Annotated in this window: 99 protein-coding genes and 1 pseudogene (2 of these 100 cut by a window edge); 59 read left to right on the top strand and 41 right to left on the bottom strand. The window is 68.4% G+C overall.

Annotated elements, in window-relative coordinates:
* Window positions 1-1077 carry the 3' portion of a thioredoxin domain-containing protein gene (locus DVH23_RS05720; protein ID WP_114576476.1) on the top strand. Its footprint begins 558 nt before the window's first position, so 1077 of the gene's 1635 nt are visible here — the last part of the coding sequence; the start codon falls outside the window, past its left edge; it ends in the stop codon at window positions 1075-1077.
* A gap of 8 nt (window positions 1078-1085) precedes the next feature.
* On the opposite strand, the gene DVH23_RS05715 is transcribed toward DVH23_RS05720, so the two are convergent.
* Complete coding sequence (locus DVH23_RS05715; protein WP_114576475.1) at window positions 1086-2234, bottom strand: Vms1/Ankzf1 family peptidyl-tRNA hydrolase; 1149 nt, start codon at window positions 2232-2234, stop codon at window positions 1086-1088.
* 90 nt (window positions 2235-2324) lie between these two features.
* Here DVH23_RS05715 and DVH23_RS05710 point away from each other — a divergent pair, with 90 nt between their 5' ends.
* From DVH23_RS05710 to DVH23_RS05700, 3 genes are all read left to right on the top strand, one after another.
* Window positions 2325-3413 carry an alanine--glyoxylate aminotransferase family protein gene (locus DVH23_RS05710; protein WP_232833705.1) on the top strand — a complete coding sequence of 363 codons (1089 nt, stop codon included), beginning with the start codon at window positions 2325-2327 and terminating at the stop codon, window positions 3411-3413.
* An 81-nt stretch (window positions 3414-3494) separates the two neighbouring features.
* The gene (gene allB, locus DVH23_RS05705; RefSeq protein WP_114576474.1) at window positions 3495-4850 is read left to right on the top strand and encodes an allantoinase AllB; all 1356 of its coding nucleotides are present in this window, start codon (window positions 3495-3497) and stop codon (window positions 4848-4850) included.
* A 93-nt stretch (window positions 4851-4943) separates the two neighbouring features.
* Window positions 4944-6260, top strand: a complete 1317-nt coding sequence (locus DVH23_RS05700) for an MFS transporter (protein WP_114576473.1) — start codon at window positions 4944-4946, stop codon at window positions 6258-6260.
* On the opposite strand, the gene DVH23_RS24140 is transcribed toward DVH23_RS05700, so the two are convergent.
* Both DVH23_RS24140 and DVH23_RS05695 read right to left on the bottom strand, forming a co-directional pair.
* Window positions 6261-6419 carry a hypothetical protein gene (locus DVH23_RS24140; RefSeq protein WP_198667856.1) on the bottom strand — a complete coding sequence of 53 codons (159 nt, stop codon included), beginning with the start codon at window positions 6417-6419 and terminating at the stop codon, window positions 6261-6263.
* A gap of 53 nt (window positions 6420-6472) precedes the next feature.
* Window positions 6473-7537 carry a quinone-dependent dihydroorotate dehydrogenase gene (locus tag DVH23_RS05695; protein ID WP_114576747.1) on the bottom strand — a complete coding sequence of 355 codons (1065 nt, stop codon included), beginning with the start codon at window positions 7535-7537 and terminating at the stop codon, window positions 6473-6475.
* Between the two features lie 201 nt (window positions 7538-7738).
* On the opposite strand from DVH23_RS05695, the gene DVH23_RS05690 reads away from it, so the two are divergent.
* The 12 genes from DVH23_RS05690 (at window position 7739) to DVH23_RS05635 (ending at window position 19318) form a co-directional block, all read left to right on the top strand.
* A complete protein-coding gene (locus DVH23_RS05690; RefSeq protein ID WP_114576472.1) occupies window positions 7739-8824 on the top strand; it encodes a monovalent cation/H+ antiporter subunit E in 1086 nt (361 codons plus the stop codon).
* Complete coding sequence (locus DVH23_RS05685) at window positions 8821-9102, top strand: cation:proton antiporter (protein WP_114576471.1); 282 nt, start codon at window positions 8821-8823, stop codon at window positions 9100-9102. The genes DVH23_RS05690 and DVH23_RS05685 overlap by 4 nt, the downstream gene beginning before the upstream one ends.
* Window positions 9102-9410 carry a monovalent cation/H(+) antiporter subunit G gene (gene mnhG / locus DVH23_RS05680; protein ID WP_114576470.1) on the top strand — a complete coding sequence of 103 codons (309 nt, stop codon included), beginning with the start codon at window positions 9102-9104 and terminating at the stop codon, window positions 9408-9410. The genes DVH23_RS05685 and mnhG overlap by 1 nt, the downstream gene beginning before the upstream one ends.
* Window positions 9407-9949 (top strand): DUF4040 domain-containing protein, encoded by a 543-nt coding sequence (locus tag DVH23_RS05675; RefSeq protein WP_114576469.1) that lies wholly within the window; start codon window positions 9407-9409, stop codon window positions 9947-9949. Before mnhG ends, DVH23_RS05675 begins: the two co-directional genes overlap by 4 nt.
* Complete coding sequence (locus DVH23_RS05670) at window positions 9946-10533, top strand: MnhB domain-containing protein (protein WP_114576468.1); 588 nt, start codon at window positions 9946-9948, stop codon at window positions 10531-10533. Before DVH23_RS05675 ends, DVH23_RS05670 begins: the two co-directional genes overlap by 4 nt.
* Entirely contained in the window at window positions 10530-10889 is a 360-nt protein-coding gene (locus tag DVH23_RS05665) for a cation:proton antiporter subunit C (RefSeq protein WP_114576467.1), read from the top strand. The genes DVH23_RS05670 and DVH23_RS05665 overlap by 4 nt, the downstream gene beginning before the upstream one ends.
* On the top strand, window positions 10882-12444 hold the full coding sequence (locus DVH23_RS05660; RefSeq protein ID WP_232833704.1) for a proton-conducting transporter membrane subunit: 1563 nt from the start codon (window positions 10882-10884) through the stop codon (window positions 12442-12444). The genes DVH23_RS05665 and DVH23_RS05660 overlap by 8 nt, the downstream gene beginning before the upstream one ends.
* The gene (locus DVH23_RS05655; RefSeq protein WP_114576466.1) at window positions 12444-14156 is read left to right on the top strand and encodes a complex I subunit 5 family protein; all 1713 of its coding nucleotides are present in this window, start codon (window positions 12444-12446) and stop codon (window positions 14154-14156) included. Before DVH23_RS05660 ends, DVH23_RS05655 begins: the two co-directional genes overlap by 1 nt.
* Complete coding sequence (locus tag DVH23_RS05650; protein WP_114576465.1) at window positions 14156-15889, top strand: Na(+)/H(+) antiporter subunit D; 1734 nt, start codon at window positions 14156-14158, stop codon at window positions 15887-15889. Before DVH23_RS05655 ends, DVH23_RS05650 begins: the two co-directional genes overlap by 1 nt.
* A 180-nt stretch (window positions 15890-16069) precedes the next feature.
* Entirely contained in the window at window positions 16070-17053 is a 984-nt protein-coding gene (locus DVH23_RS05645) for a glycosyltransferase family 2 protein (RefSeq protein WP_114576745.1), read from the top strand.
* Window positions 17050-18123, top strand: a complete 1074-nt coding sequence (locus tag DVH23_RS05640) for a DUF354 domain-containing protein (protein WP_114576464.1) — start codon at window positions 17050-17052, stop codon at window positions 18121-18123. The genes DVH23_RS05645 and DVH23_RS05640 overlap by 4 nt, the downstream gene beginning before the upstream one ends.
* A 376-nt stretch (window positions 18124-18499) precedes the next feature.
* The gene (locus tag DVH23_RS05635) at window positions 18500-19318 is read left to right on the top strand and encodes an aldo/keto reductase (protein WP_114576463.1); all 819 of its coding nucleotides are present in this window, start codon (window positions 18500-18502) and stop codon (window positions 19316-19318) included.
* Window positions 19319-19363: 45 nt separating this feature from the next.
* Here DVH23_RS05635 and DVH23_RS05630 read toward each other — a convergent pair whose 3' ends face one another.
* The 4 genes and pseudogenes from DVH23_RS05630 to DVH23_RS05620 form a co-directional block, all read right to left on the bottom strand.
* A complete protein-coding gene (locus DVH23_RS05630; RefSeq protein WP_114576462.1) occupies window positions 19364-19558 on the bottom strand; it encodes a hypothetical protein in 195 nt (64 codons plus the stop codon).
* 61 nt (window positions 19559-19619) lie between these two features.
* Window positions 19620-20393, bottom strand: coding sequence for an MBL fold metallo-hydrolase (locus tag DVH23_RS05625; RefSeq protein ID WP_114576461.1), 774 nt, complete (start codon window positions 20391-20393; stop codon window positions 19620-19622).
* Between the two features lie 48 nt (window positions 20394-20441).
* A complete protein-coding gene (locus DVH23_RS25240) occupies window positions 20442-20666 on the bottom strand; it encodes a hypothetical protein (RefSeq protein ID WP_394342624.1) in 225 nt (74 codons plus the stop codon).
* Window positions 20664-21547: pseudogene (locus DVH23_RS05620) on the bottom strand (hypothetical protein); the annotation flags it as partial. The pseudogene DVH23_RS05620 and the gene DVH23_RS25240, both read right to left, overlap by 3 nt.
* 122 nt (window positions 21548-21669) lie before the next feature.
* Between DVH23_RS05620 and DVH23_RS05615 the strand changes: the two are divergent.
* The gene (locus DVH23_RS05615; RefSeq protein ID WP_114576460.1) at window positions 21670-22443 is read left to right on the top strand and encodes an IclR family transcriptional regulator; all 774 of its coding nucleotides are present in this window, start codon (window positions 21670-21672) and stop codon (window positions 22441-22443) included.
* A 72-nt stretch (window positions 22444-22515) separates the two neighbouring features.
* On the opposite strand, the gene DVH23_RS05610 is transcribed toward DVH23_RS05615, so the two are convergent.
* A complete protein-coding gene (locus DVH23_RS05610; protein ID WP_114576459.1) occupies window positions 22516-23472 on the bottom strand; it encodes a dihydrodipicolinate synthase family protein in 957 nt (318 codons plus the stop codon).
* Window positions 23473-23681: 209 nt separating this feature from the next.
* Here DVH23_RS05610 and DVH23_RS05605 point away from each other — a divergent pair, with 209 nt between their 5' ends.
* A complete protein-coding gene (locus tag DVH23_RS05605) occupies window positions 23682-25148 on the top strand; it encodes a glycoside hydrolase family 28 protein (RefSeq protein ID WP_232833702.1) in 1467 nt (488 codons plus the stop codon).
* Between the two features lie 49 nt (window positions 25149-25197).
* Window positions 25198-26193 (top strand): Gfo/Idh/MocA family protein, encoded by a 996-nt coding sequence (locus DVH23_RS05600; protein ID WP_114576458.1) that lies wholly within the window; start codon window positions 25198-25200, stop codon window positions 26191-26193.
* Window positions 26194-26308: 115 nt separating this feature from the next.
* Here the strand turns inward: DVH23_RS05600 and DVH23_RS05595 are convergent, their stop codons facing one another.
* A complete protein-coding gene (locus tag DVH23_RS05595) occupies window positions 26309-26524 on the bottom strand; it encodes a helix-turn-helix domain-containing protein (protein ID WP_114576743.1) in 216 nt (71 codons plus the stop codon).
* Window positions 26525-26741: 217 nt separating this feature from the next.
* Window positions 26742-27548: an SDR family NAD(P)-dependent oxidoreductase gene (locus tag DVH23_RS05590; protein ID WP_114576457.1), complete on the bottom strand. Its 807-nt coding sequence runs from the start codon at window positions 27546-27548 to the stop codon at window positions 26742-26744.
* A 416-nt stretch (window positions 27549-27964) separates the two neighbouring features.
* Here DVH23_RS05590 and DVH23_RS05585 point away from each other — a divergent pair, with 416 nt between their 5' ends.
* Window positions 27965-28399, top strand: a complete 435-nt coding sequence (locus DVH23_RS05585) for a PPC domain-containing DNA-binding protein (protein WP_114576456.1) — start codon at window positions 27965-27967, stop codon at window positions 28397-28399.
* A 29-nt stretch (window positions 28400-28428) separates the two neighbouring features.
* Here DVH23_RS05585 and DVH23_RS05580 read toward each other — a convergent pair whose 3' ends face one another.
* From DVH23_RS05580 to DVH23_RS05570, 3 genes are all read right to left on the bottom strand, one after another.
* The gene (locus DVH23_RS05580; RefSeq protein WP_114576455.1) at window positions 28429-29556 is read right to left on the bottom strand and encodes a mandelate racemase/muconate lactonizing enzyme family protein; all 1128 of its coding nucleotides are present in this window, start codon (window positions 29554-29556) and stop codon (window positions 28429-28431) included.
* Window positions 29557-29656: 100 nt separating this feature from the next.
* The gene (gene dgoD / locus DVH23_RS05575; RefSeq protein WP_114576454.1) at window positions 29657-30835 is read right to left on the bottom strand and encodes a galactonate dehydratase; all 1179 of its coding nucleotides are present in this window, start codon (window positions 30833-30835) and stop codon (window positions 29657-29659) included.
* A 61-nt stretch (window positions 30836-30896) separates the two neighbouring features.
* Entirely contained in the window at window positions 30897-31880 is a 984-nt protein-coding gene (locus tag DVH23_RS05570; protein WP_114576453.1) for a Gfo/Idh/MocA family protein, read from the bottom strand.
* 180 nt (window positions 31881-32060) lie between these two features.
* Between DVH23_RS05570 and DVH23_RS05565 the strand changes: the two genes are divergently transcribed.
* The 11 genes from DVH23_RS05565 to DVH23_RS05515 all read left to right on the top strand — a co-directional run bounded on the left by DVH23_RS05565 (window position 32061) and on the right by DVH23_RS05515 (window position 49279).
* Window positions 32061-32834 carry an IclR family transcriptional regulator gene (locus tag DVH23_RS05565; protein ID WP_114576452.1) on the top strand — a complete coding sequence of 258 codons (774 nt, stop codon included), beginning with the start codon at window positions 32061-32063 and terminating at the stop codon, window positions 32832-32834.
* Between the two features lie 212 nt (window positions 32835-33046).
* Complete coding sequence (locus tag DVH23_RS05560; protein ID WP_114576451.1) at window positions 33047-34141, top strand: HEAT repeat domain-containing protein; 1095 nt, start codon at window positions 33047-33049, stop codon at window positions 34139-34141.
* Window positions 34142-34218: 77 nt separating this feature from the next.
* On the top strand, window positions 34219-36393 hold the full coding sequence (locus DVH23_RS05555; RefSeq protein WP_114576450.1) for an ABC transporter ATP-binding protein: 2175 nt from the start codon (window positions 34219-34221) through the stop codon (window positions 36391-36393).
* 32 nt (window positions 36394-36425) lie between these two features.
* Window positions 36426-36647: a hypothetical protein gene (locus DVH23_RS05550; protein ID WP_114576449.1), complete on the top strand. Its 222-nt coding sequence runs from the start codon at window positions 36426-36428 to the stop codon at window positions 36645-36647.
* A 44-nt stretch (window positions 36648-36691) separates the two neighbouring features.
* Window positions 36692-37777, top strand: coding sequence for an ABC transporter permease (locus tag DVH23_RS05545; protein WP_114576448.1), 1086 nt, complete (start codon window positions 36692-36694; stop codon window positions 37775-37777).
* The gene (locus tag DVH23_RS05540) at window positions 37764-38876 is read left to right on the top strand and encodes an ABC transporter permease (protein ID WP_114576447.1); all 1113 of its coding nucleotides are present in this window, start codon (window positions 37764-37766) and stop codon (window positions 38874-38876) included. Before DVH23_RS05545 ends, DVH23_RS05540 begins: the two co-directional genes overlap by 14 nt.
* Before the next feature lie 135 nt (window positions 38877-39011).
* The gene (locus tag DVH23_RS05535; RefSeq protein ID WP_114576446.1) at window positions 39012-39269 is read left to right on the top strand and encodes a hypothetical protein; all 258 of its coding nucleotides are present in this window, start codon (window positions 39012-39014) and stop codon (window positions 39267-39269) included.
* 200 nt (window positions 39270-39469) lie between these two features.
* Window positions 39470-41491, top strand: coding sequence for an ABC transporter substrate-binding protein (locus DVH23_RS05530; RefSeq protein WP_114576445.1), 2022 nt, complete (start codon window positions 39470-39472; stop codon window positions 41489-41491).
* Between the two features lie 127 nt (window positions 41492-41618).
* The gene (locus tag DVH23_RS05525; protein ID WP_114576444.1) at window positions 41619-43349 is read left to right on the top strand and encodes a family 20 glycosylhydrolase; all 1731 of its coding nucleotides are present in this window, start codon (window positions 41619-41621) and stop codon (window positions 43347-43349) included.
* Window positions 43350-43533: 184 nt separating this feature from the next.
* Complete coding sequence (locus DVH23_RS05520; protein WP_114576443.1) at window positions 43534-47787, top strand: PKD domain-containing protein; 4254 nt, start codon at window positions 43534-43536, stop codon at window positions 47785-47787.
* 67 nt (window positions 47788-47854) lie between these two features.
* Window positions 47855-49279 carry a sulfatase-like hydrolase/transferase gene (locus DVH23_RS05515; RefSeq protein ID WP_114576442.1) on the top strand — a complete coding sequence of 475 codons (1425 nt, stop codon included), beginning with the start codon at window positions 47855-47857 and terminating at the stop codon, window positions 49277-49279.
* Here the strand turns inward: DVH23_RS05515 and DVH23_RS05510 are convergent, their stop codons facing one another.
* The gene (locus DVH23_RS05510; RefSeq protein ID WP_114576441.1) at window positions 49280-51319 is read right to left on the bottom strand and encodes a gamma-glutamyltransferase family protein; all 2040 of its coding nucleotides are present in this window, start codon (window positions 51317-51319) and stop codon (window positions 49280-49282) included. It lies immediately after the preceding gene.
* 126 nt (window positions 51320-51445) lie between these two features.
* Between DVH23_RS05510 and DVH23_RS05505 the strand changes: the two genes are divergently transcribed.
* The gene (locus DVH23_RS05505; RefSeq protein ID WP_114576440.1) at window positions 51446-52540 is read left to right on the top strand and encodes a M14 family zinc carboxypeptidase; all 1095 of its coding nucleotides are present in this window, start codon (window positions 51446-51448) and stop codon (window positions 52538-52540) included.
* 3 nt (window positions 52541-52543) lie between these two features.
* Here the strand turns inward: DVH23_RS05505 and DVH23_RS05500 are convergent, their stop codons facing one another.
* Window positions 52544-54175, bottom strand: coding sequence for a glycoside hydrolase family 3 protein (locus DVH23_RS05500; protein WP_114576439.1), 1632 nt, complete (start codon window positions 54173-54175; stop codon window positions 52544-52546).
* Between the two features lie 78 nt (window positions 54176-54253).
* Here DVH23_RS05500 and DVH23_RS05495 point away from each other — a divergent pair, with 78 nt between their 5' ends.
* Window positions 54254-55132 carry an SDR family NAD(P)-dependent oxidoreductase gene (locus tag DVH23_RS05495; protein WP_114576438.1) on the top strand — a complete coding sequence of 293 codons (879 nt, stop codon included), beginning with the start codon at window positions 54254-54256 and terminating at the stop codon, window positions 55130-55132.
* Between the two features lie 25 nt (window positions 55133-55157).
* Here DVH23_RS05495 and DVH23_RS05490 read toward each other — a convergent pair whose 3' ends face one another.
* A complete protein-coding gene (locus tag DVH23_RS05490) occupies window positions 55158-56336 on the bottom strand; it encodes a GNAT family N-acetyltransferase (protein WP_114576437.1) in 1179 nt (392 codons plus the stop codon).
* A gap of 130 nt (window positions 56337-56466) precedes the next feature.
* Window positions 56467-58512: a hypothetical protein gene (locus tag DVH23_RS05485; RefSeq protein ID WP_114576436.1), complete on the bottom strand. Its 2046-nt coding sequence runs from the start codon at window positions 58510-58512 to the stop codon at window positions 56467-56469.
* Between the two features lie 106 nt (window positions 58513-58618).
* On the opposite strand from DVH23_RS05485, the gene DVH23_RS05480 reads away from it, so the two are divergent.
* Window positions 58619-59779 (top strand): hypothetical protein, encoded by a 1161-nt coding sequence (locus DVH23_RS05480; protein WP_114576435.1) that lies wholly within the window; start codon window positions 58619-58621, stop codon window positions 59777-59779.
* A gap of 4 nt (window positions 59780-59783) precedes the next feature.
* On the opposite strand, the gene DVH23_RS05475 is transcribed toward DVH23_RS05480, so the two are convergent.
* A complete protein-coding gene (locus tag DVH23_RS05475) occupies window positions 59784-61361 on the bottom strand; it encodes an amidohydrolase (protein WP_114576434.1) in 1578 nt (525 codons plus the stop codon).
* A 65-nt stretch (window positions 61362-61426) separates the two neighbouring features.
* Complete coding sequence (locus DVH23_RS05470; RefSeq protein WP_114576742.1) at window positions 61427-62362, bottom strand: dihydrodipicolinate synthase family protein; 936 nt, start codon at window positions 62360-62362, stop codon at window positions 61427-61429.
* 131 nt (window positions 62363-62493) lie between these two features.
* On the opposite strand from DVH23_RS05470, the gene DVH23_RS05465 reads away from it, so the two are divergent.
* From DVH23_RS05465 to DVH23_RS05445, 5 genes are all read left to right on the top strand, one after another.
* Window positions 62494-62979, top strand: a complete 486-nt coding sequence (locus DVH23_RS05465) for a hypothetical protein (protein WP_114576433.1) — start codon at window positions 62494-62496, stop codon at window positions 62977-62979.
* Window positions 62976-64790, top strand: coding sequence for a BNR-4 repeat-containing protein (locus DVH23_RS05460; RefSeq protein WP_114576432.1), 1815 nt, complete (start codon window positions 62976-62978; stop codon window positions 64788-64790). Before DVH23_RS05465 ends, DVH23_RS05460 begins: the two co-directional genes overlap by 4 nt.
* A gap of 63 nt (window positions 64791-64853) precedes the next feature.
* A complete protein-coding gene (locus DVH23_RS05455) occupies window positions 64854-65825 on the top strand; it encodes a Gfo/Idh/MocA family protein (protein ID WP_114576431.1) in 972 nt (323 codons plus the stop codon).
* A gap of 469 nt (window positions 65826-66294) precedes the next feature.
* Window positions 66295-67278, top strand: a complete 984-nt coding sequence (locus tag DVH23_RS05450) for an LLM class flavin-dependent oxidoreductase (RefSeq protein ID WP_114576430.1) — start codon at window positions 66295-66297, stop codon at window positions 67276-67278.
* A complete protein-coding gene (locus tag DVH23_RS05445) occupies window positions 67275-68345 on the top strand; it encodes a Gfo/Idh/MocA family protein (RefSeq protein ID WP_114576429.1) in 1071 nt (356 codons plus the stop codon). Before DVH23_RS05450 ends, DVH23_RS05445 begins: the two co-directional genes overlap by 4 nt.
* 105 nt (window positions 68346-68450) lie before the next feature.
* Here the strand turns inward: DVH23_RS05445 and DVH23_RS05440 are convergent, their stop codons facing one another.
* Window positions 68451-69629: a GNAT family N-acetyltransferase gene (locus DVH23_RS05440; RefSeq protein WP_198667853.1), complete on the bottom strand. Its 1179-nt coding sequence runs from the start codon at window positions 69627-69629 to the stop codon at window positions 68451-68453.
* Between the two features lie 150 nt (window positions 69630-69779).
* On the opposite strand from DVH23_RS05440, the gene DVH23_RS05435 reads away from it, so the two are divergent.
* A complete protein-coding gene (locus DVH23_RS05435; RefSeq protein WP_114576427.1) occupies window positions 69780-71102 on the top strand; it encodes a right-handed parallel beta-helix repeat-containing protein in 1323 nt (440 codons plus the stop codon).
* A gap of 68 nt (window positions 71103-71170) precedes the next feature.
* Here DVH23_RS05435 and DVH23_RS05430 read toward each other — a convergent pair whose 3' ends face one another.
* The 3 genes from DVH23_RS05430 to DVH23_RS05420 all read right to left on the bottom strand — a co-directional run bounded on the left by DVH23_RS05430 (window position 71171) and on the right by DVH23_RS05420 (window position 73589).
* Window positions 71171-71404: a hypothetical protein gene (locus tag DVH23_RS05430; protein WP_114576426.1), complete on the bottom strand. Its 234-nt coding sequence runs from the start codon at window positions 71402-71404 to the stop codon at window positions 71171-71173.
* Window positions 71405-71537: 133 nt separating this feature from the next.
* Window positions 71538-72560: an ABC transporter permease gene (locus DVH23_RS05425; RefSeq protein WP_114576425.1), complete on the bottom strand. Its 1023-nt coding sequence runs from the start codon at window positions 72558-72560 to the stop codon at window positions 71538-71540.
* A gap of 9 nt (window positions 72561-72569) precedes the next feature.
* A complete protein-coding gene (locus DVH23_RS05420) occupies window positions 72570-73589 on the bottom strand; it encodes an ABC transporter permease (RefSeq protein ID WP_114576424.1) in 1020 nt (339 codons plus the stop codon).
* A 140-nt stretch (window positions 73590-73729) separates the two neighbouring features.
* Between DVH23_RS05420 and DVH23_RS05415 the strand changes: the two genes are divergently transcribed.
* Window positions 73730-73963 (top strand): hypothetical protein, encoded by a 234-nt coding sequence (locus DVH23_RS05415; RefSeq protein ID WP_157972339.1) that lies wholly within the window; start codon window positions 73730-73732, stop codon window positions 73961-73963.
* Window positions 73964-73985: 22 nt separating this feature from the next.
* On the opposite strand, the gene DVH23_RS25135 is transcribed toward DVH23_RS05415, so the two are convergent.
* The 3 genes from DVH23_RS25135 to DVH23_RS05400 all read right to left on the bottom strand — a co-directional run bounded on the left by DVH23_RS25135 (window position 73986) and on the right by DVH23_RS05400 (window position 78396).
* Window positions 73986-75065 (bottom strand): oligopeptide/dipeptide ABC transporter ATP-binding protein, encoded by a 1080-nt coding sequence (locus tag DVH23_RS25135; RefSeq protein ID WP_114576422.1) that lies wholly within the window; start codon window positions 75063-75065, stop codon window positions 73986-73988.
* Window positions 75052-76134, bottom strand: coding sequence for an ABC transporter ATP-binding protein (locus DVH23_RS25130; RefSeq protein WP_114576421.1), 1083 nt, complete (start codon window positions 76132-76134; stop codon window positions 75052-75054). Before DVH23_RS25130 ends, DVH23_RS25135 begins: the two co-directional genes overlap by 14 nt.
* Before the next feature lie 261 nt (window positions 76135-76395).
* Window positions 76396-78396: an ABC transporter substrate-binding protein gene (locus tag DVH23_RS05400; protein ID WP_157972338.1), complete on the bottom strand. Its 2001-nt coding sequence runs from the start codon at window positions 78394-78396 to the stop codon at window positions 76396-76398.
* Between the two features lie 177 nt (window positions 78397-78573).
* Between DVH23_RS05400 and DVH23_RS05395 the strand changes: the two genes are divergently transcribed.
* A complete protein-coding gene (locus DVH23_RS05395) occupies window positions 78574-79425 on the top strand; it encodes a sugar phosphate isomerase/epimerase (protein WP_114576419.1) in 852 nt (283 codons plus the stop codon).
* A 44-nt stretch (window positions 79426-79469) separates the two neighbouring features.
* On the top strand, window positions 79470-80504 hold the full coding sequence (locus DVH23_RS05390; RefSeq protein WP_114576418.1) for a Gfo/Idh/MocA family protein: 1035 nt from the start codon (window positions 79470-79472) through the stop codon (window positions 80502-80504).
* On the opposite strand, the gene DVH23_RS05385 is transcribed toward DVH23_RS05390, so the two are convergent.
* Entirely contained in the window at window positions 80501-81394 is an 894-nt protein-coding gene (locus DVH23_RS05385; RefSeq protein ID WP_114576417.1) for a Gfo/Idh/MocA family oxidoreductase, read from the bottom strand. The two genes, DVH23_RS05390 and DVH23_RS05385, sit on opposite strands and share 4 nt — an antisense overlap.
* A 541-nt stretch (window positions 81395-81935) precedes the next feature.
* On the opposite strand from DVH23_RS05385, the gene DVH23_RS05380 reads away from it, so the two are divergent.
* Window positions 81936-83393 (top strand): amidase, encoded by a 1458-nt coding sequence (locus DVH23_RS05380; protein ID WP_114576416.1) that lies wholly within the window; start codon window positions 81936-81938, stop codon window positions 83391-83393.
* A 24-nt stretch (window positions 83394-83417) separates the two neighbouring features.
* Here DVH23_RS05380 and DVH23_RS05375 read toward each other — a convergent pair whose 3' ends face one another.
* Window positions 83418-84863 (bottom strand): hypothetical protein, encoded by a 1446-nt coding sequence (locus DVH23_RS05375; RefSeq protein ID WP_114576415.1) that lies wholly within the window; start codon window positions 84861-84863, stop codon window positions 83418-83420.
* Between the two features lie 93 nt (window positions 84864-84956).
* On the opposite strand from DVH23_RS05375, the gene DVH23_RS05370 reads away from it, so the two are divergent.
* The 8 genes from DVH23_RS05370 to DVH23_RS05335 all read left to right on the top strand — a co-directional run bounded on the left by DVH23_RS05370 (window position 84957) and on the right by DVH23_RS05335 (window position 94387).
* Window positions 84957-86402: an amidase gene (locus DVH23_RS05370; RefSeq protein ID WP_114576414.1), complete on the top strand. Its 1446-nt coding sequence runs from the start codon at window positions 84957-84959 to the stop codon at window positions 86400-86402.
* Between the two features lie 80 nt (window positions 86403-86482).
* A complete protein-coding gene (locus DVH23_RS05365) occupies window positions 86483-87835 on the top strand; it encodes a hypothetical protein (protein WP_114576413.1) in 1353 nt (450 codons plus the stop codon).
* A 65-nt stretch (window positions 87836-87900) separates the two neighbouring features.
* On the top strand, window positions 87901-89121 hold the full coding sequence (locus DVH23_RS05360) for a PLP-dependent aminotransferase family protein (RefSeq protein WP_114576412.1): 1221 nt from the start codon (window positions 87901-87903) through the stop codon (window positions 89119-89121).
* Between the two features lie 39 nt (window positions 89122-89160).
* Window positions 89161-90147, top strand: a complete 987-nt coding sequence (locus tag DVH23_RS05355; RefSeq protein WP_114576411.1) for a Gfo/Idh/MocA family protein — start codon at window positions 89161-89163, stop codon at window positions 90145-90147.
* Window positions 90144-91133 carry a Gfo/Idh/MocA family protein gene (locus DVH23_RS05350; protein ID WP_114576410.1) on the top strand — a complete coding sequence of 330 codons (990 nt, stop codon included), beginning with the start codon at window positions 90144-90146 and terminating at the stop codon, window positions 91131-91133. Before DVH23_RS05355 ends, DVH23_RS05350 begins: the two co-directional genes overlap by 4 nt.
* Before the next feature lie 118 nt (window positions 91134-91251).
* Window positions 91252-92526, top strand: a complete 1275-nt coding sequence (locus tag DVH23_RS05345) for a DegT/DnrJ/EryC1/StrS aminotransferase family protein (RefSeq protein ID WP_114576409.1) — start codon at window positions 91252-91254, stop codon at window positions 92524-92526.
* A gap of 95 nt (window positions 92527-92621) precedes the next feature.
* Window positions 92622-93626: a Gfo/Idh/MocA family protein gene (locus tag DVH23_RS05340; protein ID WP_114576408.1), complete on the top strand. Its 1005-nt coding sequence runs from the start codon at window positions 92622-92624 to the stop codon at window positions 93624-93626.
* Entirely contained in the window at window positions 93623-94387 is a 765-nt protein-coding gene (locus tag DVH23_RS05335; protein ID WP_114576407.1) for a sugar phosphate isomerase/epimerase, read from the top strand. Before DVH23_RS05340 ends, DVH23_RS05335 begins: the two co-directional genes overlap by 4 nt.
* On the opposite strand, the gene DVH23_RS05330 is transcribed toward DVH23_RS05335, so the two are convergent.
* A complete protein-coding gene (locus DVH23_RS05330) occupies window positions 94369-95688 on the bottom strand; it encodes a CapA family protein (protein WP_157972337.1) in 1320 nt (439 codons plus the stop codon). The genes DVH23_RS05335 and DVH23_RS05330 overlap by 19 nt on opposite strands.
* 92 nt (window positions 95689-95780) lie before the next feature.
* Between DVH23_RS05330 and DVH23_RS05325 the strand changes: the two genes are divergently transcribed.
* From DVH23_RS05325 to DVH23_RS05315, 3 genes are all read left to right on the top strand, one after another.
* Complete coding sequence (locus DVH23_RS05325; protein WP_114576405.1) at window positions 95781-97373, top strand: amidohydrolase family protein; 1593 nt, start codon at window positions 95781-95783, stop codon at window positions 97371-97373.
* A gap of 62 nt (window positions 97374-97435) precedes the next feature.
* Window positions 97436-98170, top strand: coding sequence for a fumarylacetoacetate hydrolase family protein (locus tag DVH23_RS05320; protein WP_114576404.1), 735 nt, complete (start codon window positions 97436-97438; stop codon window positions 98168-98170).
* Window positions 98171-98172: 2 nt separating this feature from the next.
* Complete coding sequence (locus DVH23_RS05315; RefSeq protein WP_114576403.1) at window positions 98173-99384, top strand: aminotransferase class V-fold PLP-dependent enzyme; 1212 nt, start codon at window positions 98173-98175, stop codon at window positions 99382-99384.
* A 38-nt stretch (window positions 99385-99422) separates the two neighbouring features.
* Here DVH23_RS05315 and DVH23_RS25235 read toward each other — a convergent pair whose 3' ends face one another.
* The 6 genes from DVH23_RS25235 to DVH23_RS05290 form a co-directional block, all read right to left on the bottom strand.
* Window positions 99423-99530 carry a rubredoxin-like domain-containing protein gene (locus DVH23_RS25235; RefSeq protein WP_394342622.1) on the bottom strand — a complete coding sequence of 36 codons (108 nt, stop codon included), beginning with the start codon at window positions 99528-99530 and terminating at the stop codon, window positions 99423-99425.
* Window positions 99531-99787: 257 nt separating this feature from the next.
* Window positions 99788-100618, bottom strand: a complete 831-nt coding sequence (locus tag DVH23_RS05310) for a PIG-L deacetylase family protein (protein ID WP_114576402.1) — start codon at window positions 100616-100618, stop codon at window positions 99788-99790.
* A 38-nt stretch (window positions 100619-100656) separates the two neighbouring features.
* Window positions 100657-101379 carry a sugar phosphate isomerase/epimerase gene (locus DVH23_RS05305; RefSeq protein ID WP_114576401.1) on the bottom strand — a complete coding sequence of 241 codons (723 nt, stop codon included), beginning with the start codon at window positions 101377-101379 and terminating at the stop codon, window positions 100657-100659.
* 59 nt (window positions 101380-101438) lie between these two features.
* Window positions 101439-103862: an alpha/beta fold hydrolase gene (locus DVH23_RS05300; protein WP_114576400.1), complete on the bottom strand. Its 2424-nt coding sequence runs from the start codon at window positions 103860-103862 to the stop codon at window positions 101439-101441.
* Window positions 103863-103908: 46 nt separating this feature from the next.
* Window positions 103909-104883, bottom strand: a complete 975-nt coding sequence (locus DVH23_RS05295; RefSeq protein ID WP_114576399.1) for a Gfo/Idh/MocA family protein — start codon at window positions 104881-104883, stop codon at window positions 103909-103911.
* On the bottom strand, window positions 104880-105836 hold the full coding sequence (locus DVH23_RS05290) for a Gfo/Idh/MocA family protein (RefSeq protein WP_114576398.1): 957 nt from the start codon (window positions 105834-105836) through the stop codon (window positions 104880-104882). Before DVH23_RS05290 ends, DVH23_RS05295 begins: the two co-directional genes overlap by 4 nt.
* A gap of 82 nt (window positions 105837-105918) precedes the next feature.
* Between DVH23_RS05290 and DVH23_RS23495 the strand changes: the two genes are divergently transcribed.
* Window positions 105919-106062, top strand: coding sequence for a hypothetical protein (locus DVH23_RS23495; protein WP_157972336.1), 144 nt, complete (start codon window positions 105919-105921; stop codon window positions 106060-106062).
* A gap of 122 nt (window positions 106063-106184) precedes the next feature.
* On the opposite strand, the gene DVH23_RS05285 is transcribed toward DVH23_RS23495, so the two are convergent.
* Window positions 106185-107534, bottom strand: coding sequence for a hypothetical protein (locus DVH23_RS05285; protein WP_114576397.1), 1350 nt, complete (start codon window positions 107532-107534; stop codon window positions 106185-106187).
* A gap of 47 nt (window positions 107535-107581) precedes the next feature.
* On the bottom strand, window positions 107582-108796 hold the full coding sequence (gene ilvA / locus DVH23_RS05280) for a threonine ammonia-lyase (protein ID WP_114576396.1): 1215 nt from the start codon (window positions 108794-108796) through the stop codon (window positions 107582-107584).
* A 118-nt stretch (window positions 108797-108914) separates the two neighbouring features.
* On the opposite strand from ilvA, the gene DVH23_RS05275 reads away from it, so the two are divergent.
* Window positions 108915-109676 (top strand): IclR family transcriptional regulator, encoded by a 762-nt coding sequence (locus DVH23_RS05275; RefSeq protein WP_114576395.1) that lies wholly within the window; start codon window positions 108915-108917, stop codon window positions 109674-109676.
* Window positions 109677-109929: 253 nt separating this feature from the next.
* On the opposite strand, the gene DVH23_RS05270 is transcribed toward DVH23_RS05275, so the two are convergent.
* Window positions 109930-110694 (bottom strand): AAC(3) family N-acetyltransferase, encoded by a 765-nt coding sequence (locus tag DVH23_RS05270; RefSeq protein WP_114576394.1) that lies wholly within the window; start codon window positions 110692-110694, stop codon window positions 109930-109932.
* Between the two features lie 80 nt (window positions 110695-110774).
* On the opposite strand from DVH23_RS05270, the gene DVH23_RS05265 reads away from it, so the two are divergent.
* Window positions 110775-111623 (top strand): GNAT family N-acetyltransferase, encoded by an 849-nt coding sequence (locus DVH23_RS05265; RefSeq protein WP_114576393.1) that lies wholly within the window; start codon window positions 110775-110777, stop codon window positions 111621-111623.
* On the opposite strand, the gene DVH23_RS05260 is transcribed toward DVH23_RS05265, so the two are convergent.
* Together DVH23_RS05260 and DVH23_RS05255 are read right to left on the bottom strand one after the other, a co-directional pair.
* Window positions 111620-111994 carry a RidA family protein gene (locus DVH23_RS05260; RefSeq protein ID WP_114576392.1) on the bottom strand — a complete coding sequence of 125 codons (375 nt, stop codon included), beginning with the start codon at window positions 111992-111994 and terminating at the stop codon, window positions 111620-111622. The genes DVH23_RS05265 and DVH23_RS05260 overlap by 4 nt on opposite strands.
* A 121-nt stretch (window positions 111995-112115) precedes the next feature.
* On the bottom strand, window positions 112116-112886 hold the full coding sequence (locus DVH23_RS05255; protein ID WP_114576391.1) for a PEGA domain-containing protein: 771 nt from the start codon (window positions 112884-112886) through the stop codon (window positions 112116-112118).
* A 412-nt stretch (window positions 112887-113298) separates the two neighbouring features.
* Here DVH23_RS05255 and DVH23_RS05250 point away from each other — a divergent pair, with 412 nt between their 5' ends.
* Entirely contained in the window at window positions 113299-114231 is a 933-nt protein-coding gene (locus DVH23_RS05250) for a nucleoside hydrolase (protein WP_114576390.1), read from the top strand.
* On the opposite strand, the gene DVH23_RS05245 is transcribed toward DVH23_RS05250, so the two are convergent.
* A protein-coding gene (locus DVH23_RS05245) for an SDR family NAD(P)-dependent oxidoreductase (protein ID WP_114576389.1) crosses the window boundary here: on the bottom strand, window positions 114228-114417 show its 3' portion. The gene runs 587 nt beyond the window's last position; 190 of the gene's 777 nt are visible here — the last part of the coding sequence; its start codon lies beyond the right edge, outside the window; it ends in the stop codon at window positions 114228-114230. The genes DVH23_RS05250 and DVH23_RS05245 overlap by 4 nt on opposite strands.

Here is a 114417-nt window from a genome sequence, read left to right as displayed (position 1 = left end):
ACCGAGGAGACCGCGACGGAATCGGAGACGACCGAGGAGACCGAAGAGACCGAGACCGAAGAAACCGACGACCCCACCGAGGAGACGGAGACCGAAACCCAGGAGACGGAGACCGAAGAGACCGAGGAGACCGAACCGGAAACGACCGAAGAGACCGAGGAGACCGAAGGAACCGACGAGCCAGGGGACGACGGTGACGGAAACGACGGCAGTAGCGGCGATGGGGACGATGGCAGCACCGACGGTGGCGAAGGAAGTGACGGCGATGACGGCAGTAGCGGGGACGACAACGATGGTGGGGAGTCCGACGGCGAAAGCGGAGACGACGGCGGCAACGAGAACGACGGCGATGGCGGCGACGGGAGTGAGGAGGGTGATGACGATGGTGGCAACGGAAACGGTAGTGACGGCGATGGCGGTAGTGATGACGAGAACGGCAGTGATGGCAACAACGGAGATGACGGCGATGGTGGTGACGGGAACGATGGCGAAGACGGCAGCGAGGACGGCTGGGAGGTGGACCACTCCTCGACGCGGAACATGGGCCACTCGCCGGTGATCGGTCCCGAGCCGGAGGACGTGGATGCGACAATCGTGATGTTCGACGACCCGAGCTGTCCGGCGTGTGCCGACTTCGAGGCGGAGGTCATGCCCGACCTGCGCGAGCATACGGCGGCCGGCGAGCTCTCCATCGTCGTGCGCGGACTGGGCGTCATCCAGGAGTGGGGCGGCCCCGCACTCCAGTTCCAGTGGGGGACCTACGAACGCGACATGGACGCCTTCTGGGACCTCCGGGAGCACGTCTTCGAGGTCCAGGAGTCGATCGACGACGCGGAGGGCGCTCTCGACGAATCGGTCTCGTTCCTCGAGGAGAACACCTCCCTCGACGCCGGGGCGATCCGGGCGGAAGCGGAGTCGGGCGCCTACGAGGACCGGGTGGTCCTGGACGAGGACGCCGCCGGGCGCTCGGGCGTCGACGCTACCCCCTACTTCCACCTCTTCCGGGACGGCGAACACCGCACCGAGGCACGGGGTTACCAGAACTACCAGGTCTTCGAGAACGCCTTGGAGCTGTAATCGACGAATCAGTCGATCGGGTACCGGAGCAGTGCCGCGACGCCGTCGAACTCCTCGGCGAGTCGCTGGCCGCCCTCGACGTCCTCGGGAACCGCGATCGACTCGCCGCCGGTCTCGGCCACGCGGCGCTCGAACCCATGACGGCGCTCGACGGACAACTCGCCGGTGACCAACAGGGTCTCGACGGCCTCGAACTCGAGGGCGCGATCGACCTCCTCGGGGCCGGATGCGACCGGTTCGTCGGTCTCGACCCCGCTGTAGAAGCGATCGAGGGCCTCGGCGACCCGCTCGCGGCTCGCCGCCTCGATCTCCTCGCGGCCCCGATCGGCCAGTTGCTCCAGTCCGTTCTCGGAAGCGTCCTCGACGGGAATCGGGTCGGCGACGAGGGCCTCCTCGAGGCGGTAGTCGAGGCGGTCGTCGGCGAGGAACTGTTCGGCCGAGTGGCTGGTCCCGCCGACGAGGAGTCCGGCGACGGCGGCTCCGTCCCCGTCTCCGGTTCGCTCCGCGGCCTCCGGAGAGGCCCCGGTCGCGGCGGAATCCGCGAGGAAGGCCTCGGCGGCGTCCTCGGCCACCCGGTCGTAGAACGCCTCCGCCTGCCGGTCGTCCTCGCGCTCGTAACTCCCCTCGGCGTAGCCGCTCGTGCTCGCACGCTCCGAGACCTCGCTGTCGTACTCCGCTACGACGGTGACCTCGTCGTCGGAGAGTCGCCCGAGGGCCACGCCGCCGCGCTCGACGACGAGGAGGCCGAACTCGCCGTCGAGGTCCGCGCTCGCCCCGGAGCCCGACTCGAGGGGCGCGGTGTCGAACTCGTTGTCCTGGGCGACCGTGCCGGTCTCGACGGGTGTCGGCAGGTCGTCGAAGACGAAATCGACGACCTCGTTCTCGACGACGCCTGCGTAGATCACGAGGCCGTTCTCGGGGACCGAATCGTACTCATCCAGTCGGTCGCGGGCGCGTTCGAGGGCCTGCCGGATCGACTTCGAGGCCCGCTGGGGGTCGACGTAGTCGGCGGTCGCCCGGTCGGGCTCGAGGCGTTCGTGGCCCCGCGCGATCGGCTCGTCGGCGGCGATCGCGAGCGTAAAGAGGTGGGCGTCGTCGGCCTCGGTCGAGGCGACGCGTTCGATCCGGTCGGCGATATCCGTAGTCGAAGACGACATGGTCGTCGGTGGTCCGCTTCCGGGTTGAACCTGGTGCAGGAACTGGTAGGCCGGCGACGCGGTTTTGTGCCCGACCCCCGTTGGCCATCCATGAACGTGGACCGCCCTGCGGACGATCCCGACGGCCCGCTGCGGATGACCCCCGGTCCGACCGAGATCCCCTCCGCAGTCCGCGAGCGGATGGCGAGCCAGCCGCTGAACCCCGACGTCGAACCCGAGTTCTTCGCGTTCTACCGCGATCTCTGTGGGAAACTCGAGCCGATCTACGGCGGCGACGACGTCGTGATTCTGGGGGGCGAGGGCATCCTGGGGCTCGAGGCCGCCATCGCATCGCTCGTCGCGGAGGGCGACCGGGTGCTCTCGCTCTCGAACGGCGTCTATGGGGAAGGCTTTGCGGAGTTCGTCGAGTCGTACGGCGGCGAGGCCGTCGTCTGTGAGGCGCCGCCGGACGAACCCCTGGATCGGGAGGCGATGGAGGATCGCCTCGCGGAGGAGGAGTTCGATCTCGCCACGATGGTCCACTGCGAGACCCCGACCGGCACCTTGAACGACATAGAGCCGATTCTCGCGACGCTCGCGGAGCACGACGTGCTGACGGTCGTCGATGCCGTCTCCTCGCTCGGGGGCGTTCCGGTACCGACCGAGCACATCGACGTCTGTCTCGGGGCCTCCCAGAAGTGTTTCAGCGCGCCGCCGGGCCTGTCGGTGCTCTCGGTGGGCGAGGCGGCCTGGGACCGGATCGAAACGGTCGAGAGCCGCGCGCTCTACACCGACCTCGAACCCTGGCGGGACGCCGCCGACGAGGAGTGGTTTCCCTACACCCACCTCGCCTCGAACCTGCTCGCGCTCGATTCGGCGATCGATCTCCTCAGCGAGGAGGGTCTTGAGGCGGTCTACGAGCGCCACGAGGCAGCGGCGACGCGGTGTCGGGAACGCGCCAGGGAGATGGGACTCGAACTCTATACCGACGACTCGCTCGCGTCGCCGACGGTGACGGCGCTGTCGGTCGCCGACGCCGACGGGATCAAAGAGCGTCTGTGGGACGAAGAGGGCGTCCTGCTCGCGACCGGGATCGGCGAGGAAGCCGACGAGATCCTCCGGGTAGGCCACATGGGCCACAACGCCCGGATCGATCGCGTCGAGCGGACGATGGACGCCCTGGATCGGGTCCTCGATTGAGCTCACGATCCGATTCTGTCCGGGTGCGCCGACGGCCCGACAACGGGAAGCTATTTGCCCGGTCCGGGCCACACCCGGGCAATGAGCGTCGATCTCGCCGTCGAGCACTGCACCGTCGTCACCTCCCAGGGGAAAAGCGAGGACGCGGGCGTCGCCGTCGAGGACGGAAAGATCGTCGCCGTCGGCCGGAGCGATCGGCTGCCCGACGCAGATCGGACGGTAGACGGCGAGGGAAACCTCCTGGTGCCGGGGATCCTCGACTGTCACATCCACAACCGTGAGCCCGGACTCGAGCACAAGGGCGACTGGGAGTCCGAGAGCCGGGCGGCCGCGGCGGGGGGCGTGACGACCGTCGTCGGGATGCCCAACACCGATCCGGTGATCGATCGGCCCACCCGCCTCGAGGACAAACTCGCGGCCGGCGAGGAGAAATCGCACGTCGATTTCGGCAGCTTCGCGGTCGTCACGAGCGAGAACGTAGAGCGGATTCCCGGGATCGCCGACGCGGGCCCGGTCGGCTTCAAGATATTTCTGGGCTCGACGGTCGGGGACGTGCCGCCGCCGGGAGACGGAGAGATCCTGGCGGCGATGGAAGAAATCGCCGAGACCGGCTATCGGCTGGGGTTCCACGAGGAAAACGGCGAGATCATCGACTTCTACGGCGAGCAGTTCCGCGCTGAGGGCCGCAACGAGCCGATCGACCACGCCCGGTCGCGGCCGACCATCGCCGAGCGCGAGGCCGTCGAGCGGATGATCACCTTCGCCGAGGACGTGGGGGTACGAATCCACATGTTCCACGTCTCCTCGGGCTCTGCGGCGGAGGCGGTCGCCCGCGGGAAAGAGCGGGGCGTGGACGTCACCTGCGAGACCTGCCCGCACTACCTCCGATTCACCGAGGACGTCCTCCGGGAGAAGGGCAACGTCGCCCGCGTCCAGCCCCCGATCCGGGACGCCGGCGAGCAGGCACGGCTCTGGGCGGCGTTCGAGGACGGGACGATCGACTTCGTGACGACCGACCACGCGCCCCACACCGACCGCGAGAAGGGCGTCGACGACCCGTTCGGGAACACCTGGGAGTCGGTCTCGGGCTTCGTCGGCCTCGAGAGCGAGGTGCCCGCGATGCTCACGTTTGTCGACGAGGGACGGCTCACCCTCGAAGAATGGGTCTACAGACACTCGACCCGGCCCGCGCAGGTCTGGGACCTGTATCCCGAGAAGGGCTCCCTGCAGATCGGCACCGACGCGGACCTCACGCTCGTCGATCCCGACGTCGAGTGGACCCTCGACCGGGCGGACCTCCACTCCAAGAACACGGTCACGCCGTTCGACGGGGAGGAGTTCGTCGGGCGAGCGACGGCGACGGTCGTCCGCGGCGAGGTCGTCTACGCCGACGGCGAGGTCGTCGGCGACTCCGGCTGGGGTCGCCGGGTCGGGTAGGGCTTCGACGGCCCCGGGTTCGGTTTCTGATCCGAACTACCGGCCCGAACGGGCGCTTCGCTCAGGTTTTTCACCCCCGCAGAGAGAACACCGATCATGACGGAACGAGCCGAGGTCTCCGGTCCCGTCGACGCCTTCAGGCAGTTCTTCTCGCTCGAGCGCGACGTGCTGGTGCTCTCGCTCGCGATGTTCGCCTTCAGCCTCGGCTTCCAGATGACCAACCGGTTTCTCTCGGAGTACCTCGTCTATCTGGGCGCGACGGCGGTCGTCGTCGGTGCCTTTGCCACCCTCGGCAACGTCATCGGGGCGGTCTACCCCTACTACGGAGGGATCGTCTCCGATCGCGTGGGGTCGCGCTACGCGCTGACGGTCTTCGGCTTCCTCTCGGCGATCGGCTTCGGAATCTGGCTGCTCGCGGCGTACGTGCCCGCGATCGATCTGGGGGTCGTCACCCTCGAGCCGTGGGTCTGGGTGTTCGTCGGTCTGTTGCTCGCTCAGTGCTGGAAGTCGTTCGGGATCGGGGGCCACTACGCCATCGTCAAGCAGGCGACCGAACCCGGACGGCTGGCTCGTGGCTTTGCGAGCACGGAGACCTTTCGCCGAACGGCGTTTCTGATCGCACCCCTGATCGTCGCCGTCCTCGTCGCCGACGACCTGATGCCCGGCTTCCTCTGGGTGCTCGCGATCGGGATCGTCTTCGCGTTGCTGGGCACCATCCTCCAACACTACCTCTACGAGGCCGACGAGGATAGCGTCGGCTCGGAGTTCGAGGGGCTCTCCCGAATCCTCGCGGACCTCCGGGCGCTTCCCGAGCCCCTGCGCCCGCTGCTCGTCGCCGACACGTTCGTCCGCTTTGCGAACGGGATGGTCTACGCCTTCTTCATCCTGGTGATCACCCAGCTGATGGAGATCGGACTCACCCTCTCCGTGCCCGCGGTCGGCACGATCGACCTCGCGCCCGCTGCCTTTTTCGGCGTCCTCCTCGGCGTCGAGATGACGGTCGCCCTGCTCACGATGGCACCCGCCGCGAAGGTCGCGGAGTACACCGGGCTCAAACCCGTCGTCGGCCTCGGCTTTCTCGTCTACGCGGCCTTCCCGATCGTGCTGATCTTCGCGCCCGAGAACGTGTGGGTCCTGGTCGCGCTGTTTGCGTTCTCGGGGCTTCGCTTCGCCGGGCTGCCCGCCCACAAGGCCCTGATCGTCGGCCCCGCCGAACGGGGTGCCGGCGGACGGGTCACCGGTTCGTACTACCTCGTCCGGGGCGCGGTCGTGATTCCCAGCGGCCTGCTCGGGGGCGCCCTCTGGGAGTTCGCCACCCCCGAAACCTCGTTCGCGGTCGCCTCTGCGGTCGGCATGGTCGGCGTCGTCTACTTCGCGATCTTCGGCCAGGAGTTCGAGGCCTACCGCTGATCAGGTGAAGTCGCCCTCGAGGTCGGCCTCGTGGTTGGCGACGACGAACGCCGCAAGCTCCCGCCGGCGATGGGCGCGGACCAGGTGGGTCTCGAGGTCGTGGTCCTCGTCGGGAACCTCGTTGCAGAGGGGACATTCGACCGGGGGTTTGCTCGCCATACCCCCTCCACGACGCCGGCGGCCAAAAACGACTCCCCTCCGCTCGCCCCGACTCAGAGATCGGCGCCGACGGCCTCCTCCACGGACGAAAAGCCATCGCGGTGGAGCAGGGAAACCAGTCCCCGGTTGATCTCGCGGGCGACCGTCGGCCCCTCGTAGACGAACGCGGTGTAGAGTTCGACCAGGGAGGCGCCGGCACGGATCTTCCGGTAGGCGCTTTCGGCGGAGTCGACGCCGCCGACGCCGATCACCGGAAGGTCGGTGTGGGAGGCGACCGTGCGGACGACTCGGGTCGAACGCTCCTCAAGCGGGGCGCCGCTCAGGCCGCCCCACTCCTTTCGGTTGGTCGACTCGAGATCGAACCCCTCGCGGTCGCTCGCGGTGTTCGTCGCGACGATGCCGTCGATCCCGTGGCTCTCGGCGATCTCGACGAGTTCGCCGATTCCCTCCGCCGTGGCGTCGGGGCCGATCTTCACGAGGATCGGCTCGTCGGCGTCGTTCTCGGCCTGGAGCGTTCCGAAAACTCGCTCCAAGTGCTCTGGGGAGCTCTCGTCGAACGTCTCGGGGGTGTTCGGACAGGAGACGTTGACGACGAAGTAGTCGGGATAAGGGGAGAGCCTGGCGAACACCCGCCGGTAGTCCTCGATCGCCTCCTCCTCGCCCGCGGCGTTCATCCTGCCGACGTTGGCGCCGACCGGGATCTCCGGGCGGCCGGCCGCCAGGCGCTCGGCGACCGCGTCGGCACCCGCACCGTTGAATCCCATCCGGTTGACCAGCGCCCGGTCCTCCGCGAGCCGGAACAGACGGGGCTTTCGGTTGCCCGACTGGGGCTCGGGGGTGACGGTGCCGACCTCGACGAACCCGAAGCCGAGCGCCGCCAGCCCGCCCGTGACCTCGGCGTCCTTGTCGAAGCCGGCCGCGACCCCCACGGGGTTCGGGAACGTCGTGTCGAACAGGTCAATCTCGAGGGCGGGGTGGTCGTAGCGGTAGACCCGCTCCAGCGCGGCCCGGCTCGGCCGGGTCGCCCCGGCGACCCGGAGCAGCCCCTTGCCCGCCTCGTGGGCCATCTCGGCGGGCAGCCGGAAGGCGTACGGGCGGAGCCGCGCGTACAGCGTCATCGTCCCGTCGTCGGGGTGGCGGGACCGTAAACGTCTCGGCTCGCCGGCCAGGGGATCGTCGATCGAACGGACGTCCACTCATCTCCGGGAAACGAAGACGTGTTCCGCAAACGCCACCCTCGACCTCGATCATTTCCAAAACGGGCTCGTCACACCTTGAATCAGGAACATTGAAGGCCGCTCGGTAGCAATCGCAGCGCAATGACTACCGACCCCGGGAGTGGAGACGCGGATATCCGGTTTCTCGTCCCCGTCTCCGACTCGCCGACCCTCGACGCGACCGTCGAGTACGCGGCCCGCGAGGCACGGGAGGTGGCCGCCGAAACCGACGACCGCGTCGCGTTCGTCCTCCTCGTTCCCTCCCCCCGCGACGGACCTCCCGGGGACCCAGAGCGCGAGCGCGAGTCCCTCCTCGCCGAGGCGGAGGCGACGGCCGCCGACATCCTCGAGATGACCGACCCGGAGGGAACGGTCGACCTGGAGCGGGCGACCCTCGAACTCGAGCGCTATCCTGTCGACTCCGTCGAGTACGCCGACGCCATCGTCGAGTTCGTCGCGGGCGAACGACACACGGTCGTCGTCGATCCCGACCACCGGACCGCGGGCGGGTCGCCGATCGGACACACCTTCGAGTCGGTGCTCCGGGAGGCCGACTCGATCGACCTCGAGGTCGCGCCGGTCGAGCGCCTGGCCCGCCAGCGCCGCTTTGCCACCCGGGGCGGACTCGCGCAGTTTCTGACGCTCGCGGGGCTTTCCTTTGGCTTCTACATGCTCGTCGGCGGTTTCTCCCAGCCCGTCTTCGATCTTGTCACCGGCACCGCGACGGCACTCGTCGTTGCGGGAGCGCTCTCGCGGATCACATTCGAGCGGGCGCCCGCGCCGGTTGGGATGGTCCGGGCGACCGCCCGCTGGCTCGCGTACGTCCCCTACCTGCTCTGGCAGATACTCACGGCGAACGTCCGGATCGCCTACGTCGTTCTCCACCCCGATCTGCCGATCGACCCCTCCGTCCAGCGCTTCGAGGCCGGCGTCTGGGGGGGGACGGCGACCGCGACTCTCGCCAATAGCATCACGCTGACCCCCGGGACGCTCACCCTCGACGTCCGCAACCGGGAGTTCGTCGTCCACTCGCTGACCGAGGACGCCCGCGCGGACCTGCTCGACGGCGGCCTGGAGCGGGCGGTCCGGTTCGTCTTCTACGGCCGGGAGGCGATGCGGTATCCCTCGCCGCGCGAACGGTTGGCCGCGGGCGACGCGGACGACGACCGGACGGGTGAGGCCGCGTGATCGACGTTGGGGAGTCGACGCTCCTGCTCGCCGGAGCGGTCGGCACGGTCCTCGTCTCGGTGCTCCTGTTGGGCCGGGCGATGATCGGGCCGACGATGCAAGATCGGGTGATCGCGCTGAACGTCATCGGCTCGAACGCCGTTATCGTGATCGCCCTGCTGGCGGCCGCCTTCGCCGAACCCGCCTTCCTCGACATCGCCTTGGTCTACGCCCTGCTCAACTTCCTGATGAGCGTCGCCATCTCGAAGTTCACCGTCGAGCGCGGGGGGGTGCTCTGATGATCAGGACCCTCGCGATCGGCGCGTTCGTCGCCGCAGGCCTCTTTTTCGTCTGCGTCGCCGCGGTCGGCGTTTACCGACTTCCCGACCTCTACACGCGGGCCCACTCGGCCTCCAAGAGCGACACGCTGGGCTCGTTGCTCTCCTTGGTCGCCGTCGGGATCGCCTTCGGGGCCGACGCCGCGACGATCAAGGTCGCCCTGCTCGCCTTGTTCATGCTGATCACGAGTCCGACGGCCGCCCACGCCATCGCGCGTGCGGCCCACGACCAGGGGATCGAGCCCTGGCAGCGGGGTGACGAGCGGTGATCACCCCGATCGAGGCCGGACTGCTCGTCTTCATCGTCGCCACGGCGGTGATGACCGCCCTGCTCCGGGACGTCCTCGCCGCGATCATCGTCTTCGGGGGGTACAGCCTCGGGATGGCGATCCTCTGGATCGTCCTCCAGGCCCCCGACGTCGGGCTGACCGAGGCCGCCGTCGGCGCGGGCGTGATGACCGTCCTCTTCCTGGCGACGATCGCCCGAACGACCCGCCTGACCGGACTCGAGGCGACCACCGTCGACGTCAACCTGCCGGCGGCGGCGCTCTGTGTCGTCTTCGTCCTGGCGGTGTTGACGACGGTCCCCGCGCTGCCGGCGGTCGGCGCCGGCCCCGGCGAGAACCCCGCCTTCGGCGAGATCTCGGAGTACTACGTCGAGGAGGCGTACGACGACACCCACGTCGAGAACGTCGTGACCGCGGTGCTCGTCGCGTATCGCGGGTTCGACACGTTCGGCGAGGCGACGGTCGTCTTCGCCGCCGGCGTCGGCGTGCTCGCGGTGCTCCGCCGGGGGGTGTTCGAATGAGTTCCCGGCGTCCGTACGTCGAGAGCCCGGTGATCATGGCGACGGTCCGGCTGGTCGCCCCTTTCGTCCTCACGTACGGGATCTTCGTCACCCTCCACGGCGCGTCCTCGCCCGGCGGAGGGTTCCAGGGCGGCGTGATCGCCGCCGCGGTGATCGTCATGCTCTCGTTTGCCTACGGGATCGACCTCACCTGGGAGTGGATCGACAAACGGGTCCTCGTGGGCCTCGTCGGCGGCGGCGTCGCCCTCTTCGGCGCGATCGCCCTCGGCGCCGTCCTCTTCGGGGGCCAATTCCTCGAGGTCGGCGTCTACCCGATTCCCGAGCCCGACAAGTACGGGATCGAACTCGTCGAGGTCGGCATCGGGATGACCGTCGCCGGCGTCGTCACGAGCCTCTTCTTTACGCTCGCCCGGGGGGCGATGCCCCCCGTCGGCGAGGACGGCGAGAGCGGCCGGGACGACGAGGGCACCGCAGCGACCGACGGCGGGACCTTCTCCTCAGAGGCCCCCGGTAGCGAGGGGACCGGCGGCGATAGGCCCGTCCGCGACGGGCCCGACGCACCCGAAGGGGGTGACCGGGCGTGATCGAGGCGCTGTTCGCCCGGTACAACTACGTCGTCTTCGCGCTCCTGCTTGGCATCGGGCTCTACATCGTCATCGACGACGAGAACCTCGTCAAGAAGGTGATCGGCCTCAACGTCTTCCAGACGGGGATCTTCCTCTTTTTCATCACGGTCGCCGTCCAGGACGGCGCCGAGCCCGCGGTCACCCACGGGGGCGAGGGAACCTTCGTCAACCCCCTGCCTCACGTGTTGATCCTGACCGCCATCGTCGTCGGCGTCAGCCTCACCGCGCTGGCGCTGGCGCTCGTCGTCCGGATCCACGAGGAGTACGGCAGCATCCGCGAGGACGTCGTCGTGGAGGTGCTCGAGCGTGATTGAGCCTGCCGTCGGGATCGAGTTGGCCTCGATCCTGGTGGTCGTCGTCCCGATCCTCGCGGCGGTGATCCCGATCGCGTTCGGCCGGCTCTCGGAGTGGGTCGGCGTCGGGACCGCCCTCGCCGCGACGGCGGTCCAGGCCGTTCTCGCCGGGGTCCTCGCCTGGACGACCCTCTCGGACGGCGAGGAGATCGTCACCGAGATCGGCGGCTACGGCCCCTCCCAGGGCGGGATCGCGCTCGTCGTCGACGGGATGTCGGCGCTCGTGGTCGCCCTGATCGGCGTCGCCGGCCTCGCCGTCGCCGTCGCGAGCCTCGACGACCGGCGCCGGGACACCTTCTACAGCCTCTATCTCCTCCTGGTCGCGGGGCTCGCTGGGGTCTGTGTCACCGGCGACGTCTTCAACCTCTACGTCTTCCTCGAGATCAGCGGCCTGGCGGCCTACGCCCTGATCGCCAGCGACGGGACCGGGCGATCGGCGCTCGCGGCCCTGAAGTACCTCATCATGGGGACCGTCGGCGCCTCCCTGTACCTGATCGGGGTCGGCTACGCCTACGTCTCGACGGGCTATCTCAACATGCGCGACCTCGCGCCCGCGCTGGCCGAAGCCGGCTACACCGACCCGCTCGTGCTTGGGGCGTTCGCGTTCGTGGCCGCCGGCCTCGCGATCAAGATCGCGCTCTTTCCGGTCCACACCTGGCAGCCCGACGCCTACACGACGGCGCCCGACCGGGTGACGGCGCTGATCGCCGCGCTGGTCTCGACGACGGCGGCCTACGCGCTCGCCCGCCTCTCGCTTACGGTCTTCACCGTCGAGTTCTTCGCGGCGAACCCGGTCGTCCAGCAGGTCCTGCTGGCGGTCGCCGCCACGAGCGTCGTCGCCGGCAGCCTGCTCGCGGTGCTCCAGAGCCGGGTCAAGCGGATGCTCGCGTACTCCTCGGTCTCCCAGTTCGGCCTCGTCGTCGTCGGGATCGCCCTCCTCGAAGGGCCGGCGCTCGTCGGCGCCGTCGTCCACCTGATCGGTCATGCGATCGTCAAGGGCGGGCTCTTCCTCGGCGTCGCGGCCTTTGCGGGCGCCTACGGGGTCACCACCGTCGAGGAGTACGACGGGCTCGGCGAGCGCGCACCGTACGCAAGCGCCGCCTTCGCGGTCCTCGCGCTCGCGCTCGTGGGCGTCCCGCCGACGGTCGGCTTCGTCGGCAAGCTCTACGTCGCCATCGGCGCCGTCGAGGCCGGCGCGTGGCCGCTCGTCGCCGTCATCGTCGCGAGCACGGTACTCACGCTGGGTTACGTCCTGCGCCTGCTCGAACGGATCTACTTCACCGACCCCGCTCCCGATCGAGCCGCCCGGGCCGCCGCCGACGGTGGCCCCGGAGGCGGTTCCGAGGGCGGGCCCGTCGGCCTGTCCGGCCGCCCGGTCTCCCGCCGGCGGTCGGCCGGCCGGGCGATCGTCGCCGTCACCGTCGCCGCGGCGATCGCCGCGGTCGTCCTCGGCTTCGCCGGCGCCGGCATCGAATCGCTTCTCGAACCCACCGTCTCCACCCTACTCGATAACTGATGGACTCAGTCGCCTCCCTCCGACCGTTGCTCGCCGTCTCGCTCCCGGCCATGGCCGTCCTCCTGGTGCTGGCCTCGCGGGGCCGGCCGAACCTCCGGGAGGGCTGGACCTTCCTCGCCGCGATCGCGACCTTCCTTACCGTCGCGAGCATGGTCCCCGGCGCGCTCTCCGAGACCGTCTACGTCACCGACCTCGGAACGTACGCCACGGGTCTCGAGTTCGCGCTCCGGGCAGACCCTCTGGGGGTTCTCTTCGGCACCCTCGCGGGCTTTCTCTGGATCGTCACGAGCAGCTACAGCGTCGGCTACATGCGCGGGCTCAATGAACACGATCAGACGCGCTACTTCGCGGCGTTCGCGGCGAGCATCGCGACCGCGATGGGCGTCGCCTTCGCCGCAAACCTCCTCACCCTGTTCGTCTTCTACGAGTTGCTCTCGGTGGCGACCTACCCGCTGGTCGCCCACGACGAGTCCGAGGAGGCCATCTGGGCCGGCCGGAAGTACCTGATCTACACCTTCGGCGGCGGGGTCGCGATCCTCGCGGGAACGCTCATCGTCCTCTCGCTTTCGGGGACGACCGCCTTTACCCCCGGCGGGATCGCGGGGCTCGCGACGAGCGATCCGACCCTCGCCCGGGTCGCCTTCGCCCTGCTCGTGGCCGGCTTCGGCGTGAAGGCCGCGCTCATGCCCTTTCACTCCTGGCTGCCCGACGCGATGGTCGCGCCGACGCCCGTCTCCGCGCTGCTCCACGCCGTCGCGGTCGTCAAGAGCGGCGTCTTCGCCATCGCGCGGGTCGTCCTCGACGTCTTCGGGCCCGAGGCCGTCGCCGACCTCGGCGTCGGGATCCCGCTGGCTGCGGTCGCGGCCGTCACCCTGCTCGTCGCGAGCGTCATCGCGCTCAGACAGGACCACCTCAAGCGCCGGCTCGCCTACTCGACGGTCTCACAGCTCTCCTACATCGTCCTCGGGCTCGGACTGTTCCACGAGTACGCCCTGGTCGGCGCGCTCTTGCACATCCCCGCGCACGCGTTCATGAAGATCACCCTCTTCTTCTGTGCCGGCGCGGTCCACGTCGAGACCCACACCGACTACATCAGCGAGATGGGCGGCATCGGCCGGCGGATGCCTCTGACGATGGGCGCCTTTACCGTCGCCGCCGCCGGGATGGCCGGCATGCCGCTGCTCGCGGGCTTCGTCAGCAAGTGGTTCCTCGTCGTCGGCAGCGTCTCGATCGACGCCTACGTCTTCGCCGCCGTCCTGCTGCTCTCGGGGATCCTCAACGTCGGCTACTACTGGCCGGTCGTCTCCCAGGCGTTCTTCGAGGGGACCGACCCCGATCCCAAGCCGCTGCTCGAGTACCCCGCCGGCGGCTCGCCGAAGGGGGGCCGGACCGCGAGCGAGACCACGCCCGTCCCCAACGGGGGATCGGCCGCGGCCGACCTCGATGCTCGAGACGGCGACCACGATGCCACCGATAAGTCGGCGGCCGATCGCGGTGCCCACGGCGACCACACCGGAAAGGCCGATCACGGCGGCCACGCGACCGGCGGCTGGGAGCGCCGGAGCCCGCTTACCGAGAGCACCTGGTTCATGCTCGGGCCGATCGTCGTCGCCGCCGTCGGCGCCGTCGCGCTCGGAGTGATTCCCGACCGGCTCGTCTTCCTCGATCTCATTCAAGTGATCGTCGAGAACGCGATGGGGGTGAGCCTCTGATGGACCTCTTTACGATTCCGCCGGTCCTGATCGTCCTCGCCGCGCTGGCGGTCCTGGCGATCCGCCCGCGGCTTATCCACCCGGCGGGGCTGCTCGCGGTCGGGCTCGCCTTCGCCTACGCCGCCGTCGTTCCCGACGGCTACGAGCTGTCGGCGACCGCCTTCGGCCAGTTCGAGGTCCTGCTGGTCTCGGTCGATCCCGTCTCGCGGCTGATGGGGCTGATCTTCGGCTTCATTGGCGTCGTCGCCGTCCTCTACTCGTGGTCTACCGACGCCGACCCGGTCCAGACCGGCTACGCGCTGGCCTACGTCGCCTCGAGCCTCGGCGCCGTCTTCGCGGGCGACTGGCTCACGCTCGTCTTCTGCTGGGAGCTGATGGCGCTGACGAGCACGCTCCTGGTGTGGCACCACGGCGGGGTCGCGGTCCGGGCCGGGCTCCGGTACGCGATCCTCCACGGGATCGGCGGCAGCGTCCTGATCGCGGCGGTCGTCTGGCACTACGCCGAAGCCGGCTCCTTCCTGATCACCGACGCCGGAATCGAGGGGACGGTCGCCTCGGTCCTGGCGGCACTGGGGATCGGCGTCAACGTCGCCTTCGTCGGCCTCCACGCCTGGCTTCCCGACACCTACCCCCGGCCCCACGTCGCCGCGAGCGTCTTCCTCTGTGTCTTTACGACCAAGACCGGCGTCTACGGGCTCTACCGGGCGTTCCCCGACGGCCACCTCTGGATCGCCTACATGGGCGGCGCGATGGCGGTCGTCGGCGTCACCCTCGCGCTGTTCCAGAACGACATGCGCCGGCTGCTCTCCTATCACATCCAGTCCCAAGTCGGCTACATGGTCGCGGGCGTCGGCATCGGCACCGAACTCGCCGCCTCGGGCGCGTTCGCCCACGTCTTCAACCACATCCTCTACAAGGCGCTGCTCTTCATGACCGTCGGCGTCGTCATCTACCGCACCGGCGCCGAGAGCCTCAAACGGGTCCACGGGATGGCCCGGGAGATGCCGATCACGTTCGTCGCCTTCACGATCGCGGCGCTCTCGATCGCCGGCTTCCCCGGCTTCAACGGCTTCGTCAGCAAGGGAATCATCATCGCCGAGGCCCACCACTACGCCCAGTACGAGCCGCTGTGGTACATGCTCCTGATCGGCGGCGTCGGCACCTTCATGTCCTTTCTCAAGCTCGGCTACTACGTCTTCTTCTACGACGACCGGACCCACGACGTCGAGCGCGCGACCCTCGGCCAGTCGGTCGCGATGGGATCGGTCGCCGTCCTCTGTGTCTTCTACGGCCTGTTCCCCGACCAACTGTTCGCGATCCTCCCCAACCGGGCCGTGGTCTCCGAGTTCCACGTCTTCACCGTCGGCCACCTTCAGGAGGGTCTCGGGCTCGCGCTCGGCGGCGTGATCGGCTTCGCGCTCGTCAAGAACCCGCTCTCGCGGGCGCCGAAGCTCCCCGACATCGACCTCGCGTACAACCCGGTGTCGATCGGGCTCATGCGGGGGCTCCTTCGGGGCGTCAACGACGGCATCGGCGTCCTCGACCGGGGCTCCTCCCGGGCCGTCCTCGGCGGCCTGCGGACGGTAACGACGGTGTCGAGCACGGCCGGCGAGGGTCGCCGACGCCCGACCGAGCGCGCGCTGTCGGCGGTCCTGACGCGGCGCGCCGGGATCGGGATCGGCGTCTTCCTCGTCCTGCTCGCGACGACGGTCGCCCTTCTGGTCTCGCTGTAGCCCTGCGCTGTACGGCGACCTTACTGGGCGCATAGGTCACCGCTACGACTCCGCAGGCCGCGGCTTACAAAACCGCTCTCCCCGGTGGGGACGGTCGATGAACGCACGCGCCCCGCCCCCGAGTCGGACGTGGACGGCGACCGACCCGAAGAGAGTTCCCGGAATCGGCCCCGGTCGCTGATGTACCGCGATCACACCGTCGCCGTCGTCGTCCCGGCGTACGACGAGGAGGGGTTCGTCGGGGAGGTACTCGACACTGTTCCGGAGTTCGTCGACCGGATATACGCCGTCGACGACCGCTCGACGGACGGCACCTGGGCCGAGATCGAACGCCACGCCGGCCGCCGGGCGCTCGCGGGGCCGGCCTCGAGCGCCGACCGCGAGGGACGGATCGTCTCGATCCGCCACGACCGGAACCGGGGCGTCGGGGCCGCGATCGCTACCGGCTACGAGCGTGCCCTGGAGGAGGGGATCGACGTCGTCGCCGTGATGGCCGGCGACGGCCAGATGGACCCCGAGCACCTCGATCGGCTCCTCGATCCGATCGTCGAGGGCCGGGCGGGCTACGCCAAGGGCAACCGGCTGGGCGGACGGACCGACCTCCGGGAGATGTCGGGCTGGCGGCTGTTCGGGAACGCCCTGCTGACGGGCCTGACGCGGGTCGCAAGCGGCTACTGGGGGATGGCCGACCCCCAGAACGGCTACACCGCGATCTCGCGGGCTGCCCTCGAGGACCTCGCGCTCGACGACCTCTACGAGGGATACGGCTTCACGAACGACGTCCTCGTCGCGCTCAACGCCCGCGGGGTACAGGTCGCCGACGTCGCGATGCCCGCGCGGTACGGCGAGGAGGAGAGCGGCATCGTCTACCGATCGTTCGTCCCCGGGCTCTCCCGGCTACTCCTCCGGGCGTTCGTCCGCCGGCTCCGCAGCGGCGACTCCAGCCGTCCGCCGGTCGGCGCGCTCGTCGCCGTCGGCGCGCTCGGGCTGGCGGCCGGGTTCGCGGGCTCGCTCTTGGAGGGCATCGCCGCGCTTCGTGGGCGATCGCCGGCCGGGCGCCGACGGGCCGCGATCCTCCTCGCGGTCGTGGGCGCCTGGAGCCTGCTGGCCGGACTCGTCCTCGATCGCCGGGACAACCGGGGAACGGTGGTGTCGGTCCGATGAAAGTCGTCCTCACGATCCAGCATCCTGCTCACGTCCATTTCTTCAGGCACGCGATCGGGGAACTCGAGGCCGGCGGCGATGAGGTGTTCGTCTTTGCCCGCGAAAACGACCTCGCGGTGCCCCTGCTCGAGCGCTACGGGATCGCCCACGAGGTCCTCGCGGGTCCGCCCTCCTCGATGGCGGGCCTCGCGGCCGTCCAGGCGACGTACGAACTCCGCCTGCTCCGGCGGGCGCGGGCGATCGAACCTGACGTCATGGCCGCCATCGGCGGGGTCGCGGTCGCCCACGTCGCCCCGCTCGTCGGGGCCCGCAGCGTCGTCTTCGTCGACAACGAGGGCGTCGCCTCCCACCGGCTCATGGCTCCCTTCGCCGACGTGATCTGTACGCCACGGCGGTTCGAGGGCGACTTCGGCGAGAAGCACCGTCGCTACGACGGCTACCACGAACTCGCCTACCTCCACCCCGACCGCTTCGAGCCGGACCCCGACGCGCTCCGGGCTCGTGGCGTCGAGCCCGACGACCGCTACTTCCTCCTGCGATTCCGCCGGTGGGACGCGCTCCACGACGTCGGCGAGGCCGGGCTCTCGCGGGCGGGAAAGCGCCGGCTCGTCTCGGAGCTCGCCGACCGCGGCACGGTCTACATCACGAGCACCGACCCCCTTCCGGACGCGTTCGAGCCCTACCGGCTCCCGGTCGCCCCCGAACGGATCCACGACCTGCTGTACTACGCCGACCTCTATGCGGGGGACTCGGCGACCATGGCAACCGAGGCCGCGGTCCTTGGGACTCCCGCGGTCCGGGTCCAGTCGTTCGCCGGGCGCGACCGGGACATGAGCAACTTCCGGGAGCTTGCAGGCTACGGGCTCCTCCGCTCGACGCCCGACGAGGACCGCGCGATCGACTCGGCGCTCGCGCTGGCCGACGCCCCGCCGGGCCGACAGTCCGCCCGCCGCGACCGCCTCCTCGCCGAGAAGATCGACGTCACGGAGTTTCTCGTCTCCCTCCTGCGTGCCCAGAACCGGAGCGGAGACGGGAGAAGCAGCTACCCCCGACCGCGGATCCGCCGGTAACGCGCTCTAAGTGCTCCGTCGATCCAGTCGACCTCTCGTCGGACGACGTCCGACTCCGGCTTCGCCCCCCTCGGCACGTGATCGCCGGACGAGCTCCGGCCGTCCTGAGTCCCATGATATCAGATCAGATATCAATATTTGAAACGGACTAATTGATATTTCGGATATGATAAATAACTCGGTCAAGGACGTTTCGTGAACTGAAACCGGAACTATACCCCCGTTCGACTCGACTCGATCGTTATCTCTCGATAGGGGGTGTATTGGAGCAATAACGTATATCTTATCACTTTGTCGTTCAGTCAAAGAACGAATATGACTAGTACGAACGGCGGGCATCGGAACTTTTAGGGCGTTCACTCTCCCCGAGCCGGATATGCCAGGACGCATGCCCCGGATCGGGCTCGGGACGTACTCCGACGACGACCGCCACCGGTGGGCCGACCGGGTTGAGACCGCCCTCGAGCTCGGCTATCGCCACGTCGATACGGCACAGGTCTACGGAAACGAGGAGTACGTCGGCGAGGGGCTTGCGGCTTCGGACGTCCCCCGCCAGGAGGTCTTCCTCGCGACGAAGACCGTCCACGTCGACGTCCCCGGCCCCGACCGGTCGGATCTCACCGACGCCATCGAGGGCCGTCTCGACCGACTCGGGACGGACTACCTCGACTTGCTGTACGTCCACTGGCCCGCGGGCGTCTACGATCCCGAGACGACTCTGGAGGTCTACCAGGAGTTCTACGACGACGGCGTCGTCGGACATATCGGCGTCTCGAACTTCGAGCCCGAGAACCTCGACAGGGCCCGTGAGGTCCTCGACGCACCGATCTTCGCCAACCAGGTCGAGTGCCACCCCCTGTGCCCCCAGGACGAACTCCGGGCGTACGCCCGCGAGGACGACCACTGGCTGGTGGCCTACTGTCCGCTCGCCCGCGGCGAGGTCTTCGACCGCCCCGAGATCCGGGCGGTCGCCGACCGCCACGACGCCTCGCCGGCCCAGGTGAGCCTCGCGTGGCTGCTCTCGAAGGAAAACGTCGCGGTCATCCCCAAGGCAAGCAGCGAGGAACACATGCGCGACAACTTCGCGGCCCGCGAACTCGTCGAGGACCTCACCGAGGAGGACATCGAGCGGATAGACGCTATCGACGACCGAACGCGCCTGATCGACCGGGAGTACGCCCCCTGGAACCGGTAAACCGTTCCGATCGGCTCGAGTCGAGGACCGGCGACCGGGAACCGATCAGGGGAGTTCGCCGGGACCGCTCGTCTCCCCGGAGTCCTCGTCGCTCTCTGTCGCCGCGAGGAACTCGGAGCCACAGGCCGGACACGACTGGTGGTTCCGTTCGTACCCCTCTCCACACCGGATACAGCGGTAGTTTGCCTCCCCCTCGTCGTCCCCACCGAACAGCCCGCGGATCCGTTCTACCAGTCCCATTGGTGGATCGACAGCTGCCCGGCCAATAACGGTATCGGCCGGTGACTCCCGGCGGTGTGGCCTACGCGAGCCGGTCGCCGCCCTCGTCCAGAGCCACGGGAACGGCCCGCGAGGCGACGTCGCCGGCGAACTCGCGGGACTCGGACCGGAGGTCGTCGAAGGTGTTGTAGTGGATCGGAACGACGAGGTCCGGCCGGAGGTCGCCGGCCAGCTCGGCGGCGTCGTGGCGGTCCATCGTGAAGCTGCGCGCGATCGAGGGCATCAGAAGCGAGACGTCGAGACCGTCGTGTTCGTCGACGACGTCGGAGTCGCCGGTCCAGAAGCAGGGGGTGTCATCGATCGTGAGCACGAACCCACAGCCCAGTCCTCTCGGGTGGGCGACGTTTCCCTCGTCGTCGGCGCGCGGGCCGTCCTCGCGGTTGTACGCGGGGACGACCTCGACGTCGATGCCCTCGACCGTGAGTTCGTCGCCGTACTCCACGCGTCGGACGTCGTAAGGGAGTTCCTCGGGTTCGACGACGTCCCGGCCGCTGTTGTCGGCGACGCCCTCGGCGGATACGCCTTCGTAAACGAGCACCGTCGCGTCCTCGCTCGCGACCCGCCGGACGCCGTCGTCGTCGTAGTGGTGATCGTGGGTGACGACGACGAGGTCGCCGTCGGCGGCGTCGTAGGGGCCGCCGCTCGGATGTCCGTCGAGGCCGTATTCGTCCTCCCACTCGCCGGTGAGCACGCCGTAGCGTCCGGGATCCGTGTAGGCGATGACTCCCTCGCCCTCGAGCCGTGCGGTCGCGTAGCCGAGCCAGTCCACCGCGAGTCCGTCGTGGGGTACGGTCATGTCTCAGGCTATCCCGGATGGCGCGTAAATAGGTTGTGCTCCCGGCGATCACTCGGCCTCCCGATCGAAGAGGAGGGCTCCGTCCGCGTCCTCGATCCGGATTCTCGACCCATCGGCGAGGACCGACGGGCGCTCGCGGGCGGGGGAATCGGGTTCGGTCGTCCCCAAGACGGCAGTGACGAGCCAGGCGGTGCCGGGCTCGTAGGTCCCACGGAGGACCGGGACGGCCGTTCGCGGATGGACGACGTTCGTGTTCGGGTCCTGGTCAACGATCTTGCCCGAGCGCCCGACGTTGTCCGGGATGATTCCGCCGTTTTCGGCCGTGCGCTCGCGCCAGGCCTCCGTGTACTCCTCGACCCACTCCCGGTATAGCAATCGTCGCCGGTGTGGAGGTAGGCATTGATCATCAGGCTCGTGATCGCGAGGTTCAGCGGGATGTCCTCCTTCGAACCCCGTTCGGCGTAGATCTCGTACAGCCGCTCCTCGTTGTCGGGATCGAGCAACTCGGTCGCTGACTCGAACTCGAGGTCCCGCCAGGGGAGCCCGTGGCGCGCCCACCGGTACTCCGAGCCGTAGCCGCCGAAGGTGGACTGGGAGCCAAAGGCCGAGAGATCGGCGTACTCCGGGCCCATGCTGCCGGTCTGTGGTGCCCGGACCAGCCGCCGGTCGGCGTCGTAGTTCTCCACGTCGCCGTCGCCGAGGTAGAGCCCGGCGAATCGCTTGGCCCGGGAGACGACGCCCTGGTCCTCGGGCGCAGCCAGGCCCATGTTGTAGGTCAGCTGGTTCGACTCGCCGAGGTGGAACCAGTCGCGACACTGCTCGAACCCGTCGACGACCATCGGATGGCCGAAGGGGGTCTCCGTCTCCGCTCCCCGCTCGACGGCCGCCTCGCGAGCCTCCCGAGCGTACTCGAGGAAGCGCTCGTCCCCACCCATCGCGTAAACGAGCGGCCAGTTGTAGAACCCCTCGAGGACGTCGTCGAAGCCGTCGACGCCGACGTGGTCCGCCGGCGGCCAGAACGGTTCGCCGCTCTCGCCGAAGTAGTCGCCGTAGAACCGCTCGACGGCGGTCTCGAGCAGGTCGAACAGTCGTCGCTGGTCGCTCGCCCAGTCGGGCGGCTGGTCGATCGCGGTCGTGGCCTCGAGTTCGAGCATGTCCGTGCCCGGGTCGTTCGCGAGCATCACTGTTGGGGTTCCGGAACCACGGGGGTCGACCCCCTCCCGCTGGTTCCCCACGCGGGAACAGGTTTATGATGCATCGGGACAGTCCTCCCGGTATGACACAGCCACCCGAATCCCGCCCCGGCCGGACGATCAGATCGGTCGAGATCGCGTTCAGCATCATCGACGCCCTGGAACGACGGGACGGTGCCGGCGTGACCGAACTCGCCGACCGGCTGGACCACTCGAAGAGCACGATCCACAGCCACCTTCGAACCCTCGAGGAGCTGGAGTACGTCGTCCGGAAGGGCGACGAGTACCGGCTGAGCCTGCAGATCCTGGGGATGGCCGAACACGTCCGCGATCAGGTCGGCAACTACGACGTCATCGAGGAGGAAGTCGATGCGCTGGCCGATGAAACCGGCGAGATCGCCCAGTTTGGGATCGAAGAGCACGGCCAAGTCACCTACCTCCACAAGGCGAGTGGGGAGCAAGCGGTCGAGACCGCTTCGAGCGTCGGCGCCCAGCAGCCGATCTACGCGACGGCACTCGGCAAGACCATCCTCACATTCCTGCCTCCCGAGCGCATCGACGAGATCGTCAGCGCGACCGAGTTCGTCGCCCACACGTCCCACACGATCACCTCGCCCGAGGAACTGTACGACGAGATCGAGACGATCGCCGAGCGAGGGTACGGGATCGACGACGAGGAGAACATCGCGGGGCTACGGTGTGTCGCCGCTCCCGTCAAGAGCGAGTCCGAGATCCTGGGCGCGGTGAGCATCTCCGGCCCGAAGAGCCGGTTCACGGACGACCGGATCCACGACGAGCTCCCGGAGTTCGTCACCCGGGCGGCGAACGTGATCGAACTCAACACCAAGTTCTCGTAGCGGGCCCTGCGACTGGCGATCAGTTCGGGAAGCGGGGCCAGGAACCCGCCGTCGCCATCGTCGTTCCCGTCGCTATCGCCGTTCCGGGGATACTGGAGACTGCTCCCGGAGACCGTCCTGAATGTGGTCGTAGGCGCGTTCGGCACGCTCGCGGTCCTCGTCGTCGAGTTCGACGAGGGGTTCCCGGACGGGACCGCCGTACTGGCCGGCGCACTCGAGACCGGTCTTGAGGACGGGGACGCTGTTGGCCCCGGGGTAAACGTTGTCCGTGCCGGGTTCGCTCCGGAGGTTCATGAACGGCTGGGCGAGGTCCCGGAGGTCGCGGGCCCGTTCGACGTCGCCGGCCTCGAGGGCCTCGAAGATCGCCAGTCCCAGGCGGGGTTCGACGTTGGTCGCGCCCGCAGTAAAGCCCTCGGCGCCCTCGAGGTAGTAGGCGGGCGCAGGCGGCTCGGCCATCCCGCAGACCCAGACGACGTCGCTGTCGACGGTCGCGACGCACTCGGCGAACAGTTCGATGTCGGAGATCGCCCACTTGATCCCGACGACGTTGTCGTGGTCGGCGATCGCCTCGACGAGTCCGACCGTGACCTCGAAGTTCCGAAGGTAGGGGACGACGCCGACGTCGACGGCGTCGGCGATCCGACCGTAGTAGTCGGCGACGCCGCGTTCGTGTTTGAACGTGTGGTGGGGCGGCATCACCATGATCGCGTCCGCGCCGTGTTCCTCGTGGGTCCGCGCGAGGTCGACCGCGGTCTTCGTGCTCCCGCCGACGCCCGCGAGGACGGTCGCGTCCGCGGGAAGCGTCTCGCAGGGGACGCGGACGACGTCGATCCGCTCCTGGCGCGAGAGCGAGTGATACTCGCTGATGTTGGCTCCCGCCAGAAAGAGGCGAATCCCCTCGTCGTAGAGCCAGTCGGTCGTCGCCGACAGCTCCGCTAACAGTATCTCGTCCGTATCGGCGTCGTCGAACGGGGTCAACAGTCCCGCGGCGACGTCTTTCAGGTCGGATGCGACTTCTGCGGACGGCATGGGTCGGAAACGACCCGACGGGATAATAAGTTTTTGTGTCGGGGTATCCGACGCCGTTCGAAACGTCTCGTCGCTTCGGGTCCGATTCGCCCCGAGCCACGGGTACGCACAACGCTTATGTCCGTCCTGAAAAACGTGGGAACGATGCCGAGCAAGACGACACGACGGTAGATATCCGTTCGTTCGGCGCCGAGCGCGGGTCGGACGCCGTGAACACCGAGGCGATCCAGCAGGCGCTGGACGACCGGGCCGGGATCGGCGGCACCGTGTCGATCCCGCCCGGCGAGTTCGTCACGGGACCGCTGCAGGTCGGCGACGAGACGACCCTCCGGATCGAGAACGGCGCGACGCTCCGGTTCGTCGAGGACTACGATGCCTTCCCGACCGCCGAGAGCCGCTGGGAGGGCTGGGATCAGGTCGGCTTCCACCCCTGCCTCTGGGTCCGGGACGCCGAGAACGTCGAGATCACCGGGAAGGGCGCGGTCGACGGCTCCGGGGAGTACTGGTGGGGGTTCTACGACGCAGAGTACCCCGAGGGGCTGGCCGACCGGCTGGCGGAGTTCGCCGAGCGAAACGAGTACCAGGACGACGTCAGTTCCTTCACCCTTCGGCCGCCCCTGCTCCAGATCTACGACTCCGAGAACGTCACGGTGTCGGGAATCACCCTCCGGAACTCGCCGTTCTGGAACACCCACGTCGTCTACTCCGCGGACGTCACGATCCACGACGTCTCGATCGAGAACCCCGCGGACGCGCCAAACGGCGACGGGATCGACGTCGACTCCTCGCGGTTCGTCCGGATCAGCGACACCTACATCAACGCGGGCGACGACGTGATCTGTCTCAAGTCGGGCAAGGACGAGCCGGGACGCGAGGTCGGCGAGCCGGCCCGGAACATCACGGTCACGAACTGCACGGTCGAGGCCGGCCACGGCGGCGTCGTCATCGGCTCGGAGATGTCCGGCGACGTCCGGGACGTGACCGTCTCGAACTGCACGTTCACCGAGACCGACCGCGGCATCCGGATCAAGACCCAGCGGGGTCGGGGCGGCGGCGTCGAGGACCTCCACTTCGAGAACATCGTCATGCGAACCGTTGCCTGCCCGTTCGTGGTCAACGGCTACTACTTCACGCCCCTGGACAGCGATCCCCAACCGGTTGACGAGTCGACGCCGATGGTCCGGAACGTCCACTTCAGCAACATCACCGCGCGGGACGTCGAATCGGCGGCCTTCCTCGCGGGTCTCCCCGAGCGACGCCTCGAGGGGATCACGTTCTCCGACGTCCGGATCGACGCGACCCGCTCTCTGGACGCGACGGATCTCGACCCCGCGATGGCCGACGGCTACGAGCAGGCCCACGGGCTGTTCTGCAAGTCGATCGCCGACGTCTCCCTCTCGGACGTGACGGTCCGAACCCCCGACGCCCCCGCGATGCGCTTCGAGGATACGGACCGCGTCTCGCTCGACGGCCTCTCCGTCGAGTCCGGCTCTCCGCCCCCGCTCGAAATCGAAGACGTCGGGGCGACCCGGATCCGGGGCTGCGTTCTTCCCGACGACGGCCCCTTCCTGCGGGCCGACGGCGAGGAGACGCGGACGATCTCACTTCGCGGGAACCACGGCTCGCCGACGATCGACGTGGACGGAGCCCCGACCCTCGAGATTGACCGGCAGTAGCGCCGGCATCACAACCCATAACTCGGTGCCTCCTCCTCGTTTCCGACGAATGGCATCCGAGATCCGATACGGTATCGTCGGCTGTGCCGGGATGGGAACGAACCACGCCGACGCCGTCCGCGACGCCGAGGGGGCGACCCTCGCCGCCTGCGCCGACGTCAGTGAGGAGAACGCGCGCGCGTTCGCAGAGAGCTACGGGACCGAGTGGTACACCGACCCCGCGGAGATGGCCGTCGAGGCCGACCTGGACGCCGTAAGCGTCTGTACGCCCAACGGGACCCACGCGGAGATCGTCGCCGACCTCGCGGCGGCGGGTGTCGACGTTCTCCTCGAGGTCACCCCCGAGCGGGTCGCCCGAACCGTCGAGTCCTGCGAGGAGGCGGGGGTAAAACTCGGCTGTATCCTCCAGCGGCGCACCTTCGGCGGGCCACGCCTCGCGCGGGAGGCCGCGGCCGACGGCCGGCTGGGCGAGCTGGTCCTCGCGGACGTCCAGGTGAAGTGGCACCGCGAGCCCGCCTACTACGAGGACGTCGCCTGGCACGGGACGACCGACCTCGACGGCGGGATCCTGCTGACGCAGGCGCTCCACGGCGTCGACTTGCTCCAGTGGGCCGCCGGCGGGGTCGACCGGGTTGCCGCGGGCCTGGACACGCTCCACCACGACGTCGAGGCCCCCGACACCGCCGCGCTCACGGTCGAGTTCTCCGGAGGAGGGTACGGCCAGCTTGCGGCCACGACCGCGACCTATCCCCAGCGCCCGATCACGCTCGGAGTCCACGGTACCGAGGGGACCGTCCGCTGGCACGAGGACGAGGTCGACGAGGCCGTCACCGTCGATGGCCCGATCGAGGACGCGGCCGAGCCGTTCCCGATGGGCGTCGGGATCCCCGGCCAGGTCCGGGACTTCCTCGAGGCGATCCGCGAGGACCGAGAGCCGATGGTCACGCCCGTGGACGCACGCGAGGCCCTCGACATCGTCTTCGCCGCCCAGCGGTCGTCCGAACGCGGGGAGTGGGTCGACGTCGGGAGCATCCGCGGGCGGTAAGGGATCCGGGTCGCGCCGTGTCGGCCCCTTCGGTCGGTCGGACAACGGCGGTGTGGCCGCGGTCTGGTGGTATTACGTCCCGATCATCAACGGGCTGAATCGGGTCGGGAAGCGTTCAGCTCGACTCCTCGCAGAGTACGTACAGCCGCTGGCGGGCGTCGGTCTTGTGGAGACGTTCCTCGATGTAGCCGTGGTCCTCGAGGGTGCGGACGGCGTCCCTGACCGTCCGGGTCGGGAGCCGGCTACGCTCGACGAGGCCCTTCTGGGTGAGCGGACCCTCGTACTCCAGGGTCTTGTACACCAGCTTCGCGCTGGGGGGGAGCTGTTCGATCGGCGATTCGGTCTCGGGCGGCGGTCGTTGCGTCGTCGTACACACGGGAGATGGTCCCTCGCCCGTGTCATACGGCTTCCCGTACTTAGCTGTTTCCGGTGTGGCAACGTGGCCCGAAACGGGAGCGCTTATCCGGCGGGCACGAAAGCCCCGACCGACATGGAGATCACGGACGTGCGGGTGAGACGATCGTCGCAGAGGAAGGGGCGCCTGTCGGTCAGTCCTCGAACCGGTCGTCCCACTCCATTCCCTTCCCGACGGCCGCGGTCCCGCCGTCGACCGCGAGGTTCGTCCCCGTGACGAAGGAGGCCTCGTCGCTCGCGAGAAACGAGACCGCGTCGGCGACCTCGCGGGGTTCGCCCGCGCGCTTGAGGATTCCGGGCCCGTCCGGGTGGGGCGCGGTCTTCTCGGCGAAGAACTCCTCGGCGCCGTCCTCGGGGAGGTGGTAGTCGGTGATCACCCAGCCCGGCGAGACCGCGTTGACGCGAATTCCTTCGGGAGCGAAGTCACAGGCCATATCCCGGGTCATCGAGACGATCGCGCCCTTCGTCGCGTCGTACTGGGCCCATTCGGGGCGGCCAACCCACGCACCCACCGAAGCGACGTTGACGATCGCGCTCCCCTCGGGCATCGCGCCTGCGAGGTGTTTGACGCAGAACGCGTACCTCTTCAGGTTCACGTCGAGGATCCGGTCCCAGCTCTCCTCGTCGACCTCGGTGACCGGCTTGGGATCGACCCGGATCCCGGCGTTGTTCACGAGGACGTCCACCCGGTCGAACCGCTCCTCGAGTTCGTCGGCCATCCCCTCGACGCTCTCCTCGTCGCCGACGTCGGCCTCGCGAGCGAGGGCCTCTCGACCCGTCCGTTCCTCAACCGCTTCGGCGGTCGCTTCCGCGGCGTCGCGGTTCCAATCTACTGCGACGACGTCCGCCCCGGCCTCGGCCAGCCTGAGGCAGGTCGTCTCGCCGATGCCCGCGCCACCGCCGGTCACGACCGCGACCGCGCCCTCGAGTCGGCCGGTCATGGGGGGAGGGGTGGGTGACAAGGTTTAACTCCTTCGTTCCGGCCGCCCGAGCGACCGAGCGCCCGGTATTTACTTCGTGGAGCCGGAGCGCGTTCGACGGACCGTTCCCCAGGAGGGAACCATATCGACGAGTGCGACGACGTTCCCCTGGGCCCGCATCCGACCCCCGACGTCTCGAGGATCACGGGCCGTTCGGGCCCACGGGAGCACTCGTCGCCCATCCATTACAACCATATGATAGTAATAAAATCGTCTAATCCGTTCCCTCTATGGGAACGAACTCGTCCCGAAACGCTCACCAGGATGGCCCCCGGCGAGTCCGGGTGTGGAGCACGCACGCTCCCCCAGCACTCGAACGGCCGTCCGTTTTCGGCGACGTGAAGATTTATCCCCTCCGACCCCACACCCACCCACGCATGGACACCTTCGAATCCGACGACGGCCACGTGGTCGTTCGACTCGACCGAGGCGACCTCGCGTTAGAATCGCTCGCCGACGCCTGCGAGAGCCACGGGATCGACGCCGGCGTCGTCGTCTCGGGGATCGCGACGTTCAGCAACCTGAACATCCACTACGTCCACCGGACGGACCTTCCCGAAGAGCAGAGCCAGCGAAACACCGACCTCGAGCTCTCGGGCTCCTGGGAGGTCACGAACGTCAACGGCGTCGTCGCCGACGGCGAGCCACACCTCCACGTGACGGCGTTCGACGGCGACCGAACGGTCGGGGGCCACCTGGAGGACGGCTGTGAGGTGAACGTCCTTGGCGAGTTCACGATCCGGGAACTAGCGGGACTCGACCTCGAGCGCCGACCGGACGATCACGGAATCTCGAAGCTCGGCGAGCGGTAGGCCACCTTCGGTCGCGGACCGCGGCGGGTCTATCGGTCGGCCCGAAGCTCCGCGACCGCGTCCTCGTCGACCTCGATCCCCAGGCCCGGCTCTTGGGGGACCGCGAGTTCCCCGCCGGAGGGGTCGAACGGCGTCTCGAGGATCTCGGTTCGCATCGGGTTCTCGCTGCGGTCGAACTCGACCATCATCGGGTCCGGGGCCGTCCGGCTGTGGGGGTAGGCAGGGACGCTCGCGGCGAACTGGACGGCCGCGACGAGCCCGACCGCGCTGTTCCAGATGTGGGGACGGACGCCGACGTTCTCTGTGGTCGCGAGCTTCGCGATCGTTCGGGCCTCCGAGAGCCCGCCACACCGCGCGAGATTGGGCTGGACGATGTCGACTGCGCCGTCGATCAGGCGCTTGAACTCGAACCGGCCGTAGTGAGCCTCGCCGGCCGCGAGCGCGGTCTCGACGTGGCGCTTGACCTCCTCGTACCCCGAGAGGTTCTCCGGGGGAACCGGCTCCTCGATCCACTCGACGTCGTACTCCGCGATCGCTCGCGCGCTCCGGACCGCCTGCTCGGGGCGGTAGTTGCCGTTCATGTCGACCATCAGTCGGGCGTCGGGTCCCAGGATATCGCGCGCCGTCCGGACGCGCTCTTCGTCCTCCTCGACGCCGGTGCCGATCTTGATCTTCGCGGCCGTAAACCCCTCCGCGACGGCCGCCTCGATCGGCTCGGCGAGGGGACGCTCGGTCTCGGTGAAGTACATCGTCGAGGCGTAGGGGACGAGCGTCTCGACCGAACGACCTCCGAGCAGCCGGTGGACCGGGCGGCCGACCTCCTTGCCGATGAGGTCCCAGCAGGCGACGTCGATCGCGCTGACGACGCTCTGGACGAAGACGGCCTCCCCGAAGTGGTAGGGATCGGTGTAGGACCGTTCGGCGAGCGATTCGACGTCGAAGGGGTCCATCCCGACGACGTCCTCGGCGAACAGTTCCTCGATCGTCGCCTCGGCGATCGACCCGGGGACGAACGCCTCGCCCCAGCCGACGAGGCCGGTATCGGTCTCGAGGCGGAGCAACGTCGTCGCCCGGTCGCGGCCGAACCCGCGTGCGTCGCCGAGACCCGCGGGCAGGGTGTGGGCGAGCGGGATCGGCTCGATCGTCGTGATCTCCATGGTCGGACGAGCAGTGCGGGGCCGATATAGATTTGGTTCGCCGCGATCGGAGTGAGCGTTCCCGCTGGGCGAACGCGGCTCGTCGCCTCAACTGCCGACCTCAGCGCTCGCCGACGCTGCCGTCGGCCCGCCGGCCGATCGGGCGGTCGAAGCCGAGATCGGTTCCCGCGAGTTCGCGGACGCGGTCCTCGTCGATCGAGACACCGAGTCCCGGTTCCTCCGGGAGCCCGAGGTAACTCCCGGTGCGATCGAGAAGCGAGTCGTCGGCGAGGTAGCGCGAGGCGTCGGGGTCGTCGACGACGACCTGCTCCTGGATCAGGGCGTTCGGGGCGGCCGCGACGACCTGCAGCGAGGCCGCCAGCGCGACCGGCCCGATCGGGCAGTGGGGTGCGAGGGAAACGTCGTACGTCTCGGCCATGTCGGCGATCTTCTTCGTCTCGGTGATCCCGCCGGCACTGGAGACGTCCGGCTGGACGATATCGACCGCGTCGGCCTCCAGCAGCGGTCGAAACCCCCACCGGGAGTAGAGACGTTCGCCGGTCGCGATCGGGATCGTCGTCGCCCCGGCCACCCTCTCGAGGGCGTGGTCGTGTTCGGGGGTCACCGGCTCCTCGATGAACATCGGGTCGAACGCCTCGACGGCGTCGGCCAGGCGGCGGGCCATCGCCTTCGAGGCCCGCCCGTGGAAGTCCAGCGCGACGTCGACCTCGGGGCCGACGGCCTCTCGGACAGCACCGACGACGGCTCGTGCGCGCTCGACCGCCGCCGGAGCGTCGACGGGCTCTAAGCCGCCGGTCGGGACGAGCTTCAGGGCGGTGTAGCCCTCCTCGACGTAGCCCTCGGCCTCGCTGGCGGCCGCCGCGGCCGCCTTCTCGGGATCGTCGATCCCCCTGTGAGCATCGACGTAGTGGTAGATCCGGACCCGGTCGCGGACGGGACCGCCGAGCAGTTCGTAGACCGGGCACCCGCAGGCCTTTCCCTTCAGGTCCCAAAGCGCCTCGTCGATGCCGGCGATGGCGCTCATGTGAACGGGCCCGCCCCGGTAGAAGCTGCTGCGGTACATCGCCTGCCAGCGGTCCTCGATTCGGCCCGGATCAGCCCCCAGAACGTACTTCTGCATCATCTGATCGACGGCACTGCGGGTCGCGGGCGCGCTGCCCTCCCGGAAGTGCCATTTCGTGTAAACCTCGCCCCAGCCGACCCGGCCGTCGCTCGTCTCGAGCCTGAGGAACTGCCACCGTGGCGGGACCTCGTACAGTTCGTAGTCGGTAACGCGCATCCGGTGAGTGGGCGGGGGCCCGCCGCTTGAACCTTCGGGACGGGGAACCACGCGCCGGGGCTCACAGCTCCCGTAACTCCCCGACGGCGACCTCCCGACCCAGCTCCGCCGACGCGTAGGCCGCGAGGACGACCTCGACGGCTCTCCGGGCCTCCCTCGCGTCGACGATCGGCTGGCGGCCCTCCCGGACCGCCCCGACGAAGTCACGGATCTGGCCCTCGAGGCCCGTCCCACACGGCGGCTCGTCGAGGTCGGGCTCGACCGTCTCGTCGCCGAGAGCGAAGGTTCCGGAGCTGTAGGAGCCCTCGGTGCCGTTTACCTCGACGCGCTCCCTGGTCGCGCCCCGGACGCCCGTCGTCGCCTCGATCGTGCCGTAGCCGCCGTTCTCGAATCCGACCGTCGCGACGAGGACGTCCTCGTGGTCCATCTCGTGGGCGAGGGTGTCCGCCGACGCCGAGACGCTCTCGATGCCGCCAGTAAGCCAGTCCAGGAGGTCGACGAAGTGGATCGCCTGCTGGAGGAGGGCGCCGCCGCCGGCTCCTTCGGTGCCGTGCCAGTCGTCGTAGTACGACTGGGATCGGTGGTACTTGACGGCGGTGTCGGCCAGCAGGACGTCGCCGAACCGTCCCTCGTCGAGCCACCGCTTGGCGGTCCACCGTTCCGGCGTGAACCGCCGCTGGAAGACGCCAGCGACCGTTGCGTCGTGCTCGTCGGCAGCCTCGACGATCCGGTCTGCGCGTTCGACGTCAACGTCCAGGGGTTTCTCGACCAACACGTCGATCCCGCGTTCGATCGCGTCGATCGCGACCTCGGCATGGGTTCCCGAGGGCGTACAGACGCTTACCGCATCGAGGTCCTCGGCCTCGAACATCTCGACGTGGTCCGTGTACCCCCGCACGTCGTACTCCTCGGCGAACGGAGCGATCGACGACTCGCTCCGGGCCGACCCCGCGAGGAGGTCGGCGCCGTCGATCGCTCCGAGACGGTCCGCGTGGGTCGTCCCGAACCCGCTCGCCCCAACGATCCCGTATCCGATGGTTCCCATGCCGCCGGACTCGCTTCGCCGGCACTTCAACGTTGCAGTAGCGGTACCGGCGGTCCGCCCGGTGGGATCGACACCCCGGTCGTCGTCGACTCCCTCGACGGGTGTTGTCTCTCGAACGAACGTTCCTCGTGACCGAACCGACCCGATAGCTATAGGGTCCTGGATTGGAATGCGAGGGACATGACCAGCGCGCGCGGAACCGGGCCCGATACGGGGATCAAGTCGACGGACACGCTGATCTCCATCCTCGAGGTCCTGCAGAGCCGCGACGGCGCGGGCGTCACCGAGATCGCCGAGGAGCTCGACCGCTCGAAGAGCACCGTCCACAGCCACCTCCAGTCGCTGCGGGCCCACCGCTGTGTCCGGAAGGACGGAACGACCTACCGGCTCGGGCTGCGATTCCTGAGCTTCGGCGGCCACGCCTGCAACCGGACGGGGCTCCTCGAGATCGTCAGGCCCGAAGTCGACGGCTTGGTCGAGGAGACCGGCGAGACCGCCCAGATGGTCGTCGAGGAACACGGGCGCGGGATCTACGTCTGCCAGAGCCGGGGCGCCGAGGCAGTCAGGACCGACTCCCACGTCGGCACCGAGGTCGGCCTCCACTGTACGGCCGTCGGAAAGGCGATCCTCGCCCACCTCCCCGAGGACCGGGTCCGGGAGATCGCCGACCGCCACGGACTTCCCCCGAGGACCGATGAAACGGTCACGGATCTCGACGAACTGTTCGCTGCTCTCGAACGAGTTCGCGAGCGGGGGTACGCGATCGACGACGGCGAACGGATCCCCGGGATCAGGTGCGTCGCAGCGCCGGTCCGGACCGACGACAGCGTGATCGGCGCGCTCAGCGTCAACGGGCCGACGAAGCGCCTCGAGGGCGAGTATTTCCGGGAGGAACTCCCGTCGCTCGTCGGCCGGGCAGCCAGGGTCGTCGAGATCAACGCGACCTACGCCTGAGACGGATCGCCGTACCGATCCACCGACGCTCGGCGTGGCCGAACCCATACTCGTTACGGTTGCATTGGGATTTACGGGCGTACGATTGTAACGTATCGGTGGTCAGGCGACGAACAACTATTCGATGACAGGGAACGAAGCGACGGGCGGAGGATCGTCCGCCGCTCGAGGGGCGCCAGCTATAAGCCGCGACGGGCGAACCCGACGGATACATGCCCCTCTCCCCGGACGAACCGGAGGCGTCAGTGCTCTGCGAGCGGGCCCGGCGGGAGCCGGAATCGGTGGCGGTCGCGGCCGTCGTCGACCACCTCGTCTTCGGCGATCGGGCGACCCGGCGGACGGCCCTCGAGGCCTACGAAACGCTCGTCGAGCGCCGTCCGGGAGCGGTCGAGGACGCTGCGACCCGGCTCGCCGAACATCTCGCCGCCGACGACTGGGGTGCCCGGCGTCGGGCGGCGCTGACGGCCCGGGCGCTCGTCGAGCCCGCCCCGGAGGCGGTCGAGGGGGTCGTCCCCGAACTCCGGGCGCTCGGAGATTCCAGGAAACCCGGCCGCGAGGCGGCGGTCGACGCCCTCGCGGGGCTCGCCCTGGAGCGTCCGGAGGCGGCGGTTCCCGCGGTCGAGGTCCTCGCCGCGATCTGTCACGAGCCGGTCGAGCCCGTAGAGGGCGGGCAGCGAGTCGGTCCGGCGCGGGCGTCGGGAGGCGGCCCGTTGGCTCCGGAACGCGAGCGCCGCGACCGGGTCCGGGTCCGCGCGATCGCGGGACTCACCCGGATCGCCGCCGTCGAACCGGCGGCGATGGAGCCGGTCGTCGCCGGCGTCGGCGACCTCCTCTCGGACGACCACAACCTCGTCCGGGCGGCGGCCTGCGAGGTCCTCGAGGCCGTCGCGACGACGTTCCCCGACGAGGTGGCGGCCGTCGCCGACGCCCTCGCCGAGCGGGCCGGCTCCGACCCCGAGCAGCCGGTTCCCTGGCGGGCGGCCGACGCACTCGTCGCCCTCGCGGCCGTTCGTCCCGCGCGGGTCGGTCGCGCGGTCGCGCCGGTCGCCGCCGACCTCTCGCGCTTTCTCGACTCCCGAGAGGCCGACCGGCGCCGGACGGGGGCGACGCTGGCGGTCGCCGCCGCGGCCGTCCGGCCGACCGCCCTCGATCCCGGGGCGCTCCTCGAGGACCGCCTCGCCGACGAGGACGACGTGAGGGCGCGTGCGGCGACCGCGCTCGCGCTTTCGGGCGTCGGGAGGGCTCGAGCGTTGCGGGGGTTCCTGGCGGCGGACGGCGGTCGAACCGTCGTCGAACGCGACGACTGAACGCCGACAGAGGAGCGCCACGCGACAAGGTTTATGTATGCGATCTCCGAACAGGATCTCAGAACGACGCCACGCAAATGACACAGAGCTTATCAGACCACGAGTTCGGCGACGGCGATCCGGAGTCGATCCTCGAGGTGCGCGACCTCGACGTCATCTTCGACATGGACCGGGGGGAGTCGAAGGTCCTGGACGGGGTGAGCTTCGACGTCCACCGTGACGAGATGCTCGGGATCGTCGGCGAGTCGGGGTCGGGCAAGTCGATGTTCGCCTCCGCGTTGCTCAACGCGGTCGTCGATCCCGGGCGCGCCACCGGAGAGGTGATCTACGACGACCCCGACGCCGGGCCCGTCGACGTCCTCTCGCTGTCCGAAGACCAGCTCGAGTCGTTCCGGTGGGAGGAGGTCGCGATGGTGTTCCAGGGGGCGATGAGCTCCTTTAACCCGACGATGAAGATCGACGAACACTTCGAGGAGACGATCCAGGCCCACGGGAAGCCGATGGACGAGCGGATGGCCCACGCCCGCGAACTCCTCGCGGACCTCTATCTCGACCCCGACCGGGTACTCGGCTCCTACCCCCACGAGCTCTCCGGGGGGATGAAACAGCGCGCGCTGATCGCTCTCTCCCTGGTTCTCGACCCGGAGGTGCTCGTCATGGACGAGCCCACCGCCGCCCTGGACCTCCTGATGCAGCGCTCGATCATGAACCTGCTCGACAACCTCCAGACCGAGTACGATCTGACGATCGTCTTCATCACCCACGACCTCCCGCTGGTCGCGGGCCTGGCCGACCGACTGGCGGTGATGTACGCCTTCGAGTTCGTCGAGTACGGGCCCAGCGAGGAGGTCATCCGGGACGCCGCCCACCCCTACACGCGGGCGCTGTTGAAGTCGGTCCCGAGCGTCGACGCCGCCCTGGATGACATGAACCCGATCGAGGGCGAGAGTCCCGACCCGGTGGACACGCCCGCGGGCTGTTCGTACCACCCCCGGTGCCCGCTGGCCGACGAGCAGTGCGTCGCCGAAGACCCCGATTACCACGACGTCGGCGAGGGTCGAGGGGCCGCCTGCTTCCACTGGGAGCGCTCCTCGGAGGCCGTCGACTACGAACTCGGAGTCGATCCGGTCGTACCCGACGAGCCCTCGCGGGCGCCCCGCAGGGACGAGGAGACGGTCATCTCCCTCGAGGACCTCGAGGTCCACTTCGACCAGTCGGGGTTCATCGATCGGTTGTTCGACCAGGACGCGACCGTTCGGGCGGTCGACGGCGTCGACTTGGAGATCGCCGAGAACGAGGTCGTCGCGCTCGTCGGCGAGAGCGGCTGCGGGAAGACCACGCTCGGCAAGACCGCGATCGGGCTCCAGGAGCCGACCGCAGGGACGGTCCGGTACCGCGGCCACGACGTCTGGGAAGCAAAGCGCGGCGAGGGCGAGATCGACCACGATCGGATCCGGCGCGCCCTCCAGATCGTCCACCAGGACCCCGGAAGCTCGCTGAACCCGACCCGAACGGTCCGGACGAGCCTCGGGGCCCCGCTGAAACGCTGGCGGTCGGACCTGAACTCCAGCGACCGCGAGACGGTGGTCCACAACCTCTTGGAGCGAGTGGGAATGAAACCCGCCGAGGACTACGCGCTTCGCTTCCCCCACCAGCTTTCCGGCGGCGAGAAACAGCGGGTCGTGCTCCTGCGGGCCCTGTTGATGAGCCCCGACGTGATCCTGGCCGACGAGGCCGTCTCGGCCCTGGACGTCTCCCTGCGCGTCGAGATGATGGAACTCATGCTCAGCCTCCAGGAGCTGTTCGACACCTCCTATCTGTTCATCTCCCACGACTTCGCGAACGCCCGCTACCTGGCCGAGAAGTCCGGCGGCCGGATCGGGATCATGTACCTCGGAAACGTAGTCGAGATCGGCCCCGCCGAGGAGATCATCCACGACCCGAAACACCCCTACACGAAGGTCCTTCGGTGGGCGACGCCGCCGCTCGATCCCGACGCGGCTCAGGAGGCCCGGGAGACCGAGCCGCCGATCCGCGAGATCGACATCCCCGACCCGACCGATCCCCCCAGCGGCTGTCCGTTCCACACCCGCTGTCCGGAAGCCCGGGAGGTCTGTCGGGAGGAGCGTCCGGAGCTGACGGGCAGCGAGGGCGAGGCGTCGCTCGCGGCCTGCTTCCGGGAGGACGACGACCACGCCTACTGGGACAGCAAGCCGATCGCTGAGGGGAGTTCCCTCGAGAACACCTCCTAAAGGTTTTTGCCGGTCGGGACCGCCCCTCCCGTATGGCCGGCAAGTACGACAAGAGCTACGTCGACCATCTCTGTGACCACGAGCAGGGGTGGCGCCTGCTGTTTACGTTCTCGGTCGGCTTCCTCGCGCTGTCGGTCCTCTGGTTTCTCTCCGTCGAGCCCGGTTCCCCGACGTACGTCGTCACGGTCATGAACCTCGTGGGGCTCTCGGGGCTCGCGATCCTGAGCGGGTTCGTGCTCTCGCGGTGTCGGTAGCGGGACAAACTATATGTCGGCCGGGACGCCATCCAGTACCATCAATGAGCGAGTACGTCGGGCGGGTCAGGGGGACGGTCGCCGCCGCCCTCGGATTCCTCGCCGGGTTCGACTACTACTGGCGGAAGATCGGACACGCGTTCGTCACGCTGCTCAGCGTGACGACGATCACGTTCGCGCTCTTCCGGCTGATGCCGGGAAACCCGGCCCAGGCGATGCGAGCACAGTTCGAGTCCCAGCTCGAGGGCTCCGGGCAGGCGGCGGATCCGGAGGTCTTGGATCAAATGGTACAGGTTCACACGGGGTTCGACCCGAGCCAGCCGATCTACATGCAGTACTTCGAGTACGTCCGGGACATCGTCCTCTACCAGGACTTCGGCCAGTCGATCCAGTACGGCGACCCGGTGTTCGACATCCTGTTCCGGGCGATGCCGTGGTCGGTATTCATCAGCGTCTACGGGCTCGCGCTGGGCTACTCGACGAACATCCTGCTGGGCGCCGCGATGGCCTACAAGGAGGGGTCGCGCTTCGACGGCGCGATGACCGTCGTCGCGACCTTCCTGAACTCGATTCCCTACTACGTCGGTGCGCTGCTCTTTCTGGCCTTCTTCGCACACGACCTGGGCTGGTTCCCCAGCGGCGGCCGCTACGACACGAGCATCGAGGCGGGACTCAATCTCCCCTTCATGTGGAGCATCGTCCACTACGGAACCTTGCCGATCATGTCGAGTTTCATCGTCGGCTTCGGCGGCGGCGCACTCGCGATGCGGGGCAACTCCGTGCGGATACTGGGTGCCGACTACCTCCGGGTCGCCCGTCTGCGGGGGATCGGCTCGGTCCGGATCGCGACCCGCTACGTCGCCCGCAACGCGATCCTTCCCCTCTACACCCAGATGATGATCGGCATCGCCGCCGTCTTCTCGAGCAGCGTCGTCCTCGAGTACATCTTCACCTACCCCGGAGTGGGGTGGTACACGTTCGACGCGATCAGCATGCGCGACTACCCGATGTTGATGGGGTCGTTCCTGTTTTTCACCATCGTCACGCTCGTCGGGATCCTGCTCGCGGAGTTCACCTACGGCATCGTCGACCCCCGTGCGGGGTCGGGAGGCGAGAATGAGTCCTACTGACGAGTCCTCGACGGACGGCGGCGTGCAACTCAGCGACGACCAGCTGTTCGGCCAGCTCGCCGACTCCGACAGCGTCGAGCTCTCGGGGCGCGAACGGTTCGCCCGGATCCTCGACGCCTACGTGCTCGCGCCGGGGCGGGTCGCGTGGAACGACTGGCGAACTCGGTTCGGGATCATCATCATCACGCTGTTCGTCCTCGCCGGAACGGTCGGGCCGCGGCTGGTCGAGGCGCCAGCGACGAACCAGGCGCCGACGAACCACCCGCCGTTCGTGGGCGGGTTCGGGGCGATCACGGAGGAGGGCGGCTGGATCGACCCCGCCCAGGCCTCGATCGGGGGCGTCTCGGTGCCGTGGCTGTCCTTCGAGTTCCCGCTCGGCGCCGACAACTACGGCTCGCCGATCGGCCGACAGCTCGTCCACGCGACGCCGGACATGCTCGAGATGGTCGTCGCGGGCGCGATCGTTTCCGTCGGGTTCGCGACGCTCATCGGCGTCACGGCGGGCTACAAGGGCGGCCGGATCGACTCGGTTCTCATGTCGCTGACGGACATCGTGATGACGATGCCGGGGCTCCCGCTGGTGATCGTCATCGCGGCGATCTACCCGCCCCGCCAGGCGTGGCTGGTCGGAGTCATCCTCGCGATCGACGCCTGGCCGGGCCTGGCACGCGCGTTGCGCTCGCAGGTACTGACGCTCCGCGAGGAGTCCTACGTCGAGGCCTCGCGCACGATGGGGCTTCCCTCGCGGACGATCCTCTCCCGGGATATCGTCCCACAGCTCATGCCGTACGTCCTGATCAACGCGGCCCAGGCCGGCCGGAAGGTCATCTTCGAGTCCGTCGCGCTGTACTTCCTGGGCGTGTTGCCGTTTACGACGGCCAACTGGGGAATCATGATGGATACCGCCTACAGCGAGGCGTTCGCGCTGGTCGATCTGGGCAACTTCTACCAGCTCCTCTGGCCGATGAGCGCGATCGTGATCATCTCGTTTGGCTTCATCCTGTTCTCCCAGGGGATGGATCGCGTGTTCAACCCGCGCATCCGGGCGCGCCACACGAAGAAGGTCGGCGGCGACGACGAGCAGCCGCCCGCCGAGTGATGGGATCGGCCGACGGAAGGGTTTCGACCGTGTACGAGCGTCCACTGTCCCGGGTTCGGCAGTTCCGGAGGCCTCGACTGCGGTCCAGTGGTAATGTTTATGTGCCGCTCCCGCGAGACGTGACCCAGAGGTACCATGGCATCACCCGACGAGAACGCGAGCCCGCGGCGGCAATTCCTGTACCGGGAGCTCAAGGTACTTCGGGGGTCGCTGCTGCTCTCGACCGTCGCCATCGGCGTCGTCCTGTTGGGCGTCGCGGCGGTCTTCGAGAGCGGTCTCACCCTCACCCGAAACGACGGCGTCCTCGCGGGGATGCTCGGCGTGTTCGGCATCTCGGCGATCGTCGTCGGCGGGACGTTCTACCTGCTTCTCAAGGCGGTCCACCGGACCTGATACGGTCGGACGTTCGCCAGTGTTGCGCCGATCGCGAGACGGAAGTGCGATCGATCGGTGGTAGCTGCTCCGTTCCCATCGGACGACGTCGGGTCGTCGCGTCGGAAGCGGCGTACGGGATACCGCCGCCCCGGTGGTCGTGATAATCTCTCCTGACGACCGGTAGTTATTTGTGACAGTGTTCGGAATACGCGTATGGTATGGCAAATCCTGACAGGTATGATGCGATCGAGTCCGCCGAGGAGTTCCTCTCCCGGCGGCGGATGTTGGCGGCGAGCGCGGCCGCGGTCGGCTCCGGGCTCGCCGGCTGTCTCGGCGGCGACGACGGAAACGGCAACGGGAATGGCAACGGAAACGGTAACGGCGGGAACGGTAACGGCAATGGGAATGGCGGGAACGGTAACGGCAATGGGAATGGCGGGAACGGTAACGGCAACGGCAACGGCGGAAACGGGAACGGTAACGGCGGGAACGGAAACGGCAACGGCAACGATAGCGGCAACGGCGACTCCGGGGGCAACACCACCATCACGACCTTCATGCAGTCGATCCCCGGCGAGATGAACTTCAACCCGTGGGCGCCAAGCTATCCCTGGACGCCCACGTGGTTGTTGCTGGAACCGGTCGTCCGGTTCTTCCCCGACGGCTCAGTCTCGATGGAGATCGTCAGCGAGGACTGGGAGTACGACAGCGACAGTCAGGAGGCGACGATCCCGTTTACGGACGAGTACACCTGGTGGAACGGCGACCAGGTCACGGCCGCCGACAAGTACTGGTTCGAGGAGACTGCCCGACTGCTCACCCCCGAGGCGAGCGGGGTAGCACAGCTCACGCTCGAAGACGACGGACAGACCTACGTCAGGGAGTACAAGGAGCCCCAGAACCCGCAACTGCTCGAGTACTCGCTCGGGGGCTACCTCGGCGCGATGTTGCGAACCCACCGGGACAGCATGCGACCCTGGGCCGAGGAACTCCAGGACGTCTCGACCGACGAGGAGCGAACCAGTATCGAGGAACGGATGGCCGAGGAGGCGCCGCTCAACATCCAGACCGTCATGGAAGACGGGCTCGGCATGGGGCCGTTCGCGATCACCGACTACGACGAGCAGGGGATCTACTGCGAACTTCACGACGGCCACCCCTACGCCGGCGACATCGATATCGACCGACTCGACTACGTCCTCGCGGCCGACGAGGCCGTCGCCCAGAACATCATGGGCGGGGAGTACGACTTCGGGTTCGCGCCGCTTGCGAACTGGCTTGGCGATAGCAGGCCGGATCACTCGGAGACGATCGCGACGTACCAGGACACGTTCATGCGGAAGCTCGAGTTCATGATGCAGGGCCCCGGGTCTGCACACACCCGGAACCTGAACTTCCGGCGTGCTGTCGCCAACGTGATCAACATCGAGAACGTCTCCGCGAACAACTCCTCGGAGACCACTCCGCGAGCGCTCCAGACCGGGCTTCCCGAGAACGTGACCTCGGAGTGGTTGGGCGACTACGTCTCGGACTTCATCGAGTACCCCATGGGGACCAACGAGAGCGGGGCGGTGGAGCTTCTGGAGAACGAAGGGTACCAACAGGACGGCGACAGCTGGGTCGGTCCCGAGGGCGACGCGGTCTCGCTCGAGGTCGTCGTCCCCGCGCACAACCAGAACCCGGCCCGGACGATCACCGACCAGCTCTCGCAGTTCGGGTTCGAGGTCAACATGTCCGCGCTCGAGGGCGCGTCGTACAATGACCGGACCGAGGACAGCGTTGACTTCGATCTGACGATCGCCAGCCACGGCGCGCTCACCGCCCACCCGTCGTACTACTTCCGGCCGACGCACACGGCGGGCAACGACCTCGGCGAGCAGGGCGTCGTCGCGAGTGCGATAGAGGAGGGACAGGAACGCTCGCCGTACAACGGAAAGGAGCTGATCGTCGAGATCCCCGAGGAGGTCGGCCAGGAGGACCTCTCGGGATCCACCCAGGAGGTCAACCTCTACGAGCACTACCAGGAGTGGACCACGGCCCAGTCCGACGAGGAGAACCGCCAGTTCGCGGAGACGTTCAGCTGGCTGTGGAACTTCTATCTCCCCGGGATCGACATGTACGAGCAGATAAACGGCTCGTGGGGGAAGACAAGCGAGTGGAACTTCGAGGTCAACGAGGAGTGGGAGGCCTACCGTGGAGCCTTCCGCGCGCTCAAGCGCGGGTACATCTCGCCCCAGTAACGCCGCCCGGTTCGGTCACCCGACCGACCCGAACCGAGCTCTCCGGGGGGTCCGCTCGAGCCCCATCGCACCCGATTTCGGGCCGGGAAAACGGTTAAGCCGGTCGGTTCCCTCGCCACGAAACGTCATGAGTACGACCGAACTGCGCCTGGTGCCGAGGCCCCGCCACGCCCGGACCGGATCGGGAACCCTCCGGTTCGAGCCCCCCTTCGAGGTCTCCGCAGGGAACGGCCTCGATCCGGTCGCTCCCCTCCTCGTGGACCTCCTCGAGCGCGAGACGACCGAACCCGCCCGCCGCGTCCGAGCGGGAGCCGAGGGGGCGGACGTCCGACTGGAGATCACCGGCGAGCCGAGCGAGCGGTTCGACGACCCGGAGGGGTATGTCCTCCGTGCGGACCCGGACGCCGACGCCGCCCGGATCTCGGCGACGACACTCGACGGACTGCGCCACGGCTGCCAGTCGCTCGTCACGGCGCTCGCCCGGAACGGAGGGGAGTGGACGCTTCCCGCGTGTACGATCCACGACTGGCCGGAGACCGACTGGCGGGGGCTCATGCTCGACCCCGCACGCGGCTTTCTCCCCGTCGAGCGGGTCAAACGGCGGATCGACCAGGCCGCCCGGGCGAAGCTGAACCGGCTCCACCTCCACTTGCTCGACGACGAGGGATATGCCCTCGAGTCCGCGGCCTATCCCGAACTGAATCGAGACCTCGACGGCACCGAGCGCCCGTCGTACTCCCCGGAAGACGTCGAAGAGCTGGTCGCGTACGCAGGTCGGCGCGGGATCGAGATCGTCCCCGAGATCGACGTCCCGTCCCACGCCGAACACGTCCTCGAACGATACCCCGAGCTGCGGTGTACCGTCGAGGGCGACGAGGCCACGGACCGGACGATCTGTATCGGGAGCGAGGAGAGCCGCGAGTTCGTCGAGACCCTTCTGGAGGAGGTTTGCGAGGCGTTTCCGTTCGAGGTCGTCCACCTCGGAGGCGACGAGTGGGAGATGCACGGCCACTCCTGGGACGACTGTGCCGACTGCCGGCGGCGGATGGCTGCCGAGGGTTCCGAGACGCCGACCGACCACTTCTACTCGTTCGTCCGCCGACTCCACGGCTTTCTCGACGAGCGCGACCGACGGACGATGCTCTGGAACGACCAGATCGACGTCTCGGAGTCGCCCGACCTCCCGCGGGACGTCCTGATCCAGTTCTGGCGCGTCGCCGCCCCCGACCGCGGGCCCGTCGAGGGCTGTAGCATGGAGCGGTTCGTCGAGGAAGGGTTCGAGGTGGTCAACTCCTACGTCCACGCGGCCTACGTCAGGGGGTGGATCGGGGAGGAGTACATGCTCGGCTGGGCGCCCCGGCGCCGGCCGACCGTCCCCGAGGGACGCGAATCCCGCGTCGCCGGGGGCGAACTCGCCGCCTGGGAACCCTCGAGCGAGGAGCGCCGGGAGTACTTCGAGCGGGCGCTCCCGTCGGCGATCCCCCTGTTCGCCGACCGGCTCTGGAACCCCGATCCCGTCGAGAGCGGGTCTGCGATTTCCCGGGCCGTGACCCGTCACGCGCTGGGCCCGTTCGTCCCCGACGGGCTCGATGTCTACCGGGATCTCGGCGGGCTGATCCTCCCGACGAACTGGAAGCGCTCGGACCCGGACCCGCCGGCCCATCCGGATCGCTCGCTGCCGGAACTGTCACCCACTGAAGCCCGATCGGCCTACGAAGAAACGATCGGGGCGCTGACCGCCCTATGTGAGTCGGGGCGTGCGATCTATCCGGAGACCGCATCGGCCTACGTCGATTCCCTCGAGTGGCTGACCGAAGTCGCCGAGCGCGACGGCCGGGGCGTGCTCGACCGGCCTTGAAGACGGGGTAAAGCCGCCTCAACCACCTTCCTCGGGTGCCGATGGGCGATCGCGCTCCACCGACGTGAACCACGATCCCCGACCACTCTTTAGGACCGACAGTCAGCTTCGTGTATTATCCCTGTTGGATCGAAATTGATAATATCCAGAAGAAATATCTTTCGGAAAGGTAGTGTGGTTACTGATGGCGTCCGACAATCATCGAGAGGACGGCGACTGGTCCCGCGAGGAACTGTGTTCGGTGATCGACCGCGTCCGAGGATTCGACGTCTCGCGGCGTTCCATGCTGGCAACGACCGGGGCGGGGATCCTCGGCGGGCTGGTGTCCCAGACCGGGGCCGCCGCCGAGGAGGACGGGCAGTACCACCGCAAGACCCGACCGACGATGTGGACCGAAGGGGATCGCACGAACGCCCAGGAGAACATCGATCGCTACGACTGGGCGGAGAACAGACGCAACAGCGCAGTCCAGGGGGCGGAGGGACGTCTAGACGCGTACGACCGCGACCTCGACGAACTGTGGAGTCTGGTTACCGCCCAGGACGTCCCCCGTGCCGGCGGCATCGCCGCCGAGCGAAACGTCCTGGGGGGGATCAGTAGCCCGGGAACCGACCGTCCGTGGAAGATCGAGACGACGGTCTCCGATCCCCACGGCGAGGGGAACCTGGTCCTCCCGACGAACGACTTCGGAGCCTATCGCGAGAGCGGACTGGACGACCGAGGCATGTTCGATCCCGACCTCGCGGACGACTCGCTGCTGGTCAACGAGGAACACCCCGAGATGGGCGAGGGCTGGGGCGTAGACGACGGCTGGGGGTGGATCGACGGCGAGGACGACCTCGGTCTGGGCGAGGGCAACCGCTGGAACCTCGTCGCCTACTACAACCACTGGTTCGTCTGGCGACCCGGCGGAATCAGGCGGATCCTGGCGTCGTTGTCCGACGGCTACCTGCTCGCCGAGGATCCCGAGTACGCGATCGCCGGGCTGGTACTGTTGGACCGCATCGCCGACGTCTACCCCGAGATGACGATCGCGGACTACCAGCAGAACGCCGACGGCTTCTGGAACAATCACGGCGGCCGACAGACCGGGCGGATCATCGGCTCCCACTGGGAGGGCAATCTGGCTCGCAACCTGCTCGTCGCCTACGACGCGTTCTTCCCCGCCCTGGACGACCAGGACGTCGCGGACGCGGTGGTCGAGTTCCTCGACGGAAAAACCCAGGAGTATCCCGGACTGGAGGGCAAGGACTCGGTCGAGGCGGTCCGGGAGAACATCGAGGAGAACTACGTCCAGGAGATGCTTCCCGCGGCCAAGGACTCACAGATGGCTCCCGGACGGGGACAGCTCTCGGCGGTCGCGATCTCGGCGCGGGTCCAGGACGACACGCGCGAGGGCGGCTACACCCGCGAGGCCCTCGAGTGGGTGTTCCAGCCCGGCGAGGAGGTCTTCGACGGCGACGTCTGGAACGAGGAGCCCGAGAACTGGTATACGACGGGCGGGAACGTGCTGGCCCCGATCGTCGACGAGGCCGACCGGGACGGTTACTGGCACGAGGGAGCGCTCGGCTACAACCGGATCCGGATGTCCTCGATCCGCCAGGTCGCCGAGAACCTACAGGGGTACGACGGGTTCGACGGCGCGAACCTCTACCAGCACCCGAAGTTCCAGAACGCCCTGAAGATCAACGCCGACCTACTCCTGCTCGACTCGTTCTCGCCCGCGCTCGGCGACACCCACTACCCGTCGGGGACCGAGTGGAGCACGAGCGCCATCGAGGCCGGCTACGAGGTGACGGGCGACCCGGAGTTCGCCCAGTTGTGGCACTACTCGAACGGCTACTCGACGGCGGGGATGCGGGGGTCGATCTACGACGCCGAACCCGAGGGCCTCGCCGACGAGATCCAGTCGGTCATCGACGCCGAGGGTCCCCTCGACGTCCCGAGCCAGAACCTCGCTGGCTTCGGCTTCGCGGCGCTGCGCGACGGGGAGAACTACACTGCCGGCTCGTTCGGCGTGACCTACGACACCTCCGAACTGTTCGCCGACGCCTCCGCGGCGACCGATGACAGCTTCGACGAGGCCATCCAGTTCGAGGCCGAGGAGGCGGGCGAGTGGTGGACCTTCGAGTTCGACGTCGAGGAGGCAGGCGAGTACGAACTCGAGATCGAAGCGCTGTTCGTCGATACGTACGGGATCTACGACCTTTTCATCGGCGGCGAACACGTCGACACGATCGATTTCATGGCCGACGGCAGCGGCCGGGAGGTCCTGACGTACGTCCGGGAACTCCCCGAGGGGACCACCACGATGCGCTGGGAGTGTATCGGCCAGAACGACGACGCGGGCGGCTACAGCATGGCGCTGTACTACCTGACGCTGCTCGACGAACGGGAGCGAGAGCGAAAGGAGAAGGTCACCCTCGGGAACGTCAAGCGCGCGGTCTGGATGTACTACGGCCGCAACGGCGTCGAGGGCGGAGGCACCTCACACGCCCACCGGGACACGCTCCAGATCGGCGTCGCGGCCCACGAGATGGACCTCGCTCGGGACGTCGGGTATCCGGCCGAAACCGGGGCCCATCCCCCGAGCCGGATGTTCACCGACAACACGATTAGCCACAACACCGTGATGGTCGACGAACGCGGCCAGAAACACCACTGGGTCGGCAATCCCCGCCACTTCGAGGGCGACGACGAGCGGGTCGACCTGATCGACGTCGAGGCGCCACACTGTTACGACGCCACGGAGGAGTACCGCCGGACGACCGCCCTGATCACCGTCGGCCAGGAACGCTCCTACGCGGTCGACTTCTTCGACGTCGCCGGCGGAGACCACCACCGGTACGGCTTCCACGCGACGAAAGCCGAGGTCACGACGGCGGGACTCGATCTCGAGGCCCAGGAGGGCGGCACGCTCGCCGGCCCGGACGTTCCCTACGGCGACGACGACTACGACAGCGAGCGGGATCCCCGCTCTGCTGGCTCCGGAATGAACTACTTCGATAACGTCGAGCGCGACGACGATCCGTCGGAGAAGGTCACCGTCGACTGGGACGTCGAGGACCACTACAACTTCCGGGACGACGACGCCGAGGAGGTCCATCTCCGGCTGACCAGCATCGGCGAGTTCGACGAGGTCGCCCTCGCCGACGCCCATCCGCCCGACAGCAGCGGCGGGTCCGCGCCGGAGGACGATCTGAGGTACGCGTTCTTCGACCGGAGCGCCTCGGACATCGAGACAACGTTCACGTCCGTGATCGAGCACTACGAGGGCGACCGTGCCGTCGAGTCGATCGAGGAGGCCGACGTGACCGGCGGCGAGGGCCACGCCCTCAAAATCGAACTCTCGAACGGGCGCACGGACTACGTGGTCCGTTCGCTCGACGGCGGGGCAACGCTCACCGTCGACGACGCCTTCCAGTTCGAGGGGTTCTTTGGTCTCTATTCGCTCGAAGAGGGCGAGTCCGAGTACGCCTACGTCCACGACGGGACCCGACTCCAGCCCACGGCCGACGGCGAGTTAATCGGGGAGAACGCGAACGCGGTCCGCGGGACCGTCGAGGACTTCACGAGGGGGATGACCCTCGACAACGAACTCGAGGCCCGGATCGAGGGGGACCGCCGTCACGTCGATCGCCACGCCGGCTTCGTCTACGTCGACAACGACGACACCAGCCCCTACCACGAGAACTCGGATCCGAAAGACCGGATCGACGAGCGCGACCAGCGCGGCCGGGGCAACGGCGCCTACCCGATCGAGGGAGTCGAGTCCAGCGGGAACACCCTCGCGTTCGACGTCGGGACGAAGACGTTCACCCGGGACTTCGTCGATCCCGAGCAGTTGGAGGACGGCGGCTACCACTACGTCATAAGCGAGGGCGACGACCTCCGGGTTCCGCTGACCGCGTCGTGGTCGCCCGGCGGCGAGCGGCCGCCGGTCGCCGAGGTGCTCGAGGTTCGTCGGGAACACTGGCTCGACGAACGCGAGTACATCCTCGAGATCGTCGGCGACGACGTCTGGGCGGCCGACTGGGAGTTCGGCGACGACACCCGCGCCTCGGGCCACTACGTCCGGCACACCTACGAGGCGGACGGAACCTACGAGGTGACCCTCACCGCCACCATCGACGGAGAGGAGTACACCTACACGGAGACGATCGAGGTCGAGGGCGGACCGAACGACGGCGACGACGGCCCGCCCGCCGAGGAGGTGTTCGAGGTGCGCCGGGAGGACTGGCTCGGAGAGCGCGAGTACGTCTTCGAGATCGTCGGCGACGACGTCTGGGACGCCGACTGGGAGTTCGGCGACGGGAGCGAGGCCTCCGGACACTACCTCCGACACACCTACGAGGAGGCTGGAACGTACGAGTTCACCCTGCTCGCGACGATCGGCGGGGAGGAGTACGTCTACGCCGATACCGTCGAGGTCGAGTAGATCGGCGCCCCCTCCGGGGCCTTCGAACGGGCACCAGACGTAAGGCGGAATCCGTCGTAGCCGGCGTATGGCCGATCGACCGAACGTGCTGTTGATCACGACCGACCAGCACCGGGGAAGCGCGATCGGGGCCGATCCTGCTGTTCCCCGGGACGGCCACGGCGATCCGCTGGTCCACACGCCGACGCTGGACTCGCTCGTCGGCGAAGGGGCGATGTTCTCCCGGGCGTATACCCCGGCGCCGTCGTCGATCCCCGCCCGGCGGTGTCTCTGGACCGGCCGGCGGCCCGCGAACGCCGACGCGACGACCTACCACGGCCGACCCTGGACGTTCGAGCCGACGCTTGCCGGGCTCCTCCGGGAGGCGGGCTACCGGACGCGACTGACCGGCAAGACCCACGCGATCCCGGCGGGCAACCGGATCGGGTTCGAGGAGACGGTCCTCCATACGGGTCTCTCGGGACGCGAGGACGACTACTCCCGGTGGCTCGCCCGCGAACGCGACGGCGCCGACGAGATCGGCCACGGCGTCGGGCGAAACTCCTGGGACGCCCGGCCCTGGCACGTAGACGAGCGGGCCCACCCGACGGTCTGGACCACCGACCGGGCGATCGAGTTCCTGACCGACCGGGACCCGACGCGCCCCTTCTTCCACTACGTCTCCTACGTCCGGCCCCACCAGCCCTACGACCCGCCGCGGGCCGCCTGGGAGCACTACGACGGGCGGGAGATTTCCGAACCGCCCGTGGGCGACTGGGCGAGGGAGATCTACGGCGACCGGGTTCCGGCGCATCCGCCGACGAACGCCTGGCTCGCGGACCTCCCCCGCGAGGTCGTCCGCCGGGCCCGGGTGGGCTACTACGGCTCGGTGACCCACGTCGACCGCCAGATCGGGCGGCTGCTTCGGGCCGTCGACCTGGAGGACACCCTCGTGATCTTCGCCTCGGACCACGGCGACATGCTCGGGGACCACGGCCTCTGGCGGAAGACCTTCGCCTACGAGGGCTCCGCCCGGGTCCCCCTGATCGTCCGTCCCCCGGACCAGGATGAGCGTACGAGGGGCCGGCGGATCTCCCGGCCGGTCGGGCTCGAGGACCTCCTGCCGACGATCCTCGAGCCGGCGGGCGTCGAGGTTCCCGAGTCGGTCGACGGCCGGTCGCTGTGGCCGCTACTGGACGGGGACGCGGAGTGGCGATCCCACTACCACGGCGAACACGGGCCGACCTACGACCCGGAGACGGGAACCCAGTTCCTCGTGAGCGAGGACGCGAAGTACGTCTGGCACCCCACGACGGGCGACGAACTCCTCTTCGACCTCGCGGACGACCCCCTCGAGACCCGCAACCTCGCCGGCGAGCGCCCCGACGAACTCATGACGTGGCGCGACCGGCTCGTCGATCGGCTCGCGGGCCGGCCGGAGGGGTTCACCGACGGCGACCGACTGACCCCGGTGACGGCCGAGGAGGGCTGGAACCGAACCGGATCGTCGTGATCAGTTCGGGCCGCGACCGGGGTGGTCGCCGCCGTGGCCCGGCGGGTCGCCTCCACGGCCGGGGTGGTCGTCGTCCTCTCCCGGCGGGCCGCCCGGATGGTCGTCCTCCTCGCCGAGCCCGGGCGGGCCCCTGCCGGGGACGTCCGCCGGGGGGCCCCGCGGCGGGCGGCCGACGTCCTCGCCGCCGGCGCCGGCGACGCCGCCGCCCCGGCGGGGGTCGTAGACGCCCAGCGGGCCGTCCCGGTCGACGGCGACCATCTGCGTGTCGCCGAGCGGTCCGGTGGGCTCGTCGGCCATCGAATACCCCATCGCCTCGAGCCCGTCGATCGTCGCTCCGGGAACTGCCTCCTCGTACTCGCCGGTGAAGACGTACATCCGCGGGTGGGCGACGGCCTCCTCCAGGTCCATCCCGTACTCGAGGACGTTGACGAGCACGTCGGCGACGACCTGGGAGATGACGATGCCGCCGGGCGAGCCACAGGTCAGCAGGGGCTCCCCGTCCTGAAGGACGAGCGTCGGCGCGGCGGTGGTGTTGTACCGACGCAGCGGGCCCAGGCGGTCGGGGCCGGACTCGCCGAGCTGGGCGATCGAGTTGTTGAGGAAGAAGCCGTAGCCGGGGACCACGGCACCGGTGCCAAAGCCCGAGGAGAGCGTCCCCGTAAAGGAGACGACGTTTCCCGCCCCGTCGGCGACCGAGAAGTGGGTCGTGTCCTCGGTCGTCGGCGGCTCGAACTCCCCGGGGACGTTCGCCTCGCTCACGTCGACGGGCGGGTCGGTCGTCCAGGGGTCGCCGGGCTGGCGGGCCCACGGGTCGCTCTCGGCACCCAGGAGGCCGGGGTTTCGCTCGTCGGGGTCGATGAGATCCCGCCGGCTCGCGATCAGGTCGTCCGAGAGGATCCCTCGAACCGGGACGTCGACGAACTCCGGGTCGGCCGTCGTCGTGATCATCGGGTCCTCGATCGCCGCGCGGGCCGCCCACGTCCGGTGGTAGCGCGTCGCCGACAGCGGATCGGCCGGCAGCTCCATCCCATTCAGGATCTTCAGCATCCCGGGGACGACGAGGCCCCCTTCGACCGGCGGCGGCGCCGAGAGCACGTCCACCGAGTTCCCGATCGTCGGATGGGGGTCGTCGTAGGTCACCCGGGTCGGCGGATCCACCGTCGGCCGGTAGGCCCGGAGGTCGGCCATCTCCATGACCCCGCCCGCGTCCTGGACGAGGTCGACGATCGCCTCGCCGATCTCGCCCCGGTAGAAGGGGTCGATCCCCCCCTCCTCGATCAGCGAGAGCGTCCCCGCGAGGTCCTCCTGGACGACGAGGTCGCCGGCCTCGAGGGCCTCGCCGTCGGGTGCCCAGATGTCGAGGGCGGCGTCGTTCATCCGCCAGACGACTGCCGAGAGGACGCTCGCGACCCGCTCGTCGAGTTCGAACCCCTCCGCGGCGATCTCTCTGGGTCGGGTCGCGAGGTCGCTCAGCGAGCGGGTGCCCCACCGCTTGAGCATGACGTCGAGCCCGCGCAGCGTCCCGGGCGTCCCGATCGAGATCCCGCCATAGTATCGCTGGGCGGGCGGCTTCAGGTTCCCGTCGTCGTAGCGCATGGCCGGCGAGGCATCGATCGGCGCGCGGGCCTGGCAGTTCAGCGTGACCGGCCGGTCCTCGCTCGCGGCGTAGCCGACCAGCATCCCGCTGCCGCCGATCCCGGAGCCGTAGGGGTCGACGACGGTCAACGCGAGCTGGACCGCCGCGGCGGCGTCGAAGGCGTTGCCGCCCGACTCCAGAACCTCGGCGCCGACCTCCGCGGCGATCGGATGGGAGGCCGAGACCACGCCCTCGGAGTCGTGGATCGACTCGACCTCCCAGCCCTCCTCGCTTCCGTCGTCCCCGTCGTCGCCCTCGTCGGCCGCCGCGCTCCCGGAGACGCCGGCCCCCGAGAGCGCGAGCGCGACGGCCGTTCCCCGCATGAACCGCCGCCGGTCGGGCTCCCGTGAGACGCTCTTCTCCGACTCGTCGCCGCCGCCCTCTTCTCTGCCAATACCTGACATGGCAACGTCTAACTCTCCCTGACTCTCATTAAATCTATTGGTTATTTCCGTAAAGAACGTCGTCGGCAGCCGCACCTCCCGGCCGCTGGAGAAACTTTAACCCGAACGGCTCCGTCGCTCGACGGTATGAGAGAGGAAACGGACACCATGACCTACGCGGAGGCGGTCGAGCGGATTCCCGACCGCGACTTCCCCGAATTCTGGGTCGGCGACCGCGAGACGCTCGTCGACCGGCTGGATGCCGTCGATCGCGGGCGAATCGAGGAACTCGCCCGGTCGCCCGGCGGCCGACCGATCCACGCCGTCACCTACGGCGGGTCGGCCGACCGCGACCACCGGGCGAACTACAACTCCGCGGTCGCCGCCCGCGACCCGACCAGCTACGCCGACCGCGACGAGCGCGACCGGCCGGTCGTCTTCCTCCTGGGACCGGTCCACGGCCACGAGGTCGAGGGACTGACCGGGCTCTGTAACCTCCTGTCGGTCCTCGAGACGGGTCGGGATCTCGCGGGTACCGAGCGGCCGACCCTGGAGCGCCTCGCGGATCGCTGTCGGCTGGTCGTCGTCCCCTGTGGCAACCCGGACGGCCTCGCCCGGTTCGAGCCCCGATCCCTCCACGGAATGACCCTCGCCGACCTCGAGTTCTGGGGTCAGGGCACCCGGAGCGACGACCGCCTCGTCGGCTACCCCGACGCGAAGGGACTGCACCCGATGGCCGGCGAGGAGGTCGCCTTTCTCGGGTGTTACTTCGACGACGACGGGGTCAACCCGATGCACGACGAGTTCTTCGCGCCGATGGGGCCGGAGGCGCCCGCCATTCTCGAGGCGATCGGTCAGGAGGCCCCCGACGCCACGCTCTCCTTGCACAGCCACGGCTATCCGCCCGGGTTCGTCCGCACCTCTTACGTCCCCCTCGAGGCCCAGGCCGACGCCCGGGCGATCCACCGGTCGTACAACGAGGCCCTCCGTGAGCGGGAGCTTCCGGCGTACGACCCGATCGAGGTGAGCGCCGAGAGCGGCGACCCTCCGCCGTACTTCAACCTGCTGAGCGCCGCCCATCACGCGAGCGGCACCCTTCCCCTGCTCCACGAGTCCGCCCACGGGCTCGCCGACGGCCACGCCGGCGACATCGACCACGGGGGGATCCTCGAGGCCCAGTTCGCGCTCTACGAGGTCGTCCTCCGGCACGCTCTCGACGGCACGGCAGGTACAGCGACCTGATCCTCACTCACCGATCGGCAGCGACTCCCGAACCGCCGGCGGCTCCCGGAGGGCCCCGACGATCGCCCGACCGGCCGCGTCGGGGACGGGATCGGGCAATCCCAGGCGATCCTGAAGGTAGGTCGCGAGGTATCCCACTTCGGGGAGGCCCGGAAACTCGTTCGGCAGGCCGAGCGAGACGACGGTCGTCGGCGCCTCGCCCGCGACGGCCTCGACCATCCGGCGCTGGGAGTCCGGAACCCCTTCCCTGTTGTAGGTCGTCACGACCGCGCGATCGACCCCAGCGGCGAGGTCTCGGACGGTCGGGAGCGCGTCGGCCGTTGGCACGGTCGCGGGCTTCGAATCCCCCGTCCGGGTCCCGTTGGGCGCCAGCGAGCAGGTCACCACGGGTCCGAACGCCCGGTCGAAGTGGGGCTCGAGCGCGCCTACACCCCGAACTCCGGTCAGCAAGACCGCGTCGTCCTCGCGGATCGGGAGCCCGTCGTCCGCGAGGAGGGTCACGGAGCGCTCGTAGGCCTCGTGGGCGAGCGACCGGTGGGCCTCGCTTCCCGTCACCTCGAGGGCCTCGATGGGATCGACCTGGCGGCCGTCGGCCACCCGCTCTTTGAGCGCGAGGATCCGCTCAACCGAGCGGTCGATCCGCGATTCGGGGAGGTCGCCGGTTTCGACCGCTTCGAGGAGCACGTCCCGCGTTTCCCGGAGATCCTCGTGGGACACGTACCCCGTGAGGACGAGGTCGGCACCCGCGACGACCGCCCGGACGGCGGCCTCGCCGACGCCGTAGTTCTCGGCGACCGCGTCCATCATCATCGCGTCGGTGACGACGACGCCCTCGAAGCCGAGTTCCTCGCGGAGTAATCCCGAGAGCACCGGCTTCGAGAGCGTTGCCGGGCGGTCGGGGTCGATGGCATCCACGAGGACATGGGAGGTCATGATGCAGTCGACGCCCGCCTCGATCAGCGCCTCGAAGGGAGGGAGGTGGACCTCCTCTATCCTCTCCCGGTCGTCGGTGACGTGGGGTAGGTCGTGGTGTGAGTCGAGTTCGGTGTCGCCGTGGCCGGGGAAGTGTTTGGCGACTCCGAGCGCTCCGGCGTCGTGGATTCCCTCGAGAGCGGCGGTCGCGTACCGCGAGACGGTCGCGGGGTCGGTCCCGGGCGAGCGGACGCCGATGACGGGGTTGTCGGGGTTGGTGTGGACGTCGGCGACCGGCCTGTGGGTCATCGAGAGTCCCATCGAGCGCGCGTCCCGTGCGATCGCCGCCGAGACCTCGCGGGCGAGGCCGGGGTCGCCGGTCACCGTCCGTCCCATCAGGGAGGGATACGCCCGGGTGCCGTGGCCGACGACGTCGACGGTGCCGTACTCGCAGTCAGCCGAGAGCAGGAGGGGGATGGCGTGGTCGACCTCCGCGGCCCACTCCTGGAGGCGGTTCGCGTATTCCGCCATGGCGTAGGGACCGGCCCGATGGCTGCCGTAGATCCGGACCGCGCCGGGCTGGAGGTCGCGGATCACCTCGCCCGTTTCCTCGGCGGGCCATCCCGCGTCGGTCTCTCCGTACCCGTTTCCGATCCCGACGTGGAGGAGCTGTCCGACCTTTTCCTCGAGCGAGAGCCCATCGACCCCGCATTCGCCGCTCATACGTCGCTCTCTCGGGGAGGGATCAAGGCTCTTGTGGGGACCCGATCGGTTAAGTCCTCGGGGGCCGAATCGCCGGCGATGACCGAGACCGAGGAAGCGACCGGCGTTCTCGCGGGCGACGTCGCGATCGTAACCGGCGGAACCCGCGGCATCGGGCGGGCGATCGTCGACCGGTTCGCCGAGGAGGGAGCGGCCGTCGTCGTCTCCGCGCGGGGCGAAGACGATGTGGAGACCGTCGCCGAGGAACTCGAGGGCGAGCACGGAATCGAGGCGGCGGGGGTCGCCTGCGACGTCACCGACTCGGCCGAGGTCGCGGCGCTCGTAGACGCCACGGTCGATCGCTTCGGCGGGATCGACGTCCTCGTGAACAACGCGGGTGGATCGATCGACGACGACAACCTCCACCGGGTCACGGAGGAGGCCTGGGACCGGACGGTCGACCTCAACCTCAAATCGCTCTTTCTGGCCTCCCGGGAGGCCCTGCCGGTGATGGTCGAGGGCGGCGGGGGATCGATCGTCCAGATGTCGTCGGTCAACGGGCTCGACGGCATCGGCCAGATCGCCTACTCGTCGGCGAGAAGCGGCGTCCTCGGCCTCTCGCGGCTGATCGCGACCCAGTACGGCCGCCACGGTGTCCGCTCGAACGTCGTCTGTCCGGGCACAATCGAGACCGATCGGCGCTCGGAAAATATGGATCGGGTCGGCGAGAGCCGGGCGAGCGCCGAACACGACGGCGAGTGGACCCAGCGCGACCAGTGGATAGACCAGTACCCCCAGGGCCGCTTCGGCAGGCCCGAGGAGGTCGCCGACGCGACGCTGTTTCTGGCCTCGCCGATGTCCTCCTTCGTCAGCGGCACCGATCTCGTCGTCGACGGCGGGCTCACCGCCGGCCTCGACTGGAGCTTCCAGCGCCAGATCTTCGATAGCGGGGAGACGCCGACGCGACCCGAGCGGTAGGCAGGGTCGGCCGCGGACCGACCGCTCAGGCGTGTTCGGACGGCCAGATGAAGTATCGGAGCGGGAGGGCCGTCTCGAGGAGGGGATGGCCCGAACGGAGCGACGCGGTGCGGTCGGGAAGGCCGAACAGCAGGGAAACGATCTCGCGGCGGTCGCGCTCGCTCTCTTCTCCCCCCCGCCCGCCGGCGCCGACCGACACTCCCTCGGGACCGTACTCGATGCCGACCGGCTCCCCCTCGGGGAGCGCGAGTTCGATCGATCCCGCCTCCGTGCGCCCGCTCGCGAGCCACCGGTTCTCGAGTTGGCCCTCGAAGCCATCCAAGAGCGCCCCGAGGTCGTTGATCCGGAGCTTTCGGTGTGGGCGGGCGAACCAGCTGCTGGCGTGGCGGGCGAAGAGCGGTTCCGCGTCGTGCCAGGGCGGCGCCCGGACCGATAGCTCGTTCAGATCGAGGACGGCGAGGACGTGACCGAGGAGCGTCTCGAGGCCGGCCTCGCTCCCGCCGAACTCGGAGACGGTTCGCGAGCGGGACCGGCGGGTCATCGAGAGGTAGGCAGGATCGGGAGCGTCGTCGCTGGCCCCCCGGTTCGAGCCAGCGGCGCCCACGACGAACGTCTCGAGGCCGCGCTGGCCGAACACCGTCCGGTCGCCCTCGCGGTCCCGGACGAGGCGATAGGGTTCGGTCGCGTGGATCCCGCCGATGGTCTCGAGGGTCGCCTCCCCGCCGTCGTAGACCGAGACGGCGGGGGAGGCCGCCGGCTCGCCGTCGAACGATCGGGCGGTGATCGTGTACTCGTACTCGCTGCCGGCCAGCTCGTAGCCGAAGTGGCCGTACCGCTGTCGGTTGCCGCTCAGATCCGAGAGGGGGGCGCCAGCGTCGTCCATCCGATCGAACCAGAACGAGAGGAGGTCGGTCATGTACCCCTCGCCCCGATACCGGCGGTCGGTAGCGACGCCGCCGATACCCCAGCACTCGACTTGCCCCCCGAAAGCCGTCGAGAGGGTCTGTGGGACCGCCGCGACGTGGCTCACGATCTCGCCATCGGCGAGGATCACCGCGTGGCGATCGGGACGGTCGGGGTCGTAGACGAACGGGAGGTTCGCCTGCATCCCGCCCCGGTCGTAGGCGAAGTAGCGATCCAGCAGTTCCATCATCTCGGGGAACTCCTCGCGGGTCGCGAGGCGTGGCCCCTCGAGGTCGGTCATCGTCTCCCTCCGTGGGTCGAGGGGTCGGCATCGCGGCCGTCTCGACGTGTCGCTTCGGCTGGCATCTCCCGGCGCTTCTCGCCCGACGACTATAACTCCCGGTGGCGAAGCAGGGGCTACGACCGGCTGGTCACGACTGGCCGGTCAGGTTGTCCCGGACGAAGGTCCCTTCGCTTTCGTCGGCGAGGATCTCCCCGCAGACGTTGTTCTTGATCCAGAGGCCGGAGACGTCGTCCCCGTCGAAGTCGATGTCGGCCTCGTCGCCGCCGGCCGTGTTACAGCCGGTGATCCAGACGTTCGAGACGGTGCCGTCGCCCGCGTGGGCGATCGGCGCGCCGGCGTCGGCCACGCAGTCGGCGTCCGTCACGCGGAGGTCCGAGACGTCGCTCGCGACGACCGACGGACCGCTCCCGTGAAGGGTCCCGGTCACGCCGACGTTCTCGGAGTCGTCGACGGCGACGTCGGGCGCGTCCGTCGCGTTCTCGAGGACGTCGATATCCAGAGAAACGTTCTCGGCGCCCTCGATGGACGCCGCGGCCTCCGAGAAGTCCCCCGCGATCTCTCCCGAGACGGAGACGTTCTCGGCGCCCTCGAGATTCAACCCGATCTCGTCGCTACCTCGTCCAACGAGATTGACGTTCTCGAGCCGGGAGTTTCTGAGAGTTCCGTTCACGACGTTCGCGCTCGTGCCGGCGAACGTCTCGAGCGAACAGCCCTCGAGGGTGAGGTCAGAGGCCTGACCGTAGGGGGTGTTGACCGCGGCGGGCCGGCCGACGACGGTCGTCCCGAACGCCTTGACGTGGCTCTGGTTCGGCGACAGCGAGAGGCCGTAGCCCGCGTGGTACTTGTCGTGGAGGATCTCCTCGGCCCCCTCGATCCGGCCGCCGTAGATCTCGTAGGCGCCGTAGACCTGTTGGTCCGCGTTCGAGTGAAAGCAGGCGCCGTGGAGGTAGGCGTTCCTGATCCGCGGGTCGAACACCCTGACCGTGTTCGCCCCGGCGTTGACGTCGATTCCGCGCCGGCAGGTGTCGATCGACGGGCGGATCACTGTCGGATCCGTGCTGCCCCGGAACTGGAACGGCTCCCAGTGGGAGGAGGCCCGTTCCGGGAGAACCGGATCGGTCGCCTCGCAGTCGACCATCACCGTCCGCAACGAGTGGATGTCGGTGAAAGGGAAGCCGACGTACTCCGCGGCCGAACAGTCGATCATCGCACATTCGCGGGCGTACGCACACATCAGGAAGCCCTCGGACTCGTCCTCGCCGTCGCCGGAGACCATGTGCAGATCGACGAACCGACCGCCGACGACGGAATCGAGCAGAAAGACGCCAGCGTCGCCCGCGCCGTGGTCGTAGTTCAGCCCGCGATCGAGGTAGAGCGTCGAGCCCTCTATCTCGCGGATCACCGCCCGCGTGGGACAGGTGCCCCGGCCCGCGGTGCCGCCCCACGAGAGCGTCGGCGTGTTGTCGTACTTCGTCTCCGAGACCGTGACGTCGTCGCCGGCCTCGAACGGCGAGGGGTCCTCGACCTCGATCCGCTGGTCGCCCTCGCTTGCGTCCGCGGCGAGGACGGTGTCGCCGCCGAAGTCGCTGACGTTCTCGAAACTCCCGAACGAGAGGAAATGCGAGTACGAGCCGTAGGCGATCCCCGTGATCCGCAGGTGCGAACCCGTCCCGAGGACCGTAACGTGGTCCTCGTAGATCTCGTGGGGCGCGTCGAACCAGTACTCGCCGTCGGTCATGACGAGCGTCGCGCCCTCGCTCAGGTCCTCGATCGCGGCGTCGAGGGCGTCGTCCGAGGGGTCCTCGCCCGTCGGGTCCGCCCCGTAGTCGTCGATGTCGACGACGTCGACTGCGTCGCCCGCTCCCGATCCCCCGGTGGCGTGCAACACGCCGTCCTCGACCGCGAGGTTCTCCCCGGCGAGGTCACTGACCGCTTCGCCCGTGGCGGCCAGCTCGAGCGCGCCCAGGTCCGTCAGGTCGTTCCCGCCGGCGTCGACGTCGCTCTCCCAGCCGTACCACGGCTGGTTGCCCCGTCCCCGGGACTGGGCGCCCGCCCGGCCGCTCAGCAGGCCGAGGCCGCCGAGACCTAGCGCGGCGATCGCCGCTCGCCGGCCCACGCCGGCGTCGTCGGGTCGCGTCGCTACTCCGCTCTCCGCGTCGTCTGAACCATCCATGATGTCCGGTGGCAATCGGCACCCGCGGGTCATAAGTCTATCTTCGGGGAGGAGACACGAGGAGCGCGGGGAGAACGCTTTAGGCGACGGTCCGAGAGCATCCCGTATGCCCGCGCTCTGGACGTACCCCTGGACCCTCGAGCGGGAGGGCCTCGACGCGACCGCCGACCGCCTCGCGGCCTGCGGGATCGATACGGTCAACGTCGCTTCCCACTACCACTCGGTGCGCTCGATGAGCCCCCGCTCCCCCGACGCTCTGTTTCACTCCGCGTCGGGGAGCTGTTACTTCGATCCCGGCGAGGCGTTCGATGGGCTCGCGATCAATCCCCCCGTCAACGCCGTCGGGGAGTGGGCCGATCCTCTCGAGGCGATCGCTGAGGGCCTCGACGAGTACGGAATCGCGACGAACGCCTGGACGGTCTGTCTCCACAACACGCGCCTCGCCTCCGCCAATCCCGACCACCGGATCGAGAGTGCCTTCGGCGACGCCCACGACCACTCGCTCTGTCCCTCCCACCCCGAGGTCCGCGCCTACTTCGCGAGCGTCGTCCGCGCGGCCCGCGAGCGAGGCGTAAGCGGGATCCATCTCGAGTCCGTCGGCTTTCCGAGCGCGTTTCACGATCACGGCGCCGACTTCGGCCACCCCAAGCGCCAGACGATCGCCTCGACCGCCGGCGAGATCCTGCTCTCGCAGTGTTTCTGTGATGGGTGTCGGGCGGCCGCCGAGGCCCACCCGATCGACCTCGAAGCGGCCGGGGAACGGGTTCACGAGTTGCTTGCCGATCCCCTCGCCGATCCGACCGCGTCCCCCCCGCCGCTCGAAGACCTCGTCGCGGACGACCCCCTCGTCGCCGACCTCTTCGAGTTCCGGGCGGCCGTGATCGAGGACCTCCTCGCCGACCTCGACGACGCCGCCGGCTCGATTCCGCTCACCTACTACGTGATGGAGGCCGCGGGCGCCGATCCCGACCAGCTCCTCGGAACCGGCGTCCGGTTCGACGCGCTCGAGGAGCACGTCGACCGGCTGCTCGCGATCTGTTACGTCGCCGACCCCGACGTCGCCCGCGAGCGGATCGGAGCGATCGACGCCGGGACTCGGCTCCCGACCGACGCCGGGATCACGCTCGATCCCACCGTTATCGGGAGCGAGGACGAGTTCCGCGAGCTTGCGAACGCGGTCCGCGAGGAAGCAGAGGGAGTCTCGATCTACCACGACACGCTCGCGACCGAAACGCACCTCGAGTGGCTCGAGTCCGCGTTCGCCTGAGTGTCTACCCCGTCGTCTCGAGCCCTGGGTCGGGTGCCTCGTAGACGATCTCGCCGCCGACGACCGTCGCCACCACCTCGATCTCGTCGATCTCCTCCGGGTGTTCGAAAGGGTCCCGATCGAGAACCACCGCGTCGGCGAGTTTGCCGGGCTCGAGGCTTCCCCGCTCGTCGGCGAACCCCGCATAGGCCCCGCCCCGGGTGTAGGCTCGCAGCGCCTCGCCCACCGACAGGCGCTGGGCGTCGTGGGGGGCGTTCACCGCGTGGTGGATCCCGTAGAGTGGACCGAACGGCATCGTGTCGCTGCCGAGGGCGAGCCGGACGCCCGCCTCGTGCATCCTCCGGAGGCGGTTGTTCTCCCGGCGCCAGCGCTCGCCGAGGCGAGCCTCGTACAGCCCTCCCGGAGCCGACCACTGGAGGAAGTTCGGCTGCATGCTCGCGATCACGTCCAGCTCCGCCATCCGCTCGATCTGGTCGTCGGTCGCGAGTTCGGCGTGCTCGATCCGGAGCCGGGGATCGTCCGTCTCGTAGGCGGGCAGGACCTCCTCGTAGGCGTCGAGGACGACCTCGATCGCCTCGGTGCCGATCGCGTGGGTCGCGATCGACTGGTTCGCCCGTGCCGCCGCGGCGAACGCCTCCCGGAGCCGGTCGCGGTCGATCACGAACTGGCCGTCGTTGCCGGGGTCGTCGGCGAACTCGCCGTCGAGTTTCGCGCTTTGTGCACCGATCGACCCATCTGAAAAGACCTTCAGGCCCAGGATCGAGAGCCGGTCGTCGCCGAACCCGCTCGCGATCTCGAGGTCGGCGAGCGCGTCGCCCCGATCGATGTGGACGTAGTAGCCGACCCGGACCGGCAGGGCGTCCTCGCGCCAGGCCGAAAAGAGCGCGGCGTGAAACGGGTCCCCGGGCTCGTTGGGCGTCGCCATCCCGGCCATGTCGTAGACGGTCGTGATGCCGAGTTCGGCCGCTCGCCGGGCGCCCTTCTCGAGGACGGTCCGCGCTTTCCCCCGGTCGGGATAGGTCGCTTCGGTGACGCGGATCACCGCGTCCTCGACGACGACGCCGGTCGCCTCGCCGCCCTCCCGACGGACGTCGTCGTCCACGCCGTCGAGATCGACCCGCTCCAGCCCTGTGGCGTTCAGCGAGACCGCGTGGCCGTCCACTCGTTTGGCGGCGATCGGGTGGGTCTCGCTCACGCCGTCGAGCTCCCCGCGGGTGAGCGGGTCGTCCTGGCCTGCGGGCCAGGTACTCTCGTCGTAACCGAACCCGAGCACCCAGTCGCCCGCCGCGGTATCCGCGGCGTTTTCGGCGAGCGCGGCGAGGGCCTCCTCCCGGTCGTCGGCGGCCGAGAGGTCCGTCTCGTGGAGGGCGATCCCGACCCACGGGAGGTGGGCGTGGGCGTCGACGAAGCCGGGAAGGACCGTCCGGCCCTCGAGGTCGATCGTCCGCTCGGCCGTCCCCCCGGCGAGGTCCGCGACTCTCCCGTCACGAAAGACGATCCCGTCGGCGGTCGGCTCCTCCGTGGGCGAGCCGGCGAGCGTGTAGACGGTCCCTCCCGAGAGCGCGAGCGAGTCTCCGTTCATACCTCGAGTGCGAACGGGAAGATAGTAAGAATGGGGGTCCCGGCGGGCGGGCGACGGACGGGGGGCTATGCGGGTGCGAGCAGTTCCTCCTCGCGCTCGACCCGCTCTAAGTACTCCTCGACGCGCTCTCGGTCCTCGGGGGCGAGGTCGACCAGGGGCTCCCTGACGGCCCCCCCGGAAAGCCCCCGGAGGTCCATCCCATACTTGACGGCGGGGACGTTCTTCGCGGCGCCGAAGGCGGGACCGCCCCCCGCTTCCGCCCGGAGGTCCTCGAAGGGACGCAGCAGGTCACGGAGCTCCCGGGCCCGGTTCCAGTCGCCTTCCTCGAGGGCGTCGTACAGCGCGAGGACGGGTCCGGGGATGAAGTTCCCGATCCCCGTGGTCAGCCCCTCGGCGCCCTCGAGGGCGTAGGCCGGGCCGTAGCGTTCGGCGACGCCGTTGAGCCAGATCACGTCGGTGATCGTCGACGCCAGTCGGGAAAACTCCGTGACGTCGTTGACCGCGTACTTCACGGCAACGACGTTCTCGATCCCGGCGACCGCTTCGAGGAGCCGCTCGCTCAGGAGGGGGCCCCGCTTGTAGACGACGATCCCGAGGTCGGTCGACGCCGCAATTCGTCGATAATAGTCGATCAGCCCCTCCTCGTGGACGTAGGTGTGGCGGGGATACATCACCATCGCGGCGTCGGCGCCGGCGTCCTCGTAGGCGTCGATCAGTTCGATCGCTTCGCTGGTCGCGCCGCCGGCCCCGGCGACGACGGCGGCTTCGGCGGGGGCCGCGTCGACGGTCGCCTCGACGACCGCCGTGCGCTCGTCGTCGGTAAGCGAGTAGTATTCCCCCGTGTTCCCACACGGGATGAACAGGTCGGCGCCCGCCGCGGCGAGCGAGCCGACGTTCTCGGCGATCGCCTCGCGGTCGACCCGGTCGCCGCCTTCCGAAAAGGGCGTCGCCGTCGTGAACGCGACTCCTCGCAAGTCCTCCCGAAGGGTCTCGTATCCCATCTCTGAGCCAACGGTTCGCAAGGGGGAATCATTATCGTTCCGGTTCGGGCGGTCCTCGCGGGAGGCCGCCGAACCCATCAGCGATCCGTAGAGTCGAGAGCTATAAGCCGCTCGCGGCCCAGAGCGGTCGTATGTACGTGTTCGCCGTCGGTAGTGACACTGCTGTCGGCGGGCCAATCCCCATCGAGTGGCTCGAGGGGTTGGCCCGCGGGACCGACCACGAGGTGTGGGCGACCGGCGACCAGTCGCTCGCCCGGGAGACGGGGATTCCCGGCGACGACGAGGCCCTCGCTCGCTACCGGGAGCGGTGGGGCGATCCCACGGACCACGCCGAGGACTGGCTCGTCGGCGAGGAGTGGGCCGATCGCCCGCCGACCGCCCCCGATCCCGACGTCGTGACCGCCCTCGCGGCCTACGAGCGGGAAGGCCATCCCCTCGCGGGCCACCAGCGCCTGCGGCTCCTGTCGGCGCTGTTTCCCGACGCCGACCACGTCGCCGTCCGCGACCGCGACGTCGACTATCTCGAGGGCTGGCGATCGTACTACCCCTGGGAGTTCAGGGCCGCCATCGAGGACGGACTGGTCGACGTCGAACACCCCCTGGAGGCGCCGCGATGACCGGCGAACCGGACCGCTCGCGGGGACTGCTCGGCCACTGGGAGGAGGTCTCTCCCGGCGGGATCGTCCGGGACCGATCGCCGGAGGGAAACGACGGCAACTACGGGATCGACGCGCGCTGGATCTGGTTTACGAACCCGCGGGCGACCTTCCACGCGGGCGAGCGCGAGGCGACCTATCTCGCGTACCTCGGCGGCCCCACCGGCCGGGACGTCGTGGTCGGGGCCTACGATCACGACCGGGAGAGCCTCGAGTCGACCGTCGTCGAACGCGACTTTTCTCCCGACGACCACACGAACCCCTCGCTCGCGCTCCGGGCCGACGGCCGCCTGCTCGTGTTCTGGGGCGGGCACAACGGCGAGTCGATCCGCTACACCGTCTCGTGTGAGCCCGAGAGCGTGGCGGGGTTCGGCCCGCCCCGCCGGCTCGAGGGCGAGAGCGTCACCTACCCGAACCCGATCCGGTCGCCCGACGGCGACTCCCTCCTGCTGTTCTATCGGGACCGGATCTACACCCGCGACGCGACCGACGACGAGTACGGCTACATGGGCGACGGCAACTGTTATCTCCGCCGGTCGGACGACGAGGGCGCGACCTGGGGCGACCCCACGCTCCTGGCGGTCCCGCCGGAAGGCCACTACTCGCTGTACGCTCTCCCCGCCCGCGGCCCCGGGGCGATCCACCTCTTTTTCACCGACGCCGAGCGCGGCGGCGACGCCCCCAAGTGGAACGTCATGTACGCGAAGCTCTGCGACGGCCGGCTCTACGCGGCCGACGACACCCTGCTGGGCGATCCCGAGGAAGCGCCACTCGAGAAGGAGGATCTCGAGACAGTCTACGACTCGCATGCGCCCGGGAACCACCACGCCTGGCTCTGGGACTGCGCGGTCGACTCCGAGGGGAGGCCGGTCGTCGCCTACGCGACGTTCCCCTCGACGCTCGCCCACGAGTACCGCTACGCCCGCTGGACGGGCGAGGAGTGGGCCGACCACCCCATCGCGGACGCGGGCCCCTACATCGCGCGGCGACCGATCGAGCTCCACTACTCGGGCGGGCTCTCGATCGATCGTTCGAATCCGAGCGTCGTCTACGGCTGTGTGGCCCGCGGGCGGAACCGATCGGAGGGAAGCGTCCTCACCCGGTTCGAGACCGATACTGGGGGGAGAACCTGGTCCTCGACGACCGTCGGCCGGGACCGGCCCGGCTGGGACCTCCGGCCCGTGGTCCCGCGAAACGCGAGCGAGGAGCTCCCGGTGCTCTGGCTCGCCGGCTCGTACGACCACATGGACACCTCCCAGACCGTCCTCCGGGGGCTGCCGACCGACCGTCACGGTGGCCCGCTCGCGGGCGACGGCCGTCGCGGCGTCGACCTGGGGCTCGCTCCCTACGGTCCGTGGACCTTCGCAGACGGGCTCACCGTCGCCGCCTCGATCCGCCTTGAGGACCTCGACTCGCCGGGTACGGTCGCGAATCTGGGGAGTGTTACCCTGGAGGTCGGCGACGGGAGGATCGGGTTCGGGCTCGAGGGTCCCAACGGGAAGAGGGCGGTTCCCTGGGACGGCGCGAGCGAGGGCGAGCGGTACCACGTCGCCGGCACCTGGAACGGTGATCGGGTCGTCCTCCGGATCGACGGCGAGCGGGTCGCCGAATCGGGGTTCGAGGGGCCGATCGCCGTCGGTGGCGATCCGGAAAGCTGGACGCTGCTGAAGGGAGAATACCTGTTCGACGACGGGCTCGAGGGCCGGGTATCCGACCTGCGCCTCTACGGGCGGGCGCTGTCGCCGGCCGAGATCCGGGCACTGGCGGGCTAATTCTTCCGGAGGGGAGCGGTGGGGGATCGAAGCGTACAAGGGGGAAAGCGAGTTGGAGGAGGTATGGAGATCGGATTCATCGGAGCCGGCAAGATGGCCGGCACCCTCATGGAGAAGGTAGACGGCTACGACGGCGCGCGGGTCACGGCCGTCTGTGACGTAGACGAGGACGCGGCCCGCGAGGCCGCCGAGCCCCGCGAGGCCGCGGCGTACGCCGACCACACGGACCTCTACGAGGGGGCCGATCTCGACGCCGTCGTCGTCGCGATCCCGCCGTTTGCCTACGACGACCAGGTGACGATGGCGGCCGAGCGCGGGATCGACGTCTTCGTCGAGAAGCCCGTGGCTCTCCGGGTCGAACAGGGAGAAGAAACCCTCGACGCGATCGAGGAGGCCGGAATCGTCAGCGGGACGGGCTACGTCTTCCGGTACGACGGGATCACCGAGCGCGCCCGCGAACTGCTCGAAGACCGCGAGATATCGCTGCTCGCGGGCCGGTACTGGAGCGGCCTGCTCGCGAGCTCGTGGGGGAACGAACTCGAGCTCTCGGGCGGGGAAATCGTCACCCGAACCACCCACATCTACGACATGGCCCGATACCTCGCCGGCGACGTGGACCGCGTCTCGGCGGCGAGCACCGACCGGATCGGGACCGAGGAGATCGACTACCCCGACGCGACGACCGCGACCCTGGAACACGAAAACGGCGTCGTCACCACGGTCTCCTCGGGGGTCACCTCGCCGACGTGGACGGCCGAACTCGACGTCCTCGGCGACGATCTCCACCTCCATCTCGACTACCCCTCCCAGACGCTCACCGGCCAGGTCGGCCCCGAGGCGATCGACTACCACGCGCCGACCGACCGCTACGGCCGCGAGATCGAGACGTTCCTCGAGGCCGTCGAGCGAGGCGACCCCGACCACGTCCGGTCGGACTACGCCGACGCCCTCCGGACGCTGTCGGTGAACTGGACCGTCATCGACGCCGCCGCGGACGGCGAGCCCGCGGCCGTCGGCGAGACCCGCCGCTCCTGACCGGGCCTCAATACCGTCCCGTCCGGACGACAATCACGAACGATCGCCAACGACCGACCCGTTCGTTTTACTCCTCCAAACGAATCCCGTGAGGTGTTCACGACGACCGGGCGGGACCTGCCCCGGTAGATTACAACCGTACGGTTGTCATTGTATCGTGGTCCCACTCGAAGAAACCCGTCGAGCGGCCGGCACGCCCGGCGAGACCACCCGTTCGGGCCGGACGGTCGGTGTTTCCCCTTCCAAAACGATTCGTCCCTCTCGATCGGCGGATCGGTTCGAGACGGGTCGAACTACCGATCGGTCGTCGGACGCGCCGACGCGAATACCCGAGACGTTTCACAACGTCAAACGAAATCTCGACCGGTCGCCGGGGGATCCATCACAACTTACATTACGGCGGGGTCCGTCGATTCGGACGAACGGCTATGCAGGAGTGTCCCACGGTCCAGTCCGAGGTGGGTTCGGCGTGAAGTTCGGCGTCTTCTTGAACCAGTACTACACGCCCGAGAGCGGGTTCGAGGTCACCGACCTCTACGAACAGGTCGAACTGATGGAGCGGGTCGGGTTTGACGGCGCCGCCGTCGGCGAGCGCCACGTCCACGAGGAGGGGTTCGCGGAGGCGATCACCACCCTCTCGGCGATCGCCGCCCGGACCGAGCGCCTCGAGCTTGCGACGATGGCGCTGCTGCCGATGTGCTACGATCCGATCCGTCTCGCCGAGCAGGTCGCGATGATCGACCGCCTCTCGGACGGTCGGATGCACTTTGGCGCCGCGATCGGCTACCGCGAGCGCGAGCTCGAGGCCTTCGGCGTCGACCTCGAGGGCCGCTCGAAGACGTTCATCGAGTCGCTCTCCCTGCTCAAACGGCTCTGGAGCGAGGAGTCGGTGAGCCACGACGGCCCCGAGTGGACCGTCGAGGACGTCTTCGTCTCGCCCCGTCCCGAGGAGATGCCCGTCTGGATCGGCGGCCACGCCGACGTCGCGATCAAGCGGGCGGCCTACCGCGGCGACGGCTGGATCGCCAGCGCCTCCTCGACGACCGAGGACCTACAGCGCCAGATCGACGTCTACGAGGACGCCCTGGCCGAGTTCGGCGAGAATCGGGATGATCACGAGGTCCTCCTGATGCGCGACTGCTTCGTCGCCGACTCCGTCGCCGACGCCCGCGAGACGATCGAGCCCTATCTGCTGCGGATGTACGAGTGGTACGCCCGCTGGGGCCAGACCTACATGGACGAACACGAGGTCGAGGTCGACTACGACGACCTCGAGGAGAAGTTCGTCATCGGCTCGCCCGCGGACTGCGTCGACCAGCTCCGGGTCTACGAGGAACTGGGCGTCGACCAGGTCTACCTCCGGTGTCAGTTCCCCGGCCAGCCCCAGGACGTCACCCTCGAGACCATAGAGCGGTTCGGCCGAGAGGTCATGCCCGCCATGGAGGCGCGATGAACTCCGTGAAGGCGCCGACCGTCGGCTACGTCGGCCTCGACCATCACCACGCCGAACCCTACCTCCAGACGCTTTCGACGCTGCCGGCGACGGTCGTCGCGGCCTGCGAGCCCAACCCCGCGTTCGACGCCGATGGCGTCGATGCCCTCGGCGACGTCCCCGTCTACGGCGACGTGGAAACGTTGCTGGCACGGGAGTCCCCCGACGTCGTCTTCCTCACGCTCCCGAACCGCGACACCCCCGACGCGATCCGCCGGGCCGTCGCCGCCGGCTGTGACGTCTTCACCGAGAAGCCCGCCGCGCGCACTGCGGGGGAACTCGAGGCTCTCAGGGACGACCTCCCGGCGTCCGCGACGGTCTGTGTCTCCTACCCCTGGCAATCGCACCCCATCGCCCGCGAACTCCGCGATCGGGTCGATGATGGCTTCTTCGGGGAGATGCGCGCGTTCGACGCGCGTTTCATCGCCTCGAAGCTCGACTACCGGGACGCCGACCACTTCATCTTCGACCCCGACGCGAGCCGCGGGGGGATCCTCCAGTGGCTCGGCATCCACTGGCTTCAGTTGTTCACCCGGCTGCTCGAGGCCCCGATCCGGCGGGTCAACGCCGCTACGACCGCCGGCACCGACGGCGTCGCCGTCGAGGACGGCGTCTCCCTCCAACTGGAGACCGCCGCGGGCGGCCTGGGCACCCTCCAGGCGGGCTACTACCTCGCGGAGGGGGTCTACGACACCCGCCTCGACCTCTACGGCGAGGACGGCGCCAGCCGCTGGGACCCAATGGGCCGGGAGTTCGGCTTCACCGGCGAGACGAGCCTCGAGCTCGAGGACTCCGGCGGCCGATGGGGTGCGACGCCCCACCGGACGACCACCCACGACTACGAGCCCGCACCGGGCTACGGCGGCTCGTGGGGCCGCGAGTTCGTCGAGGCGTTCTTCGACTCCCGGGCCGGCGGCGAGCCGCCCGTGACCGTCGGCGACGCCCTCGACGTGCTCAGGATCACGGACGCGGCCTACGATTCCGCCCGGACCGGGGAGTGGGTCGAGGTGGCCGGTACCGACCACTGATACGGTCGGAGGAAAGTCATTGCACCCCCGATCGCGACCCGTTGGGGCGATCGACCGGTACACCGTTTCTTCCGGCCGTATGACCCTCGACCCGACCTCGCCGGATCAGATCGTTTCGGTTTGCCAGAAGTAGTACTCGAGGGGGAGCACCGAGCGGAGGATCGGGCGGGAGCGTTTGATCGACCAACAGGCGTCGGACGAGCCAAAGAGGAGGCGGGTCATCGTTCGCCGGTCGAGGACCACGTCCGGCGACCGGGACGTCCGCTCGACGGCGAGGACGTCGCCGGTCGTCCTAATTGCCACCGCCTCCCGGGACGCCTCGACCGATTCGCCCGCTTCGGTCCCGTCGAGTGCGAGCGTCACCGAGTCGGACCGGTCTCCACCGAGGGCCTGGGCCATCGACCGCCAGCGATCGGCCAGCAGCGGCTCGTACGCCTCGAGGGTCCCCGTGAGATCGAGGACGTTCAGCTTGCGGTGTGGCTGTGTTCGCCAGTCGGCGGCGACCTCCCGGAACAGCGCGGTCAGCGGGTGATGGGGGTGGGTAAAGAGTGCGAGTTCCCCGGAGTCCGCCGACTCGAGGACGGTCGCGAGCAGCGCCGCGACGCCCTCGCGGGAGCCGCCGAACTCGAGGATGGCCGTCGGATCGCTCCCGCGATGGGCGAGGTACGCCGGTCGGTCGCCCTCGAAGACCAGCGTCTCGAGGTCGCGCTGGTCGAACAGCCGCTCGTACCGGCGCCGATCCCGGGAGACGCGATACCGTTCGCGCTCGTGGAGCGGCTCGATCGCGTCGAGGTCCTCGGGGCCACGGTACTGACGGACGCGATCGGTCCCGCCGGGCTCTCGCCCGAACGATCGCTCGGTGATCAGGTACCGCCGCTCCCGGCCGGCGTTTTCCCACCCGAACCGGCCGTAGCCGACCCGGTCACCCTCGAGTTCGGACAGGGGAACGGTCCGCTCGTCGAGGCGCTCGAGCCAGAACTCGATCAGCCGGGTCATGTACCCCTCGCCGCGATGGTCGGGATCCGTTGCGACCCCCGCGATGCCGCCACACTCGACCCGGGCATCGCCGGCCCGGAGCTCCGCCGGGACGCAGGCGACGTGGCTCACGACCGCCCCATCGCGTTTGACGATTGCGTGTCTCTCGGGTTTCGACTCGTCGAAGCAGTGGGGCATTCGCCTCTCGAGTCCACCGGATTCGAACCCGAAACAGCGTTCGGCCAGCGTCATTGCCTCCCGGAACTCCTCGGGCCGAACGAGCCGTGGCCCGTCGATGGCTGCGGTCACGTCGGTCGGTAGACGGCCCGAATACAACACGATTTCGATGGTGCACTCGAGTCCTTTCGAGTGATTGACCCGGTACAACCGGAGAACGAAGTGGCAGTCGATCATCAACGGGATTTATGTGTTACCACGAGCCATTACCGCCGTGGTTGCATGAATAGACGCACCTACCTGTCGTCGATCGGTATCGCTAGCGGCGTCCTCGCGAGTAGCCCGGGACCCGTCGGAGCATGTTCGTCGCCGGGGGAATCGAGGAACGACCGTACGGGACGACACCGGATCCGGACCGCCGACGACCTCGTTGAGCTCTCGACCGACGACCTGCTCGAACTCGACAACGAAACGGTCCGGAGACCGTTCCATCCGGGGATCGGCGGCGGCCGCCACTACGATCCGGACCGGTTCGACGGCCCCGAGGAGTACCCCCACGGGGGTTCGGTCTCCCGATCCGACGCCGACTACGTGGTCGCGAACGGCGACGAACTCGGGACGGCGGCCGACGAGGCGTCCACGGGAGAGGTCGTCTGGATCGACGGCGACGCCGAGATCGATATGACCGGGCTCTCGATCACGCTCGCCGGCGGCGTGACCCTCGCCTCGGATCGTGGACGCGGCAACTCCCAAGGGGGAGTGCTCCACCAGGACGAAAACGGGTTCAACGCGTTCGTCACCACCGGCGGCGACGACGTCCGAATCACCGGGGTCAGGTTCTCCGGACCGGAACACGAGTACTGGAACTACGAGGACAAGGGGATCGACAGCATCTACGACGTCGGGATCACCTACGGGCTCCTGATAGACGACACCGACGACGTCGAAGTGGACAACTGCCGGTTCTCCGGGTTCACCTACACCGGAATCCGGGTCGGGATGTGGGGCGACTACGAGTGTGAGGGGATCTACGTCCATCACACCGAGTTCGTCGACAACCCCTCGCCGGCACTCGGCTACGGGATCGAGGTCTACGGCGGAGACCCCGTCATCGAGTACAACTACTTCGACAACAACCGCCGGTCCATCGCGGGCGTCGGCGGCGATTTCCCGGTGAACTACACGGTCCGAAACAACCTCTTCGGGCCGCGGACGCGACTGGCACCGATCGACGCCCACGGCGGCGCCGTCGACGACATGGACCAACCGCAAGCGGGGGTTCGGCTGACCATCGACAACAACGTCGTCCTCTCGGAGGAAGGCGCCGTCTCCGGAAACGCACAGCCCGCCGTCGTCATCCGGGGCGTGCCACGGGAGCGCGCGTACATCCGCAACAACTGGTTTTTCACCGACCGGGCTCCGCCGTTCAGCACAGGGGAGGGCACCGGCGACGGTGGCGGAGCGATTCGCCAGTGGACCGACGAGTACACCGCGATCACGGCGTACAACAACATCGTCGGCAAGTTCGTCCTGACCGACCGGCTCGGGGTCCCGAACACGGCCTGGGACTCACGACGAGGACGCGGGAAGCGATCGAACGACTGACCCGTCCGCCGGCAGCTCCGTCGAGACGATCGATCCCGATCGAGAGCCGTCGATTCCGAACCGTTCGCTCACTGGTTCCGGCGCAGGATCGCCAGGACGACGTACACCACCGCGGAAACGAGGAGGGCAGTCGCCCCGTAGATTCCGAACATGCCGGCGACGATGCCGTCCCCTTTGAGTACGCCCGCGACGAGCAACGCGATGCCGCCCAACGTGACGACGAACAGCGGCGACTCGAGCCATCGCTCCACTCGTCGCGTCAGATCCGACTCCCTCGATTCCTCCGCTAGCTCGGTGGTCATGTCGTACCTACTCGTTAGCCCAGAGGGGCATAAAGCTTCACGTGGTCCCGACTCGCCCGGGTAGCGCTCGGAACGTCGAATTACGGTTCTCGGTATTCGCCTCGTCGAGCGGAGGAAGAGACGATGAACGGGGTTACTGGTTCGGCAGGTCCTCGCTGTCGTCGACGGTCTTCGAGTGGCGGGCCCGGAGACGCGGGTTGAACACCTTGTCGAGCCCCTGGGAGAGCAAGACGAGGGCGAACGAGAGCAGGATGAGCGCCCCCATCGGTGGATACAACCAGTGGGCTGCACGCGCCGGGTTCGAGAGCGCACCACCCGTGGCGTAGGCATCGTTCATCATCGAGCCCCAGTTGGCCTCCGAGGGCGAGAGGAATCCGAGGAAGTACAGCGCGACCGACGCGAAGATCACGCCGCGAGCGGCCTGCGCGGAGTTGATCAGCACGTAGGGCATGAGCTGTGGGACGATATCGCTCTGGAGGATCGATCGCGTCGAGACGCCCATCGAGCGGGCGGCCTCGACGTACGACTCCTCGCGGAGGGTCAGCACCTGTGAGCGAATGGTCCGTGCCAACCCCGGCCAGCTGTCGATCGCGAGGATCACGCCGACCTCGAACGGACCGCTCGGTTGCCAGATCGCCGCGAGCACGATGACCAGCGGGAGCCCGGGGATCACCATGAGGACGTCCGAGACAAGCATCAGGGAGTAATCGACGATGCCGCCCTTGTAGCCCGCGAGCGTCCCGACGATGACCGCGACGCCTGCTGCGAATATCGCTCCGGCCAGCCCCATCTTGAGCATGGCCGGCGTCGCGTGAACGAGCTGTTTGTGGATCGGTCGCCCCATGTTGTCGGTTCCGAGCGGGTACTCCCACGACTGGAACCAGGTCATGTACGTTTCGGCCTCGTTCATCGAGGACTCGGGGACGATCTGAACCCCCACCGTTCCGGTGAAGATGAACAGTCCGAGGACGACGATTCCGAACCTCGTTCGCCAGTCGGTCCAGGCGATCCGAGCCTGGGTCAGGAAGTACCGGTCGATCGTTCGGCCGAATCGTTCGCGCTTCGTCGTGACGGACGACGACTCGGACATTCCGGTCAGGAAGTCGGGGGTCTCGCCGCCGTCCGTTCGCGTCTCGGATTGGGTTTCGTTGTCCATAGTGGTTCGCTAGTAGGATTCCCGGTCGCTCGTTCCGGCTCGTGGATCGATCAGCCCGTAGGTCAGATCCGCGATCATGATCCCGATGACGGTGATCGTCGAGAAGAAGATGAGCAGCCCCATCAGGAGGGGATAATCGCGCTGGGAGAGCGCCTCGAACGTGTACCAGCCGATGCCCGGATACGTGAAGATCTGTTCCATGATGATCGAACTGCTGAAGATCGCCGCGATCCCGATCATGAAGCTTGTATACAGGGGCAAGATCGCGTTCCGTCCGACGTAGCGGATGGCGATCCGGTTGTCGCTCAGCCCCCGGAGCCTCGCGACCCGGAGGTAGTTCTGGCCCATGACCCGGATACAGTTCCCGCGCATCGAGAGGGCGGTACCCCCGAAGCCGACGATTATCGTCGAGGCGATCGGCAACGCCGAGTGATGGAGGACGCTCAGCATGAACGGGAGGTTGAACCCCTCGACCGTGGCGGGATCGTACCGCCCTCTGGTCGGAAACCAGCCGAACTGGAACCCGAGAAAGGAGAGCATCAGGATGGCGCCGACGTAGTACGGAACCGAGTTGAGAAACGTCGCGCCGATCGAGGCGACGGCGTCGAAGCGCGAGCCCTCCTTGTACGCCATGACGGCCCCGAGCAGGATGTTCAGGGTGAACCCGATCAGGAGGCCGTAAATGCTGACGAAGATCGACCACGGCATGGCCCGAAAGAGGATGTCGAACACCGGCTCGCCCCGCCAGATCGACTCCCCGAAGTCCTGATAGACGACGATGTTGATCATGTACTCGGCGTACGCCTGGTAGACCGGCTGTTGGGGGTCGACGTTCGTCCGCAACTCGATCATCCGATTGACCTGCTCGACGTTGACGTCCTGGCCCTGCTGGACTGCCTCCTGTATCATCTGCTGGCGCATGATGTCCAGTGGCCCCCCAGGCATGAGCCGATACAGAACGAACGTTATCGTGATAACAGAAAATAACGTGACGATCGCTTGCCCTATGCGCCTCACATAGTAGTTCATAGGATCTCATTTCAGCACTCGTTATTAAAGGTTACGTCACCCTCTCACACACGTCGTCGCTCTTTCGGCCGACCGTCCGGACGTTTCTCACGCCACCTTTCCGAACGCTTATGATGGTGTCTGCGATGGGTCACTACACGATGGGTCAATCGTTCGGACGGGAGTTGGGCGAGCAAATCTGTACACACAAGACCCAGATGATGTTCGGCATCTCGCTTGCACTCGTCCTGATCGTGCTCTCGATTGTTTCGCTCACCGTCGTCGAACCGGACGGTCCGACGTTCGTCATCGTCGTGGTGAACATCGTTTCGCTCCTCGCGGTCCTCGTCTGTTTCTCGGTCGCCGTCGTCGTCTGTACGAGACGGAGCTACTAGACTGGCGGGTCGTGGGAGCCGCTCACTCCGGCAGCGGTTCGCTGTTCCAGTAGGCGTGGTCGCTCTCCGAACGAAAGCAGGCGACCTCGGATCGACCGTTCCCGTCGGCAGGTAACAACCGTGGGACCTCCTCGGTACACGCCTCCCGGGCTTTCGGACACCGGGTGTGGAACCGACAGCCACTGGGTGGGTTCTTCGGGTCCGGAATGTCGATCTTGCGCATCGGCGGCTCGGTCGCCGCCTCCCGTGCCGCATCGGGATCCATGACCGGCGTCGCCCACCGGAGGATCTTGGTGTAGGGATGTCTCGGGTTCCGGATTATCTCCTCGGCTGCGCCGATCTCGACGAGTTTCCCGAGGTACATGATCCCGATCCGGCCGCCGACCTTCTCGGCGAAGTAGTAGGCGTTCGCGAGGTCGTGGGAGATGAACAGATACGACGTGTTGAACTCCCGCTGGAGGTCGTGCATGAGATCCATCATCTCGATCCGCAGGGAGACGTCGAGCGCGCTCACCGCCTCGTCGGCGAGGATCACGTCGGGGTTCATCAGGAGGGCACGACCCAGCGCGACCCGTTGTTGCTCGCCGCCGGAAAGCTGGTGTGGATAGCGCGAGGCGTACGACGACGCCGGTTTCATCCCGACGTACTCGAGGAGCCTGTGGATCCGGTCCTCCCGCTCGTCGACGCCCATGTCCGGGTACCACCGCTTCAGGGGCACCGAAAGGCTGTTGAGGATCGTTCGATTGGGGTTGAGCGAACTCCCCGGGTCTTGGTGGATGATCTGGAGCGATCGCCGAATGTCGGTAAACGGAACCGTCACGTCGCCGTTGCCGTCCTTCGCGTCCCAGACGTCCTGGCCGCGGTACTTCACCGAGCCACCGGTCGGTCGCTGGAGACCCACGGCGGTCTTTCCGAGCGTGGTCTTTCCACAGCCGCTTTCTCCGACCAGCACGATCACCTCGTTCTCGTGGATGTCGAGGGAAACGCCGTCGACCGCTCTGACGACGTCCTTCTCCCGACGAAGGGTCTGTATCAGCGACTTGTTCGTGAACTGTACCTCGACGTCCTCGAGCGTGACGACCGGATCCTTATCGACGCTCATCGAACGTCACCTCCTGTTCGCGATCGCTCAGCGTGTACGTGATCTCCTCTCGGGCATCCTCCCAGTAGAAGCAGGCGGCTTCGTGGCCGTCCGAGACGCGTTCGAAGCCCGGATCCGTCGATCGACACTGTTCGTCCGCGAGCGGACAGCGGACGTGGTACGAACAGCCGGAGGGAACGTCGACGGGATCGGGACTGTCGCCCTCGATCGGCTCCATCTCCTCAAGGGCCGACGAGAGGTTCGGCACGGCCTTCAACAGGGCCCGGGTGTAGGGGTGGGCGGCGTCCTTCAGGATGTCGTAACACGGTCCGACCTCGATGAACTCGAAGGCGTACATCACGGCCAAGCGGTCGGCGAGATCCGCGACCAGCGGGAGGTCGTGGGTGATGAAGATCATCGTGATCCCGTACTCCTCGTGGAGGGTCGCCAGCAGGCTCGTGATCGACCGTTGCATCAGGAGGTCGAGGGCAGCGGTCGGCTCGTCCATCACGAGGACGTTCGGCTTGAGCAAGAGGCTGAGCGCGATCAGCGCCCGCTGTTGCATCCCCCCCGAGAGCTCGTGTGGATAGGAGTCGAGGACGCGGTCAGGGTCGAGATAGAGATCCGCCAGAAGCTGGCGACCGTGGTCCATTCCATCGGCGACGTTGTAGTCGTGGGCGCGAAGGGTCTCCTCGAAGTGGCCGCCAATCGACATCGTCGGGTTGAACGAGTCCATCGCGCCCTGGAACACCATCGAGATCTCCTCCCAGCGGAACTCCTTGAGTTCCTCGTCGTCGAGGTCCAGGACGCTGAACGAGTCGCCGTCCGGCGGGTGATAGATCACGTCGCCGGTCAGGACGCCCGGGTCGACGACGGCGTCCATGAGCGCGGAGGCGAACATCGACTTGCCGCTCCCGCTCTCGCCGACGATCCCGAGGATCTCCTCGCGGTGGATATCCATCGTGACGTCGTCCATCACCTTCGACCGGCCACGATCCATGTCGAACGTCACCGACGCGTTTCGGACTTCGATCAGCGTCTCGGTGCCTCCAGCGTCGAGCGATAGCGACGTCTCGTTGCGAGCAGTCATGGATAGTCACCCGAACGTGAAGAATCGACTTTACGGTACCGTTCGCACTGGCGCGTAGCGAGAGTTCGGCTGCCTCCCCATACCATGACCGAATGACCGTCCCATTCTCATATAAGCCTTTGTGTACCCCCACGCCCAACCCCGGATCACCGCGTCGACGGCGTCGCGACTGTTCGAGGGGTTCCGGAGGCTTTCGTCGCGCATCGCGAGGAAAAAGAGAAGAAACGCCGGCGTCGAACCGTCTCGGAGTACCTGCTCTCGTCAGGGGTAGCCGACGGTCCCGTTCTTGATCAGGGGGTACAGCGCGTTGTTGGTCTCGAGGCGCCACTCCTCGTCGACGGACCAGTCGAAGTCACGCGTGTTCGCCCACCGGCCCGACTGGCGGTAGAGGAGGTCGATCTCCGGCATGTGGAAGTTCCACATCCAGCACAGCTTCTTGATCTGTTCGTTGGTCCACTCGACGTCGTCGGTGACCATGATCTCCCGGACCGTCTCGGCTAAGTTGATCTCCTCGGTCTCGCCCGAGAGGTCCCGCTGGCCGATCTCCGTCGGGATCTCCCAGACGAGGGGTTTCCCGTTGTACGGCGAGTGAGTCCGCCCCTCCTCGAGCCAGCCGTCGATCGCGTCGTCGGCGGGACCCTCACCGCCGAGGGCCGTCTGCGAGACGAGACGGAGCCCGAAGGGGTGGTTGTACCGGAAGAAGCCCACCGGGTGCTGGTAGTCTGCGGCGTAGTGGCTGTAGAGCGTGAGCCCCCAGTCCATGGTCTGGTTCCTGCGCTCGGTCACCTGAGTCTCCTGTTGACCCTCGAAGACGATCGGGAAACCGTACTCCTGGAGCTGTCCGTGGGCGGTCTGTCCGGGGACGTTGAAGAAGTAATCGGTGCCGATCGGCATCGAGATCGGCTCGAGCTCTTCCCCGTCCGGGTTGTAGACAGTGCCGTCCTCGCGGCTGTAGCCGCCCGCCTCGAGGAACTCGTCGGCGAGTTCGTGGTCCGTGGACTGTGGCGCGTAGTCGATGAAGTTCTCGAGATCGTCGCCGATGTACGTCTCGTTCCACTGCTGTTCGATCCCGGTGTGGACGTCGATCGGGAGGCCGGTTTCGAAGTTGGTGACGACCTCCTGGGTGTTGATGACCGCAGCCATGGCCCGTCGCACGGCGAGGTCCTGTAACGCCTCGGTGTGGTTCCAGTTCATGATCATCGAGTACATGAACTTCGAGGCGTACTTCGCCAGGTCCTGGTAGTGGTCGGGCAACACCTCCCTGTACTTCTGTTCCATCGCGACGGAGGCGAAGTCGACCTCCTGGTTCGAGATCAGTTCGTCCTGGGCGGCACCCTCGGCGACGAGTTCCTCGTACTGTTCGATCTGGACGTCCTCGGACCAGCGGTGGCCGTCCGCGGGCTCGAACGTGACGCCCTGGGTCGACCAGTCGACGAGCTGGAACGATCCCGTTCCGAGCCCCTCGTTCATGTACTGGTCGATGCCGATCTGCATCTCGAGGATCTCCGTCGAGGCCGCGTCGCGTTCCTCGTCCGAGGTCGCGTCCTGGAGCGCCTCCATGTGGGGCCGCCAGATGTCGGCGTTGAGCGGGCCGATGTTCCCGTCGGTTCCGCCGAGGTCGGTCGTCTCGATGAGCGCCGGGTTCTTGGGTTGTTTGTACGTGTACTCGATCGTGAGGTCGTCGGCCATCTCGATGCTCTCGTACTGGCTCCCGTCGGGAGACATCAGCCGGTTCATCTCGTCCCAGGTGTAGAGATCCTCGGCCGTGTACTGGTCCCCGTTCCAGAAGACGAGGTCGTCACGGAGCGTCTTCGTCAGGACCAGGTTGTCCGAGTCCCAGTTCCACTCGTCGATCGCGAGGGTTTCGACGTCCCCGTTGTTGTAGACGATTGTCTGGCGATCGTTGGCGAAGTCGGACATCCGGGAGGGGAACTGCTCCCCGAGAGGGTTCCAGTTGTACTCCTCGGGGAGCGTGCTTCCCGCGATCCGGGTCAGCGTCCGGTTTCCACCGTCGGATCCCTCCCCGTTGCCGTTACCACCGTTTCCGCCGTTGCCGTCGTCGCCGCCGTTGCCGTTGCCATTGCCGTTTCCGCTGTCGTTTCCGTTGCCATTGCCGTTCTCGTTTCCGTTGCCGTTACCACTGTCGTCATTCCCACCGAGACATCCCGCGAGAGTCGCTGCACTACCGATCCCCATCGCCTGGAGCCACCGCCGGCGGGAGAAATCCTTCGCTCGAGTTCGACGCCTGTCTCTGCCTGACATACACCGTTCCATTGGTCGTACGGTATATAAAAATATTGTGTGACGTCCGACAAAACCTCGGCCATCGGAGCGATCCGTCGACGATCGTCGGATCGAATCCGCCGCGAACGTCGAACCGAACGAGAACGGTCGGCGTCACGCGAACCTTTATTCGCCGGCCCCCGGTTATTCGAGCCGATGCACACCGCCCTCTTTACGAAGACGTTCGACAACCGATCGCTTGAGGACGCCATCGCCACGGCCGCCGAAATCGGGTACGACGGCGTCGAGATCATGGCCCGCGAGCCACACTTCCCCGCGGACGTCTCCCTCGAGCGCGTCGAGGGGCTCCGGGAGCTACTCGACGACCACGACATGGGACTGCCCTGTCTGGCCACCTACACCGGCAGCTACGCCCGAAAAGACGACGCCGAGTGCGACGCCGAACTCGAGACCTTCGAGGCGTTCCTCGAGCGCGCGGAGATCCTCGACGTCAATCTGTTGCGCCACGGCGCCGGCCGCCCCTCGATTCGGGAGGCCACCGAGGAAGACCTCGAGCGGGCGGCGACCTGGCTCCGACGAGCCGCGGACGTCGCGGCTGAGTACGACAAGACCGTCGGCCTCGAGATCCACTCCCATCGGCTGACCGAGACGACGGAGGCGACCATGGATCTGATCGAGCGGATCGACCGGGCGAACGTCGGCGTCATCCACGACGCGGGCAACATGTTCATCGCTGACGACCCATACGGGGCCGAGAGCCTCGAGGCGATCGGCGACCGCCTGGCTCACGTCCACGTCAAGGACCTCTCGCGGACCGACGACCCCGATCAGGCGGACGCCTTCGCCCTCGAGACCGGCCGGGGCGAGGAGGTCTTCCGCCGGGAGTTCCTGGGCGAGGGCGACGTCGATCACGCTCCCTTGGTCGAGGCCCTCGCAGAGCGGGGATACGACGGCTCCGTGACCGACGAGTCGACGGTCCGGCGGGTCGACCGCGAGACCGTCGCCCGGCGGGAGCTCGAGGCGATGGAACGGCTGATCGCGGATTGAAGCGACCGCCACGTTTATTCCGGGGTTCGGACAACTACGGGCCGATGAGCGCCTACACGATCGGAATCGTCGGGACCGGCCCGGATCCCGACCGATCGGACCATGAGGGGTACTCGATGGGGTATCGCCACGCGGAGGCCTACGAGGCCGTCGAGGGCTGTCGGCTCGTCGCCTGTGCGGATGTCGTCGCCGACCACGCCCGCGACTTCGGCGAGGCGTTCGGGCTCGACGAGGGGGTCTTCACGGACGTCGGCGAGATGCTCGCGACCGCCGAACCGGACGTCGTCAGCGTCTGTACGCCGCCCGCGACCCACGCCGACCTCGTCGCGCAGTGTGCCGGCCACGACGCCGTCCGGGCGGTCCACTGCGAGAAACCGATGGCTCCGACCTACGGCGAGAGCCACCGGATGGTCGAGGTCTGTGGCCGCGAGGGCGTCCAGTTCACCGTCAACCTCCAGAACCGATGTGCCGGCGCCACCCGGGAGATCAAAGAGCGGGTTGCCGAGGGGGTGATCGGGGACCTGCGCCGGATCGAACTCGCGCGCCGGGACCTCCTCCAGACGGGGATCCACCACGTCGACGTCGCGAACTGCGTCGCGGGCGACCCCGGCGTCGAGTGGATCATGGGCCAGATCGACTATCCCGAGGAGCACGTCTGGTACACCGACATGCACACCGAGGCCCAGGCCCTCGGCATGTGGCGCTACGAGTCGGGCGTCCACGCGCTGTGCTCGACGGGCGGCGGGGCGGAGGCGGTCGGCGACCGGACGAACCGCTTCCTGGGAACCGACGGCGAGATCGAGTTCCGGCTGGGCGAGGAGTACCGGATCCGGACCGACGGCGCGTGGGAGACGGTCGCCGTCGACGCCAGGCCCGCCCAGGAGGCGACGATGGCCGCCGTCGTCGCCGGCCTCGGCGGCGAGGAGCCGCCGATCACCGGCGAGCGCGGGCTCGCGGCCACGGAAATCGTCTTCGGCATCTGGAAGTCCGCGCGCCGCCGGGGCCGCGTCGAACCGCCCCTCGAGATCGAGGACAATCCACTCGAGGCGATGGTCGAGGCCGGAGAACTGCCACCCTAGTACAGGGGCTCGTAGCCCTCGGCGAACGCGGCACCATCGCGGTCGACCGCGGCGAGTTCCGAACTCCCCGGCTCGACGACGACCCCGTTTTCGAGGGCGGCCTGGACGCCGAGCAGGAGCGTCGCGGCGTCGAACAGCCAGTCGGCGTCGGCGCGCTCGCCGCGGGCGGTCGCGAGGAACGCGTCGATGAAGGGATCGTACATGCGCTCGAGTTCGGTCTCGTCGCCGTTGATTCGTGCGGTTCGGATCGTCTCGCCGACGTCGAGGAAGCCGAAGGCCGAGGGGTTCGTCGGGCCGGCAAAGCGCAGGGTCGCCGTCGAGCCGTCGGCGAACGATATCGCGGTCGCCGAGCCGTGGGTCGTCGGCTCGATGGCGGTCCAGTCGGCGCCACAGACCCGGCGGGCGGTGTCGGTGAGGTGGACCCCGTAGTAGAACGGGCCGTTGTAGCCGGCCGCGAACAGATCGTGGCTGCCGCCGTCGTCGCGCATCCCGTCGATCGAGGGATGATGGGGGACGGCGGAGCCCCCACAGATCGGCGTTCCGGTCCGTTCGGCCGTCGCTCGCAGTTCCTCGACGTCGCCGAGGCGCCCCGCGATCGGTTTGTCGATACACGTCGGAACCCCCGCCTCGAGGAAGCCCTCGGCGATCGGGCGGTGGCGGTCCCAGTCGGCCGTGAGCACCATCGCGGCGTCGACCTCCCCGACCATCGCCTCCGGACGGTCGTAGCGGGCGGCACCGTACTCCTCGCGAAACGCCGAGACGTACGACTCCTCGCGGACCTCCCCGTCGTCCCAGACGCCGGCGACGGCCGCGTCGGGCCGGTCATCGATCGCCGCCGCGAACTTCTCGGCGTGGCTCGTGTCGAGTCCGAGGATCCCGACGTCGATCATCCACTGACCCCTCCCGACGAACTAGCACGGCACATCTATCCGTTCGTCCGTACCGACCGGCTTAGTCTTAACTGTTGGCATCCCAACGAATGGGTTTCGCCAGGGCAAACGGGCTCGAGCGGGTCGACGCGGGAACGACCGCGTGATCCCCGGAACGCCCGTTCGACGGCCGTGGTACCGTCCCACACCCACACACTGTTTTGGACTGTGAAACGATTTTCACCGGTCGCGGTCCGCCGGGACCGACGGCGGAACCGGTCGGCGACCGATCGTCCGCCGCCGGTCGGGCCATCGAGCCGACCGCCCCGGTCCGGGCGAGGAGGGCCCCGATCCGCGCCGGATCCGGACTCCTCCGGCGCTGCCGGCCAATAATACCAGTATTATCGCATTGAATGACCGACCGATCCTCCAGGGATTACGACCGTACGACCGTAATCCTCTTTCTCGGGGTTGGTTCACACAGGTCGTTTTGTCCATCAAAACACTCGGTTCTCCGGGGTCACCAGTACGCTTTTGCCCGCGCGCGCTCTCCGGCGGGACGATGACAACGGAGCTGCGACCCCGCTCGGCCGCGGACCTCGCGGATCTGGTCCGTGCCGGCGAACTCGCCCCGACGGCGGTCGTCGATGCCCACCTCGAGCGGATCCGGTCGCGAAACGACGAGCTGACGGCGTTCATCACCGTGGCGGGCGACCACGCCCGCGAGCGGGCCCGCGAGATCGAGTCCACCGTCGAGGCCGGCGAGTCCGTCGGCCCGCTGGCGGGCGTCCCGATCGCGCTCAAAGACCTCACGGGCTTCCGGGAGGGGATCCGCCACACCTTCGGCTGTCGGGCGTTCTCAGACAACGTCGCGACCCATACGGCGGGATTCGTCGAGCGACTCGAGGAGGCGGGCGCGATCGTCGTCGGCAAGACCAATACCCCGGAGTTCGGCCACAAGCCGGTGACCGACAACCTCCTCGTGGGCCCCGCTTCGAACCCGTTCGATCCCACACGGAACGCGGGCGGGTCCTCGGGAGGTAGCGCCGCGGCGGTCGCCGACGGAATGGTCCCGATCGGCCAGGGCGGCGACGCGGCGGGCTCGGTCCGCATCCCGGCGGCGTTTTGTGGCGTCTACGGGATCAAGCCCTCCTTCGGCCGGATCCCCGGCGCCGCCCGGCCCGACGCCTTCCGCCACCACTCGCCGTTCGTCGACAAGGGCGTCCTGACTCGCTCGGTGGGCGACGCCGCCCTCGCCCTGTCGGTGATGGCCGGTCCCGATCCTCGGGACCCGTTCTCGCTCCCCGACGACGGGGTCGACTATCTCGCCGCGCCCGAGCACCCGATCGACGGCTGGTCGATCGCTTACAGCCCCGATCTCGGAACCTTCCCCGTCGAGGAGGCGGTCCGCGAGGAGATCGAGGACGCCCTCTCGGCGTTCGAGGCGGCGGGCGCGACCGTCGAACCCGTCGAAATCGATCTCGGTGCTCCCCTCGAGACCCTGCGCGACCGGACCCGGTACGGGCTGATGCAGGCCTTCAGCGCGAAGATCGCCGACTCGATCGAGCGGGGCCGTGGCGTGGACTTCCTCGGCGACGACGCCGAGGACGTTCCCCGGGAGTTCCGCGAGCGGATCCGGGCGGGTCGAAACCTGTCGCCGGTCGATCTCGGCCGGATGGACGAGGTTCGGACGGGGATCTACGACGGCGTTCAGTCCGTGTTCGCGGAGTACGACCTGCTCGTGACGCCGACCGTCTCGGTTCCCCCCGTTCGAAACGACTCGCTGGATTCGGTCAGCGTCGACGGCGAGGCGGTCGATTCCCGCGCCGACTGGCTGCTCACCTGGCCGTTCAACATGACGGGCCACCCCACGGCCTCCGTTCCCGCTGGATCGGTCGACGGCCTTCCCGTCGGAATGCAGGTCGTCGGCCCCCGTTTCGGCGACGGCGCCGTACTCGCCGCGAGCGCGGCCATAGAGCGCGAACGGCCGTGGGAAGGGACCTACGACCGCCTTCCCTGACTCCCCGCTCGCGAACCGAGTCCCCTAATCGTACATCGAATCGACCGCCCACTCCGAAAGCGGCGTGAATCGCGAGGGAGCGAGGTCGAAGTCCCGGCCGAACGGTGCATCGACGACGCTCCCGAACGACATCCGGCCGTCGGCGACGTCGAGGGCAACGAACCCCTCCTCGTGGCGCCGGTAGAGGTCGCCGTGGGCGTCTCGCAGGGTCTCCTGGAGGTCCTCGGGGAGGAAGGAAAGTCCCCGGTAGTAGTGGTGGCCGTTTCGCTCGATGTGACCCATTCCCAAGGCCCCCATGACCGCGAGGTCCTGGAGGAGTTCGACCGGCCCGATCGTCGTGAGGTCCTCGCCGCTCATGACGTACTCTCCTCTCTCCTCCCGTCGGCGCTTCTCGATCAGACAGGCGTTGACGACGCCCTTGAAGACGCCCTTGCAGTTCTTGTGGCTCGTGCCCGCGTAGCCACAGTCGAGCGCGCGCCCCGCGCTCGTCAGGCGGTCGTCGGACTCGTCGATGATGATCGGCGGCCGCCCCTCCCAGTCGGTGAGCACTGCCTTCGTCGCGTCGGTCAGCGCCTCCTCGCGCGGCAGGGGCTGTTCGACGTAGGCGACGCTCTCCATCACGGGTGCGAGTTCGGGATCGTTCGCGTGGCGCTCCCACTGCTCCTCAAACGTCTCGACGCCGTCGTACCCCTCGTTGGCGTCGACCGTACAGAACCAGGACTCGAGCCGGCTTTCCTCCAGTATCTCGCCGATCCGCGCCAGCCGTTCGGCGTCCCGGTCGGGGTCGGCCGAGAGCTTGATCTTGAGGTGATCGACGCCGTCCTCGGCGATGTACGCCGAAAGCGACTGGGGGAGGCCGTCGTCGAGACGGTCGTCGGGTGCGATCTCCTCCTCGCGAAGCGGGTCGCCCAGTCCGACGGTATGGCGGACCGCGGCCTCCCGCGTCGGCTCGTCGGGCAGGTACTCGGCGACGTCCTCGCTAGCGAGTTCGTCGTAGATCCGGCCGGGTTCGACGCCGAGGGCGTCCGATCGGAGCCCCTCGGCGAACGTGATCCCCTCGTGGCGACAGACCGCGTCGATGATCGCCTGTTCGACCATCGAGACGCCGTAGTTCCACAGCAGGGGCGGCTGTGCTCTCCCCTCGGCCCACTCGGCCTGGCGCTCGTAGAGGGCGTACCAGCAGTCGAAGGCCGTCGGCTCGGGATCGAGTTCGCGGGCGTGTTCGCAGGCCGCTTCGAAGACCTCGATCAGCAACTCGTTTTGCTCGGGCAGCGAGCGGTCGGGGTCCTTGAGGAACCACAGCGGCGCGATCCCGACCATCGAGATCCCCTCCGCGCGCTCGCCGTCGATCTCGAGTTCGATCTCGAGGAAGTGGTGGGCGCCCTCGCTCGCGACGACGTTCCCGAAGTGAAACGGCATCCGCTTCTCGTTGTTCCGGACGTACTGGTCGGTTCGCGTGACCTCGATCATGTACGATCCGACCCGCGCCGTCCGTATAAGTGTACGTGTCGATCCGGGCGATCCACCGAAAGCGAGAGGTCGGTCGGTCTCCTCGGTCCCTGCATGGCACACGCCTTCAGCTCGGCGACCGACCTCGCAGACGGGATCCGCTCGAGGAAGCTCTCGCCGGTCGACGTCGTCGAGGACCACCTAGAGCGGATCGCGGGAGACGACCATAACGCGTTCGTGACCGTCGATCGCGAGGGCGCTAGGGAGCGCGCTCGCGAGGCCGAGCGGGCTCTCGAGAACGGTGAGTCCTGGGGGCCGCTCCACGGCGTCCCGGTCGCGATCAAGGACCTCTACGACGTCGCGGGGCTGGCGACGACCCAGGGCAGCCCCCTCTTTGCGAGGGACGTCGCCGAATCCGACTCGCTCGTCGTCGCCCGGCTGAAGGAAGCGGGTGCGATCGTCGTCGGGAAAACCAACGTCCCCCAGTTCGGCCGCTCGGGCGCGACCCACAACGACCTCGTCGGCGCGACCGCGACCCCGTTCGACCGCGAGCGCACGGCCGGGGGCTCCTCGGGAGGCTCCGCGGCCGCGGTCGCCGACTTCCAGGTCCCGATCGCCCAGGGATCGGACGCGGGTGGCTCGATCCGTATTCCGGCGGCGTTCTGCGGGATATATGGCCTCAAACCCTCCTACGGCCGGATCCCGATGGTCAAGCGCCCCGACGGCTTCTCTCATTTCACCCCGATGTGCGACGTCGGCCCCCTCTCCCGGACCGTCGCCGACGCGGCGCTCTTCCTCGACGCGACGGCCGGCCCCCACCCGGAGGATCCGACCTGTCTACCCCTGCCACGCGGGAGCTACCGCGAGGCTTGCGAGGAGCCGATCGACGACTGCCGGATCGCCTACAGCCCCGATCTGGGAACCTTTCCCGTGAGCGAGGCGGTCCGTCCGGTCGTCGATCGGGCGGTTTCGGACCTCGCCGCTGCCACCGACGCGACGATCGACCGGATCGACGTCGATCTCGGCACGAGCCACGGCGAGATCATAGAGACGATGTACGGCACCTGGTCGCTCGCGGGCCACGCCGTCGCCAACGAGCGGCTGGCCGACGAGCGCGGCCTCGACCTCTACGCCGATCATCGCGAGCACCTCACCGAGTACGACGTCGAGACGATCGAGGCCGGGCGCGACCTCCCTGCCGTCGACTACGTCCGGGCGAACGAGTGCAGGACGGCGGTCTTCGACGGCCTCCAGTCGGTATTTGGGAAATACGACGCCCTGCTGTCGGCGACCGTCTCGGTCCCGCCGTTCGGGAAGTGGGCCGATACTCCTGGACAGATCGACGGCGAGAACTGCCACCGGAACGGCTGGCACCTGACGCTTCCCTACAACTTCACGGGCCACCCCGCGGCCTCCGCGCCCGCCGGAACGACCGACGACGGTCTCCCGGTCGGCCTCCAGATCGCGGGGCCGCGCTTCGGCGACGATACCGTCCTCGCCGTCAGCGCGGCCCTCGAACGGGCTCGGCCCTGGCTCGAGGACCTCCCTGGCGCGCCCTGATTCGGGAGTGCATCGGGACGATCGACCTCGCGGACCGCCGCGACCGGACCGTTTTTGTCCCTGCGCGGGGAGGTGGCGCCATGACCGACGTCGAAGACAGCGAGTGGCGCGTGGGGACGGCGACCCGGACGATCACCCCCGAGGAACCGATGCGGATGGCGGGCTACGGCGCCCGCGAGGAGCCGGCCGAGGGGACCTTGGAGGAGCTCCACGCCCGCGCGGTTGCGCTCGAGGACGGACGGGGAACCCGCTTCGTCGCCGTCGGGGTCGAGGTGCTCGCGATCTCGCGGCCGCTCCACGCCGAGGTCACCGAGGCCTGCGAGGACCGGTACGACCTCCCACCCACTCACCTCCTCCTGAACGCCTCTCACACCCACTGCGGGCCGGTCTACCGCCGGCGAAAGACCGAGGTGTTCTCTCTCGACGAGGAGGAGCGAGCCCAGGCCGAAGAGTACCGCGAGTTCCTGATCGAGCACCTGATCGGCGTTGTCGGCGAGGCCCTCGACGACCGCGAGCCGGCGACCCTCGAGTACAGCCACGCCAGATGCGGGATGGCGATGAACCGCCGGATCCCCTTGGAGGAGGGGATCGGCTTCCAGCCCTACCCCGACGGGCCGGTCGATCACGACGTGCCGGTGCTGGTCGCCGAGAGCGTCGAGGGGGGCGAAAGCGAGAACGACGATGGAAACGGGGACGGCGACGTCCGGGCGATCCTCTTCGGCTACGCCTGCCACCCGACCTCGCTCTTTCGCCGGGAGTGGAGCGGCGACTGGGCGGGGTACGCGATGGACGAACTCGAAGAGGAGTATCCGGAATCGACCGCGGTCTTCGTTCAGGGAGCGGGCGGCGACCAGAAGGCCTACCCACAGCGCGAGCTCGAACTCACCAAACACTACGGGGAATCCCTCGCGACCGCAGTCAGGGGCGCGCTCGTCTCCAAACGCCGGACGGTCAACGGACCGGTTCGGTGTGTCAAGGAGGAAGTCGATCTCGAGTTCGAGCGCCCGCCGAGTCGCGAGGAACTCGAGTCCCGGGTCGCCGATGACGACCTCGACCGGTACGTCCGCCGGCACGCCGAGCACCTGCTTGGCGACCTCGACGCGAACGGCGAGCTTCCCCGAACCCATCCCTACCCGATCCAGGCGATCGGGTTCGGCGGCGACCTGACGATGGTCGCGCTGACCGGCGAGGTGCTCGTAGGCTACTCGCTGGAACTCAAAGAGCGCCTGCCGGGACCGCTGTGGGTCGCAGGCTACTCGAACAACTACATGACGTACATCCCGACCGTCGACGACCTCTACGCCGGGGGCTACGAGGCCGACCGGTTCGTCCACCTCACCGAGCTCCCCGCGAAGTTCGACCACAGCGTCGAGGACCGGGTGCTCTCGACGGCGACCGCGCTCGCCCGGCGGGTCGGACCGCCGGGGGAGTAGGGTGCGGTCACCGGGGCCGGTCCAGCGCCGGGTGATTTAAGCGCCGACCGGCCCATCATCCGCCAATGGCGGAGGACCCGCCCGGAACGATCGACCGTCTCCGTACCGACGCCGTCCGCGAGTCGCCCGCCTCGCCCTACGACGCCTGGCGCGAGGTCTCTACTACCCAGCCCGAGGCGGTCCAACTCGGCGTCGGCTTCCCCTTTACCGACGCGTTTCCGGCCGAGGAGCTCGCGGCGGCAACCGACGAGGTCCTCCGCGAGGAGCCCGAGGCCCTCCAGTACGGTGGAAGCGAGACCGCCGACTCGCTCCCGGGAGCGGTCGCCGACCACGTCGGCCGGCGCGGACTCCGGATCGAGCCCGACGAGGTGATCGTCACCGGCGGCGCGAGCCGGACGATCGACGCCATCGCGGACGTCTTCCTCGAGCCCGGCCGACTCGTTTTCACCGAGGAGGCGACGTTCCCGAGCGCGGTGACGTATTTCCGCGACCACGGCGCCGCGGTCGCCGGCTGTGCGCTCGACCGCGACGGCCTCGACGTCGCGGCCCTCGCCGAGGAACTCGCGCGGCGCGAACGCACGGGAAAGGTTCTCCCGACGCTGCTCTATACGATCCCGACGTTCCAGAACCCGACGGGGACGACCCTTCCAAGAGAGCGCCGCGAGGCGCTGCTCGACCTCGCCACAGAGTACGACTTCGCGATCCTCGAGGACGACGCCTACGGCGCCCTGCGCTACGACGGCGAGGACGTTCCCCCGCTGGCGGCGATGGACCGCGAGCGGCCGGGTCCCGACCGGGTGATCCACGTCGGAACCGCCGCGAAGACGATCGCGCCGGGGGTACGGATCGGCTGGGTGATCGCGCCCGAGGCAGTGAGCGAGGAGATCGAGCGGAGACACGCGGGCGCGGCCAACAGCTTCGCCCGGAGCGCCGTCGCGCGATACCTGGCCGAGGAGCCCCTCGAGGAGAGCGTCGCCGACCTGCGCGAGAGCTACCGCTCGCGCCGGGACCACATGCTCTCTCGGCTCGCCCGCGAGATGCCCTCTCACACCGACTGGACCGAGCCCGACGGCGGCTTCTTCGTCTGGGTGACCCTCCTCGAGGGGACCGATAGCGAGGCGATGCTCCCCCAGGCCGCGGCGGAGGGCGTGATCTACATGCCCGGATCCGCGTTCTATCCGAACGAGGGCGGCGAGAACCGGCTCCGGCTCTCGTTCAGTACGGGCACCCCCGCGGAGATCGAGGGCGCGGTCGCGGCTCTGGCCCGCACTATCCGGAGCGCGTGAGGACAACGCTTATCGCACCGCCCGCCGTCGGCCCGGACGATGCTACGGATCGGACTTCTGGGCCGAGGCTTCATGGCGACGGTCCACGCGCTTCGCTACGCCGAGATGGAGGACGTCGAGGTCGTCGGAGTCGCCTCGCCGAGCGAGCCGACGGAGTTCGCCGCCGACTACGCAAAAGGCGCGACCGTCCACGACGACGCCCTCGCGATGTACGACGCCGAGGACCTCGACGCGGTAGACGTCTGTACGCCGACGCACACCCACCGCGATCTGGTGGTCCCCGCGGCAGAGCGCGGGATCGACGTCCTCTGTGAGAAGCCACTCGAGCGGACGATCGAGGATGCAACGGAGATGGTCGAGGCGGCGGACGAGGCCGGGGTCACCCTCATGCCCGGTCACGCCCTCCGATTTTTCCCCGAGTACGCGACGGCCCGCGACCGAGTACGGGAAGGCGACGTCGGCGAGCCCGGCAACGCCCGGACGCTCCGGCAGTCGCCCTACGAGGACCGGCCCGACTGGTTCGCCGACGACGAGAAGAGCGGCGGCGCGCTCCTCGATCTCGCGATCCACGACGTCGACTTCCTCCGGTGGACGCTCGGGCCGGTCGAGCGCGTTTTCGCCCGCCGCAAGCGGTGGGACGGGAACGAGTACGCCCTCGCCACCCTCCGATTCGAGAGCGGCGCCGTCGGCCACGTCGACGCCCGCTGGCCCAACCGTTCGGACCTCCCGTTCAAAACCGCCTTCGAGATCGCCGGCCCCGAAGGGCTCCTCGAGTTCGACAGCGAGGACGTCGCGCCGATCGAGGTCCGTTCGACGACCGAGAGCGAGCCCTCCCGGGATCCGATCGAGGAGCCACTCGAGAAGGATCCCTACCGGCTCGAACTCGAGGCGTTCGTCGCTTCGGTGCGAGGCGGGGAGCCCCCGATCACCGCCGACGAGGGGCTGGCCTCGCTCGCGGTCGCGCTCGCGGCCGTCGAGTCCGCAGAGCGCGGGGAGCCGGTCGCGCCCGCGGAGGTGGGCGCATGACCCTCCGAATGGGGCTGCTCTCGACGGCCCACGTCCACACTGGCGGGTTCGCCTCTCGACTTTCCGCGAGCGACGAGGTGGAGTTCGTCGGGGTGACCGACGACGACGAGAAACGAGGGCGAGAGACTGGCGCCGAGCACGGCGTCGACTTTTTCGAACCCGACGCGCTCCTCGAGCGCATCGACGCGGCGATCGTCGCCTCGACGAACGTGACCCACCGCCGGTGGGTCGAGCCGGCGGCCGCGGCCGGCGTGGACGTCCTCTGTGAGAAGCCCCTGGCGACGACGATGGCCGACGCCCGCGCGATCGTCGCAGCCTGCGAGGAGGCCGGCGTCCGCCTCGGACTCGCGATGCCGCTGGCCCACAGCGTCCCGGCGCGACGGGCACGGGAAGCGTATGAGAGGGGAGAGATCGGCGAGCTCCAGGCGGCGGTCGGCACCAACCGGGCATGGTTTCGCGACCGCCATCTGACGGGGTGGTCCGCCGACGCCGAGCACGCAGGCGGCGGCGCGGCGATGGACCACACGGTCCACATCGTGAACCTGCTGCGGCGGATCACCGGCGAGGAAGTCACGGAGGTCCACGCCGAGTTCGGCACGATGCACGAGGGAATCGACGTCGAAGATATCAACGTGCTCTCGATGGAGCTCTCGGGGGGCGGGATCTTCACCCTCGACGGCTCCTGGGACCGACCCGACGACTGGGACTACTGGGGCGACGCGGCGCTGACCCTCGTGGGGACGGAGGGAGAGATCGCGGTGGACGTTTTCGACCAGACGATCAAACGGACCCGCGCTGGTGAGGGAATCGACGGCGTCTACTGGGGCTCGATCCCCGACGACGCCCTGCTCGCCGACTTCGTCGCGGCCTGCGAGGAGGGCCGGCCGCCGCTGGTCGGTGCCGAAGACGGTCTTCGGGAGACCGCGGTCGTGCTCGCGGCCTACGAGTCCGACGAGCGCGGCGGGCCGGTCGCGGTCGACTACTGAACCCCGAGCGACCGCGCGGCGGCATCGACTTCGTCGGCCGAACCGGTAACTGGTGGGGCCCACCGGTACCTATATCCGGTTCGAGAGCGGTTGTCGAGGCAGATCAGCGAACCCAGACATGACCGATACGCTCGCGATTCACGACGGACCGTCGGCGGTCACCGCGGCCGACGACGGGATATTCGAGTGGCCGATCATCACCGAGGCCGACGAGGAGGCGGCCCTCTCCGTGCTCCGGGAGGGACGGATGTCGGACACCGACATCACCAAACGATTCGAGGCCGAGTACGCAGACTGGCAGGGCACCGAGTACGCGCTGGGCTACAACAACGGGACCGCCTCGCTGCAGGGCGCGATGTACGGCGTCGGCGTCGGCGTCGGCGACGAGGTCGTCGGTCCCACGATCTCTTACTGGGCAGCCATGCTTCCCTGTCTGGAACTGGGCGCGACGCCGGTCTTCGCCGACGTCGATCCCGAGACGCTCTGTGTCGATCCCGAGAGCGTCGCCGAGCGAGTCACGGAAAACACCGCGGCGATCGTGGTCGTCCACAACTACGGCCACCCCGCCGACATGGACGCGATCATGGAGATCTCCCGCGACCACGATATTCCCGTGATCGAGGACGTCTCTCATGCCCACGGCGGCCAGTATAACGGAGAGGCCCTGGGAACGATCGGCGACGTCGGCGCGATGTCGATGATGGCCCGGAAATCGTTCGCCATCGGCGAGGCGGGGATGCTCGTCACCGACGACCACTCGATATACGAGCGCGCGGTCGCCTACAGCCACTACTCCAGACACTCCGAGGTTCTGGAGAGCGAGGACCTGGCCAAATACGCGGGGCTTCCCTTCGGCGGGAAGAAACACCGAATGCACCAGATCAGTGCCGCCGTCGGTCGCGTTCAGTTAGAGTACTACGACGAACGGATGGCCGAGATACAGAAGGCGATGCATCGCTTCTGGGACCGACTCGAGGACGTCCCCGGACTCAGACCCCACCGGATCGAGAGCGAGGGGAGCACGATGGGCGGCTGGTACGCCCCGAAGGGGATCTACGTCCCCGAGGAACTCGACGGATTGCCGGTCGAACGGTTCGCCGAGGCCGTCGTCGCCGAGGGCTCGCAGTGTCGGAAGGGCTGTAACTCGGCGCTCCACGAACACCCGCTGCTCGACGACGCCGACGTCTACGGCCACGGCACCCCGACCCGGATCGCCAACGCCGCCCGCGACGTCCGCGAGACGGACACCGACCTCCCCGCGGCCGAGGGGATCCAGGAGCGGTGTTTCGCCGTTCCCTGGTTCAAACGGTATCGCCCCGACGTGATCGACCAGCACGCCGCGGCGTTTCGCAAAGTCGCCGAGAACCACGAGGCGCTCCTCGAGACGGCCTGATCGGCGCTGGTGCTCGTCGTGGTCGTCGGTTCGATGCGTGCGGACGTCTGCCGTATGGCGCAGGTTTTTATGCCGGCCCCGACATTCGGCGAGCGATGACCGGAGACACGACGATCGGAATCGTCGGCCTGGGCACGATCGGCCGGATCCACGCCGAGCGCCTGGCCGACCTGGGTGCCGACCTCGCCGGCGCCGACCTCGCGAGCGAACCCCGCGAGGCCTTCGCCGCCGAGTTCGAGGTTCCGACGTACGAGGACCACGAGGCGCTGCTCGAGGCGGGTGTCGACGCGGTCGTGGTCGGCGTCCCCAACCGAGTCCACGAGGAGGTCGCCGTCGACGCCCTCGAGGCCGGCGTCGACGTCCTGCTCGAAAAGCCCCTCGCTCACTCCGTCGAGAGCGCCGAGCGGATCGCGCGGGTCGCCCGCCGCTCCGAGGGGTTTTGTACCGTCGGCTTCACGATGCGGTACTCGGGGTTGACCGAGCGGGTCGTCGACCTCCGCGAGTCGGGCCGGTTCGGCTCGATCTCACACGTGAGCGTCGACTACCTCCGCCGCGGAGGCATCCCCGGCGGCGGACGGGGCTGGTTTACGAATCCGGACCTCGCCGGCGGCGGCGTCTTGATGGATCTCGGCGTCCACGTCATCGATCTCGCGCTCTTCGTCATGGGCTACCCCACAGTCGAGGAAGTCAGCGGCCAAACCCGCTCGGAGTTCGGCGACTACGACGTCGAGGATTCGGCGACGGCCCTGTTGCGCTGTGAGGGGGGTCGGACCGTCTCCGTCGATACCTCCTGGCACGGCACGTCGGAACCGTCCCAGGACTGCGTGGTCCGGGGGACCGAGGCCGGCGCGGCCTTCGCCGTCACCGAGGACGACCTGACGCTCGTCGATGCCGACCCCGACGCCGGAAGCGAGACGATCGCCGTCGAGACCGGCGACATGCACCTCGCGGAGGACCGGACCTTCCTCGAGAGCGTCGCGGGCGAACGCGAGCCCGCCGAAACCGTCGAGGAGGCCCTGACCGTCCAGCGGGTGATCGAGGCGATCTACGAGTCGAGCGAACGAGGGAACGCGGTCGTCGTCGAGGGGGGAAACCGATGAACGTCGGCCTCTGTACGATCTCCGCGAAGGAGCGAGAGGTCGAGGAGGTGATCGACCTCGCCGCGGACGTCGGCTACGACGGCGTCGAGATCTGGGGGAAAGACCACGTCGCCGATACCGACCCCGAACGGATCGGCGAGGCGGCGGCCGACGCCGGTCTCGAGATCCCGACGTACGGCTCCTATCTCCGGTGTGGGAGCGAGGAATTCGACGACGAACTGAGCGAGGAACTCCCCATTGCCGAGGACTTGGGAAGCGACATGATCCGGGTCTGGGCGGGCAGCCAGGAGTACGGCGACCACGACGAGGGTCATTGGAACCAGGTCGTCGCCGACCTCGAACGGGTCACCGAGGCTGCATCCGACCGCGGCCTCTCGGTGACCGTCGAGAAACACGCGAACACGGTGACTAACGATTTAGAAGGCGCCCGCCGGCTGATCGAGGCAGTCGACCACGAGTCCTGCGGGCTCAACTATCAACCCGGCTTTTCGATCCCCGCCGCCGAACTCGAGCGGGAGGCCCGGGCTCTGGAAGCGATCTCGAACCAGCTTCACCTCCAGGGAACCTACGAACGAAGCGGGAGCGAGCGGGCGCCCCTCGCGAAGGTGTACTACGATCTCGAGGCCGTCCTCGATCCCTTCAGCGATTTCGAGGGGTACGCCAACGTCGAGTTCGTGACCCAGGACCGCTCGTACCGGGAGGCGATCGCCGCCGACCTCGAGACGGTCCGGTCGCTGGTCGGCTACTCGCGTTCGGCCTGAGAGAGCAGTAGCTGGGCTTCCTCGGTGATCTCGGGCGTCCGGAGGTCCTCCGTCTCGCCGGTCAACACGGCCAGCGCCTCGGTCATCAGCCACCGGTGGGACTCCATCCTGACGACCGTAAGCAGGGTGAGGACCTCCCGGCGGCGGGCCTCGACGTCCCACAGCGGCCGCTGGGCCGCCGGATCGTGGGGGTTCGCCCGCGCCCGGGGGACGTTCAGCCCACAGCCGGTGTGGAGCCAGTTCGAGTACCGCTCGTAGAACAGCCGGATCGCGACCTCCTGCCAGTACGGTCCCGGGTTCTCGGCAGCGATTTCGGCGATCCGGCGGAGGTAGGCCAGACGGTCGGCCCGGTCGTGGCTCCGCTCCCGTCGTTCGGCCTCGCCGAAGGGGTGGACGACTCCCTCGACGGTCTCGACCGGTACCAGATCGATCCCGACCGGCTCGCTCCCTCGGAACTCGAGTTCGGCCACCAGTCCCCACGCGGTGTTCTCGGCGTCGGCCATGCCGTCGAACAGGAAGTTCCCGAGGCTATAACAGATCGCGCCTCCGCCATACCGTTCCCACCCCTGCGGGACGTGGGGGTGGTGGCCGATCACCATGTCGGCACCGATATCGACGAACTCCCGGAGGAGGTCCTGCAGTTCGGGTGCGGGGAAGGGAGCGTACTCGACGCCGGCGTGGACCACCGCGATGACCGACTCGTGCGCTCGATCTGCGTCCCGGATCGCCTCGCGGGCCCGCCGGTGGGCGAGCCAGGCCGCGCCCGCGCTCGATTCGCCCGCGACGTTGAACTCCCGCTCGCAGACGTTGACGACGGCGATAGAGTCGCCGCCACGGGCGACCGCGAGGGGCTCGTACGCGCGCTCGAAGTCGGGACCGACGCCGACCGTTTCCAGGCCCTCCGCTTCGAGCGCCTCGACCGTCGATTCCACTCCCCCGGGACCGAAGTCCCCGACGTGGTTGTTCGCGAGGGTGGCGGCGTCGAAGCCGCTCTCGGCGACCGCTTCCGGGGCTTCCGGCGGGTTCTCGACGGTCGGCCCGCTCTTCGGGACTGCTTGTGCGCCCTCCCCGACGACCGGCGCCTCGAAGTTGACGATCGAGTACTCTGCGTCCAGGATCCGGTCACGGATCGCTGGCGAGATGGTCGTCTCCGCCGTCGGTGGTTCCTCGCGGGCCAGGGCGTAGTCGCCGGCGACGAGCATCGTCCACGTTTCGTCCGCTCCCGGGTCGGCCGCACGTTCGCCGTCCGTCAGGTCGATCCGCGGCGGGTCGGTCCCCTCGCGCCCTCCATGTCGCTCCATACTGCCCGTTCGCTCGGCGCCCGACATATAGTTTCGTGCCGAGCGCGGACGCGGGACGGTGGATTTAGGATGTCCGGGGCGGAGGACGAACCATGACTCTCGATCTTCTCGTCGAGAACGCACGGATCGTCGACGGTACTGGTGCGCCCTGGTACCGGGGGGCGGTCGGCGTCGCCAACGGCCGGATCGACCGCATCGTCCGCGAACCCGATCCCGAACTGGACGCCGAAACGCGGATCGACGCCGGCGGGAGCGTCCTCGCGCCGGGATTCATCGACGCTCACTCCCACTCCGATCTCGAACTCTTCTCCGATCCGACGCTCGCGCCGAAGACCCGCCAGGGGATCACCACCGAAATTCTGGGCCAGGACGGGTTCTCGATGGCGCCACTGTATGGCGAAACGGGCCCCTTCAGAGAATATCTGAGCGGGCTCGCGGGTCGTCTCGACGGCGGGTGGTCCTGGGAGTCGATGGGGGAGTACCTGGAGGCGATCAAGGAGTCGGGGCTCGCGCCCGACGTCGCGACCCTCGTCGGCCACGGCACCGTCCGCTACGAGGTCCTGGGGATGGACGAACGCACGCCCGACGAGAGCGAACTCGAGGAGATGGCCGCCCTCGTCCGGGAGGGACTCGAGGCGGGCGCGGTCGGGTTCTCGACCGGACTCGTCTACACCCCGCAGGTCCACGCCGATACCGAGGAAGTCTCCCGGCTCGCGGGCGAACTCGCACCCTACGGTCGGCCGTTCGTCGCCCACATCCGCAGTGAAGGGCGGTGGATCTGGGAGGCGATGGACGAGTTCGTCGATATCGGCGCCGACCTCGGCGTTCCCCTCCACGTTTCGCATTTCAAACTCACCGGCGCGGCCCAGCAGGGGAAGGCCGACCGGCTGATCGGCCACGTCGAGAGCGCCCGCGAGCGCGGCGTCGATATCACTGCCGACCAGTATCCGTATACTGCGGGTTCGAGCATGCTGACCTCGCTGCTCCCGCCGTGGGTTCCCTCGAGCGACTTCGAGGCCCTGCGCGAGACCCTCTCGGATCCCGACCAACGGGAGGAGATCAGACGGGACATCGAGGAGTGGCGGATCGACGGCTGGGAGAACGTCGCCGGGAAGACCGGCTGGGACGCGGTCGAGCTGACGAACCTCGCCTCCGTCGCGTTCGCCGAGGAAGAGGGCCGGTCGATCGAAGCGATCGCGACCGACCGGGGTGAGCGCCCGGTCGACGTCCTCTGCGAGGCAATCCTCGCCGAAGAGGGGGAGGCCGCGATGATCGCACACGGGCTGGCCGAGGACGACATCCGGGAGATCATGGGAAGCGACCGGGTCGCCATCGGCACCGACGGCCTCTTCGGCGCCCGCCCGCACCCGCGGGTCTATGGCACTTTCCCCCGCGTGCTCTCGCGGTACGTCCGCGAGGATGACCTGCTGGGGCTAGAGGAGGCGGTTTTCAAGATGACCGCCCTCCCGGCCCGCGCGATGGGGCTAGAATCGAAGGGCCTGATCCGGCCCGGACTCGATGCCGACCTCGTTGTCTTCGATCCCGCCGTCGTCGACGACCGGGCGACCTTCGAGGAACCCGCGACCCATCCCCTCGGAATCGAGCACGTCTTCGTGGACGGCGAGGCGGTCGTCCGCGACGGCGAGGTCACCGGTGCGCTCCCGGGGAGCGCGATCCGTGCGTAAGACGGGCGAAAGTCGGCCGTCCCGACCGAAAGAACGTTAACGGCCCGCGCGAATCCTGGCCCATGCGCACGGCCCGATTCACCGATCCGACCGGCTACACCCGCTCCGGCATCCTGACCGACGACGGCATCGAGACGACCGGTCGGACCTACGACCGCGAGGACGTCGACCTCCTCGCCCCGACCGAGCCCACGAAGATCGTCTGCCAGGCCGGGGGCTACATGGACCACCGCGAGGAGTCCGGCTTCGAGGATCGCCCCGAGAGACCGGAACTGTTCCTGAAGACGCCCAACTGCGTCCTCGGCCCCGGTGACCCGATCGAGTTGCCGCCCGGACGCGACTCCGTGGAGTTCGAGGCCGAGTTCGGCATCGTCATCGGCGCCCAGTGTCGGGGCGTCAGCGAGGAGGCGGCGATGGACGTGGTCGCGGGCTACACCTGCGTCAACGACGTCTCGAATCGCGACGACCAGGGCGAGGAGCGAAACTGGGTCCGCGGGAAGGCCTTCGACGCCTCCCTCCCGATGGGGCCGGTCGTCGCGACCCCCGACGAAGTTCCGGAAGACGCCTCCCTCACCCTCAGCCTCAACGGCGAGACCCGCCAGGAGACCACCCGCGAGCACATGATCTTCTCGGTCCCCGAACTCGTCGCCGATGTCTCCGAGCTGCTCACCCTGGAGCCGGGCGACGTCATCGCGACGGGTACCCCCTACGGACCCGACGAACTCAGCGATGGCGACACGGTGGAAGTCGAGTTCGAGGGCGTCGGAACCCTGGAAAACCCGGTGATCTCCCGATAACCATGGCGGGCGAGGAGACGATCTACGACGAGCTGGGAATCCCGCCGGTCATCAACGCGACCGGGACGAAGACCCGGATCGGCGGGACCCTCATCAGGGAGGAGTCCCTCGACGCCATGAACCGAGCGGCGGAGGCGTTCGTCCGCATTTCGGACCTTCAGCAAGCCGCTTCCGAGCGGATCGCCGACGCGACCGGCGCCGAGGCGGGTTACGTCACCGACGGCGCGAGCTCGGCCCTGACGCTCGCCGCCGCGGCCTGTATCGCGGGCGACGACCTCGGGACGATGGCCCGGCTACCCGACACGGAAGGCGTCGCCGACGAGATCGTGATGCCCCGAAGCCATAGGAATGGTTACGACCACGCGCTCCGTCTCGCGGGCGCCGAGATCACCGACGTCGGGGGCAGCGACTACGACCTGGGAACCGGCTCGGAGAACACCGAACTCTGGGAGATCGCAGACGCGATCGGCGAGGACACCGTCGCGGTCGCCTACATGGCGAAGCCGTTCACCCGCCCGCCGCTCCCGGAGGTCGTCGATCTGGCCCACGAAGAGGGGGTCCCGGTGATCGTCGACGCCGCGGCCGAACTGCCCCCCACGAGGAACCTTTCGCGGTTTATCGAGGAGGGCGCCGACCTCGTCGCCTTCAGCGGCGGGAAGGCGATCCGGGGCCCCCAGTCCTCGGGCATCCTCGCCGGTCGCGGGGATCTGATCCGGTCGGTCGCCCGCCAGCACCTCGATATGCATGCCGCGGGCCCGGCCTACGACCCGCCCGAGGAGTTGGTCGGAGCCGACGACCTCCCCGGCGTCCCTCGCCAGGGGATCGGCCGGTCGATGAAGGTCGGCAAAGAGGAGATCGCCGGCCTGATCGCCGCCCTCGAGGCGTTCCAGGCGGAGGACGACGAGGCGGTCCTCGGTGAATGGCACGACCGCGCCCAACGGGTCGCCGACGGCCTTGCGGGGATCGCGGGACTCTCGGTCAAACTCGCCGGCGGCGAGAAGACCGAGGCGGTGACGACGGTCGTCGCGACCGTCGAGGAGGGAGCGCCGACCACGGCCGCCGACGTGGTCGCGGGACTGCGCGGGGAGAACCCCCGGATCTTCGTCGGCGCCGACGATCTCCACGACGGGCGGTTCACGGTCAATCCCCGATGTCTCGCCGACGACGAAGTCGAGACGGTCGTCGACCGGATCGTGGCCCGTCTCGAGGGCTAACGGTCTCTCGGTCGTCGACCCGACGGACGCTGCCGGGGCTACATCGGCTCCCGACAGATGAGACAGACGTCCGGCTCTTCATCGGTTACGTGCGTGTATTCGCAGTTAGAGCACCTCCAGACCGTGCGATCGTCAGAATCTGGCATGATATGGCGTACACTGGTCGTCCTGAAGACGGTGTGGGAGCCGGGGATTATTGCTGGTCCCTGGCCCCGCGACGGTACGGCCGACAGGTTCCCGGTCACGGCAGGTGGTGGTCGTCACACGATACGGTCCCCAGTGTACGGCTCCCCAGCCGCGGTACGTATCCTGAGGACGGCGGAGCCTACGAGGGACCGAATAATAGCTCTCCCCTTACCGGGGCATGTTGCCACATCTCTCGATCCGGATTCGACCCGAGTCGTCAGCCGTCGCGATCGGTTTCCGGACGGACGTTCGCGCCGTCGAACAGGTCCCCAGCGAGGTCGTCGTCGAGGGTCCCGCCGTACTCCGAGACCTCGAAGGCCTCGGCGTACTCGACCTCCCCGGAGAGCAGGTCCCCGAAGCGATCGGCCGCCTCCCGCATCTCCGCGAGCGAGGCGAGGGGATCGGTCTCGAGCCACGCGCGCCGGCGGTCGGGGTCGTCGGGGACCTCGTCGAGTCGACCCGTGTTGTAGGGGAGCCACTCGTACACCTGGGACTCGTGGCAGTCGAGCATCGCGTACTTCCGGTCGACCATCTCGGAGGGGATCCGAACTGCGACGTCCGGCTCGAAGGGATAGGGTCGCTCGAAGGTGTCGAGCAGGTACGCGAACACCGGATTGGTGTCGAGGGCGGGCGTCCCCGGACAGACGTTCGGGACGGTGACCATGTAGGCGGCGTCCCGGACGAGCTGTGAGGTGTAGCGGTGGTCGGGGTGGTAGTCGTTGGGCCGGTGTGTCAGAACGAGGTCGGGCGACAGCCGGCGGATCAGCCGGATCAGCCGCTCGCGGCGCTCGAGGGTCGGCCGGAGCCGACCGTCGGGCGCGTCGAGCACCTGATAGTCGATGCCGGCGATCTCGGCCGCCGCGGCAGCCTCGGCTTTCCGGCGTTCGACGAGTTCGATCCCGCCCTGTTCGTGATGGCCCGCGCGCCCGTCGGTCGTCGAGACGAAGGTGACGTCGTGGCCCGCCGCCGCCGAGCGACAGGCGAAGCCGCCGGCGCGGATGTCGGCGTCGTCGGGATGGGCTCCGATAACAAGTACCGTCCTCTTCATGCCCGAACGGTGGCGGGACCCGACCGAAAACCTTGCGGTTAGACCAGCACCTCGGCGAACCGATCGACGGTCGCCGGCGGGTCCGCGCTGGTGCCGTGTTCGGCGACGACCCACTCCGCACCCGCTTCACGGCCCGCCTCGAGGCAGGCGTCGAGATCGACCTCTCCGGTGCCGTACTCGACGTGGTGTGTGTCGGGCGAGCCCGCGCGGGTGTCGGTGAGGTGAAGGAGCGAGAGGCGGTCGGCGTACCGTTCGATCAGGGAGAGGGGATCGACGCCCGCGTGGGCCGCGAGCCCGGTGTCGATCTCGAGACCGACCCGGTCGTCGGTCGCCTCCGCGAGCAGGTCGAACGCGCTCTTCTCCTCGAGACGGTCGAACTCGAAGGTGTGGTTGTGGTAGTGGACCGTCGCGCCCTCGCTCTCGAGGCGGTCGGCGAGCGCTGAGAGGCGATTCGCGGCCTCCTCGACGCCCTCGCGGCTCTCGAAGGCCTCCGGGTCGTGGGAGGGAACGACGAAGCGGTCACAGCCGAGGTCGCCGTAGCTCTCGAGGACGCCCTCGGGATCGGACTCGAGGTCGTCGATGGAGACGTGGGCGCCGGCGACCGCGAGGTCGTGGAGGTCGAGCAGTTCCGCGACCTCGGCCGGCGCGTGACCGTCGAGTCCCGCGAACTCGACGCCGTCGAAGCCGGCCCCGCCGACCCGGGAGATGGCGGGCTCGAGCCCCTCCCCGCGCAGCGTGTACAGTTGGACTGCCGTGTGCATGACGGGACCGACGGGAGGAACCGCCTAAAGCGTTCACCCGATCCGCCACCGAGTCGCGATCACCCGTTTCTGGCGAGCCAGTCGAACACCCGGGCCCGTCGCTGGGTTTCGATCGCGGCGTGTTCGGGGATAGTCTCGTCGTGGAGGCGTGCCTCGTGGTAGTCGAACGAGAGGAGGTCCTCGGGCGCCCACACGTCGAAATTCCCCCCGGCGTCGTAGAGGTCGTACACCTCCCGTGCGGCTTCGGTACACCGGAGGACGTCCGCTTGGGGATGGGTCCAGTCCATCGAGGGCGCGACCGCGAGCGCGGGACGGGGTGCGATCGAACCCAGGACCTCATCGAAGTCGATCGGGGTTCTTCGGGGGGCGTCCCGGAAGTGGCCGAGGCGGGGCTGGAGCCCGTGGAGGTGCGAGAACCTCCCGATGACCGCGTTCTCGCGTTCGGTCTCGGCGTCGCTCCCCCGGAAGTGGGGGAGCCCACAGACCGAGGCGACGCTCCGGATCCGGTCGTCGAGGGCGGCGGCGTAAAGCGAGACCGTCCCGCCGAGCGAGTAACCCAGAAGCGAGATCCGTTCGGCGTCGACAAACTCGAGGGCGGCGAGGCTCTCGACGGCCGCGAGCGCGTCCTCGACGAACGCACCCATCTTCGACCAGTCGGGGTGGCGCTCGTAGAACCCCTCGGCCTCCGTGATCCGGGTGCCGAATCCCGGCAGGTCGAAACAGCACAGGGCGAACCCGCGATCGGTCGCCTCCTCGATCGGGACCTGTCCCCGCCCCGCGGCGCCGTAGCCGACGTTGTACGAGTAGGGATGGAGCCAGACGACGACCGGGTGGGGGCCGCTCTCCGCGGGGCCCTCGTCGCCTCCGTCTCGAGGGTAGTAGAGATCGGCCGAGAACCGTTCCCCAAAAGTATGGGACGGCGACAGCCAGCACTTGCCGATCTCGTCCGTGGATTCCGGTCGACCGATCACGTCGTGGCGATAGTCGGAAGTCCCCCATCCCCGAAGGACGGTTTCGGTGTCGTCTTCGGGCACCATCGGCGCCCGCGGCGGTGCCTCGCCGAGGCTCCACTGGAGGCGCTCACGGACCGCCGCTTCTTTTCGCTCCCACCCCGCGACGCTCTCGATGGGGCCGTCGTCTCCACCCTCGTCCGATCCAGCGAGAAGGAGGTCCTCGGGTCCGCGTTCGGGGAACTCGCTGGTGTCAAGGGGATGGGAGTCGGCCCACTCCTCGAAGGAGAACTCGTGATAGAGCCGCGTCGGGTCGTCGTACTCGCCGCGGTCGAACGCGCGATCGAAGAAGTCGAGGATCGCCTGGACGTCGCGGGTCGTTCTCGCATGTCTGCCCTCCCGGTACTGAAGCGCGAGGCCGTCGCCGGCCCCGAAAAGGTCGTACGCCGTCTTCGCAGACTCGTAGACCTTCTCGACGGCCCACCCGCTCGTCGTCCGCTCGTTTTTCGCGGTCTGGAGCAGGCACGCTCTGGGAGCGACGAGCGAGACCAGGGAGTTGGCGTCCACGGGTAAGCGGTTCTCCCGGCCGACGAAGAAGCGCCACCGGGGATGAAACCAGCTTCGCCGAAGGCGGGCGTGAAGCGCCATGTCGCCCGCGTAGAAGTCGTCCCGGTCGAAGCGGGCGGGGACGGTCGCGCCGCTGCCGGCCGAACAGGGCGCGACCGCATCGATCCGCTCGTCGAAGGCGGCGGCGAGCAGCGACTGCTTGCCGTTTCGGGACGCTCCGGTGAGCGCGATCCGGTCGTCGTCCGCGTCGGGAAGGTCCTCGAGATAGTCCACCGCGCGGCTCGCGGCCCACGCGCGGCGGGCGAGCAGTTGGAAGTCGTATTCCTTGTACTGCTCGCCGTAGTCGGCGGCGTCGTCGCGGCCGTCGGCCGCGGCGTAGACGACGGCGAGAAACCCCCTGCGGACGGCCATCGCGGCCCAGTCGCGGTGGGTCCACTGCGTCATGAAGACGGGAAACGGGCCCTCGCCGTCGGGCACCAGGAGCCGGAGGTCGAGCGTGAGTTCCTCCCCATCGGGACCAAAGGAGAGCCGGACGTCCCGGACGGTTGCGCTTTCCGCCCTCCGGCGGTCGAGTTCGGTCGCCTCGACCTCGCCGGGAGCGGGGGGCATCCGTCCGTAGAGCCAGTGCTGGAGCTGGTGGCCGATCCGTTCGCGCTGATCGGCCCACTCTTCCCGGGAGGTGATCCGCGAGCCGTCGGCGAGGTTCTCGAGGGGGTCGGGAAGCGCGGCCGTGGCGGGCAGGGCCTCGAAATCGGGCGGGAGCTCGCCCGTCCGTTCTTGCCACTCCCGCCAGCTATCGTCCCGGTGGGAGAGTCGAGAATCGGAGCCGTGTTCGTCGGCCTCAAGCGCGAGCAACGGGCGGAGCTCCTCGAGATACGCCTCCCGGCGGGCGCGTTCGTCGGGCGAATCGGGCTCGCCAGCGACCCGATCGGGGTGCAGCGGGTAGTCCTCGGGGGTCGGATACATACGGGGAGGCTCGGGGGCAGGAGTAAAGTCGTTTCGCCGATCGCCGTCAGCGCTCGGCGACGGCGACGGCCTCTCCGGTCTCGGCGGACTCGTAGGCGGCTTCGACGACCGCGACCGCGGCGAGGCCCTCGTCGGGCGTGATCTCGGGGTCGCGGCCCTCACGAACGCTCTCGACGAAGTCGGCGATCAGGTCGGCGTCAGCGTCGGGGCCGTAGAACGCCGTTCCGACGCCCGACTCGGTGGTATGGACGACCGACTGGTCGGTGTAGTCGATGGCGACCGTCCCCTCCTCGCCGACGAGTTCGAGGGTCGCGTCGCCCCAGGTGTGCCAGGCGTCGGGCTTGCTCCAGGAGCCGTCCAGGAGGAAGGGAGTGCCGTCTGCGAGTTCCATCGAGAGCACGTTGACGTCGTCGACCGCGATGTCGTGGAATCGGGTATCGACCTCGGCGTAGACCTCCGCGACCCGCCGGCCGGTGAGGTGGGTCGCCAGATCGACGATGTGGACCGAGTGGTCCATCACGGCGCCCCCGCCCGCGCGGTCGGGGTCGGCGAACCAGCCGCCGGGCATCTTCCCCCGGTTGGTCCCCGACAGCGCCCGAAGCGACCCGATCGGGTCCTCGGCGAGGCGTTCGCGGGCGCGTACGGCAGGGCCACAGAACCGCAGGGGCATCGCCACGCCCGCGACGATCTCGGTCTCCTCCCAACAGTCGACGATGGCGCGGGCCTCGGCGACGGTGGGCGCCAGCGGCTTCTCACAGAGGACGTCCACGCCCGCCCTCGCGGCCCGCTCGAACCACTCGCGGTGGGAGGCGTTTGCCGCACAGATCACACCCGCGTCGATCGACTCGAGGAGCCGGTCCGCGGGGAGATAGTCGGTCCCGTAACGGTCGGCGGCCTCTCGACCTCGCTCCTCGTCGCGGTCGGCGACGCCCACGAGTCCGCAGTCCTCGCGGCCGGCGAGCAGGCCGGCGTAGGCGTCGGTGTGGGAGTGCGCCGCCGAGAGGATCCCGACGCGGATCACGCGACCACCTCCTCGGGCGCGACGTGTTCTCCGAGGTCGGCCGAGCGCTCGGCCGCGAGCGCGAGCCGGAGCGCCTCGATCGCCTCGTCGGGGCCGACAGGAGGTTCTTCGCCCGCCCGGAGCGTATCGGCGAACGCCTCGAGCTCTCGCCGGTAGCCGTCCCGCTCGAAGGCCCGATCGACGGTCTCGCCGTCGGCGGTCCACTCGCAGTACGGCGACCCCTCGTCGCTCGCGAACTCGACCATCCCGTCCGAACCGGCGAGCTCGAGTTCCGTCGTGAGGGTCCGGCTCTCGGGCTGGGCCCACGACCCTTCGACGTAGCCGACCGCGCCGTTCGCAAAGCGGAGCGTGACGAACCCGTGTTCTGCCCGCTCCTCGCGCGTACGGCGGGCGAACACGCGCTCGACCTCGCCCCAGCACCATCGCAGGTAGTCCAGATCGTGGATCGCCAGATCGACGAACAGCCCGCCGCTCTTCTCTCGATCCGCGAACCACTCTCCCCAGTCGGGAAACGGCGAGAGCCGCCGCGCGCGGGCGACCCCCGGCTCTCCGATCTCGAGTCCGGCCGCTTTCCGGTATGCGGGCAGAAAGCGGACGACGTGGCCGACGCCGAGAGCCACCCCCGCGTCCTCGGCGACCGCTCGGATCTCCTGGGCCTCCTCGATCGAGGCCGCGATCGGCTTCTCGAGGAAGATGTCGAGCCCGCGGTCGGCCGCGGTTCGAACGATCTCGAGATGGGTGTGGGTCGGGGTGCAGATATCGAGGTAGTCGATCTCCTCCCGATCGCAGAGGGCCTCGACGCCGGTGTAGGCCGCGCTCTCGAGGCCCAGGTCGTCGAGAAAACCCTCGGAACCGCTCGGCGAGGCGACCCCAGCGATCTCACAGTCAATCCCGTCGTACGCCTCCGCGTGGGTGCGGGCCATGAATCCGGCGCCCGCGATACCGACTCGCATACCGGACCCACAGCCGGCGGGGTTATGAACGGTTCGGTGGCCGGCGAGCCTGCGGTGACGCTCGCCCGAGTACGACCGGTTCATGTTCTACGCCGACGGCGACGACCCCGCCGTTCGCGAACTCGTCGAGGCCGTCTCCGGGGCCGACGACCGGGGAGACGGCGGGCTCGTCGGCACCGACTGTGTCGGCGGCTCCGGCTCCGACCGGAAGACCTCGACGCGGTGAGCCCGCGAGACCCTGGGCGCGACCGGGCTCACCGTCGAGGCGACGCCCCACGGCTCGCCGCCGATGGAACGCTACCGCCGTGCGGGCGCGAGCTTCGTCGAGGGGCTCGCCGCGGTCTTGGATTAGTACTCCCGGCGGTCGCACCGAACCCGGTCGGCGACCGCCGTCGCTCCGCCCAGCACTCGCTCCTCGACGTCGGGCCGGAGCGGGCCCGGGAAGGCCGTTCGCCGAACGACCTCGCCGCCCTCGTACCCCCCTTCGTGGATCGCCTGTGCGGTCGGCACGTAGGTGAATTCCGCGTTCGTGTAGCCCGCGACCCAGACCGGCCCCGGAAGCCGCTCTTTGAGCTTCAGGGAATAGCCGACGAGGACCTCGCCGCCCAGTCCCAGGAGCGTGAGGTCGTCGCCGAAGCCGAGCCCCTGGATCGGGTAGGGGTGTTCGGTTCGGATCTCGCCGTGCTCGTCGAGTTCGGCGAGCAGCGCATCCGCGCGCACCCGGAGGTATCGTCGGTCGCTCTCGGCCATCTCCTCGAGTTCGGCCCTCTCGGGAGGGTCCTCGAAGGCGATCGGCCGTTCGACCAGCAGCGCCTGCAGGGGTCCCCGGACGGGCTTCCGACGGGACTCGACGGCGGCCCGGACCGCGGTCGCCGCCGTCTCGCCGTGACGTCTCGCGAGGGCGAGTTCCCGGCGCGGGTAGGGGTTCTGGTCGCCGGCAGCACCTTGGAGGAAGAGGGCGGTCGCCTCCGGATACTCGGATTCGATCTCCCGGCGGGCGAAGCCGGCCCAGTCGCCACAGTAGCGCTCGATCATGACCGTGGTGGTGTGACAGGCGTAGCCAAAGAGGATCGCCCGGATCCCCGTCTCCTCCTCGCTTCCTTCGTTTTCGTCTCTCTCCTCGCTCTCGGCGACCAGCACCGGCACCTCCGTATCGACCGGTCCGTCGGGGTTCGGGACGTGGGCAACTCCCTCGGGGACGGGCAGTCGCCTGTTCGTCCCGAACCCACACCGGGCGTGGCTGTAGGAGAGCGTCGCCGGTTCCCGGTCGTCGAGGGCCTCGCCGACGACCCCCACGAGGTCGTCGATCAGCCGTTCGCGATAGTCGGCCGCGCGCTCGTGGTAGGGTCCCTCGTCGGCGTACATGTCGAGTTTGAACTCGCGGAACTCGGGCCCGCAGTGGGTGTGGGTCGCCGCGAGCAGCAGGGCGTCGGGCTCGAGGCCGTACGCCTCCGTACACCTCCGAGCGACTCGTTCACGGATCTCCCGGGTGACGAAGAGGAGTTCGACGCTGGCGACCACCGCGACCCGCTCGCCGTCGTCGATCGCCACGACCCGCGCAGAGAGGTCGTGGACCTGCCCGTCCGCTGGCTCGTCGCGTTTGGCGAAGCCCGCCATCCACATCGGCTCCTCGGGGGTGATCGTCCGGGTCGCGGTTCCCACGTGCCACTTCTCGCCACCGTTCGCTGCCCGTGTCATGGTTTTCCACGGGATCGGCGCCGATCCCGATAAGTCTGTCCCGCCCGCTAATTGATCTGGGTCACTTCGTACCCCTGGGCCTCGACGTCGGCGACGATCCGAGCGGCGTGGTTCTCGCCGCTGGTTTCGACGAGAAAGATCAGGAACGCCTCGCCGACCGAGAGCTCACCGTCGGCGCGGTAGTGGTGGACGGTCCGGATGTTCGCACCCAGGTCGGCGATCCGTTCGGAGATCTCGGCCATCTTTCCGGGGCCGTCGTCGATCCGGACCCGCAGACGAATGAGCTGTCGGCGCGCGGTCAGCTCGTGGGTCAACATCGTCTGGAGCATCGACATGTCCATGTTACCTCCCGAGAGCACCGGGACGACCGTCTCGCCGGCCACGTCGAGTCGATCCGAGAGCAGGGCGGCGACCGGCGCGGCACCGGCACCCTCGACCAACTGCTTTGCGCGCTCTAAGAGGACGACGATCCCGGTCGCGAGTTCGCCCTCCGAGACCGTCACGACGGAGTCGACGTGTTCCTCTATCAGCGAGAAGGTGAGTTCGGAGATGGCGCCCGTGGCGATCCCGTCGGCGATCGTTCCCACGTCGTCGGTCGGCACCGGCCCGCCCTTCGCCAGACTCTCGGGGACCGTCGCGGCCGCTTCGGCCTGGACGCCGACGATCCGGAGGTCCCGATCCGCGAGCGCGGCGCCGATCCCGCCGATCAGGCCGCCGCCGCCGATCGGGACGACGACGGTGTCGACGTCGGGCACGTCCTCGACGAGCTCGAGTCCCAGCGTCCCCTGACCGGCGACGATCGCGGGGTCGTCGAAGGCGTGGACGAACTCGGTTCCTGGCTGGTCGGCGAGCGTCCGTGCGTGATCCATGGCGGCCCCGAAGTTCACGCCCTCGAGGACGACCTCCGCGCCGTAGGAGCGGGTCGCGTCGATCTTGCTCTGGGGGGCGGTCGTCGGCATCACGATGGTCGAGGGAACGCCGGTTTCGGTCGCCGCCAGCGCCACTCCTTGTGCGTGGTTGCCCGCACTGGCGGCGACGACCTGCTCGACTCCCTCGCGGTCGGCGACGTCGGCGAGTTTGGTGTAGGCCCCGCGGGTCTTGAACGAGCCCGTCCGCTGGAGGTGTTCCATCTTGAGGTGGACCTCGGCGCCGGTCATCGTCGAGAGCGATCGGCTGTACTCGATCGGGGTCGGCTGGACGACGTCGGTGTCCGCGAACCGTTCGCGCGCGGCGGCGACGTCCCTGCCACTGATCGCCGGCATACCATCCGAGTGGGGCGGAACCGACTTAGTAGTATCCGTCGACTCCGGAGCCGGAACCCCACGATCGTTTTGCCCTACCAAACATTTATCCGGGTCGTGATCCCATACTCCGGTAAGGATGACCGAAGCAAAGAATCCGGTTCAGGCGGTCCAGCGGACCCTCGACGTCCTCGACGTGTTGCGGGCGACGGGCGGCGCCCGCGTCACCGAGGTCGCGAGGGAGGTCGGCGTCTCGAAGGGGACGGTCCACTGTCACCTAGCGACCTTAGAGGAGAACGGCTACGTGATCAAGGAGGGCAACGAGTACAAGCTCGGCCTGCGCTTTATCGACCTCGCACACCACGCGAAGGATCGGATCGGGATCTTCGACGTCACGACCTCGGAGGTCGATACCCTCGCCGAGGAGTCGGGCGAGCTGGCGCTTTTCACCGTCGAGGAGGAAGGCGAGGGGATCTGTCTCTACACCGCCGAGGGCGAGAACGCGGTCCGGACGGAGATCTACGTCGGCTACCGCAACGACCTCTATCACACCGCCGTCGGGAAGGCGATGCTCGCCCACATGGCCGAGGAGAAACGCGACCGGCTCATCGCCGACATGGAATTCGAGCAACTCACCCCGCGGACGATCACCGACGAATACGTCCTCCGCGAGGAACTCGAGGCGATCCGCGAGGAGGGGATCGCCTACAACCACGGCGAGACGATCCAGGGACTGGTCGGCGCCGGCGCGCCGATCCGCGACCAGGACGGCACGGTCTACGGCGCCGTCAGTATCATCGGCCCCGTCAGGCGGATGGGCGAGGAGCGCCTTGAGGGCGAGATCCCCGAGATGATCCGGCGGGCGGTCAACATCATCGAGATCAACATTACCTCGCTGTGACCGCGGCCGGCTTCCTGTTTAGAAACGGGAAACACGGGCTCGCCCGGCCCGGCCACGAACGGGGGAAATCGAGCGTTCAGATTACGAGCGTACGACTGTAATCGACTTCGTCTCGAGACGCCAGCGCCGGTCGAAACGGCCGCCCACGCGGGCACGGCGACGGTACCCTGCGGCTCGTTTGAAGCAACGAAACGTTCGACGGTCGGCCCGCCGACCTCCGACCCGGACCCGACGCGGTTCCGGCGAGGACTGATCACTCGGCGAGGCGGCGTCTCGCGTACGCACACCGCTCGCAGTCGGGAACGTCACAGAGCAGGAAGCCGGGATCGGTCTCGAGGAGGCCGGCGACGAGCCCGAGGAGTTCCGGGCCGTCGACGAGTCGAACCGTCGCCGCGCCGACCCTGCCGACCGACTCGAGGCCGAGGCGGCGTGCGACCGCGCCGGCACTCTCGAACCCCCGCGAGCAGTGGACGCGGTTGACCTCGACGGTCTCCGTTTCACCGTCGGTTCGGCGGGTCGTCTCGGCGGTCTGGTCGCGGTAGGGAAGGCCCGCGAGCCGTTCGGCGACGTGGAGCGTCGAGTTCGCGGTGTGATCGACGCCACAGAGGAGGATCGAAGCGCCGTCGGCGACGACGCGGTGGATCGGGCTCCCCGGACCCAGCGAGTTGCCGGGCTCGTGGCCGGCGACGTAACGATCGGCCTCCGGTCCCCGCACGGCGACCGACTTCGTCGGGTGGGAGCTCCGGACGACGTCGGGACGGGTCCGGAACGTCTCGGTGATCGCCCCGACGGTCGAGGGCGAGCCCTCGTGGTCGTAGGGCTCGTCGTACCGGGTGAACGTCGGCATCGCGACCGTTCCCCGCTCGCCAACGGCATCGAACAGCGCGTCGACCACTGCTTCCGCGCCGTCCTCGACGCGCCCGAGGCTCGACAGCGAGCCGTGGACGACGAGAGCGTCGCCGTCCTCGATTCCCAGCCCCCTGAATCCGCCCCTGATCTCCGCGCGCGAAAGCGCCATGGCGGCGTTCGGTCGCGCCCGAGAATAGGTCTTGGGGTGACCAGCACACCTATTACTCCGCCCGCAAAACCGCCACGTCGATGCTTGAACTCCGTTCGCTTCGCCCCGCGGACGTCGACGACGCGATGGCACTCTCGACGCAGGCCGGCTGGAACCAGGTTCCCGCCGACTGGGAGCGCCTGCTCTCGCTCGCTTCCGAGGGCTGTTTCGCGGGGACGGTCGAGGGAGAACTCGTCGCGACCGCGACGGTCGTCACCTACGGCGACGTGGCCTGGATCGGGATGGTCCTCGTCGACGAGGACCACCGCAGCCGGGGCTACGGGAGCCGGATCTTCGAACGCGGGCTCGAGTACGCCCGCGAGGCGGGCGACCGGATCGTCGGCCTCGACGCGACCCATCTCGGCGAACCGATCTACGGGAAATACGGCTTCGAGACCGTCGCGACCGTCTTCCGGTGGCAGGGAGAGCTCGCTTCCGGCGGAACGGGAGTCGACCCGGATCGGGTCCGGCAACTCTCCTCTACGGACGCCGACGACCTCGCGACCTTCGACCGGCACCGGGTCGGAGTCGACCGGAGCGGGTTGCTCCGCGAACTCCTCGGCGAGGAGGGCGTCCGGGGATATGGCCTGGACGGGCCCGACGGGGCCCTCGCGGGCTACGCGGTCGTTCGCCCAGGGCGAACGAGCCGCCAGATCGGGCCGCTCGTCGCCGACCGCGAGGGGATCGCACCGCTCCTCTCGGCGGTCGGGGTCGACGTGGGGAGCCAACAGGTCATCGTCGATGCGCCCGCGGACGACCCCGTCGCCGGCCATCTCGCGGCGACGGGACTCGAGCGCGACCGCGAACTCGTCCGGATGACCCATCCCGAGGCGGAACCCGCCCTGCTTGGCGGGTCGGTTCGGGCGTTTACGTGCTTCGCGTTCGGCTAAACTGCCGCGACGACCTCGATCTCGACGCCGATGTCGATCGGAAGTTCGGAGACCTCGACGGCACACCGCGCGGGGAACGGCTCGGACATGTACTCGGCGTACACCTCGTTGACGGCCTCGTAGTCGTCCATGTCCGTGACGTAGACGTTCGCCTTGAGCACGTTTTCGAGAGAGCTGTCGGCGGCCTCGAGGATCGCCGCGACGTTCTCCAGGGTCCGGGCGGTCTGCTCTCTGATGTCGTCGGTCTCGACCTCGCGGGTCTCGGGGTTCGCCGGTCCCTGTCCGGAGACGTGGATCGTCTCGCCGTGGCGGATCGCCTGGGAGTAGGGGCCGATGCTCTCGGGAGCCTCGTCGGTGCTGATCTCTTCCATGCGAGCGGGTCGACGACCCGGAGCATAAAGCCATCCGCTTTCGCGCTCGGTCGGATCCGACGCTCGACCGAACCGGGTCGATCCGCCGAAAGGAAGTCGGTGGGCCGCAACTTCTCGCCGTCTACGCGGCGTCGCTGTCGTTTTCCTCGGTCCCGTTTGCCGTCTCGTTTTCGGTCCCCATGCTCTCGTTGGCCGTCTCGTTGTCGGCGCTCTCGGTGTCGTTTGCCGTCGCGTTCCCGGTTTCGTTACCGCCGTCGCCCTCCGCTTCGGTTTCGTTCCCGGACTCCTCGCCTTCGGCGGTCGCCCCCTCGAGGGTCAGCGTGACCTCGGTCATCTCCCCCTCCTCGACGGTTACCTCCTCCTCGACGGTTTCGAAGGCGTCGCCCTCGGCGGTGACGTGGTAATCGCCGGTCTCGACGAGTTCCTGTTCGTACTCGCCGCCCTCGAGGGCCTCCTCGCTCTCGACGTTGTAGGTGATCCCGCCGGTCTCACTTTCCTCGACCGGAACGATCGTGATGCTCACGCCCTGGGCGACCGGATCGCCGTTCTCGTTTTCGACGACCAGCCTGATCCCGGTAGTTCCCGACTCCTCCGGCGTGCCCTCGCTCTCGTTTGCGGTTTCGTTTCCCTCGCCGTCGGTTTGGTTCCCGCTCTCGTTGCCAGCCTCCGTGGTGGTTTCGTTTTCCGCCTCGGTCTCGTTTTCCGCTTCAGTCTCGGTACTTTCCGTGTCGTTGGTCCCGTTTTCCGCTTCAGTGTCGTTTTCGTCGTCGGCCCCGTCATCGCCGTTTCCGTCGCCGTCGTCGCCCATACACCCCGCGATCCCGAGAGCCGTCGCCGTACCGGCGATCCCGAGAAACTGCCGTCGGTCGAACCGCTTCGTGTGTCGTGTCATGATCTCCAGTTCGGCCCTCGCCTCCCGCCTCTCTTAAACACACCGATGACATCTGGAAAATAAAACGAAAAACGATCGCGTTTTCCGGATGTTCGGGAATAATCACCCCATCTCCTATCACGAGAGAGAACGATATAGTTACTAGTCTATTTTGGTATCTTTCAACTAATTCTATAATACTCTCGGAGATCTAAGACGAGGTAACGGTTTATAGTGGGACGGATTCGAACGGTTGTGATGAACATGGCCTACGATGGTCGAATAATACTAATTAGAGAGGATGAACCGAAAATATATGTATTTCTGTCGAACAAGGAAGTTCGGCGGCTGGATTACACGGATACGCCTGTAACGCCGTTCGGATCGCGCCCGGACTCCGTGTTTTTATCCCTCCCGGCGTCGATGGCCGGGCATGACCCGCCCGCTACTGATCGATACGGACCCCGGCTGCGACGACGCGCTCGCGCTCGCGCTGGCTCTCGAGGACCCGACCCTGGAGGTCGTCGGGCTGACGACGGTCCACGGCAACACGACCGTCGAGGCGACGACCCACAACGCTCGCGCGCTCCTCGAGGTGCTCGGGCGGACCGACGTCCCGATCGCGGCGGGTGCCGACCGGCCGCTGCTCGCCGACCTCGAGACCGCAGAACACATCCACGGCGAGGGCGGCATCCGGGGCGAGTTGCCGGAGCCGACGTCCGAAACCGAACTCGAGGGAGTCCACGCCGCCCGGCGGATCGTCGAGGCCGCACGGCGCCACGAGGGAGAGCTCGCGCTCGCCGCGATCGGGCCGCTGACGAACGTCGCGCTCGCGCTCGCGTTGGAGCCCCGCCTTCCCGAACTGCTCGACGACCTGCTGGTCATGGGCGGGGCGGCGTTCGTCCCCGGAAACGTCACCCCGCTCGCGGAAGCGAACTTCCATTCCGATCCCGAAGCCGCCCGACGGGTCGTCCGGGACGCGGAGCCGACGGTGGTCGGTCTCGACGTCACCCGTCGGGCGACGCTGCCCGCCGACTGGATCGACTCGCTTTCCCGCGAGAGCCCGCTGGCTCGGTCGCTTCGGGAATGGCTGACCTACTACGACGAGGACGTCCTCGAGCGGTATGGAATGGAGACCGCCGCGATCCACGACGCGCTCGTGATCGCCGGCCTCGTCGATGGGAGGGTGCTTGAGACCGAGGCCCACCACATGCAGGTTGGAACCGACTCCGAACTCGACCGGGGCGCACTCGTCTGTGATCCCTACGGCGTCACCGGCGGGGAACCGAATGGCCGCGTCGCCGTCGACGCCGATATCGACCGCTACCGCGAACTGATGACGGAGACCGTCGACGGGTTAATCTAACAGATCTGCCAGCCGCCGTCGACGTGGATCAGATCCCCCGTGATGTACTGTGCGTCGTCGCTCGCGAGAAAGAGGTAGGCGCCGGCGACGTCCTCGGGCGTTCCCGCCCGCCCCAGAGGTACCGGCTTGAGTAGCTCGTCGCTCGCGACGCGCTCGCGGGCCTGCTCGCTCCAGCCCTCGGTGAAC

This window comes from Saliphagus sp. LR7 (genome assembly GCF_003344565.1).
GTDB classification, from domain to species: Archaea; Halobacteriota; Halobacteria; order Halobacteriales; family Natrialbaceae; genus Saliphagus; species Saliphagus infecundisoli.
The sequence above is the reverse complement of the archived record's forward strand: the minus strand, read 5'-3'. Positions and strand labels throughout refer to the sequence as shown.

Excerpts from the sequence above, each read along its gene's own strand:
- DVH23_RS05270 (WP_114576394.1), bottom strand. The coding sequence starts at position 110,694 with ATGGCGCTTTCGCGCGCGGAGATCAGGGGCGGATTCAGGGGGCTGGGA.
- DVH23_RS05695 (WP_114576747.1), bottom strand. The coding sequence starts at position 7,537 with ATGACGCTGTACGCGCGGCTCCGCCCGTACGCCTTCCGGCTGCCCGCC.
- DVH23_RS05370 (WP_114576414.1), top strand. The coding sequence starts at position 84,957 with ATGGCACACGCCTTCAGCTCGGCGACCGACCTCGCAGACGGGATCCGC.
- DVH23_RS05515 (WP_114576442.1), top strand. The coding sequence starts at position 47,855 with ATGGCCGATCGACCGAACGTGCTGTTGATCACGACCGACCAGCACCGG.
- DVH23_RS05460 (WP_114576432.1), top strand. The coding sequence starts at position 62,976 with ATGACCGGCGAACCGGACCGCTCGCGGGGACTGCTCGGCCACTGGGAG.
- DVH23_RS05520 (WP_114576443.1), top strand. The coding sequence starts at position 43,534 with ATGGCGTCCGACAATCATCGAGAGGACGGCGACTGGTCCCGCGAGGAA.
- DVH23_RS05365 (WP_114576413.1), top strand. The coding sequence starts at position 86,483 with ATGACCGACGTCGAAGACAGCGAGTGGCGCGTGGGGACGGCGACCCGG.
- DVH23_RS05310 (WP_114576402.1), bottom strand. The coding sequence starts at position 100,618 with ATGAAGAGGACGGTACTTGTTATCGGAGCCCATCCCGACGACGCCGAC.
- DVH23_RS05315 (WP_114576403.1), top strand. The coding sequence starts at position 98,173 with ATGGCGGGCGAGGAGACGATCTACGACGAGCTGGGAATCCCGCCGGTC.
- DVH23_RS05480 (WP_114576435.1), top strand. The coding sequence starts at position 58,619 with ATGCCCGCGCTCTGGACGTACCCCTGGACCCTCGAGCGGGAGGGCCTC.
- DVH23_RS05465 (WP_114576433.1), top strand. The coding sequence starts at position 62,494 with ATGTACGTGTTCGCCGTCGGTAGTGACACTGCTGTCGGCGGGCCAATC.
- DVH23_RS05360 (WP_114576412.1), top strand. The coding sequence starts at position 87,901 with ATGGCGGAGGACCCGCCCGGAACGATCGACCGTCTCCGTACCGACGCC.
- DVH23_RS05250 (WP_114576390.1), top strand. The coding sequence starts at position 113,299 with ATGACCCGCCCGCTACTGATCGATACGGACCCCGGCTGCGACGACGCG.
- DVH23_RS05285 (WP_114576397.1), bottom strand. The coding sequence starts at position 107,534 with ATGACACGGGCAGCGAACGGTGGCGAGAAGTGGCACGTGGGAACCGCG.
- DVH23_RS05445 (WP_114576429.1), top strand. The coding sequence starts at position 67,275 with ATGAACTCCGTGAAGGCGCCGACCGTCGGCTACGTCGGCCTCGACCAT.
- DVH23_RS05390 (WP_114576418.1), top strand. The coding sequence starts at position 79,470 with ATGAGCGCCTACACGATCGGAATCGTCGGGACCGGCCCGGATCCCGAC.
- ilvA (WP_114576396.1), bottom strand. The coding sequence starts at position 108,796 with ATGCCGGCGATCAGTGGCAGGGACGTCGCCGCCGCGCGCGAACGGTTC.
- DVH23_RS05500 (WP_114576439.1), bottom strand. The coding sequence starts at position 54,175 with ATGAGCGGCGAATGCGGGGTCGATGGGCTCTCGCTCGAGGAAAAGGTC.
- DVH23_RS05275 (WP_114576395.1), top strand. The coding sequence starts at position 108,915 with ATGACCGAAGCAAAGAATCCGGTTCAGGCGGTCCAGCGGACCCTCGAC.
- DVH23_RS25135 (WP_114576422.1), bottom strand. The coding sequence starts at position 75,065 with ATGAGCGTCGATAAGGATCCGGTCGTCACGCTCGAGGACGTCGAGGTA.
- DVH23_RS05505 (WP_114576440.1), top strand. The coding sequence starts at position 51,446 with ATGAGAGAGGAAACGGACACCATGACCTACGCGGAGGCGGTCGAGCGG.
- DVH23_RS05715 (WP_114576475.1), bottom strand. The coding sequence starts at position 2,234 with ATGTCGTCTTCGACTACGGATATCGCCGACCGGATCGAACGCGTCGCC.
- DVH23_RS05455 (WP_114576431.1), top strand. The coding sequence starts at position 64,854 with ATGGAGATCGGATTCATCGGAGCCGGCAAGATGGCCGGCACCCTCATG.
- mnhG (WP_114576470.1), top strand. The coding sequence starts at position 9,102 with ATGATCAGGACCCTCGCGATCGGCGCGTTCGTCGCCGCAGGCCTCTTT.
- DVH23_RS05355 (WP_114576411.1), top strand. The coding sequence starts at position 89,161 with ATGCTACGGATCGGACTTCTGGGCCGAGGCTTCATGGCGACGGTCCAC.
- DVH23_RS05615 (WP_114576460.1), top strand. The coding sequence starts at position 21,670 with ATGACACAGCCACCCGAATCCCGCCCCGGCCGGACGATCAGATCGGTC.
- DVH23_RS05265 (WP_114576393.1), top strand. The coding sequence starts at position 110,775 with ATGCTTGAACTCCGTTCGCTTCGCCCCGCGGACGTCGACGACGCGATG.
- DVH23_RS05290 (WP_114576398.1), bottom strand. The coding sequence starts at position 105,836 with ATGCGAGTCGGTATCGCGGGCGCCGGATTCATGGCCCGCACCCACGCG.
- DVH23_RS05510 (WP_114576441.1), bottom strand. The coding sequence starts at position 51,319 with ATGTCAGGTATTGGCAGAGAAGAGGGCGGCGGCGACGAGTCGGAGAAG.
- DVH23_RS05300 (WP_114576400.1), bottom strand. The coding sequence starts at position 103,862 with ATGTATCCGACCCCCGAGGACTACCCGCTGCACCCCGATCGGGTCGCT.
- DVH23_RS05540 (WP_114576447.1), top strand. The coding sequence starts at position 37,764 with ATGAGTCCTACTGACGAGTCCTCGACGGACGGCGGCGTGCAACTCAGC.
- DVH23_RS05305 (WP_114576401.1), bottom strand. The coding sequence starts at position 101,379 with ATGCACACGGCAGTCCAACTGTACACGCTGCGCGGGGAGGGGCTCGAG.
- DVH23_RS05710 (WP_232833705.1), top strand. The coding sequence starts at position 2,325 with ATGAACGTGGACCGCCCTGCGGACGATCCCGACGGCCCGCTGCGGATG.
- DVH23_RS05340 (WP_114576408.1), top strand. The coding sequence starts at position 92,622 with ATGACCGGAGACACGACGATCGGAATCGTCGGCCTGGGCACGATCGGC.
- DVH23_RS05550 (WP_114576449.1), top strand. The coding sequence starts at position 36,426 with ATGGCCGGCAAGTACGACAAGAGCTACGTCGACCATCTCTGTGACCAC.
- DVH23_RS05425 (WP_114576425.1), bottom strand. The coding sequence starts at position 72,560 with ATGGACAACGAAACCCAATCCGAGACGCGAACGGACGGCGGCGAGACC.
- DVH23_RS25235 (WP_394342622.1), bottom strand. The coding sequence starts at position 99,530 with ATGCCAGATTCTGACGATCGCACGGTCTGGAGGTGCTCTAACTGCGAA.
- dgoD (WP_114576454.1), bottom strand. The coding sequence starts at position 30,835 with ATGCGCGTTACCGACTACGAACTGTACGAGGTCCCGCCACGGTGGCAG.
- DVH23_RS05570 (WP_114576453.1), bottom strand. The coding sequence starts at position 31,880 with ATGGGAACCATCGGATACGGGATCGTTGGGGCGAGCGGGTTCGGGACG.
- DVH23_RS05490 (WP_114576437.1), bottom strand. The coding sequence starts at position 56,336 with ATGACCGACCTCGAGGGGCCACGCCTCGCGACCCGCGAGGAGTTCCCC.
- DVH23_RS05585 (WP_114576456.1), top strand. The coding sequence starts at position 27,965 with ATGGACACCTTCGAATCCGACGACGGCCACGTGGTCGTTCGACTCGAC.
- DVH23_RS05610 (WP_114576459.1), bottom strand. The coding sequence starts at position 23,472 with ATGCCGTCCGCAGAAGTCGCATCCGACCTGAAAGACGTCGCCGCGGGA.
- DVH23_RS05435 (WP_114576427.1), top strand. The coding sequence starts at position 69,780 with ATGAATAGACGCACCTACCTGTCGTCGATCGGTATCGCTAGCGGCGTC.
- DVH23_RS05580 (WP_114576455.1), bottom strand. The coding sequence starts at position 29,556 with ATGGAGATCACGACGATCGAGCCGATCCCGCTCGCCCACACCCTGCCC.
- DVH23_RS05335 (WP_114576407.1), top strand. The coding sequence starts at position 93,623 with ATGAACGTCGGCCTCTGTACGATCTCCGCGAAGGAGCGAGAGGTCGAG.
- DVH23_RS05475 (WP_114576434.1), bottom strand. The coding sequence starts at position 61,361 with ATGAACGGAGACTCGCTCGCGCTCTCGGGAGGGACCGTCTACACGCTC.
- DVH23_RS23495 (WP_157972336.1), top strand. The coding sequence starts at position 105,919 with ATGTTCTACGCCGACGGCGACGACCCCGCCGTTCGCGAACTCGTCGAG.
- DVH23_RS05350 (WP_114576410.1), top strand. The coding sequence starts at position 90,144 with ATGACCCTCCGAATGGGGCTGCTCTCGACGGCCCACGTCCACACTGGC.
- DVH23_RS05345 (WP_114576409.1), top strand. The coding sequence starts at position 91,252 with ATGACCGATACGCTCGCGATTCACGACGGACCGTCGGCGGTCACCGCG.
- DVH23_RS25130 (WP_114576421.1), bottom strand. The coding sequence starts at position 76,134 with ATGACTGCTCGCAACGAGACGTCGCTATCGCTCGACGCTGGAGGCACC.
- DVH23_RS05415 (WP_157972339.1), top strand. The coding sequence starts at position 73,730 with ATGGGTCAATCGTTCGGACGGGAGTTGGGCGAGCAAATCTGTACACAC.
- DVH23_RS05625 (WP_114576461.1), bottom strand. The coding sequence starts at position 20,393 with ATGACCGTACCCCACGACGGACTCGCGGTGGACTGGCTCGGCTACGCG.
- allB (WP_114576474.1), top strand. The coding sequence starts at position 3,495 with ATGAGCGTCGATCTCGCCGTCGAGCACTGCACCGTCGTCACCTCCCAG.
- DVH23_RS24140 (WP_198667856.1), bottom strand. The coding sequence starts at position 6,419 with ATGGCGAGCAAACCCCCGGTCGAATGTCCCCTCTGCAACGAGGTTCCC.
- DVH23_RS05495 (WP_114576438.1), top strand. The coding sequence starts at position 54,254 with ATGACCGAGACCGAGGAAGCGACCGGCGTTCTCGCGGGCGACGTCGCG.
- DVH23_RS05385 (WP_114576417.1), bottom strand. The coding sequence starts at position 81,394 with ATGATCGACGTCGGGATCCTCGGACTCGACACGAGCCACGCCGAGAAG.
- DVH23_RS05320 (WP_114576404.1), top strand. The coding sequence starts at position 97,436 with ATGCGCACGGCCCGATTCACCGATCCGACCGGCTACACCCGCTCCGGC.
- DVH23_RS05375 (WP_114576415.1), bottom strand. The coding sequence starts at position 84,863 with ATGATCGAGGTCACGCGAACCGACCAGTACGTCCGGAACAACGAGAAG.
- DVH23_RS05645 (WP_114576745.1), top strand. The coding sequence starts at position 16,070 with ATGTACCGCGATCACACCGTCGCCGTCGTCGTCCCGGCGTACGACGAG.
- DVH23_RS05650 (WP_114576465.1), top strand. The coding sequence starts at position 14,156 with ATGGACCTCTTTACGATTCCGCCGGTCCTGATCGTCCTCGCCGCGCTG.
- DVH23_RS05600 (WP_114576458.1), top strand. The coding sequence starts at position 25,198 with ATGGCATCCGAGATCCGATACGGTATCGTCGGCTGTGCCGGGATGGGA.
- DVH23_RS05555 (WP_114576450.1), top strand. The coding sequence starts at position 34,219 with ATGACACAGAGCTTATCAGACCACGAGTTCGGCGACGGCGATCCGGAG.
- DVH23_RS05325 (WP_114576405.1), top strand. The coding sequence starts at position 95,781 with ATGACTCTCGATCTTCTCGTCGAGAACGCACGGATCGTCGACGGTACT.
- DVH23_RS05395 (WP_114576419.1), top strand. The coding sequence starts at position 78,574 with ATGCACACCGCCCTCTTTACGAAGACGTTCGACAACCGATCGCTTGAG.
- DVH23_RS05635 (WP_114576463.1), top strand. The coding sequence starts at position 18,500 with ATGCCAGGACGCATGCCCCGGATCGGGCTCGGGACGTACTCCGACGAC.
- DVH23_RS05590 (WP_114576457.1), bottom strand. The coding sequence starts at position 27,548 with ATGACCGGCCGACTCGAGGGCGCGGTCGCGGTCGTGACCGGCGGTGGC.
- DVH23_RS05630 (WP_114576462.1), bottom strand. The coding sequence starts at position 19,558 with ATGGGACTGGTAGAACGGATCCGCGGGCTGTTCGGTGGGGACGACGAG.
- DVH23_RS05470 (WP_114576742.1), bottom strand. The coding sequence starts at position 62,362 with ATGGGATACGAGACCCTTCGGGAGGACTTGCGAGGAGTCGCGTTCACG.
- DVH23_RS05690 (WP_114576472.1), top strand. The coding sequence starts at position 7,739 with ATGACTACCGACCCCGGGAGTGGAGACGCGGATATCCGGTTTCTCGTC.
- DVH23_RS05670 (WP_114576468.1), top strand. The coding sequence starts at position 9,946 with ATGAGTTCCCGGCGTCCGTACGTCGAGAGCCCGGTGATCATGGCGACG.
- DVH23_RS05530 (WP_114576445.1), top strand. The coding sequence starts at position 39,470 with ATGGCAAATCCTGACAGGTATGATGCGATCGAGTCCGCCGAGGAGTTC.
- DVH23_RS05380 (WP_114576416.1), top strand. The coding sequence starts at position 81,936 with ATGACAACGGAGCTGCGACCCCGCTCGGCCGCGGACCTCGCGGATCTG.
- DVH23_RS05560 (WP_114576451.1), top strand. The coding sequence starts at position 33,047 with ATGCCCCTCTCCCCGGACGAACCGGAGGCGTCAGTGCTCTGCGAGCGG.
- DVH23_RS05655 (WP_114576466.1), top strand. The coding sequence starts at position 12,444 with ATGGACTCAGTCGCCTCCCTCCGACCGTTGCTCGCCGTCTCGCTCCCG.
- DVH23_RS05255 (WP_114576391.1), bottom strand. The coding sequence starts at position 112,886 with ATGACACGACACACGAAGCGGTTCGACCGACGGCAGTTTCTCGGGATC.
- DVH23_RS05545 (WP_114576448.1), top strand. The coding sequence starts at position 36,692 with ATGAGCGAGTACGTCGGGCGGGTCAGGGGGACGGTCGCCGCCGCCCTC.
- DVH23_RS05535 (WP_114576446.1), top strand. The coding sequence starts at position 39,012 with ATGGCATCACCCGACGAGAACGCGAGCCCGCGGCGGCAATTCCTGTAC.
- DVH23_RS05525 (WP_114576444.1), top strand. The coding sequence starts at position 41,619 with ATGAGTACGACCGAACTGCGCCTGGTGCCGAGGCCCCGCCACGCCCGG.
- DVH23_RS05330 (WP_157972337.1), bottom strand. The coding sequence starts at position 95,688 with ATGGAGCGACATGGAGGGCGCGAGGGGACCGACCCGCCGCGGATCGAC.
- DVH23_RS05565 (WP_114576452.1), top strand. The coding sequence starts at position 32,061 with ATGACCAGCGCGCGCGGAACCGGGCCCGATACGGGGATCAAGTCGACG.
- DVH23_RS05420 (WP_114576424.1), bottom strand. The coding sequence starts at position 73,589 with ATGAACTACTATGTGAGGCGCATAGGGCAAGCGATCGTCACGTTATTT.
- DVH23_RS05260 (WP_114576392.1), bottom strand. The coding sequence starts at position 111,994 with ATGGAAGAGATCAGCACCGACGAGGCTCCCGAGAGCATCGGCCCCTAC.
- DVH23_RS05430 (WP_114576426.1), bottom strand. The coding sequence starts at position 71,404 with ATGACCACCGAGCTAGCGGAGGAATCGAGGGAGTCGGATCTGACGCGA.
- DVH23_RS05485 (WP_114576436.1), bottom strand. The coding sequence starts at position 58,512 with ATGGATGGTTCAGACGACGCGGAGAGCGGAGTAGCGACGCGACCCGAC.
- DVH23_RS05640 (WP_114576464.1), top strand. The coding sequence starts at position 17,050 with ATGAAAGTCGTCCTCACGATCCAGCATCCTGCTCACGTCCATTTCTTC.
- DVH23_RS05400 (WP_157972338.1), bottom strand. The coding sequence starts at position 78,396 with ATGTCAGGCAGAGACAGGCGTCGAACTCGAGCGAAGGATTTCTCCCGC.